At 47.7% G+C, this 115,343-nt stretch carries 77 protein-coding genes and 4 pseudogenes; 57 read left to right on the forward strand and 24 right to left on the reverse strand.

The genetic code is table 11. The annotated features are described in order from the left end of the window. Positions 1-1,162 precede the first annotated feature (1,162 nt). Positions 1,163-2,345: pseudogene (locus tag EYB31_RS41485) on the reverse strand (transposase). Between the two features lie 651 nt (positions 2,346-2,996). Between EYB31_RS41485 and EYB31_RS02355 the strand changes: the two are divergent. The 8 genes from EYB31_RS02355 to EYB31_RS02390 all read left to right on the forward strand — a co-directional run bounded on the left by EYB31_RS02355 (position 2,997) and on the right by EYB31_RS02390 (position 15,831). Then, complete coding sequence (locus EYB31_RS02355; RefSeq protein ID WP_131011679.1) at positions 2,997-4,493, forward strand: TIGR02677 family protein; 1,497 nt, start codon at positions 2,997-2,999, stop codon at positions 4,491-4,493. Beyond that, positions 4,493-5,644 (forward strand): DUF2398 family protein, encoded by a 1,152-nt coding sequence (locus EYB31_RS02360; protein ID WP_131011680.1) that lies wholly within the window; start codon positions 4,493-4,495, stop codon positions 5,642-5,644. The genes EYB31_RS02355 and EYB31_RS02360 overlap by 1 nt, the downstream gene beginning before the upstream one ends. After that, the gene (locus tag EYB31_RS02365; protein ID WP_131011681.1) at positions 5,644-9,741 is read left to right on the forward strand and encodes a TIGR02680 family protein; all 4,098 of its coding nucleotides are present in this window, start codon (positions 5,644-5,646) and stop codon (positions 9,739-9,741) included. The genes EYB31_RS02360 and EYB31_RS02365 overlap by 1 nt, the downstream gene beginning before the upstream one ends. Before the next feature lie 228 nt (positions 9,742-9,969). Beyond that, the gene (locus tag EYB31_RS02370; protein WP_131011682.1) at positions 9,970-11,361 is read left to right on the forward strand and encodes a TIGR02679 domain-containing protein; all 1,392 of its coding nucleotides are present in this window, start codon (positions 9,970-9,972) and stop codon (positions 11,359-11,361) included. A 1,101-nt stretch (positions 11,362-12,462) separates the two neighbouring features. Continuing rightward, positions 12,463-12,882 carry a DUF1801 domain-containing protein gene (locus EYB31_RS02375; RefSeq protein WP_131011683.1) on the forward strand — a complete coding sequence of 140 codons (420 nt, stop codon included), beginning with the start codon at positions 12,463-12,465 and terminating at the stop codon, positions 12,880-12,882. 125 nt (positions 12,883-13,007) lie between these two features. Then, the gene (locus EYB31_RS02380; protein ID WP_131011684.1) at positions 13,008-13,577 is read left to right on the forward strand and encodes an SF0329 family protein; all 570 of its coding nucleotides are present in this window, start codon (positions 13,008-13,010) and stop codon (positions 13,575-13,577) included. Positions 13,578-13,776: 199 nt separating this feature from the next. Continuing rightward, a complete protein-coding gene (locus tag EYB31_RS02385; protein ID WP_131011685.1) occupies positions 13,777-15,237 on the forward strand; it encodes an AlkA N-terminal domain-containing protein in 1,461 nt (486 codons plus the stop codon). A gap of 54 nt (positions 15,238-15,291) precedes the next feature. Further along, positions 15,292-15,831, forward strand: a complete 540-nt coding sequence (locus EYB31_RS02390) for a methylated-DNA--[protein]-cysteine S-methyltransferase (protein ID WP_131011686.1) — start codon at positions 15,292-15,294, stop codon at positions 15,829-15,831. Positions 15,832-16,048: 217 nt separating this feature from the next. On the opposite strand, the gene dhaK is transcribed toward EYB31_RS02390, so the two are convergent. Together dhaK and EYB31_RS02400 are read right to left on the reverse strand one after the other, a co-directional pair. Continuing rightward, complete coding sequence (gene dhaK / locus EYB31_RS02395; RefSeq protein WP_131011687.1) at positions 16,049-17,806, reverse strand: dihydroxyacetone kinase subunit DhaK; 1,758 nt, start codon at positions 17,804-17,806, stop codon at positions 16,049-16,051. Between the two features lie 408 nt (positions 17,807-18,214). Further along, complete coding sequence (locus tag EYB31_RS02400; RefSeq protein ID WP_131011688.1) at positions 18,215-18,634, reverse strand: cupin domain-containing protein; 420 nt, start codon at positions 18,632-18,634, stop codon at positions 18,215-18,217. Positions 18,635-18,909: 275 nt separating this feature from the next. Here EYB31_RS02400 and EYB31_RS02405 point away from each other — a divergent pair, with 275 nt between their 5' ends. The 3 genes from EYB31_RS02405 to EYB31_RS02415 all read left to right on the forward strand — a co-directional run bounded on the left by EYB31_RS02405 (position 18,910) and on the right by EYB31_RS02415 (position 23,427). After that, a complete protein-coding gene (locus EYB31_RS02405; protein WP_131011689.1) occupies positions 18,910-19,338 on the forward strand; it encodes a winged helix-turn-helix transcriptional regulator in 429 nt (142 codons plus the stop codon). Between the two features lie 311 nt (positions 19,339-19,649). Next, positions 19,650-21,866, forward strand: a complete 2,217-nt coding sequence (locus EYB31_RS02410; protein WP_165452161.1) for an Ig-like domain-containing protein — start codon at positions 19,650-19,652, stop codon at positions 21,864-21,866. Then, a complete protein-coding gene (locus EYB31_RS02415; protein WP_131011691.1) occupies positions 21,850-23,427 on the forward strand; it encodes an S-layer homology domain-containing protein in 1,578 nt (525 codons plus the stop codon). The genes EYB31_RS02410 and EYB31_RS02415 overlap by 17 nt, the downstream gene beginning before the upstream one ends. Positions 23,428-23,655: 228 nt before the next feature. Here the strand turns inward: EYB31_RS02415 and EYB31_RS02420 are convergent. The 3 genes and pseudogenes from EYB31_RS02420 to EYB31_RS02430 form a co-directional block, all read right to left on the reverse strand. Further along, positions 23,656-24,982, reverse strand: a pseudogene (locus EYB31_RS02420) (IS4 family transposase). Positions 24,983-25,196: 214 nt separating this feature from the next. Further along, entirely contained in the window at positions 25,197-26,945 is a 1,749-nt protein-coding gene (locus tag EYB31_RS02425; RefSeq protein WP_165452162.1) for a hypothetical protein, read from the reverse strand. Positions 26,946-26,959: 14 nt separating this feature from the next. Then, positions 26,960-27,679, reverse strand: a complete 720-nt coding sequence (locus EYB31_RS02430; RefSeq protein WP_131011693.1) for a hypothetical protein — start codon at positions 27,677-27,679, stop codon at positions 26,960-26,962. 616 nt (positions 27,680-28,295) lie between these two features. Here EYB31_RS02430 and EYB31_RS02435 point away from each other — a divergent pair. The 16 genes and pseudogenes from EYB31_RS02435 to EYB31_RS02505 all read left to right on the forward strand — a co-directional run bounded on the left by EYB31_RS02435 (position 28,296) and on the right by EYB31_RS02505 (position 61,852). Beyond that, positions 28,296-30,074, forward strand: a complete 1,779-nt coding sequence (locus tag EYB31_RS02435) for a vWA domain-containing protein (protein WP_240762015.1) — start codon at positions 28,296-28,298, stop codon at positions 30,072-30,074. Between the two features lie 26 nt (positions 30,075-30,100). Next, the gene (locus EYB31_RS02440) at positions 30,101-33,493 is read left to right on the forward strand and encodes a tubulin-like doman-containing protein (protein WP_131011694.1); all 3,393 of its coding nucleotides are present in this window, start codon (positions 30,101-30,103) and stop codon (positions 33,491-33,493) included. Positions 33,494-33,515: 22 nt separating this feature from the next. Next, positions 33,516-35,909 (forward strand): hypothetical protein, encoded by a 2,394-nt coding sequence (locus tag EYB31_RS02445; protein ID WP_165452163.1) that lies wholly within the window; start codon positions 33,516-33,518, stop codon positions 35,907-35,909. After that, complete coding sequence (locus EYB31_RS02450) at positions 35,906-37,174, forward strand: vWA domain-containing protein (protein WP_131011696.1); 1,269 nt, start codon at positions 35,906-35,908, stop codon at positions 37,172-37,174. Before EYB31_RS02445 ends, EYB31_RS02450 begins: the two co-directional genes overlap by 4 nt. Positions 37,175-37,190: 16 nt before the next feature. After that, positions 37,191-37,832, forward strand: a complete 642-nt coding sequence (locus EYB31_RS02455) for a hypothetical protein (protein ID WP_131011697.1) — start codon at positions 37,191-37,193, stop codon at positions 37,830-37,832. Positions 37,833-37,842: 10 nt separating this feature from the next. Further along, positions 37,843-39,108 carry a TRAFAC clade GTPase domain-containing protein gene (locus EYB31_RS02460; RefSeq protein ID WP_131011698.1) on the forward strand — a complete coding sequence of 422 codons (1,266 nt, stop codon included), beginning with the start codon at positions 37,843-37,845 and terminating at the stop codon, positions 39,106-39,108. Next, positions 39,108-41,519 carry a GAP1-N2 domain-containing protein gene (locus EYB31_RS02465; protein ID WP_131011699.1) on the forward strand — a complete coding sequence of 804 codons (2,412 nt, stop codon included), beginning with the start codon at positions 39,108-39,110 and terminating at the stop codon, positions 41,517-41,519. Before EYB31_RS02460 ends, EYB31_RS02465 begins: the two co-directional genes overlap by 1 nt. Before the next feature lie 12 nt (positions 41,520-41,531). Then, positions 41,532-43,985: an S-layer homology domain-containing protein gene (locus EYB31_RS02470; RefSeq protein WP_131011700.1), complete on the forward strand. Its 2,454-nt coding sequence runs from the start codon at positions 41,532-41,534 to the stop codon at positions 43,983-43,985. Between the two features lie 119 nt (positions 43,986-44,104). Beyond that, on the forward strand, positions 44,105-44,293 hold the full coding sequence (locus tag EYB31_RS02475) for a hypothetical protein (RefSeq protein WP_206105428.1): 189 nt from the start codon (positions 44,105-44,107) through the stop codon (positions 44,291-44,293). A 326-nt stretch (positions 44,294-44,619) separates the two neighbouring features. Beyond that, complete coding sequence (locus EYB31_RS02480; protein WP_240762016.1) at positions 44,620-45,729, forward strand: response regulator; 1,110 nt, start codon at positions 44,620-44,622, stop codon at positions 45,727-45,729. A gap of 1,243 nt (positions 45,730-46,972) precedes the next feature. Beyond that, positions 46,973-47,843: pseudogene (locus tag EYB31_RS41490) on the forward strand (sensor histidine kinase). After that, positions 47,774-48,793, forward strand: coding sequence for a response regulator (locus EYB31_RS40790; protein ID WP_240762018.1), 1,020 nt, complete (start codon positions 47,774-47,776; stop codon positions 48,791-48,793). Before EYB31_RS41490 ends, EYB31_RS40790 begins: the two are co-directional and overlap by 70 nt. Positions 48,794-49,003: 210 nt before the next feature. Continuing rightward, positions 49,004-53,233: an S-layer homology domain-containing protein gene (locus tag EYB31_RS02490; RefSeq protein WP_165452164.1), complete on the forward strand. Its 4,230-nt coding sequence runs from the start codon at positions 49,004-49,006 to the stop codon at positions 53,231-53,233. A 276-nt stretch (positions 53,234-53,509) separates the two neighbouring features. Further along, on the forward strand, positions 53,510-57,460 hold the full coding sequence (locus EYB31_RS40795; protein WP_240762019.1) for an S-layer homology domain-containing protein: 3,951 nt from the start codon (positions 53,510-53,512) through the stop codon (positions 57,458-57,460). A 270-nt stretch (positions 57,461-57,730) separates the two neighbouring features. Next, positions 57,731-60,754, forward strand: coding sequence for an ATP-binding protein (locus EYB31_RS02500; protein ID WP_165452166.1), 3,024 nt, complete (start codon positions 57,731-57,733; stop codon positions 60,752-60,754). A gap of 3 nt (positions 60,755-60,757) precedes the next feature. Then, positions 60,758-61,852, forward strand: a complete 1,095-nt coding sequence (locus EYB31_RS02505) for a response regulator (protein WP_131011703.1) — start codon at positions 60,758-60,760, stop codon at positions 61,850-61,852. Positions 61,853-61,962: 110 nt separating this feature from the next. Here EYB31_RS02505 and EYB31_RS02510 read toward each other — a convergent pair whose 3' ends face one another. Continuing rightward, positions 61,963-62,856 (reverse strand): LysR family transcriptional regulator, encoded by an 894-nt coding sequence (locus tag EYB31_RS02510; RefSeq protein WP_131011704.1) that lies wholly within the window; start codon positions 62,854-62,856, stop codon positions 61,963-61,965. Positions 62,857-62,989: 133 nt separating this feature from the next. Between EYB31_RS02510 and EYB31_RS02515 the strand changes: the two genes are divergently transcribed. Then, positions 62,990-64,147: an MFS transporter gene (locus tag EYB31_RS02515; RefSeq protein WP_131011705.1), complete on the forward strand. Its 1,158-nt coding sequence runs from the start codon at positions 62,990-62,992 to the stop codon at positions 64,145-64,147. Positions 64,148-64,255: 108 nt separating this feature from the next. On the opposite strand, the gene EYB31_RS02520 is transcribed toward EYB31_RS02515, so the two are convergent. The 3 genes from EYB31_RS02520 to EYB31_RS02530 all read right to left on the reverse strand — a co-directional run bounded on the left by EYB31_RS02520 (position 64,256) and on the right by EYB31_RS02530 (position 66,710). Further along, positions 64,256-65,080 carry an SDR family oxidoreductase gene (locus EYB31_RS02520; RefSeq protein WP_131011706.1) on the reverse strand — a complete coding sequence of 275 codons (825 nt, stop codon included), beginning with the start codon at positions 65,078-65,080 and terminating at the stop codon, positions 64,256-64,258. A gap of 65 nt (positions 65,081-65,145) precedes the next feature. Then, positions 65,146-65,592 (reverse strand): MarR family winged helix-turn-helix transcriptional regulator, encoded by a 447-nt coding sequence (locus EYB31_RS02525; RefSeq protein WP_131011707.1) that lies wholly within the window; start codon positions 65,590-65,592, stop codon positions 65,146-65,148. A 182-nt stretch (positions 65,593-65,774) separates the two neighbouring features. After that, on the reverse strand, positions 65,775-66,710 hold the full coding sequence (locus EYB31_RS02530) for a VOC family protein (protein WP_131012096.1): 936 nt from the start codon (positions 66,708-66,710) through the stop codon (positions 65,775-65,777). A gap of 200 nt (positions 66,711-66,910) precedes the next feature. On the opposite strand from EYB31_RS02530, the gene rpoN reads away from it, so the two are divergent. The 13 genes from rpoN to EYB31_RS02595 all read left to right on the forward strand — a co-directional run bounded on the left by rpoN (position 66,911) and on the right by EYB31_RS02595 (position 82,422). Next, positions 66,911-68,224, forward strand: a complete 1,314-nt coding sequence (gene rpoN, locus EYB31_RS02535; protein WP_165452167.1) for an RNA polymerase factor sigma-54 — start codon at positions 66,911-66,913, stop codon at positions 68,222-68,224. Between the two features lie 41 nt (positions 68,225-68,265). After that, the gene (locus EYB31_RS02540; RefSeq protein ID WP_131011709.1) at positions 68,266-69,687 is read left to right on the forward strand and encodes a sigma-54-dependent transcriptional regulator; all 1,422 of its coding nucleotides are present in this window, start codon (positions 68,266-68,268) and stop codon (positions 69,685-69,687) included. Positions 69,688-69,702: 15 nt separating this feature from the next. Then, entirely contained in the window at positions 69,703-71,883 is a 2,181-nt protein-coding gene (locus EYB31_RS02545) for a PAS domain-containing sensor histidine kinase (RefSeq protein ID WP_131011710.1), read from the forward strand. After that, complete coding sequence (locus tag EYB31_RS02550) at positions 71,880-72,845, forward strand: ABC transporter substrate-binding protein (protein ID WP_131011711.1); 966 nt, start codon at positions 71,880-71,882, stop codon at positions 72,843-72,845. The genes EYB31_RS02545 and EYB31_RS02550 overlap by 4 nt, the downstream gene beginning before the upstream one ends. A 282-nt stretch (positions 72,846-73,127) precedes the next feature. After that, positions 73,128-74,258: a betaine/proline/choline family ABC transporter ATP-binding protein gene (locus tag EYB31_RS02555; RefSeq protein ID WP_131011712.1), complete on the forward strand. Its 1,131-nt coding sequence runs from the start codon at positions 73,128-73,130 to the stop codon at positions 74,256-74,258. 18 nt (positions 74,259-74,276) lie between these two features. Further along, positions 74,277-74,981 carry an ABC transporter permease gene (locus EYB31_RS02560; protein ID WP_131011713.1) on the forward strand — a complete coding sequence of 235 codons (705 nt, stop codon included), beginning with the start codon at positions 74,277-74,279 and terminating at the stop codon, positions 74,979-74,981. A gap of 43 nt (positions 74,982-75,024) precedes the next feature. Beyond that, positions 75,025-75,942: an ABC transporter substrate-binding protein gene (locus EYB31_RS02565; RefSeq protein ID WP_131011714.1), complete on the forward strand. Its 918-nt coding sequence runs from the start codon at positions 75,025-75,027 to the stop codon at positions 75,940-75,942. 28 nt (positions 75,943-75,970) lie between these two features. Then, on the forward strand, positions 75,971-77,104 hold the full coding sequence (locus EYB31_RS02570; protein ID WP_131011715.1) for a mandelate racemase/muconate lactonizing enzyme family protein: 1,134 nt from the start codon (positions 75,971-75,973) through the stop codon (positions 77,102-77,104). A gap of 16 nt (positions 77,105-77,120) precedes the next feature. Beyond that, entirely contained in the window at positions 77,121-78,524 is a 1,404-nt protein-coding gene (locus EYB31_RS02575; RefSeq protein WP_131011716.1) for a lyase family protein, read from the forward strand. Continuing rightward, on the forward strand, positions 78,475-79,962 hold the full coding sequence (locus EYB31_RS02580; RefSeq protein ID WP_131011717.1) for an aldehyde dehydrogenase family protein: 1,488 nt from the start codon (positions 78,475-78,477) through the stop codon (positions 79,960-79,962). Before EYB31_RS02575 ends, EYB31_RS02580 begins: the two co-directional genes overlap by 50 nt. Before the next feature lie 43 nt (positions 79,963-80,005). Beyond that, on the forward strand, positions 80,006-81,109 hold the full coding sequence (locus tag EYB31_RS02585; RefSeq protein ID WP_240762055.1) for a Zn-dependent alcohol dehydrogenase: 1,104 nt from the start codon (positions 80,006-80,008) through the stop codon (positions 81,107-81,109). A 63-nt stretch (positions 81,110-81,172) separates the two neighbouring features. Beyond that, positions 81,173-81,718 carry a DUF2179 domain-containing protein gene (locus EYB31_RS02590; protein WP_131011719.1) on the forward strand — a complete coding sequence of 182 codons (546 nt, stop codon included), beginning with the start codon at positions 81,173-81,175 and terminating at the stop codon, positions 81,716-81,718. Beyond that, positions 81,715-82,422: an SDR family NAD(P)-dependent oxidoreductase gene (locus EYB31_RS02595; protein WP_131011720.1), complete on the forward strand. Its 708-nt coding sequence runs from the start codon at positions 81,715-81,717 to the stop codon at positions 82,420-82,422. The genes EYB31_RS02590 and EYB31_RS02595 overlap by 4 nt, the downstream gene beginning before the upstream one ends. A gap of 108 nt (positions 82,423-82,530) precedes the next feature. Here EYB31_RS02595 and EYB31_RS40800 read toward each other — a convergent pair whose 3' ends face one another. Both EYB31_RS40800 and EYB31_RS40805 read right to left on the reverse strand, forming a co-directional pair. Further along, positions 82,531-82,740 (reverse strand): ester cyclase, encoded by a 210-nt coding sequence (locus EYB31_RS40800; RefSeq protein ID WP_240762020.1) that lies wholly within the window; start codon positions 82,738-82,740, stop codon positions 82,531-82,533. Next, positions 82,701-82,931: a nuclear transport factor 2 family protein gene (locus EYB31_RS40805; RefSeq protein WP_240762021.1), complete on the reverse strand. Its 231-nt coding sequence runs from the start codon at positions 82,929-82,931 to the stop codon at positions 82,701-82,703. The genes EYB31_RS40800 and EYB31_RS40805 overlap by 40 nt, the downstream gene beginning before the upstream one ends. A 30-nt stretch (positions 82,932-82,961) precedes the next feature. Here EYB31_RS40805 and EYB31_RS02605 point away from each other — a divergent pair, with 30 nt between their 5' ends. Further along, entirely contained in the window at positions 82,962-83,114 is a 153-nt protein-coding gene (locus EYB31_RS02605; RefSeq protein WP_338119894.1) for an SRPBCC family protein, read from the forward strand. Between the two features lie 259 nt (positions 83,115-83,373). Here EYB31_RS02605 and EYB31_RS02610 read toward each other — a convergent pair. Next, positions 83,374-84,185 (reverse strand): annotated as a pseudogene (locus EYB31_RS02610) (Rpn family recombination-promoting nuclease/putative transposase). A gap of 346 nt (positions 84,186-84,531) precedes the next feature. Between EYB31_RS02610 and EYB31_RS02615 the strand changes: the two are divergent. Beyond that, complete coding sequence (locus tag EYB31_RS02615; protein ID WP_131011721.1) at positions 84,532-85,146, forward strand: SRPBCC domain-containing protein; 615 nt, start codon at positions 84,532-84,534, stop codon at positions 85,144-85,146. 115 nt (positions 85,147-85,261) lie between these two features. Here EYB31_RS02615 and EYB31_RS02620 read toward each other — a convergent pair whose 3' ends face one another. After that, positions 85,262-85,840: a TetR/AcrR family transcriptional regulator gene (locus EYB31_RS02620; protein ID WP_131011722.1), complete on the reverse strand. Its 579-nt coding sequence runs from the start codon at positions 85,838-85,840 to the stop codon at positions 85,262-85,264. A gap of 226 nt (positions 85,841-86,066) precedes the next feature. Between EYB31_RS02620 and EYB31_RS02625 the strand changes: the two genes are divergently transcribed. After that, positions 86,067-87,281 carry an MFS transporter gene (locus EYB31_RS02625; protein WP_131011723.1) on the forward strand — a complete coding sequence of 405 codons (1,215 nt, stop codon included), beginning with the start codon at positions 86,067-86,069 and terminating at the stop codon, positions 87,279-87,281. Between the two features lie 244 nt (positions 87,282-87,525). On the opposite strand, the gene EYB31_RS02630 is transcribed toward EYB31_RS02625, so the two are convergent. Next, the gene (locus EYB31_RS02630) at positions 87,526-88,107 is read right to left on the reverse strand and encodes an LOG family protein (protein WP_131011724.1); all 582 of its coding nucleotides are present in this window, start codon (positions 88,105-88,107) and stop codon (positions 87,526-87,528) included. Positions 88,108-88,277: 170 nt separating this feature from the next. Beyond that, complete coding sequence (locus tag EYB31_RS02635) at positions 88,278-88,919, reverse strand: NAD(P)H-dependent oxidoreductase (RefSeq protein WP_131011725.1); 642 nt, start codon at positions 88,917-88,919, stop codon at positions 88,278-88,280. A gap of 309 nt (positions 88,920-89,228) precedes the next feature. Here EYB31_RS02635 and EYB31_RS02640 point away from each other — a divergent pair, with 309 nt between their 5' ends. Continuing rightward, positions 89,229-90,095 carry a sigma-70 family RNA polymerase sigma factor gene (locus tag EYB31_RS02640; protein ID WP_131012097.1) on the forward strand — a complete coding sequence of 289 codons (867 nt, stop codon included), beginning with the start codon at positions 89,229-89,231 and terminating at the stop codon, positions 90,093-90,095. Between the two features lie 183 nt (positions 90,096-90,278). Here the strand turns inward: EYB31_RS02640 and EYB31_RS02645 are convergent, their stop codons facing one another. Next, positions 90,279-91,163 (reverse strand): LysR family transcriptional regulator, encoded by an 885-nt coding sequence (locus tag EYB31_RS02645; RefSeq protein ID WP_131011726.1) that lies wholly within the window; start codon positions 91,161-91,163, stop codon positions 90,279-90,281. Between the two features lie 136 nt (positions 91,164-91,299). Between EYB31_RS02645 and EYB31_RS02650 the strand changes: the two genes are divergently transcribed. After that, on the forward strand, positions 91,300-91,971 hold the full coding sequence (locus tag EYB31_RS02650) for an O-methyltransferase (RefSeq protein WP_131011727.1): 672 nt from the start codon (positions 91,300-91,302) through the stop codon (positions 91,969-91,971). Positions 91,972-92,107: 136 nt separating this feature from the next. Here the strand turns inward: EYB31_RS02650 and EYB31_RS02655 are convergent, their stop codons facing one another. Further along, on the reverse strand, positions 92,108-92,995 hold the full coding sequence (locus EYB31_RS02655; RefSeq protein WP_131011728.1) for a fructose bisphosphate aldolase: 888 nt from the start codon (positions 92,993-92,995) through the stop codon (positions 92,108-92,110). 292 nt (positions 92,996-93,287) lie between these two features. On the opposite strand from EYB31_RS02655, the gene EYB31_RS02660 reads away from it, so the two are divergent. Next, complete coding sequence (locus EYB31_RS02660) at positions 93,288-94,553, forward strand: FAD-binding protein (RefSeq protein ID WP_131011729.1); 1,266 nt, start codon at positions 93,288-93,290, stop codon at positions 94,551-94,553. Positions 94,554-94,757: 204 nt separating this feature from the next. On the opposite strand, the gene EYB31_RS02665 is transcribed toward EYB31_RS02660, so the two are convergent. Both EYB31_RS02665 and EYB31_RS02670 read right to left on the reverse strand, forming a co-directional pair. Further along, positions 94,758-94,949 carry an aspartyl-phosphate phosphatase Spo0E family protein gene (locus EYB31_RS02665; protein WP_131011730.1) on the reverse strand — a complete coding sequence of 64 codons (192 nt, stop codon included), beginning with the start codon at positions 94,947-94,949 and terminating at the stop codon, positions 94,758-94,760. A gap of 327 nt (positions 94,950-95,276) precedes the next feature. Further along, positions 95,277-95,474 carry a hypothetical protein gene (locus tag EYB31_RS02670; RefSeq protein WP_131011731.1) on the reverse strand — a complete coding sequence of 66 codons (198 nt, stop codon included), beginning with the start codon at positions 95,472-95,474 and terminating at the stop codon, positions 95,277-95,279. A 76-nt stretch (positions 95,475-95,550) separates the two neighbouring features. Here EYB31_RS02670 and EYB31_RS02675 point away from each other — a divergent pair, with 76 nt between their 5' ends. From EYB31_RS02675 to EYB31_RS02705, 7 genes are all read left to right on the forward strand, one after another. Further along, the gene (locus tag EYB31_RS02675) at positions 95,551-97,878 is read left to right on the forward strand and encodes an ATP-binding protein (RefSeq protein WP_131011732.1); all 2,328 of its coding nucleotides are present in this window, start codon (positions 95,551-95,553) and stop codon (positions 97,876-97,878) included. Continuing rightward, positions 97,875-98,507, forward strand: a complete 633-nt coding sequence (locus EYB31_RS02680) for a response regulator transcription factor (RefSeq protein WP_131011733.1) — start codon at positions 97,875-97,877, stop codon at positions 98,505-98,507. Before EYB31_RS02675 ends, EYB31_RS02680 begins: the two co-directional genes overlap by 4 nt. Positions 98,508-98,525: 18 nt before the next feature. Continuing rightward, entirely contained in the window at positions 98,526-99,443 is a 918-nt protein-coding gene (locus EYB31_RS02685; protein WP_131011734.1) for a polyprenyl synthetase family protein, read from the forward strand. A gap of 491 nt (positions 99,444-99,934) precedes the next feature. Further along, entirely contained in the window at positions 99,935-100,750 is an 816-nt protein-coding gene (panB, locus tag EYB31_RS02690) for a 3-methyl-2-oxobutanoate hydroxymethyltransferase (RefSeq protein WP_131011735.1), read from the forward strand. A 323-nt stretch (positions 100,751-101,073) separates the two neighbouring features. After that, entirely contained in the window at positions 101,074-102,213 is a 1,140-nt protein-coding gene (locus tag EYB31_RS02695; RefSeq protein ID WP_165452168.1) for a response regulator, read from the forward strand. 61 nt (positions 102,214-102,274) lie between these two features. Beyond that, a complete protein-coding gene (locus EYB31_RS02700; protein WP_165452169.1) occupies positions 102,275-105,427 on the forward strand; it encodes a hybrid sensor histidine kinase/response regulator in 3,153 nt (1,050 codons plus the stop codon). A 256-nt stretch (positions 105,428-105,683) separates the two neighbouring features. After that, positions 105,684-110,051, forward strand: a complete 4,368-nt coding sequence (locus EYB31_RS02705; RefSeq protein ID WP_131011738.1) for a cadherin-like beta sandwich domain-containing protein — start codon at positions 105,684-105,686, stop codon at positions 110,049-110,051. Positions 110,052-110,221: 170 nt separating this feature from the next. On the opposite strand, the gene EYB31_RS02710 is transcribed toward EYB31_RS02705, so the two are convergent. Then, complete coding sequence (locus tag EYB31_RS02710; RefSeq protein WP_131011739.1) at positions 110,222-111,154, reverse strand: MBL fold metallo-hydrolase; 933 nt, start codon at positions 111,152-111,154, stop codon at positions 110,222-110,224. Positions 111,155-111,370: 216 nt separating this feature from the next. Here EYB31_RS02710 and EYB31_RS40040 point away from each other — a divergent pair, with 216 nt between their 5' ends. From EYB31_RS40040 to EYB31_RS02720, 3 genes are all read left to right on the forward strand, one after another. Next, positions 111,371-111,532: a hypothetical protein gene (locus EYB31_RS40040; RefSeq protein WP_165452170.1), complete on the forward strand. Its 162-nt coding sequence runs from the start codon at positions 111,371-111,373 to the stop codon at positions 111,530-111,532. A 170-nt stretch (positions 111,533-111,702) separates the two neighbouring features. Further along, a complete protein-coding gene (locus tag EYB31_RS02715) occupies positions 111,703-112,257 on the forward strand; it encodes a MarR family winged helix-turn-helix transcriptional regulator (RefSeq protein WP_131011740.1) in 555 nt (184 codons plus the stop codon). A gap of 61 nt (positions 112,258-112,318) precedes the next feature. Beyond that, entirely contained in the window at positions 112,319-113,539 is a 1,221-nt protein-coding gene (locus tag EYB31_RS02720; RefSeq protein WP_240762022.1) for an MFS transporter, read from the forward strand. A 265-nt stretch (positions 113,540-113,804) separates the two neighbouring features. On the opposite strand, the gene EYB31_RS02725 is transcribed toward EYB31_RS02720, so the two are convergent. The 3 genes from EYB31_RS02725 to EYB31_RS02735 all read right to left on the reverse strand — a co-directional run bounded on the left by EYB31_RS02725 (position 113,805) and on the right by EYB31_RS02735 (position 115,286). After that, positions 113,805-114,452, reverse strand: a complete 648-nt coding sequence (locus EYB31_RS02725) for an MBL fold metallo-hydrolase (RefSeq protein ID WP_170318204.1) — start codon at positions 114,450-114,452, stop codon at positions 113,805-113,807. 69 nt (positions 114,453-114,521) lie between these two features. After that, positions 114,522-114,833, reverse strand: coding sequence for an MGMT family protein (locus EYB31_RS02730; RefSeq protein ID WP_131011742.1), 312 nt, complete (start codon positions 114,831-114,833; stop codon positions 114,522-114,524). Between the two features lie 15 nt (positions 114,834-114,848). Further along, positions 114,849-115,286: an Rrf2 family transcriptional regulator gene (locus EYB31_RS02735; RefSeq protein ID WP_131011743.1), complete on the reverse strand. Its 438-nt coding sequence runs from the start codon at positions 115,284-115,286 to the stop codon at positions 114,849-114,851. Positions 115,287-115,343: the final 57 nt, after the last annotated feature.

Raw genomic sequence — 115,343 nt, forward strand, 5'->3', positions numbered from 1 at the left:
TTCCCTTTCCTCCTGTATCCCTTGTTGTCTCAGCAACTCCAAGGTTACAGGAAAGTGATGCTCAGGTGGTCATTTTTTTGATGAGCGAACCCCTGCAGGGTGGTCACAATTTAGATTAGCATTCACAAACGTACACACTCGTCCAGATTCCATAGGCTCATTTCCTTTCAAACAAAAGTTTATTTAATCCAGTTGTTCGAGAGAATTCTTCATATGTCGAGTAGTGGAATAAGACTTCTGAAGGTAGAAGACTATGTGGTTCTTCCATTGGTGGTTCGAAATATGATTGAATTGGTGGTGGATTTAGCCAACTTAGATTGTAGGAGGATGAGTATCGAAGATATTTGGAGTTGTCGTATGTGGAACAGGAGCTGAAATTTTATGAAACAGTTACAACGATTACTTGAGATTATTTGCTCCAAATAACGGAGATAATCAGTCTGAAATTGTAGATCAATTCACATTAAGAAAAAATGAGTTACGGAATAAGATGAAAAAACATAAAACCTACACTTTAAAATACATATCCAACCCTGCTGAGAAGGATAAGGAAATTACTAAAAAAAACCGCAAGCTAATTTTACTCAAGCTTTTAAATTTAAACTACTACTTGATAAAAAATATATTAAGTGTCTTCCCTACAATATCAAAATGAATAGGCACGAACGGTATAAAGTATGCTATTATCTGATGAGCAAGTTTATACATAATTCAATTGAATTTATGTCAACTATAAGCGGCAAAACAATTTGATAGCCTATATTGATTTGATGGCTTCTGTGTTAAAAAATGGCGTACTCTATGTTTCTGACATACTGGAGCATCCTGTACGTAACGATAAGTTTAAAGAATTGAGAAGATATAAGAAGAGCATAAAGCAAGCTCATTTTGACAGAATAGATTTGGGTTTCTTAAATGATTATCCCACTTTTTTATTTTAATATCCTACAATAATGAAGCATGGCTTGGAATGCTGAGAACAAAACAAAGTGGGAAAAGGGTTATGTATTTGGTCACATTTCTGGTCATACTTTTTCTTTTCCGAGCGTCGCGGCGCACTCGAACGTGGAAGGACAAAATTCACAAAAGGAGCTATCCCATAAGTAGTTTTCAACTATGGAGAGACAACTCCTTTCCTTTAAAATCAACGAAAAATTAGAGCCTACTCTTGCTTTTGAATTCGACCTGTTTCGTTCGTTGTTGCCCATTTAAGCAGATTATGGGCAAAGGAAAGCCACCCGACATCCAGGCTTACTTTGGGTAAGCCGCGAAGCAGGAAATGCCGGAATCCCCGTTATTTTTCATTTGCCCAAACACGCTCTCAGGTTCAATCATACGCCGAACCGCGAGAGCGTAACCTCGCTCACTTCGTAGTTTTTCCTTCACCTGCTGTTTGTAGCGCATGTAGGCCAGGCTGACTCGAATTTCTCGATGACCGACTGCTTTTGTACACGACGCTTTTAATGGACAACCTTCACAACTTATACTGCGGTAATGGCAGTTCCGAATTTCATATCCACTTTCCGTCTTTTCTTTACTCTCATATCGAAATCACTAACTTTTGACCTGCAGTACATCTCCACGTATCCTCCGCCTCGTCATAGACCCAGTTGTCGATCTTACTAATGTCATTTTTCCACTTTTTCGACTTCACTTTATGGTAGGTGCTGTATTTTACAAGTGCTTCAAAGTGTTCCTTTTTGAGATAGCATAGTTTTCTTCCCTACCATATCCGGCATCCGCGATGATCGTCCCCAGCAAATTCCCCAGTTCGGCTTTTACTTTCTCTAAATGAGGCTTTAAACAACGTGTATCCGTAGGACACTGATAAAGACTATAGCCGACGATGAATTGGTTTTCGGTTCCGATTTGTACATTGTAACCGGGTTTGAGCTGGCCATTGCGCATATGATCATGATCTTCTTTCATTCTCCATCGACAAAGTAATGCTCAAGTTTCACGTACTTTGCCTCGATGAGAAGATCTAAAACGGAAGTGAAGATGGTCTGAAGTACGTCTTTCATCCGTTCAGAGCGAAAGCAGTTGATGGTACAAAAGTCGGGGCGCTGTCTACCGGCAATCCACATAAACATGATGTTCTCTCGAACGGCTTTGGCAATCTGCCGCGAGGAGTAAATTCGCTGCAGGTAAGCCAGAACAACAACTTTGGTGAGCATTTTAGGATGGTAACTATCTCGGCCGCCTCCTGGATACGCAGCATCAAAGATAGCATCGTCGATGCGGTTAATTGTCTCATTCACAATCCGAACAGGGTGGTTGTCAGGGATATCTACCTCTAAATCCATTGGCAGACAGAGTTGGTCCATGGTATATTGAATGTACAAAGAAACCGTTCCTTTCTGGTATATGGTGGGTGGTACTTCCATTTTACCAAGAAACGGTTTCTTTTTGTGTAAAAAAACGTGACTGTTCCTCAGGTCTTCCCAGACCTTTTGGGACAGCCCCACATAATCGCTTCTCCTTAGCGTACAAAACCCCAACTCCCCACTGTCAGTGAAGAGGTCAAGGGTTCGATCTCGCTAAGGTCCACCATAATGTAAAATTTACACAACCTTGATTGGTTGCGTTTTTGCACTATGGGAGCTTAAGCTGATCGAACTAGTATGGGCCGTTCCGTTCGTAGGGAGTGCTGAGCAACTTCCATGAGAAACTTCCAACGGACGAGCACGGCATATCGATATTTACCACTGTGATCCTCGCTAAGGCCCATCAAAACGATAAATGTACGCAGTCCTTCGGGTTGCTTTTTTTAGATGGACTTAGACTGATTTGAACCAAACTGAGGTGTTCCGCCTGAAGAGAGCAGGCTAAAGTACTGCTTAGTTGATAAAAGTGTATAGTTAAAAGTTATTTTGTGGAAAGGAATAACAGGGGAAATGTCGAAAAGGAGGTATGAAAGAGTCTTTCTGGAAACTGTTTTATGAATCCGAAGAGATTAATTAACTTAATACGACAGTAAAAGAAAGGATAAAAGGATGTTTTCTCCCTTTGACCAAATCAAAGAAACGAAATATTTATCAGAAGATAAAGCAGGCATATATCGCCCTATTTGTCGGGTCTTGTTCCAAAAAACCGCATTGGAGTTTCAAGGGAGTATGTATACCATCTCTGAGATCTTAACGGATCTAAAGCAGCGACCTGAATTCGAAGGGCGGTTTATGGACCTCACGGAAAAGGAGCTTGATGATGCACTAAAAAGCCTAGAAAAATGGGGTAATGTACTCGGTCATCAAGATACCTCTAAGGCTAAGCGTATCGAAGAGTTGAAAAACCGGCGTTCGCTCTATAGTATCACGGACATTACGATTGAGTTGGAACGCATGATTGAGGGACTTCAAAATAACCTTCGTTCTATTCGTGGCATCGAGTTTGAACGGCATATTCCTGATCGTATGATAGAGGAACTCGACAAGTTAAAAAAGTGGGAAGAAGGGCAACCTTTCGACTTACGGATCGTTTGGAAGGAACTCATGGATCGGTTTAAATCATTGCAAACTGAATCTTCAAATTTCTTTGCTCAAATTAGCCGCGCCTCTTTTAATGAAGACATGATGCGAACCGCTTCATTTTTGGCTTATAAAGAGAAGTTCGTTCAAATGCTTCGCAATTTTGTTCTCGTAATCATGGACAAACAAGAAAAAGTTCGGCAATATTTTCAGGAGATTTCAGATGAAAGTATTCAACGAATTGTGGATCACATAGTAACAAAGGAAGCAGAGGCAGATATATTTGATGATTTTAATGCCGAAGAATCACGATCTGCGCGTCTTTCAGAATGGCAAGGTCTAAAAGGGTGGTTTGTAGAGATTAATGGAAAAAAACCGGGTGTTCGCTTCTTGATTGATCAGGCCAAGAATACGATTGTTCGCATAGTCAAAATTGCCGAACAGATAACTGATCGTTACAATCATTTCAAAAGTCGTAAAAACGATTGTCTACAGATCGCTCGACTATTAGCAAGAGCAGAAACGATTGAAGAATGTCATCGTCTTTCAGCATATGTATTTGGTGTACAGCAAACGTTTCATCTTTATGCAATGCCAAAGCGATCAGATGATCACCACGACACAATTTGGGAGTATGACCCACATGAAGTTACTATATTCAAAAATGTGCCTGGACGTAGAGCGGGGAGAATTAAACATGCGCTTGATGAAAACCCACTTAAAGAGTATGAACTCTTAAAACAACATCAAGAGCATCAGGCAATTATTCGTCGGTACTTCGATGAGCTTATAGTTGATGGTAGAATCGTATTTGAAGATTTGCCTGTTCTTCACCCCATTATTCGAAATACTCTACTTGAGTTAATAGGACAAGCAAGCGCTTCTAGCAAAAAGATTGCACGTACGGATAATGGTATCAAATTCCGATTATCAAAACGTTCGGATCGGTGGATTCGAGTTCGTTTTACAGACGGGACGCTAACAATGAAGGATCTTGAGATTGAGCGGGTTGAAGGAGTTAACTGATGAAAGATACCATGTCTTTTCAGGATTGTGTTCGAGTATTATTTGATTGCTACTGGGTTCGCCAGGAAGATAATCCTGAAGTGTTTTATGCCATCAAGAAACAGGAAAGTGATTTGGAAACCTACTTTCGCAGCCAATTTCGATATCATCTGATTGTAGAGGGGACATTTGCAAAACTCGAAAAAATCCCATTTGTAGCTCGGCCTTCAATGGGGATTTTATCCTTTGGAAGGAAGCAAAGTTATATATTTTTCGCTTGTTTGCTTGCTTACTTTGAGGATAAAGGAGAGGATCAGCAGTTTCTTCTTCAAGATGCATGCGAAGCAATGCTTAGCTACGCGCCGGAGGAAGTAGGAAACATTAGCTGGGAGGACAGGAGCACGCGAAAAGCATTTGTAGAGGCGCTTAAATTTTGTAGGGACAACCATATAATCGAAGAAATTGATCAGCAAATTGAAGATTTTCGTGATCAAATTGATCATGAGGTGTTGCTACAGACCACTTCTATGTTTCGCCGTGTCTTGACTCTGTATTTTAGCGATCTTTCGAAACTCCAAACCATTGATGATTTTGAACATGCGGTACAAAAAGAAATTGAAGAGTCTACAACTCCAAAGCAACGGGTCATGAGAACCTGGTTTTTAGAATCTGCTCTTCGTCATGAGGAACTTACACCTGTGGATCGTGAAGCTTTAAATTGTGAGTTTGAATCATGGCAAACAGAAGTCGAAAGCCGGTTCGATTCTATGCATGTTGAGAAGTATAAGTCCACGAGTTCAATTATTCATAGTGAATATCAATATGGTCAGTATTATCCAAATGCTTGGAACAGTCAAACGATTAATGCGGCCATTCAGTGGGCAACAGAGGTATTTGATCGGGTTCGGAGCGGAGAAATCGTTCCTGATTTATATGGCCGAATTCGAATGCATGAGCGCGAAGCATTTCAAGTTTTTCTTACTATCAAAGAAAAATATCAATATGGATGGAACAAAGAGTTTACTCAAACTAAATCCTCAGAAGCAGTATGGAAAATGGTGGTTGAGACACTTAGGCAATTTTCAATTGTCAAACCCATAGGGGAAAACCAATTGTATTGTTTTGATCTTGCAGGAAGAATTACAGGCGAGTATCCGAAGGAGGAAATCTAATGAGCGCCCAGCGGTATCAACCTAATCGTTTAGGGCTTTTTAATTTCTGGTATCACACCGATTCCGTATTTGAGTTTGCTAATGGGAAATTGTTTGTTCGTGGCGCAAACGGTAGCGGAAAATCCGTAACGACAACGATGGCGGTTCCGATCTTACTTGATGGAGATAAAAGTCCAGTTCGCCTGGATCCGTTTGGTGGGAAAAGTCGCTTAATGGTTGATTTGTTGTTAGGTGAAAAAAATATCTCCCAAAAAGAAGAAGCAACGGGATATCTGTATTTTGAGTATAAAAAAGGCGAAGCGTATTTAACATTTGGAATTGGTATGCAAGGTAAACGTAAAGAACGCTCCATGGATTATTGGTATTTTATGATTAATGATGATAGACGAATTGGACACGAATTTTTTTTATACGAGGAAGAAAATGTTCGTGGAGAGATTCAAAAGTTTCCGCTTACAAAAAAGCGATTAGAAGAAAAAATTGGACGGGGCGGGGAATTTACCACAAGTTCAGCACGTTATAGCGAAATGGTAAATGAGAATTTATTCGGTTTTGATTCTGTTAGAACGTTTAAAGAGCTAATTCATATATTAATTCAGCTTCGAAGCCCCAAACTTTCCCGAGACACTAAGCCAACTGATGTGTCCAATCTGTTATCAGACTCGTTACCTGAACTCACTGATGATGATTTGATGCCTATGATTAAGACCATCAGTGCGATTGATGATCATCAGGGGAAGCTCGAAAAACTGGATAAATCACTTCAATACCTAAAAGCTCTACAGGCAGCATATCAGAGCTATAACGAACATCGTTTGTATGAAATCGCAAAAAAAAATGTGGAGGTCGAAAAACAGCTTCGTCACTCGATTCAAGCGTTCGAAAGTGATCAGAAACTATTAAACCAACACGAAACGGAGCTTGCAGAATTAATGGAGTTGCTGAAACGACTTGAAACGGAAAAACAAGCGCTAGAGGTGAAGGAGAACCATCTCAGAGGACACAAGGTGTTCGGCCTTCGAGAGCAACAAGCCCAGTATGAAGAGGAAATTGAAAAATCCAAAAAAGCTTTTAAATCACTTACAGAACTTTGGGATTCTAAACGTCTAATACTTGAAACGGTAATTCGTGATCAAAAACAAGATGCCTACGACAAAGAAAAAACAGAGGAATACATAAGAGAAATTGGCGAGGAGTTAGCGGAACTCGCTAAACGAATGTTTTTTACGGCTCATGATCAATTGCTAGTGGATTTTAAAGAATGGAGAGAAGAGGAGCAGGGTATTTATCGAAAAAACTGGGAAGAAGAATTACAAGCTCACAAAAAAGCCATTTCCTCGATTCGAAAATTAGCTCTGGATGTTGAGGTTTGTCGACTACGTGAAAAAGATGCGGAAGAGGCTGTGGAGCGCGCGGAACTGCAGTTGGAGAACGTTAAAAGGAAAGGGGAAGAACTTCAAAAAAACGCAAAGCATACTCGTGAAAAGTTGAACGAAGATTTAGAAACATGGCAAACCCTCATTCAAGTCTTTGTGCTTGAAGAAAAGCCCAAACAACAATTGGTTGGTTTTTTCGAATCATTTTTTTATGAGGAGATCGAGGACGCTTCGCGCGAAGTAGAGTTCTGGTGTAGCGAGCAGAAGCAAATGCAAGAGGAACGGATTGTTCGAGAAATTGAGGGGCATAGGTTTGCTATAACGTACGAGAAAGATCAGCAAGCCATTTGGAGAAAACAAATCGAGGAGCTTAAAAATCAGCCTGAAATAGAGCCCATATACTCTAACGACGAACAGGCTAGTCGTTACGCTCTTCGGGAGCAAGGGATCATGTTTGCGAATTTTTATGAAGCTGTTGATTTTCGTTCCGAGGTAGATGAGCAGACTCGAATAAACATTGAAGCAGCTATCGCAAAATCAGGCCTTCTTACTTCTCTTGTGGTTGCGGAAGAAGATGAAGATCACGTTTACGAAACGCTTCCAATCGTCCGTACTCAGCCAATTAAAACTCAAAATCTAACAGAGTATTTGATAGCTGTACCCACTGAATTTGTATCACAATCCCGAATCGAGAGATTGCTTCAAGGAATATCTATTTCCAAGTCCGATGAATCCTATCTTTTGCATTCTGGAGAGTTTCAAAGTGGTTTTATTCACGGAATTGCGCCAGTTCAGGAAGATCAGCTAATTGGAAAAGCTGCAAGAGAAGCCATAAGAGAAAAACGTATTCTGAGCTTGCGAGCAGATATTCAGTTTGCACAAAATCGAGTTGACGAAGCCGAGGATCGCGTATCGTTTCTTGAGAATCAGCAACGGCTCTTGAAAGCGGATTTTTTGCATTTTCCTTCTCTCGAGCCTATGAAAAAGGTGGAAAAGCAGCGTAGAATTTTGGATACGGAAGAGAAAATGGCCAATGCTCAGGTAGAGCAACAAGAAGCCAGCTTGCAAACCTTAAAGCAAAAAAACTTACCGATCATCAATGAATTTTTATACAAGTCTGCACCATATCATCGCATTGAAAGAACGTCGGAGGCCTATCAGACTGTTCTTGACGACCTGGGGGCATACAGTACACAACTCGGTAACTTTTTCCATCATGTGCTACAGAGAAAAAGATTATCGGAAAAAATATATCATGCCTCAATTAGGATCGACGATCTAGAGAATGAACTGGAAATTCTTCAAGAGCAAAAGGTAGATGTAACTCGGGAACAGATTACCCAAGAAGTCAAGTTAAAGACTGTTTTGGATCTGATCACACAAGAAGATGACGAACAAAATATATTGCTGAAAATTGATGAAGTTGTTTCGAAGAAAAAAGAAACTGAAAAGGCCAGGGATCAAGGGATTGAACGTCGAGCTGATCTCAAGTCGGCTATTTCAGGACTGGAGAAAACAAACGAAAACCAGCGCTCAGCTATTCTGGAACTAGAAGAACTCAAGCAGGTGTGGGAGTCTTTATTCCAAGAAGAGAAAGGCTTTGCTTTTACCGACGCTCATTGGACTGCACGCGTCGCGGCTCAACAGTTGGAATCGGAGTATGCAGCATTAAAAGCGAGTGATATACAAGGGGCGTTGAATCGAGCAATCTATGACAGCGAGCGTGAATTAGTAGATCAAGATATGAAGCAGACCAAGTACACGTTAAATGTGAGGAGCGTAGGCGATGGTCGAGATTGGGAACAGCTTCGCCAATTTGCTGATCGGCTTTTTGTAACGTTCGTACCTAGTTATATTGAGGTAAAACCTGTTCAGTTACTTGGCGAATTGCAAGCCACTCGCGATGAAACGGCGCTCGCTATTCAAGAAAAAGAACGGGAACTTTACGAAAAAGTACTGATTGATGATATCGGCTCCACCATTCGCGATTTGATAGAAAAAGCGAGGAAATGGGAGAAAGAGGCCAATCAATTTCTTTCGAATATTGATACTACCGTTCGGATGCAACTCAAGTGGAAACCGCTTCCTGCCAAAGAGCAAGGGGAGCTGTCGACGGATAAGCTGGTTGAACTTCTTTCTAAGGAAACTCAATGGCTGAATAATCGTGATCTAGAACGGATAGCGGAGCATTTTAAAGCTAAAGTTGAGCAAGCACGATCTGTGACGAAAGAGGACACACGCTTTTCATTAGCTGCCAAAATGAAGGAACTGCTAGATTATCGAAAATGGTACAGGTTTGTGTTGTATTATCAAAAAGACGGACAAGCGGATTTCGAAGAATTTACCCTTAAAGTGTTCGAGACTATGAGTGGGGGCGAAAAAGGCCTTTCCATGTATAGCCCGTTGTTTGCCGCAGCTGCTGCAAAATATGCACATGCCAGATCCGATGCGCCCCGCTTGTTTTCTCTCGACGAAGCATTCGCGGGGATCGATCATGAAAATATTGAAAATATTTTTGGACTCATCTCACAGTTTGATTTCGATTATTTGATGAATTCCCAGATCCTTTGGGGAACTTATGAAACTGTTAAGGAACTCTCGATTATAGAAATCCTACGTAGAGTAAATGAAAAAACATTAGCGCTGGGTCGATATTATTGGGATGGAGAAGATAAACATGATCTTCCAAGTGGACATTTTTTGGAGGGATACCATCTCTAAAAACGATCTCATGGACTTGCTGCATCAACTTCAGAGTCAATCTGGATTTGATCAATGTCGTCGTCTGTTTGGAAAAAGTGTTATAGCTACAGTTATTTAAAAAAGTAGAAATATCTAATCCTTTGCATATAAAAAACGATACGTTACGCATCTTGATTAGCCATAAGACTATAATTCAAAATGGTTTTCAGTTATCATTAGAGCAAAGTCTTAAGAGGTGTTCCCGCAGTGCAGAATAATAAGCAACTTGTCGAGAATTTTCGAAGCCGTGGCGGATTTGGCCGCCTTTTCGATTTGTATCGTCAGAAGTTTGAGAGCTATGGAGCATTTGGCGCAGTGCTAATGCAGCCCACTAGAGAAGAGGAAAAAGCTCTGCGCGGTTTTCTTGGTGTCCGCTACAAGGGTTTTCGTTTTCCCGCCATCGACTTTGAAAAAGCGCTTAAAGAGGCAGGCTACTCCGTTTCACTGCTTGAAGTGTTGGAGTTATACTATGGCTGCAAACTTGCCACAAAACGTGAAAAAAAAGAGTTAAGGCTATCGGCCTGGATGGATCTCTTTGTTCAAGTAGAAAGAGATTTTATTAACCGATTCAACATTGCAGATACTGAATTGGAAACTTTTTTTCAAAAGACATTTAACTGGTTTCAAAGATTGAAGGAAGGAGAAGCCAGAGGTTATCAGGGTTTAATAATGCTTTTTAACAGAGGTTCAAACGTCTATTCCGATTTGTTAACATGTCTAAGTGCATTATGGTATTTACTTATGAAGAAAGACGAAATGTTTAAAGAACGTGGAATCTCTACCGGTAAAATCAGATTGCCTATGTTCGCTGCGCATGTTACTGAGGATTCGCATGCCTTTGATAACAAAAATGCATTAGGAAGATTATTATGGAGTGCTCTTTATGATATAAGTAGTCAAAGTCTAGAACTAAACGAAAAACTTAATAACAAAGCTACCACCATACCAGAATATTTGTTTGAACGTCAAATTTATAGGAATTTCGATATTTTGGATGATGACCTTAGTTCAATTTCACATGTTTTTGTACCGCAACTAGTTAAAGGTACTTCTCCCCGCACGTTAAATTTACGTGAAATCGAAGAGATAAAGCAATTTCCAACGTACTCGTCATTATACATTATTGAAAATCCTTCTACTATTTCTTATCTGGTTGATGAAACTATTCACTTTCTAAGTTTTAATGGATTTTCATTAGAGCAACTTCCATCGGATTTTCCGATTCTCCTTTGCACTATAGGACAGGCAAGAACTGCTTCTAAAGTATTTATAGAGAAGTGTCTTGAAACAAACCCTAGCTGCATTATTTACTACTCTGGGGATCTTGATGTTCCAGGCATTCAAATGTTAAATAATATGAAGGAGCAGTTCTCAGCAGAATTTTACGCTTGGCGTATGGATGCTTCTATATATCGTAATTACGTTGCACCTAGAAGCAAACCTTTATCCGATGTAGACTTGAAAATCCTTCAAGATTTAGAGAGCGGTTTAGTACAAGAAATGGTGCAGATTAAAGCAAAAGTTTATCAGGAGTTATTTGGAAAAGAACTAAGGAACGATTGGATTAAAGTACTATCTTTAGAAGCTTCTAAAACATAAGTAGTGGAACCTACAGATGGAAGAATAAATTCGATTTATGTTCGGAATAGGCGAGCGAAAATCTGTGATTAGGCAGATGTACTTGAATTCTGATGGAAATCGACAGTAGCTTATTACCCAATTAGTGATTAATGTATTGTTGAAGCAATTGCGCTATTAAGCAAGGATTTAACTATACTTTGTTAGGACCAGGTGATCTAGAGGGCAGTTGATGAAACTACGTATGGTCGTTTTTTTTCAGTATCCATTGAACGATCTTAATGATGTAATAGACTAGGTAAATCGGTGGCACTGCCCAACTTATCAACGTAGTGATAATAATTTTGTAGACGATATAATTCGATATGGAAGTAAAGAAGAGATGGTCACATTTTTGGTCACACTTTCTCATTTCCGAGCGCCGCGGCGCAATCTATCGTAGAACCACCGAATTCAAAAAAGCCTTGTCCCACAAGGCTTTCCTACTCTCTTTCCTTAACGTACAATACCCCATCTCTCCACTGGCAGCGATGAGGTCAGGGGTTCGATCCCCCAGGCTCCACCAAATAAAAACGTTGTAGCACCGGGATTTCCCGGTGCTTTTTGATTTTGTGGCGGCTCCGCCAACCTGTTGTTGCGGTCAAAAATTTGCTCATTAAGGTCCGCCATACATAACCATCATAACGGTAGAGATGTCGTTTTTTTATTATGTATAGATTACAGATTGATCTTGAATGAGAGCGATACGTAAATCGGGTCGCCAAATGGAGGTGCTTGAGTCTCCGCTTTTGCGAGAGGTCCTCGCTGATCGCGCTGAGCAAGCTGCGAAAAAATATAGAAAACATAAACCAACCTGACACATAGTTGTCAGATTGGTTGTTTTATACTAAACTCATTCTAATTGTAGGAGTGATTCATAATGAATCAAGACGAATCCATCGTAAAGCATCTGAGCGAACGTAACGAACCCGCCCTGTCGAAGAACTTCTTTCTTTCACGTTAGCAGGCATAAGCGCGGTCACGACAAATGCTGCAGAATTATCCAGAAGAGGAATATGAACGGGCGTTTTCGGGTGATTTTTGAATATTACTAGCCTAAGGACAAAGTAAGGGGGGATCTGTGTGGGTCAGATTGAAAATACTAAGGTAGCCGCTGTATTTGAACATTATCCGATAAATATACAGAAGAAGCTGCTTTTTCTCCGGCAGCTTATTTTGGATACTGGATCAGAGACAGATGGGGTTGATTCCGTGGAAGAGACATTAAAATGGGGTGAACCTAGTTACGTCACGGAAACAGGGAGCACCATTAGAATCGGTTGGAAAAAGTCGAATCCAAGTCAGTATGCCCTGTATTTTAATTGCAGAACGAAACTGGTTGAGACTTTCAGGGAGATCTATTGTGATAAATTTATATTTGAAGGAAACCGAGCCATTGTGTTCAATGAAGAGGACAACGTATTAGTAGATGAATTAAAGCAATGCATTTCAGTATCCCTCACTTACCATACTCGGAAGCATCTCCTTATGCTAGGATTATGATCACATCCCTGGCAGCGATAAGGGCAGGGGTTCACCCGCACGGAGGTATCGGCATCGAAATTTCGCTATAGAAGGCAGCCATTCCGTATTAGACAATAAGGCTATTTAAAAAATAGGAGAATATCATGTCCTGGAGCAAATTGAAGCAGCAATTGGAGAGCTTTCTCAGTCCTACGTTGCAAGGGAAAGTGGAGTACCGTGCAACCGGCTATCGTTATTTGCCCGATAAAGCAGGGATTTGTTATATCGCGGTTGATAAAAAAAATATACTGAACATGAGTGATGCGACTACCTTAATCAAATGGTATCAATCGGAGCAGGAAATAAAAAACGACTCCGGTATCGATATTCCGATCAGTCGTGAACAAATAGAAGTTGTAAGAAGTAATATGGAAGGGAAGATTCCGGAAGATCGTTTAATCGTTATTGCGCGAAGCAGAGCAATATCCGAATTAGCAAAGGAGCTTCTGGCAGCACAATCTTCACTCAGTAAATCCGATTTTATGGTTGCAGCCACTAAGTTTTTATCCTCGTCTATTGAGGAAAGCATCGAAAGTAAGGATATGTTATTGAATATTTTGGCATTGATGGACAGACGAGTTGGAAAAAAACGAATGTTAAACATGTCCGATAAAATCAAACTAAAACATCCGGCTGTGCAATATTTTTTTGAACTAAGGCTTGGCACGTTCTAAACGGCATTTTCAATACAGGTAGAGATTTAAGGTATGAAAGGAACGTCACCATTTAAATGTGGTGGCGTTTTTTTATGCGGTTTGGCCTGGGGGGCGAATCCCGGGGGCCAGTCCCCCCGAAAAACCATGTCCGAAAATGGCCAGATCTTTTTGGGCAACATGATATAATAAAACCAGGTTAAGAAAGAGGTGACCAAAGGTGACGGATAACAAAGATGCTCTGTATGCAGCGTTTAAGGCAAAAGACGCACGTTTCGACGGACGCTTTTTTGTAGGCGTATCGTCTACCGGAATTTATTGCCGCCCCGTGTGCCGGGCCAAGCAGCCGAAGCCGGAAAACTGCACTTTTTATGCCACTGCAGCGGCAGCGGAGCAAGCGGGATACCGTCCATGCCTTTTATGCAGGCCGGAGCTTGCTCCTGGCACTTCAGTCACCGACGCTACCGCTAATTTAGTGTACCGGGCTGCAAGAATGTTAGAAGAAAGCAGCGGCAGCGGGCAAAGTTTAGAAGAAATAGCCGGGCGGCTTGGCTGCACGGACCGGCATTTGCGGCGTGTTTTTACAGCAGAATATCATGTGTCGCCGGTTCAGTATTTGCAAACATGCAGACTGCTCCTTGCCAAAAACCTGCTCACAGACACAGATTTGCCGGTACTGGAAGTGGCGATGGCGGCGGGTTTTGGCAGCTTGCGTCGTTTCAACGGCCTTTTTAAAAAACAGTATAAGCTTTCGCCTACGGCCTTACGAAAACGGGCTGTAGAAGAAAAAAAGCATAAAGATAACGTTACTTTAGCATTGAGCTACCGCCCGCCTTATCTTTGGGACGAAATGCTGCATTTTTTGGCCGGACGCGCCATTGCAGGAGTAGAAGTTGTAAAAAACGGCGAATACATGCGTACCGTGCATTTGGTAAACGCAGATGGAAAACCCGTATATGGTTGGGTGCGGGTGGGGCATGATCCGAAAAAGTATGCATTAAGCGTTACCGTGAGCGAAACGTTACTGCCGATACTGCCGCAAGTATTGGCACGGATCCGACATCTTTTTGACTTATATTGCGACCCGGGTGCGGTGTATGAAACACTTCAGGTAATGAACGGCGTTCGACCCGGGCTTTGTGTTTTGGGAGCCCGTGTGCCTGGGTGCTTTAATGCTTTTGAAATGGCGGTGCGGACGGTGCTGGGACAGCAAATTACAGTGAAAGCGGCAAGCACGTTGGCATCAAGGATTGTCCAAACTTACGGCGTGCCTATACAAACCGCGATTGAGGGATTGACCCATATTTTTCCTTTACCCGAAGATCTCTTGTCCTTAGGCGGAGCGATTGAAGACCACTTCGGAGTGTTAGGTGTTACCGCTGCACGGTCAAATACGATTTATGAACTGGTACGAGCATTCGTACAGGGGGAAATTGATTTTGACCTTCCGGCCCAGCCGGAGGAAGAGATGAAAAAGCTGATGGCGATTCGTGGTATCGGAAGTTGGACAGCGCAGTACATCGCGATGCGTGCTATGGAATGGCCGGACGCTTTCCTTGAAACAGATGCGGGCGTCAAAAAAGCATTACAGCCCTACACATCAAAGGAACTGCTGAAAATGGCGGAAGCGTGGCGGCCGTGGCGCAGTTATGCCACCGTCAACCTTTGGAACACACTATAAGCGAACGCTTACGAAGCCCGTTTTGCTGACGCAAAACTTTTAGGAGGCAGGAACATGTATTATCGGACAACTTATCCGTCACCCGTAGGAATCATTACACTTGCATCTAATGAAAGCGGTCTTGTTGGCGCATGGATTGAAGGACAAAAGTATCACGGGGCTACTATACCTGAAGATACGATAGAGCACGGCGACATGCCGCTATTTGATACTGTAAAAAAATGGCTGGACAAATATTTTGCGGGCGAGAAACCGGACATTTCGGAATTGCCGCTCCGTCCTATTGGCAGCGGGTTCCGTCAAGAGGTATGGAGCATCTTATGTGAAATACCATACGGCGAGGTAATCACTTATGGCGACATTGCCAAAAAAATGGCGGCAAAGATGAACAAGGAGAGTATGTCTAGCCAAGCGGTAGGTGGAGCTGTTGGGCATAATCCGATTTCAATCATCGTTCCTTGCCACCGAGTTGTAGGTTCAAACGGCAGCTTGACGGGGTACGCCGGGGGTGTTCATACCAAGGTAAAATTGCTTGAGTTGGAGGGTGCCGATATGTCGGGTTTGTTTGTGCCCACTAAAGGTACAGCCCTTTGAATTGAAAAGACGGCGCAGGGGTGAATAGGAGTCCGGCTACAGTGGATGCCGAAAACCAAAGGCCAGCGAGAACAGGTTTCCTATATCCGCGGCTTGGTCAGGGTTCGTTCCACTATGATCCATAAAAAGGAAACAACGTCGCCATTATCCTGAGGCGACGTTTTGGGCATTCGGAGCCCGGAAGAGGAACAATGCCGGGGTTCCGTTTCTGTCAAACTTATTTTAAGGAACGAGAGAGCTCAGTGAAAATGACTCCCAGACTGTAGGCCCCCGCGTCGGGAAAACCGAGGCTTCTTTCACCTACGACACCGGCACGTCCCATTCGAGCCACGATCTCTTTGGTTTTTTCTGCACCTTCGACAGCAGCAGCCGCTCCTTTTTCAAATGCAGTCTTAAAATCCTCGCCCGCCGCTTCGCTTGCGATCCATGATTGAACACAAGGCACCAGCGCATCCACGAGAGTTTTATCGCCGACTACGGCTCCTCTTCCAAATGAGCGCTCACCCGTAGCTTGTATGCCTTGAACAGCAGCCTGCAGCATATAGGCAAACTCTCCGACAGATAGTTCAAGTTTCCCGTCAGCTGCTTTACCGGCAGCCCGGAAGGCTGATCCCCAGATCGGGCCGGACGCACCGCCGCAATATTCCATAATGACCATGGAACAAGCATGCAGAAAAGTTCCGATATTCAATTGAGGCTGACTTAAAATTTCGCTCCACTCTCGTTTTAACTGCTTGAATCCCTTGGCGACGCTCATGCCGAAATCACCATCGCCTGCATGCGAATCCAACTCACAGAAGGGGACTTCATTTTTGATAATGACTTCGCTCATTTTATCGACAAGATAGATCATGTTATCCAGGGAAAGGGTATCGTCTTTAACGATTGCGTATGTTTCCGATGTCTCTGTCTCGAAGGAAACAGGTTTTGTTTCGTCGTTATCGACAAGTTCGACGTACGCTGCACGCTCCACTGGGCCATCCACTTTGAAAGCCGGCGTTATACATTCTCGGGATAGCAGCGTCTTCAGTTCCTCGTCCAGCTTCATTACCGTCAAGGAAACTCCTGCCATATCGATACTCGTCATGTAATTACCGACAAAGATGCGGTACACGGGAATCGTTCTACGCTGTATTTCCCGCATAACCGAATTGTTAAATACATAGAGCTCTTGTAATGGAGTTGCCCCAAAGCCATTGACCAGGATGGCAATTTCTGCGATTTCATCCTTATGTATTGCCAGATCATTCAGGAGGTCGGTTGTCATTCGTTCTGCCAATTCGTCGGCCGAGATCATGGTTTCCCTTCTGATTCCCGGCTCTCCATGAATGCCGACACCGTATTCGATCTCATCTTCACCTAATGCGAAAGTAGGTGTTCCTTTGGCGGGGACGATACATGAAGTAAATGCGGCACCAATGCTTCGTACGTTTGCTGCTGCTTTTTCCGCTGCTTCTTTAACCTGCTTGAGATCCCGGCCTTCTTCGGCCGCCGCTCCGGCGATTTTATGAACCAGTATGGTTCCTGCAACACCGCGGCGCCCTACGGTATATAAGCTGTCTTTGACAGCGATATCGTCGTCCACCCGGACGTATTCTACCTGGATGCCTTCTTCTTGCGCTAATGCCGCGCCATTTTTGAAGTTCATCATGTCGCCGCTGTAATTTTTAATAATCATCAGCGTGCCTTTGCGACTGGCAGTTGCTTTGAGTGCCTGATACACCTGGATCTGGGAGGGAGAAGCGAATACATCACCGCATACTGCGGCATCCAACATTCCTTTCCCTACAAACCCTGCATGTGCGGGTTCATGTCCACTGCCTCCGCCGCTGATTAAACTTACTTTGTTTTCATTAATTGTTTTTTTCTTGATGATTTTATGTTTTTTCAGAAACTCCAGTTCCGGATGCGCCATGACCATTCCGTTACACATTTCCATTACGAGATTCTCGGGATTGTTCAACAATTTCTTCATTTGCGTTACCCCCTCATTTGAACATGGACAAAGTCCGATTCGGCACTGATCTCCTATCATTATATTAAAGTATAAGCACCTCATGGTAAACGGACAAAAAGCGCAGTGCCAAAAAAACGTGCTGCGCTTGCGAAATTAATTTTAAATATCGGACGTCTTTCAGACCAAGCGTTGGAAACATGGCTTCGGAAAATATTGAAAATCATAAGTTGGCTAGCGCATGCTCTCCGTGATAGTTTCTTTTTAGCCATATGGGGTCTTAGCTCAGTTGGGAAGGCGCATCGCTGGCAGCGATGGTCTACACACGTGGAGTGCCTATGCTTCTATCCACCATCCGAAAGCCATTGCAAGCTCGCTTGTGAACGTAGACAAGCAAGTACGTCTCGGGAGCGGCGGCAGGATCTGAACCTATTCCTGCCAGGTCACAGGTTTATCGAGTATGACGCCATCTGTCATCACCCATTGTTTAAGACTGCCCGCTTGGACTTGAATAACGATGAAAAATAAATCGCCGGTACCATTATTGCGAAGCGTGCGTTCGCCTTCAGGGGAAACACGGATAGCCGTTCCTTCCTTCACATCAAAAATCTGTCCGTCCACCTGAAATTGACCTCGGCCGCCAGTGAAAAGGTATAACTCTTCGTTCTCGCGATGGGTGTGATAGAACGGGATTGAGCCCCCTTCGGGCAGTTGATTCAGTGAAACTTCCATACCGGTTAGTTCAAGCCTGTCCTTCAGAAAATACTTGCCTGGGGCGGGGTCTTTCGACGTATTCAAAAGATGGTTAAAAGGACCTGCTTCCACAACACTGAAATGATTTCCATTCATATATTAACTTCCTTTCAATCTTAGTTTTATTAGAAATACACGAACGTATAGAATGTAAGTCACGTAAGCGAATGAAGTTTTGCTTCGCATGCGATAGCGACAAAAACTTCTTCGGGGCTTAAGTTTCTGATATCACCGGTTCATGCCATGATCTCCTCTCGATATGGATTGATTTCAAACCAAGTATAATCATTATACTTGCAAATTACAAGTATAAACTTTTGATTTGCAAGTACAAGCTTGCGAAAAACAAGTACAAATCATATAATAAGATCATGAAAAAACGAACATCTTCCGTATGTCCAATCGTATATTCGCTCGACATCTGGGGCGATCCCTGGAGCTTGATCATCCTTCGGGATGTCCTGATCCACAACAAACGGTATTACCGCGAGTTTCTCGCTTCACGAGAGCGTATCTCCACCAACATATTGAGCGCACGCCTCCAATCGCTGGTTGAAGCGGACCTTCTCGTGAAGACCGAGGGCGAAACGAATCGTGCGCAGACGATGTACCGGCCAACCCAGAAGGCGCTTGATCTGTTTCCGGTCATTTTTGCCATCATGCACTGGGGGCTTAAATACAATCCAAATACTGACATGAGTATACCGATCATGAAGGAACTAGTAACCGACGAAAATGGGCTGAAGCAACGCTTGTTACGCAATTTTGACGATGTTAGCGATCCTACATTGGGGCAGTGACAACTAACCCGGTCCCCCTTAGCTCCACCAAATACCACGCACAAACGGCAGAAATGCCGTTTTTTTGTTGATATTTTATGCTGTCCACTCATATGAGATGGTCATATTGATGGTTAGAAAATGAGTATGGCAGCATCTACTGATGAATCGCCGGATTTGATTATCTGCCAGATCTATATATTTCTTGACCCAAAGAAATTTTGCATATTATTATATACCTAAAGGAATATAATTGAGCGTCGAAGTCGGAACTACGAAAGATCAATGATTAAGGGAGAAGAAAAATGAAGAAGACGGCCATTATTCTATGCATGCTTCTATTAGTATTACAGACGTTCCCGATGCTTGGCGGGATAAAAAAAGCGCATGCGGCAATGGCCGGAGGCGGTACGTCCTTAAATCCCTATATCATCATGACGCCGCAGGACTTGTCCGACATTCGCAATAATTTGTCGGCTGCCTACAAGCTGGGAGCGGATATCGATCTGGCGGGGTATGATAACGGGGATCATAAAGGTTGGCTGCCCATCGGTGATACCTCCCATTTTTTTACCGGAACGCTGGAAGGGAACGGATATGCAATCCGGAACTTAACGATCGACCGCACTTCTACACACTTAGGACTGTTTGTCGGCATTCTTTCTCCGGGCAAAGTGAACGATATTCATTTGCTGGATGTTAATTTGAAAGGTTTTCAATATATAGGCGGCATTGCAGGCGCTAATTCCGGTACGATCTCAAATTCGTATGTAACCGGTAGTGTATACGGCAGTAGCGCTTATATTGGTGGAATGGCAGGATTTGCTGCCGGTTCCTTCCAAAACTCGTATGCAGCCGTCAACGTAAGTGGTACCTCGCGAGTTGGTGGATTGGTGGGTGACTTTGCCAATGGCGGGAACATCCTAAACTCGTATGCGACAGGCAGCGTAACAGGAACTAGCAATGTCGGCGGTTTGGCAGGAAATGTAGCAGGTGGCTTTACTGCTACAAGCATCCAAAACTCGTACGCAACGGGCGATGTAACGGGAACTAGCGCTGTTGGCGGCTTGGCAGGGAAAATCTCCGGTGACTCCACTTACATCGCCAGCATCCAAGGTTCGTATTCGACAGGGATTGTAACGGGCAGCGGCAGCGATATCGGCGGTTTGGTGGGGCTAGCAACATCACCGTCAGACATCACGGACTCGTTCTGGAATATGGAAACGTCCGGTCAATTGACCAGTGCTGCGGGAGCCGGGAAAACTACGGCACAGCTAAAAATGCAGAGTACATACTCAGGTTTGGATTTTAATACGGTTTGGGGCATTCGCGACGGAGAAACGTACCCGTATTTGCTTGCATTCAAACCCATTCTTACCGTCAATCCGCTTACGCGGGTATTGTATAACTTATCTTCCGGGCAAAATGAGGTTTCCGTGACAGGGACGGTTTATGACGCCAGCATCGGCGTACACATGAATGTCGATTATGTCGTTAAAGACAGCTCGAATGCCACCGTTGCCAGCGTAACGCACAATACCTATTCCAACGGTGGAGCGCAAGCGATTGTCCGCACAGTTCCGCTGACAGGGCTGGTTAGCGGAAGCTATACGTTAATGGTTTCAGCCACGCAGTCTTATAATGCACCTGTTGCGGCAGCGCCGCTGGCTTTTACAATAGACGCCGACCCGCCTTCCGTTAGCTTCGGAACCAACGGGAGTAGCTGGGCGCAGTCGGCATCCACTACGGTAACGGTAAACGACACGGGAAGCGGAGCCGATGTCTCAACGCTGCAGTATGCATGGACGCAAAGCACATCTACGCCGGCAGGCGGGTGGACGAATTTCTCCAGCGGAGATACGCTAACCCAGCTTAGCGGCGATGGGAATTGGTATTTGCACGTTCGCGCTGCAGACGTTGCAGGGAATGTTACGAATATAATTTCGAATCCGTTTATGATCGACAACACGGCTCCGACTGCCGCTATATCCAGTACAGCAGGCGGCACAGTCAACACAGCTTTCCCGATTACGATCACCTTCAGCGAACCTGTAAACAGCTTTAATGCTGGCGGCATCGTAGTAGGCAACGGCACGGTTTCAAACTTGACTTCCGTCAGCGCCTCTGCTTACACGGCAACGGTTACGCCGATCTCGAGCGGTCAACTGGTAACTGTTCAAGTTGCTGTCAATGTGACGACCGATGCGGCCGGGAATGGCAACACAGCATCTACAGTAGTCAGTTTCTTGTATGACACGACTAAGCCAACCGTTGTTTTCGGCGGTTTCACAGCCAATCAGGTCTTCTCCAATCCGCCGAGTGCAGTGTTCGTTACCGTCAGTGAAGCTGTATATTGGGTGGCAGGCGGTGCGCCGTTGACTTCGGCCAATGCGCTTGCGCTTCCACTTATTACGATGGAGAAAGATAACGCGGCTTTTTCAACCTATTCGTTCAGCTATGATGAGCTCTCTCGAACATACACCCTGACATTTAACGGCATGCTTGGAGACGGCGTTCGCAGCTGGCAGCGTGTTGAAAAATGCAAGTAACAATATGCTGGACGCAGCAAACACAAGCTTCACCGTGACCGCGCCGGCTGTAACCGGTATGTCTGTTACCCCGGCCAGCTTTACAAGCGCAGGGGGCAACGCGACCGTCGCCGTCACAGGCTCGAATCTTCTCGGGCAGACTGTCAGCATATTTTTGGATGGCGCAGAAGCTGCAACGGCGAACGTTAGCAGCCCGTCAAGAGCATCAGGAACCATTGTGTTTCCGCCAAATACGACGACAAGTGATCAAACGCATACCATTACGGTGTATCTAAATGGCGCCGCGCTTTCAGGCGAATCCGCAGCCGTGACCGTGTCGCGTGTACCGGGCAGCTATACGAGCAGCAGCTCCAGGTCTGCCATTCCTGAGCCAGTCATTGACAATAACGGCATATCGCTTAACCCCACTACCATCGACATGACGAAGCCGTCCGTCACGCTGGAAGTTACGCCAAAGGATGGCGTAGCCTATATCAGCATACCGGCAACCATCTTAACCAGCATCGAGGGCAAAAATGCTAGCTTTTTCATCGAGATCAAAACTCCATATGGCAGCTATCAAGTACCGGTCAATCTAGCTTCGCTCATTCCGGGGCTGGAGGATTTGCTGGATCAAAACAACCTTCAAGCCGAGGATATTAGCTTCAACATCGTGTTGACCAACAAGTCCGGCGACAAGAATATCCAAACGGCATTATCGAATGGCTTGCCTAATGGCAAAGTGATGGGGGCAGCTGTTGATTTTCATATCGATATTTTCAACACGAAGACAGGGCAACAAATCGGGACGGCGGATCAATTTGACAAGGCGTTGACAAGAATCATTCCGATGCCGAAAGACATGAGTGTCATCCCTGTGCAATGGGGCGCGTTCCGTTATAACGAAACGGCGCAGAAGTTTGAGTTTGTTGCCGCCAAGAAGGTCGAAATTGACGGTGTGTGGTGTATGATGATCAGCTCCTATTCCAACAGCGTATATGTCGTAGCGCAAAATGCGGTCAGCTATACTGACGTGCAAAAGCATTGGAGCCAGTCGTTTGTCGAGCTTGCTGCGGCGAAAGGGCTTGTGGAAGGCGTTGGCGGCGGGCTATACAATCCCGATCAATCTGTAACTAGAGCGGAGTTTACCGCTATGTTAGTCCGGGCATTGGGACGCGGCACAACTACAAGCAGCATAGCGGCATATGACGATGTGAAGCAAGGGGTATGGTATTTCGATGTGGTAACGAAGGCCAAGGAGCTTGGGCTGCTAGGCCTTGTGAAAGGAAGCCGCTTCATGCCGGATCAGCCGCTCACGCGCGAAGAAATGGCGAGCATGCTGGCGGCCGCGCTTGCGCTTGAGAAGCTGCCGCTGTCTAAGGAATTTACAAACATGGACGGCTACAAGGATATTAATAGCGTTGACGCGACTTACCTGGATGACGTTCGCACCATCGTTACACTTCAAATCATGACAGGTACAGATGAGGATACATTCAGTCCGAAAAGTGAAACGACACGCGCACAGGCGGCGGTTGTGTTTATCAGGACGCTGCAAACACTGGGATTAATTGATAAATAAGCGTCATCATTAAGCCCGCTTGAACAGAGAATTTTCTGCTCAGGCGGGTTTGTCCATGTCTATGGCAGTGAAACGGACTCGCTTGGGAGAGCGCATCGCTGCCAAAGATGAGGTCAGGGTACCATATAAGAAGCCTTTAAATGCAAGGATTTCCGTGTATTTAAAGGCTTTTTTCGATGCCTAAATAGGCCTTGTTAAAAAATAAAAAATCCAATTCAAATAATGAACTCAACTTAAGCAGCATGAAATTGGCAAACAAGCCTTGATGTTGCTGGGCAGACGGGCAATCCGATTCAGAAGTTGACGCTGAATCAGAGCCAAAAGCTTTTTGCCTGCTTTTGTAGCGATTTCGTTGACGACATCAAGCAGTTGTTGCAGGGCGACCACCCAGTCGAGTGTGCCCACTTCATTGCACAGCAAATAGAACAAACCGCCAAAGGTGTGAGCGTCCGTACGCTGCCGATGATGCCAAGCCAGTAGAATATATCTTGAGAACACAATCGTCGTATGGCTGACCAGCAGATTATAGGAACGGCCGTGAAACTCCTTCTGCAAACGGAGCAGTGACTTGGTGCATTTGAAGAAGACTTCGATGTCCCAGCGGATCGCGTAAATACAAATCACGTCCTCAATAGAGAGCGTCAGATCCGTCGTCAGCTCCGCGAGCCACTCATTCTTCTTCGAGCAATGACGGACAAACACCACATGAACAGGGATTCCATAAGCCAGTTTGGTTCGGATCGAACTAAGGACGCGCTTTTTGCTCTCTACAGGAGACGCTAACACGTATAGTTCTTTCAGCGACAGCTTCTTGCATTAAACAAGGAGACGCTTATTGTCGTTCTTGACCATGCCGATCACGTCGAGCCCACGGGGCAACGACTTCACCAATGAGAGGCGCCTGCGTGAACCAACTGTCCATTAAGACGTAGGATGCGGTGGTTCCGGCTGCTAAAGCACGATCAAGCATGTTACCTGTTACCTGCGGAGCCGATTGGTGCGTTTCCTGCCGCCGTTTGTCGAGGTTCTCGCTCATGCCGTTAATCGCCGATTTGCTCGAGCTAAGGAGCGCAAAGTCCAGCGGCAGGAAGGTGTGACCGTAAGACCAGCCCATGGTGAGCATTCGAAATCCTTTGTAATAAGCGCCGGTAGTATGTTCTTTGAACTTAGTAAGTAGCTCTACGGCTTTTCTACGATTACGTTCGAACATCGCATCGTCGATGATCATGACTGAGTCCCGATCCGCAGACGTAAGAGCACTGACCTTCTGCACCTTGGCGACGCTAAGCGACGTCAGAAAACGACGCCAGGCAAAGCCAGCATGATTGAGAAAATGATAAACCGCATCCTTACTAGCCATGGAGTCGCCCTTACTGCTCTCGAGCAGGCGAAACCAGTTCTTCTGATGGAACAAAAGGACGAAGCCAAGTTGAAACAGACGGGCACGCTAAAGCCAAATCGCTTTCGAAATCCAGCTAGCTGAAGATATCTCAGCACGTTGAGTTCTTGAAAAATCATTTGGCAGTTGATTCAGGTCGGGTTGGTGGGCAATCATAGGGTAGGCACCTCTTCGGTTTGAAGTGATTGCTCGACACTCTCACTTTATCAAGCGAAGCGGTGTTTTTCTATTTTAGCAAGTCATCTATCTGATTTGCTTATAAATTCTGTAGCCACAACGATTCAAGCCAATTCTCGCTCTGCGAAAGTTGAGTAATGAACAAGAAAATTTAGATTTGAAAATATCCTTAGCTTGTTTAGGAAGCTGTGGTTTATTGGTTCAATCCACTAACATCAATAACATAAGCATGTATGGTTTGGGTTCCTTTCTTAATCTCGCTGTCACTCGTCCATTTCCCTGTGATCATTGCACTGCCCGTCTTAAAAGCAAAGGGTCCAGATAAGAGTAAGTATTCTCCGTTGTAGGGAATTACGGCAGTATTTCCATCGGTAGTCAAAATTTGCGCATTAAACCTTACCTTTTTATTTCGATAATTGCTCAAATTATCTAAGCTAATCTCCGCATAATCGGGTTTAATACGGGTAAAGCCATACATTCCATCGCGGAACTCATAGTAGGATTGCTGACCGGCCCCATTGCCTGTAGTGTTGTCAACGAGTAAGATGCCTGAGCCCTCGATTTGATAACGATCTGCTTCCACATCCCAAATCTTCCTCAGGGCAGAGCCTTCCAGCACGTATGCAGCATAACGGAATTGGCGATTGGTTGAGCTGCCTTCAATGAGAATAAGAGGCTGGCCTTGGACACTCAATTTAGGTTCAAACCGAACCACCTTCGGTTGAATATCTTCGATGTTGCCTACAGCATAATGTACATTACCATTCTGCAGTAGTCGGGCCAATCCGAGTTTCTTTCCCTCTACTCCAATGACAGATACAGTCGAATTAGCAGTTCCTTTACTATTGTGTACGATAGTGTAATTGCTGCCCGGAGCTGCCTTTTGGAACAATCGACCGGGATCATTCTCAAGCATGCGCAGCTCTGCATCTCGCACACGACCTGACGTATCTGTTAAGGCACTAAGCTGTTGGTACAATTCAATGCCCTTGTCATAGTTAGCAGATGAAGCCGTGAATTGTTCTGCTTGCTTTATCCACTCTCTCACATGGTATTGGATCAAAGCTGTTACTTCATTACTCGTGCTTACCCAGGACTCATTGCTCTGAAATGCTTTTGCTTTAGCTGCATACTCAACTATGTTATTTTGCTCGAAAATTTGTTGCAGCTGTTCCTTGGCGTAAGTTTCGATTTTGGCAGGCATCCATGCAAGCTCAAAACCTTGATCTTGGTAAAGCTTTTGAATGCGAGCGGCTTCAATCAGTGCATCTTCAAAGCTTTTCTCTAGTAAGATAGACCCTAGTCTGGCTTGTTCGAATGAATCTACGAGTGCCACTCCTTCGTCTATTTGTTTGGTGTTGTCCTTATCATAAATTGCATAAAGACTCAACAGTTGTTGCAACTCTGGGTCATCCGAAAAAGTCTTCTTGCTTAGTTTAGACTGAATGCTTTTTATCAATCGTTTTCTGGCATCCGAGATATCGTCTGAAAACAATTTATCCAATTTATAAAAATCAATCGCCTGACTGAAGACTTTTTTTGTGAACTCTTCTGGATCGGAATCATATTTTTCTTTCTTTTCTTTGTAACTTGAAAAAGCGGCTAGCAGGCGGGATACGTCTTTAGCATCATTAGCTGACTCCACTTCTGTTTTAATGGCAGTGAGTATGTTTTTAATTTGGGAGACCGGTTGAAGTTGAAATAGTGCTTCTTGGGTTTCCTTGTCTTTATAGTTTAGTGACTGGTTAGCAGCAGTGGAGCGGTAATGTTCCTCAGCTTCAATAAGCCTGCCGGAGGCAAGGTTTGAAGCTGCCAAGTTATAGTCCTGAATACGTATCCAGCTCATGTAAATTTTATAAAATGTAATGGCTACAGCACAGATAACCAGTATAAGCATGATGCGACTGTACCAGGCGGAACGCCGATATGACATAGAAAACAAGGTAAGGTTCCTCCCTAAAAAAGCCCTTGGAATTCTGGATCGTATTCATATTTAAGTTTAATGGCATTTTTTACTCGGATGACTAGTTCGGGATACTTTTCTGGTTCCGCGGTGATTTGACGGCATAAACGAAGTAAGGATTCTCGGTGAAGTTCCGGTACTAGATAATGAATAAAATTGTGAAAGGGTAATAAGTAACCTTTCACAAGCATTGCTGAAGATGCAACATGAACGAGAAGTTCTCGCCCATAAGGAAGAAGTAAGATTTGTTCTTTGTACAAAATCACATATTCAATGACAGCTCGATTCACTAGCTGTGGTTGAAGCCTTATGACATCTAGTAAATAAGAGGTGAAGTTTTTATCGAAAGTGTCGGGAAGTAAGCTGCTAAGTTCAAGTTCCATGTCTTTACGAAGAATGAAATGTTGCAAACACTTGATCTTGTTGAGCCTAAGTGCATTATTATCAATTAATTGACTTATTTCTCGAAGTTTTTCGTAGGCGTCTTTATATCGGGAAGCCTGCAAGTCAATCTCTGCTTGCTCCAAGTCTTTATGCAATCCGACTAGTATTATATCTGTTTCTTTATGTAAAATTTTTTGAAGTCGGTATTGCTCAACATCTGATGAAAATTGACGAATTATGTATGCGTAGCCTAGTAAAAACGATATGCCTATGACAAGTGCAATTATTAGCTCAGTTAAATTACGAGCTGTGAATACAGCAATACTCACTAGGACGCCAACCCACATTAGACTACTTCTGCTGAGTCGCTTATTAAGCGCATGAGCCACATCGCGTAATCCAGTATAAGTAGATTTATGCTGGCAGGATAAGCAGCTATCCCCCCATAAGGTTGTATATGAACCGCATCGGCGACAGAAACGGATCCGTTCAAATTTATAACGTTTTCTGGGCAAACGGCGAAAGTGAACAGCGGATTTAACGTTCATTTACGATCACCACGATTTAGCTGTTCTACGAATTGGGGGTCCAAATGTGATATGTTCATTTTTTTACGGCGGCAAGAAATAAAAAACAGCCACTTTAAGAATACATAGCCGACAATGCAAATTAAGATAACATAAGTGAGCGACATACTAGGACTGACCTCCTGCACTAGAGATGGCAAATGATTATTAAAAAACTTTTAAGAAAAGGGTATTCCTAAAAAAATGTAGAATTTTCTCAATATTCCAGTTAAAATATGTTCATATAGCTAAATTATAACTATTTTGTATGAGACTATTTTACTACCACATACATATTATTGCCAATAGTTAAGATAGCAAATATTAGCAGTTGTGTATATAGTTATGGAAAATAAAGCATCTGGAGGCACGTTACACTGTGAATATTTTTACCCGAAAATTATGTATTACAACACTTGCCTTAGCCCTACTAGGTCCCTTTTCACATATTAAGTCATTTGCAGCAGGAACTGATTCGATAAAAATGGATGCGGTACTTTCAGTGGACGTAAGTAATTCGATGAATGAAAGCGACCCGAAGAATCTTGGATATGAAGCAATGAAAATGTTTATTGATATGTCTATGGTGGATGGTGACAAGATCGGTGTAGTTGCATATACAGATCAGATCATACGGGAAAAAGCGCTTGTAAAATTGAATTCACCTGAATCTAAGCAAGAATTAAAGAGATTCATAGATGAACTCAATCGCGGCCCTTATACGGATGTTGCTGCAGGTGTGGATGAGGCGGTTAAAATTTTGGAATCCACAGAAGGGGAGCAGGGACGAACTCCACTAATCGTTTTATTGACTGACGGTAATAACTCTTTAAATAATAACCAGACTCAAGAGCAATCCGATGCCAAATTAAGCCAAGCCCTGCAGAAGGCAAATAATCGGAAAATCCCTATTTATACAATTGGTCTGAACGCTGATGGAAAGCTAAACTCGGATTTTCTCAAACGAATCTCTGCGGAAACCGGTGGTAAGAGTTTTTCAACAAATAGTGCTGGCGATTTGCCAAAAATTTTAAGCGAAATATATGCTGATCACCAGAACCTGAAAGTAATTCCGCTGGAAGAGCTTATAGGAAATGGGGACTTTCAAGACGTGAAGGTGACGATCCCGAATGCTAGTGTTGCGGAAGCAAACATATCAATGATTTCTAAGGGAGCTGTAGAGGTTAAACTCACTGATCCATCAGGTAAAGAGCAAGCCCTATCTTCCCCCAACATTATTTACACTGTCTCAAGTGCGTATTCCCTAGTTAAGCTATTGAGTCCAATTCAAGGTGAATGGAACCTAAAGGTAAAAGGTGTAGATAAGGATAAGATCGATATTAGTTTGGTTTATAACTATGACATACAATTGATGATGTCTCCGTTATCAGCTACATCATACAAGCAAGGGGATATTATACCGGTGAGAGCACAATTAGTTGCAGCTGGACAGCCGGTGGAGGACCCGAATCTTTATAAAAACTTAAAAGCAACTCTATTGGTGACGGATATCACGACGAAGCAGAAATCCGAATTGCAGTTAACAATTGGAGCACAGGCTGTTGATGGTAAATTTGAGATCAAGGATGCGCATGAATATGAGCTTAGGGCGAAGGTAGAAGATGCTAATTTCGTGCGCGAGTCGCCCTCTATCAAGGTGAGTGCTATCGCAAACACATCTGTAACTGCAGCCGCTGTACCACCTACAAAAGCTCTGGTTGCTGAGACAAAAACCCCCTGGTCATTCTATGCAATTGTGGCTGCCATTCTACTTGTTATTAGCATTGGGACGGCTTTTGGTATACTGGCTTGGAAGAAGGCTACTCGTGGTTTCGTAGGGCAGTTTGAGCTGGTTGTCAAAGACGAGGATACTGGGGATAAAAGTAGTCCTCAGTACAAGCGACTCAGTACATTTCGCGGACGTGTACAGCTGCATCAATTGCTACAGTTGCTTCCTGAGTTTGCTGAGACCAAGAATCTTATTTTCCGACCGGGCAAGGGAGATACTTTGATTCTGGAGAACCGGTCGGGTTGCATTGTAGAAAAAGGTGGGCGGGTTGTCGAAGCTTCCAAGGGTCTTGAGATAAGAATCAATGACCGAGTGCATATTCTACTTAAGCAAACTAACAAATCCGTATCGCTGGAATACTTGCGCTAATTACTTTTTTTGGAGGGTTATTATTTATGAAACCGATAATTCGAGAGCACATACAACAACTGGATGTACAACAGGGCGGGGGGATCGTCAGCGATAAAATCCGTGTAGATACTATCGACCACCCGATGCTTGTTATCGGTCTTGGCGGTACCGGCATTGACGCCTTGTTGCGCGTGAAATACCATATTAATCGACGTTTCAAGCTTCCGGAAGATCCGGTATCGAAAAAGAAGCAAGAAAAGCCGAATAACATCGAGTATTTAGCATTCGAGACAAATGAGGGAGATCGTAACAAAAAACATAATGGAATAGGGCTTGATACTCTGACTGAATTTATGTTGCTTTCGAATGCTGAGATCGGTAGTGTACTACATAATCGTAGTTTACTCGAACCTTATATCAAGGAATGGCTATCACCGGAGCTACTTGTCACAGATGGAATGAAGGGAGCATCTGGAGTACGTCAAGCGGGGAGATTGTTGCTCTTTACAAAGATTAACCAAGTAGTGCAAACAATAGAGCGGAAAATCCGGGTATTGACAGAGGGTACTAGCAAAAAACTGATCGTTTTTCTTTTAACTGGAATATCTGGCGGCACTGGTAGCGGTTGCTTTCTCGATATAGCATATATCATCCGTGGGCTACTTGAACGTCAACACAGCAATGCTGGAGGAGACAAGGTCGATATTTTGGGATATTTATTTACTCCAGATGTCAATCTAGCCAATAAGAGTTTGACGGAGCATACTCGGGAATACATCAAGAAAAATGGCTACGCTGCGTTAAAAGAGCTGGATTATTGGATGAATGCAGATGAGCGTGGTGAGCGTTTCCGTCAACAATATGGCCCGAACTTAAAAGTGAATCTTCGAATGGCACCTTTTGACTATGCTCATCTCGTTTCTGCAACGAATCTGGATGGGAAATTATTGGAAAATAGCTATGAATACTGTATGAACGTAACTGCGGAAAATATCACTAACTTCATGGCGAGTGAAGATAAAGTTTCCGGCCAGGAATTTGCAATTCACGATTACATGAGTAATATTTCCACTAATATTAAGCAGATGAATCGTCCATTTGCAGCGAATTTTCTGTATAACATACTAGGTGCCTCCTCTGCAGTTTTTCCGATTGAGGAAATGACGACCTACTTAGCTTATAAGGTGTTCAGGCATATGGAAACGATGTTCGATAAGGCACCGTCCCAGGACGACATTGATAAGCTGGCGAACCGAATGGGTTTTGATCCAGATTCCGTTCACCGTGAGATGAACCGCCGAATCCCTGATCGTCCGTTGGAAGGGTACCAACATAGCGAACGGTTAGGTTATCAAAATGTCATTAAAACACAGGCTGTCAACTTGGATACGGAACTTGAGCAGAACTTCCTTTCGAGAGCACGTGAAGAATATATTAAGACTAGAAAGCAATTGCCTGGGGAAGTTTACGAACGGGCTGCAGAGGCACTTAAGAAAATTTTTATAAATCCGGGACAAGGCCCTTTTTACGCCTCGCGTCTGCTGTTCTCCGATAAAGGGTACTGCTTATTGAAACAAATACAAGCATACATAGAATCTCTTAAGGAAAGTTTGTATCGGTTACCAAGAGATCTTGAAGCAGCGAAAGAGTTGTCATTACAGCGGTTAGGTGATGCCAGAAAGGCATTGATTTCTAAGAGTACAAAGAAAGATGCGTATATAGAAGCAAAGATCTCGGAGTTTCTGCTTCATGCTGATCGTGAGCGAATGAATCAAATGATCGAATTTTACGAAGAGCTCTACACCCTAATCAATCAAGAGAATTCTCGGATTTACGAGGTGTTTACCGAGTTGCTCAATGAGTTAAATTCCATTTTCCAGAAAAACGCTGATATTCTTATTAATGGTCAAGAAGAAGTCGATCACAAAGGGAACAAGACTTATTATTGGAATGTAGTTAGTGTTCCCGATGTAGAGAAGTTGGTAAGCCAAGTGATTGACGAAAAAAATGTGGACCAGCTAATCCGCGATTTTACCGAGGCATTGATGAGTCGATCTAACCGGTGGGTACGTGAGCAGGAGGTTGATGTCGTCGGCTCAATCTCTGAGTTTCTATCTGAGCATTTCGGTGGTCTGATTACGAAAACAATGGAAGAATATTTGGCAATTAAATATGGAAACGATGAAGCGCTTGATAAGCTGGTGGAGCGGAGAATTGCGAATCGCCTTCACGAGGAGGCGAAACCAGTGTTTCATCTGGACAACAGTATGGGCAACTATAGTTTCCCTGCTGTTGGTTTTGTATCTGTTCCTAATGACGCTCCGAATATCTATAAGGGTATTAATAATTTTAAGGATCTTTCTGTATCAAACGCCAGTTTTACTATCAAGGAAAGTCAAGTGAAAAACCGGATATTCTGGCTAAACACTCATAATGGCATACCGCTATATCTATACCGGCCACTCAAGAACTATGAAATCAGTTACGAAAACTCGATTCTTGAACCAGAAGGAGTAGGTCGTCATCTAGTGCAAACAGATAAACTTAGTTGGACAAATCTCCCTTCTCCAATCCCAGAAAAATCGTGGGGGGAGACGTATCGGAATGAACGAGTCCAAAAGTATAACTCCACCATTCGGAATTTGTTCGAGGAATTAATCGAACTTGGGTGCATTCAAGAGAAGTCGGTGGATAGCGGAGTTAGCAATCGCTATGAATGTCTCCTGACCGAGAAGCTCGATCTGGAGCGATTTCTCAGTGGGTATTCAATGCAGTTGAATGCTGACAGACCTAACTTTACAGAAGTGAAGAGATGCCTTCAGGACCTTCGCCGCATGTTGGAGCAAGGACTAGTTATTGAAGAAAAGAAAGATATCTTCGGCAGCACGACGAAAGAATTTGCAGTTGAGAATTTTATCCGGTTCCCAGAACTGACACGGCGGATGCGCGAGGAAGCAGTAAAATACCAAACTGTTAAAGGGAAGATTGAAGAGTTATTAAAAATAATAGAAGGTCATGAGGACGAAGAAAAGCAGCTCATTCAATTTATAGAAGCGATCTATACACAAACAATTCGCAAAAAAGGCGCTTTGATCGTTTATGACTATGAGGGTGATGAGGAACCGTGGGACGCATTTGTAAATTTAATGCAATCGAACAAATATATTGAGTACGAAATTTATAGTAAATTTCGTCAACTGAATGAGCGGAAAATGATTTTACTACAACGTAAATCGTCCAAGAGAGCTCAGCAATTGGCGAGTTCTGAAGATATTCAGCCACTTCTCAAGGGGCTTAAGGAGATGGCCGCGGGATACTCCGAGGCAAAGGCCAGGCTGGAATACGAACGCTCTGAGGAGCCAAATGGAGAAGAGTTGTTCCGATTTTACCGTTCAGTCACTGTCAAAGTGGGAGACTTGCTCAACAAGCTGAGCTAACGATCAGAATCGAGGGAAGAGCATGCGGGAAACAATAACCGCTTTCGCAAACGAATTTGCTATGAAGGCGGATGACTCACAGAACGCAGTAGACGAAAGAACTAGCATCAATAACCCCATTGTTTTCCTGTTTTTAGGCGATGGGGCCACGGAGGCTCTTGCAGTCGTTCAGCAACTGAATAAGAATAGATGGATGAACAGTGCGGGTGTTGTCTATTTGCACATCCACTCCGGTAGTACAATCACGGGAGATAACATTTATAGTTGGCGGATGGATCCTCCCAAAGAAGATAAGCGGATGTTTCGTCCCGCATTATACCGCAAATTTCTTACAGACGAGTCCAAACTTTTCGAGCTGAATGTACAATTGCGGCGTATGAATAGCCGTATAGCGGAGTATGGCCAGATGTATCCTTCATTGCAACGAGTTCATACTGCAGTCATTACATGTCTCGATGACCCCTTTAACGTATTGGTACCTGAGCTGACCGTCATGTTGAAATCTGTATTCAGCCGGTCTTTTCGTTCTGTCCAGACAGACCTATATGTTATGCAGCAGGAAAATGGCGAAGAGGAGGGTTACGGGTATGCTTCTTCCTTAGGAGTTGGATTCTTGCTGGAGATAGATATATTTCAACGCAATGACTTTTCCCTAGTTGCTGATTTAGAGGTGACTCAGGAAGGGGTAAAGTTGTCATGTGTTCATAAGGCTTCACCTTTATTCGAACTAGTTTACTTGATGAGCAATCGCGATGAACAGGGGATTGTAAATAAGGAAGGTATTTCTTATAACTACGAGCTAATCAGTAATTTGAACATGCTCAAAAACCAAGACTCACAAAAGGAATTTAATTCTGGCAACAATCCCTATAATAATCAGCAATTTATCCAAAGTCTAGTCGTGAAAGATGATGGCAATCGTAATAGTTATGTATCTGCAGGCTATGCGCAAGTTCGCCGACCTAATAAAGCTATCGCACTCACATCACTAAATCATTTGTTTGGCCATTTAATGCAACATTTAGAAGCGACCAGCCTTATTCCTGAACAAGATATTATGGAGAAGCTCGGCATCCACCAAACCGAGATGGAACGCAAAATTCGTGGACGATTGCCGGATCGTCAACAGATGATTGAGGATATGTATGGTATCATGCACAAGGAAATTTCTTATCGTGAATTAAGACAACTCACGATGCAACAGGCTGAAAGAGAACTCTATGGGGAGACTGCACTTGAGTTTTTTCAAATGGTGTTCAACGAAGTATTGAATATGATTGAAGGAGAACAATTTAAAAACTCAATCTATGCACATATCCATGATCATATCTTGAAAAATCCAAGCTACGGTTCCTATAGTGCGTATATTTGGACCGATCCAGATCGTAAGGGAGGAGTTGTCCAGACTGTCCGCGATTGGATGAATGAAGTAGGGAAGGAAGTCGAGCGGATCAAGGAGGAGCTTTTTCACCTCGGACAAGAACGGGTCGATCTACAGAGTTCCCCTAAGTTTTCCTTATTCGGCCGATTTAGCAATAAATCGGTAGTTCGTAGTGTTACTCACCAAATATTGGGGAAAATCTATAGTTTGAGATACGACTTACTGATTCAACAGATGCTTCACAGAATGCTGAAGCTTTACGGGGTTGTATTAAATTCCATCCATGAGCAGACGAGAGTACATATGGATCTGCTAATAGACACACAGGAAATGTTGCTGGAAATGAGTCTCGCGGATATGGACGAGACCGCCGATTATCTTGGACGTAATTTGAATGCATACTACGCTAAAGTGGTCGAAGGCATCGTAAAGGAGTGGGAGCAACGCTGGGGCAAGCAATTTTTCTTCGAGGATCATTTTTTTGGAACCATAACTGTGCTCCTAGAGCAAGGTCGTGAGGCGCTAGTCCAACGGTTGCTGGAAGTCGCCGAACAGGACCTATTCAGCCATGCAAGCTTTCATGAGGAGTTTGAAATCGAGCTGCTGAAGAGAGCTAATGTTAATGCCAGACCTAATGTCGCAACGCTTACCCCTCAGGAGCTGTTCCGTGATCTTCACATGACGCTGGAGCGTAAGGCGGCAATACGTCTGGATGTTTATCGGACTGCAAACAAGTATAGGCACGAGGAAAAATATTTAATAGGTGATGTAAAGAGCGAGTTTTTACAGTATGTATTTTCGATGGAACAGAAGCAATCCTCAAGTAAAATCGGGATTATCGATGAGAAGAAACGAAGCGGTGTGGAGAAGCTTAAAATAATGGGAGGATTCCGACTGCAGGATACGATGTTCTTCAGAAATTCGGTAAGATTGTATCGTAATTATGTGAAGCAGGGTTATGAGTTTCATCCTGTGACAGTTTACTACCCAAATGGCTTTAACCTTGTTACTGAAGAAGGGGAGGAAGCCGTTTGAAGCGGGAATTGAATGTCTTGTTATTATGCGCAAGTTTCATAGGAGGACTGGCAAGCTTTATTGTAGGGGAGGTGCTCCTTGGATATGGTGAGGGGCATATTCATGAAACTTTGCTAATGGGACTTTATTTTGGGCTCTTTGCGTTAATAGTAGGGCTAGCGTGCTTAGTGGCGGAGATGATTTCACCTGATCTGAACGGTACTGCATGGAGATACCGGTATTTAGGTGATTCGTGGAAGCTCTTATTTCCCGCATCGTTTATTTTGTTATTTCTGGCAGGCTCATTACTGCAGTTTATTTACGGCTTATCTTTCGGTAGGGAGGTTGCGCCCCCCAGAGATTATGCAATGGTCATCGATATTTCTGGCAGTATGGCACAGAACGATCCTAACAGACAAAGTCTTCAAGCGGCACAAAATTTGATTCAGCAGATGGATCCGGACAAACGAGCTGCGATCGTACTTTTTAACGACGAGCCGAAATTGTTGCATCCGATGATTCAACTCATAGATGAGCAAGCCAAACGCAATCTTACATCTAGTATCGTCTCGGCTCCTAATCCAGATAAAGGTACGGATATTGGTAAAGCGTTAATGTTCACATCCGAACTTTTGAAAGATCAACGACAGTCTGACCGTCGGGCAGCAGTAATCCTCATTTCAGACGGGGTAAGTGATATTGATATAGATAATGTACTCAAACCTTATCAAGATAGTGACACTGAAATTCATACGATTGGATTTAAGGGTGGGGACTTGCTTCTGAAGAAGATCGCTAGCAGAACGGATGGTAAATTTTATCGCGTAGGAGAAGCCCAGCAATTGACCCAAGTGTTTACAGAAATTTATCGAAATGATAATAAACGCTACCTTGTCGGGGAGCGAACGGGAATACAGGCGAACAGCGCAGCATATAAGATCATGCGGATTGGTTTTATTACCCTACTCGGATCATTACTTGGACTGATGCTAGGAATCATTTTCGACAACAAGCATTTAGCTCTGAGATTTAGCAGCGGCGGTGCTGTGGGAGGTTTGCTAGCAGGGTTTCTCCTGGAGTTTGGGCTACAAGAGACAATTGTTCCAGCAGGGTTTCGTGGGGGGGCTGACATCTGCATGGCCATAGTTCTTGCATTTTCAACGGTTGCAGTACCGGTTCAACAAAATACAATCAACTCTTCGACTTTTCGTTACAATGAGACTCGAAATAATACGGACCAGTTTACCAAGAAGGGTAAGGACAGCAGTAGTAATGGATTTCGTTAGGTAGGAGGTAGCAGGTATGTTAAAGGTGATGGAGCCTTCACCGAGTCAAAGGATAGACAATATAACAGGACAACGGCAACAAGATGAATGTTTATTGAATTGGAATTGGCCCAAGAATGTCCAATATGTTTATATCTATACGTTTCAAGATGAGGAAGAATTGCCTCCTGAGCAACTTGATGTTAAAAACTTAAAGCTTATAACTCGAGAAGAATATAAAATGATGGGCGGTTACCGAGAACGTATTGGCTTCGTCGGCGCACGTTCATATCGGTGTTTTCCGTGCGTTATGAATGATGGAGAATTGATTTTGCTTAAGCAGCAGGATAATAGAAACCTGTTGCAGATAGGTGGTGTTCGTGCGCAAGTAAGGTATAGCATTAAATACGGCTGGGGTTTATTCAGCAAGCGTAAGTCCGTGCTGCTCAAGTTATTTTGTGAGAAGCAAGTCCCTCGGGAGGCGTTATGCTATGTAAAAAAATCAGGTAGTGAGCCGATAAACCGTGAGGATGGAATTGTCTATCCCTTTCCCTGGGACTTTACGATAGGAGAACACTATTTACCAGAGTTTGAAGTTGGTAAGCAAGAATATGTACGCATTTTCTTTACTAATGGTAAACGTTATGGAGAAGCCTTTGAACTGATCAGAGAAAAGTGAGGGGAATTAGGTGCTCAGTTTTATTAAAAAGATTTTCGTAACAAGGCCGGTCCCCCGGCAGAAGCCTGAGTATTATAATATTATATGTCCCTACTGCTTTCATAAATTTAAACCTGAAGAAGTTGTGTTTCGTGCTACGCATACAAGGGACGATGATGATGAGTTCATGGAGCGTATAGATGAGAATTTGAGCAAGTGGCGGAAGCGTTTTAAAGCCGATGAAGTGTATATGGAGGCAGTTATAGATCCTGTGACGATTCCAGATGAAAACCGGATTTATTCGGAAAAAGTTTTGGTTGGGGTTGTAGATCGTTATGGGGAAGTTACAAGGCGTAGATTATGTCCGGAATGTCATAACGTTTTGCCAGTATCGGCAGGCAAGGTGCCAAGTAATATTATTTCAGTTATTGGAGCTTCACAAGTTGGAAAATCAGTTTTCATAGCCTCGCTAGTACATACACTGCAAAATAAGACCGCAGTGAATTTTGATGCATCCTGTATTGCTATGACGCCGGAAGTGGGAAATCGTTTCAATAACCGTTTTATTAGACCTATATTTGAGAATAATACAATGATTGCTACGACAAGTGTCAATGAACAGATGGATCCGTACATTTTTGAATTCAAGTTTAAGGATGATAACAAGGAAACATTGACTTTGGTCTTCTTTGATGTCGCAGGCGAGGGAATGACAAGCCGCGAATATTTGGAGATACAGGCCGAACACATCAAAAACTCCTCTGGGATCATGTTTTTGGTTGATCCTCTACAGATCAGGAGTATCCGCGATAAAATCCATTTAAAACTTGGTACGGAGGAACAAAATGAATTTTCCTCCAAATATGATGAACCGACTATGGTTATTTCCGGACTATATGAAAACTTTATTGCACATCAACCTAATTCTCGCACTAATATCCCAACAGCTGTTGTATTGACTAAGAGCGATATGTTGCATTATTTGAAGGAAGAGGATAGTGATTACATTCAGCCCAATAGCAATGTTTTCCGAAACGTTGTTCACAAAGAATACCTAAATAACATTGAATTTGAAAATATTAATGGAGAAATTGGACGATTTCTACAGAAAGTAGACCAATCCTTTAAAAGCGCGGTGGATGTTTACTTTACTAATAAAGCTTATTTCGCAGTTTCTGCTCTAGGCTCAAATCCTAAGAATACAGAGCTTAGTGGTGTTGTATCCCCGATTCGCGTCGATGAGCCATTCATCTGGTTGTTAAACCAGCTCGGATATATTGATCGGAGGGACACATAGTGACTGAATGGCAAAAGATTCAACAACATGTTTTTACGCGGGAACGCGGAGGTGTGTTTCGCACGAACGAAGGTTTTGATACCATTGCACTTTCTCCGCCCCTTTTGAGGGATAAAAGGTTTGTGCAAAACGTGCTTCATCCATTTTGCGTTTATAAAGCTCCACAAGAACTATTAAGGCAAAAATCAGCGGTTAATAGCTCTCAATTTCCTGATTCACTCACTGTTTTTACTGGACCGAATAATGAGCTTGTAATTGGTCGCAGTATTTATGTAAATGCGGATTTTACAGGACAACGAAGTACTTATTTCACCCATCAATTCGTAATTCCTGAGAGCCGACGGGAAGAATTCCTAAAGGAGCCAGCTCGGCTTTTTAGTGTGAAAAGTTTCATAGATTCGTATGATATTCGTAAAGGTACAGAAGTTCCCGAACTTGTTGATTTGGAGAGCCAGGGGTTTAAACTTGACTCGGACAGTATTTTGTCTGGCTTTGGAATCTCCAAAGAAAAGTTCAAGCAGTTGCTGTATGCTATTATGATGTCAATAAATCCCGGAAAGCAGGGACCAAGACGCAAGATATACGTGGCCCTTGATGTGGACGTCCATAGGAGCTCAGAAGCGGCCAGATATCTGTCGGCTGTATTGTATAGTTTACTGCCTTATACGATGCGTCGACATTTGGGTGTGGTAACATTTAACAGCGAGCCGGAGAGCCGTAGCGGGATTCACTTAACTTTTGTAGAAAAGGGAAGTATTGCCCAAGTAGAACGAAGTTTTGAACGTGATGTACTTTTTGACTTTTCTGAACAGCTTTTTAGAAACGTTGAGTTACCTGGAAATGAACATATATATTTGGACTTTGTTTGGGAAAATCGTAACAACTCAGCGTTGTTGACGGATTTCTTCACATTCTGTGACGAAGCATTGCAAGGTCTCGGTGATTCCGAATTAATGGCTGTAACTTATTACCAACTTTGTGGCCTGTATCAGATTAATGAAGATCAAAGTCGAGGCAAATATGTTAAAAATCGGCCTGGTACAATAACTGGAATTACTATTCTTCTGGAGAAAGAAGCGGAGAAGAAGCCAGCTATAACAGATTTGTTTCAGGTTCTTATTAAAGAAGATATGCTGAATTCAGAATTCGTTCCTGACAAAGATTATATCGGTAGCCTCTTAGCTTTCTCTCACAGCACAAGTTTATATCGTGACCTTATTATAAGTGCTCTGGTTCTTTTCAGTAATTACTTAATAAAAAGAGAAACAATAACAACTAATACTGTCTCAAAGTACTGGATTGCAGATTCGTTTCGTAAGGATGAAATTCTTTTTCCAAGCTTCATTGCTAGGTGGGCTGAAATCAGTGCTTTAAACTCTGAGGGTTACGTACGGAATGACTTTCGGTCTTGCAGAGATAAGAAGGAGTTTTTACTATGTATTCAATTTTGGTACAAAACTTACAAGGAATTTCTCAATAGTCTTTCAATTATCGAAGAGGCTCAAGAAACCACTTGTCGTGTATTGAAAGGCAAGTCAGAGGAATTAATAATGACTGCAAAATCAATTATACTTGCGATGAAAAACTTACAGGTAAACGGCTCGGTGAATTTACTAGCTACAAATGTAATCGCGGCAGCAACTAAGATATTTATTGAAGAATTGGAATTGCAAAAGATCAACTATGATCAATGGAAACAGCTCGACTTCTTAGTAGGGAAGGACTCATTGACTAATGGTTTAAAGCTTGATTTGCAGCAGGATGATAAATTAAGAATTATTAATGCAGTATATTTCGCATTGAATTATAACCGAAGCATTGAATCAGAATGCTTGACCTCATGGCAACGTTTAGGAGATCAGCAGCAGGTTGCCCAAAAATTATTGAAATCTCTGTTGAAAAATCGAATTGAACGAGATCATTTACCAAGCCTGCTTTTCGCATTCTATTCTCCACAACCGGCCTTCCACAGCAGGGGATTAAAAAAACCAAGTGAGATTGATTATTTTGCACTTTTTGAGTTCATGCGCGGATCTAATGGATCGAAGTTGGCGGAATTTATTCTCTGGGCCGAGAAAGAGAATCCCTTCTCCTCAGAGCTTGAACTTTATAAGAGCGCGCTCCACTATTATTTTGTCGAGGCATATCCTGAGTTGATTAGGGAGAGAGAAGTAAACAAGCGGCTTCTAGAGCTAAAGAGCAGCAAAATGAGAGCGTATTTCAAAGCTATTCGAAAGGAACTCAGCCCTTTTCGAAGGTTTATTCACAAATATCGAAGTCAAATTAGAATTGTTATGATGGTTCTTATCGGATTTTTGTTACTGTCTGCACTAGCAATATTGGTTATTAAATACGGGAGCTTGTTATTTGATTCAGTTAAAAGCCTATTTTCCGCAAACACAAAGAAATAAGGAGGAGCCTATATGTTCAGAACAGCGGCCAAACTAGCCTGTTTTACCTTGGGACTAACCATTGTTTTGAGTTTGTATTTTGCTGGGGTAGTGGAAGCAAAAGGTGAAACCAAAACATTCCAAGATGTGCCGCCCGATCATTGGGCTTTCTACGCAGTACAAGAGATGGTTAATAATGGTGTGGTGGATGGCTATCAGGATGGAGGCTTCTTTCCAGACCAGGAGTTGACACGGGAACAATTCTGCAAACTTCTGACACTGGCACTCGACTTAAATCTTTCGAAGGCCAACGAATCCTCATATTCTGATGTGGCAGTAGATGATTGGTCTATGCCTTACATCGAGGCAGTAAAAGATTATGTTAGTGGGTACGAAATCGGAATAGGGAAGCCTTTCTTTGATCCAAGTGCTGTTATTACGAGGGAAGATGTGGCAATAGCGTTGGTGAAAGGAGCGAAGCTGAATCCCGGCTCAGTCTCCAACGCCGTCTCTGTTATCCAACAGAAATTTTACGATGCGTCAGCGGTCTCTACTGGGATTGAAGCATACGTTGCTATTGCGATTCAAAACAATTTGCTGTCTGGTTATGAGGACGGTACGTTTCGTCCTCAATCTGGATTAACCAGAGCGGCCGCAGTAACGATGTTAACCCGGATGCTAGAGAATAAACTGATTTTGCCATTAAAGGACATTACACTCTCTGTTGACATTCCCTTAAAAGTAGAAACACCATATATTTCCATATCCGGAAAAACGGAAAAAGACATTAAGTTATATGTAAATAATGATTGGACTCCTAACTATAATGGGACATACGAATGGAGTGGCAATTTAAACAAAGGGGAAGGAGACTATTGGTTCGAGGTAAAAGCAGTCAAAAGCAATGGGAGATATAAAGCTTTCAACTACGCTGTTGATTTCAGTATTCCTGCTCCCAAGCTTACAGTAATGGTGCCTGGGGAAACGGACCTAGAAACTGTAAGAATAAGTGGCAGTGTTAATGATATCAATGATGACAGTCCTATTGTTAGTGTGAATGGTAAAGTAATAACCATTCGTGAGAAAGGGGAATGGAGCATCGATCTTTCTTTACACGAAGGAACTAATATGGTTACATTTTCATCTTCCAATAAATTTAATAAAGAAACAGAGCAGCAGAAAAGCATTGTGTTTAATATCAGCCCACCAGACCTTAAACTTGAAGATGTTCCAGATATAGTTAATTTTAAGGAATTTACTATCAGAGGAACAGCAACGGACAAAAACGATTCTAAACCCAAAGTTACCTTGAACAACAAAGAACTTACTAATAATGATGGATTTCAACAAAAAATAGTACTTACTGAAGGAGTCAATGACCTTGCGATTAGAGCGGTGAACCGTTTAGGGAAAGCAACAGATTTTGCAAAAAAGGTCAGCTACGTAATCAAGCCTCCGAACGTCACGGTGGATGGATTAACGGAAACATCAATAAAAGAAACAGTTTCATTTTCTGTAGCGGTCGATGACTTGTATGATAAACAGCCGTCTATCTACATAAATGGATTATATAGGGGCCAATCATCGGCTAACTCGAGCTTAACTCTAGCCGAAGGAAACAATGACATTACGATAAAAGCTGTGAGCTCAAGTGGTAAAGAGACTATTATTACTAAAAAAGTGGTCTATGTAATTTTGCCTCCAAAGTTGAATGTAGAAACGCTTCCTGCAACCACAGGAACTAGAACGCTCACCGTGAAAGCAACGGCAGTGGATACAGTGGACTCCAGTCCGAGTATCTATCTAAATGGAAGTTATGTGGCTAAAAACAGCATCTCTACCACTGTCCAATTAGTTGAAGGAACCAATAAAATTACTATTCGAGCAACGAATAGCAAAGGTAAAGAAGCTGTTGAAACTCAGACGGTTATATATACTTCACCACCTCCGGTTGTTACAGTCAGCGCACTTCCGGAGACTGTAACATCCAAAAGTCTAACCATCAAGGCAAGTGCGCAGGATGCCAATGACCAATATCCAAAGTTATATCTAAACGGACAGTACATGGCAACAAAACAATTTGAGACAACCGTTCAACTTAAGGACGGGGTTAATGTATTTGAAATCAAGGCAGTAAATAGTGTCGGAAAAACATCAGATATCATTACACGTTCGGTTAGTTACCAGCAACCAGCTCCTACTATTATGATCAATGGTACTTGGCCTGCATCTGTATCTTCTCCTACATTTACATTGTCCGTGAATGCAACAGACCCAAATGATTCGAGTCCAAGTATTCTGATTAATGGTAAGGTGGAAGGGAAATCCAGTATATCCAAGACAGTTACATTAACACAAGGAGTAAATACATTTGAGTTTAAAGCTCAGAATGCGGCGGGTAAAGTAAGCGATCCGATTATTAAAACGATTACATATACAGTACCGATAACCAATGTACCAACGGCATCGGAAACAAGTCAAAAGTAGTAACGTAAACCACTCTATTTGACAGTTCACTAATAATTCTTGAGAAGGAGCTAACAGTCTCCTTCTTTATTTTTTTGTAATTTATTATTGGCTATATAGGGAGAAGGAGACAAGGAATAATGTTTAATCTTAACAGGCTCATACGCGGAATGAGGTATCGGGACGGCGAACTAACGGCCTACGGCTTGGAGGTCGGGGCATTGTTGATCATTATTGGAGTCGCCACCTTGTTCATCGGTTTGTTGATGTTTCGGGAGGTGCGTAAAGTGAATTCCATCGGGATACAAAATGCAGATTTGAGAAGTTAGGTTGTAACCATTAACGGGCAGTAAAATCGACTCGCTCGGGAGAGTGCAGCGCCAGCCGCGATGAAGCCAGAGGTTTGATCCCGCAAAAGTTCACTATAATTATCGAACGTCCTCCTATGCTGGAGGACTTTTTATTTTTAAACGAAGCGGATTGAAGATGTTGATCTTAGGAAAAAAGTGTTCCAAGATAAAGAAGGGAATAAGAGCGTTTTTGTCGAAAAGGCAAGAATCGAATCATGGTATGAAAAATTGCAATTGAGATGGGGGAAATTCCACGCTGCAAGTTCACCCCATTACATCGGATTTAATTAAGGAGACAAACTCAAATGATTCGTGTAATGCTGATTGATGATGAGGAAGATGCGCTGGATTTGTTGGAAATTTTGCTCGGTAATATAGGGAATGTTGAGGTTGTCGGAAGATATCTCAATCCGATTCAAGCCGTTGAAGCAATAAGCCAAGCTCGAGTTGATGCGGTGTTTTTGGACAACCAGATGCCGGGGATGATTGGCATGGAAACGGCGAGAAAAATCAGGCAAATGATGCCGCAAATGCAAATCGTATTCACAACGGCCTATGCTGAATATGCAGTAGAGGCTTTTGAAATTCAATCGACCGACTATTTACTGAAGCCGTTAACGGTGGACAGATTGCAGAATGCGGTTGCTCGCATTAAACAAACTTTATCCGACTCCGTATTTCGAACTGGCATGAACGTAAACATTGCTCCCATCGTTCAATGTTTGGGGGGCTTCCATATTTTATTGCCGAATGCCGACAATAAAGTGCTTTCATGGATCACAAAGAAGGAAAAGGAGCTTTGCGCTTTTCTGATCCATCACGATGGAAAACCTGCCAGTACCGCATCGATTATTGAATCGCTTTGGCCGGAGTACGATCTGTACAAGGCGAAAACGTATTTGTACACGTGTCTGTCCTATTTAAGGAGAACGTTGGCGGAAAATAATGTTCCAATCAGCATACATAAGGCCGATCAAGGGTTTGTTGCTGTATCGGAGGATGAGCTTAAGGTCGATGTATCCGAATTTGAACAATTGCTGAGCGACACGATCTCCGAAAAGGAGACGGATATAAGGTTATATGACAAAATCAATTCGATATATAAGGGGGAATATATGGAAGCTTGCGATTACAGATGGGCTTCCCCTAGACAGGCGGAGATCAAAACAGCTTATATCCGCGCGCTTCGCAATGGGTATGCACATTTCCGCAGCCAAGGCAATATGGCGCTAGCGGAGAACAGCTTGCAGCGTTTATTAACGCTTGCACCCGATTCAGAGATGGACGGACGCGAGTTAATCAAGCTGTATTTAGAGTCCGGCAATCGGAATGAAGCGCTGCGTATCTGCTTGCAGTTGGAGAAGGACGTTCGTTTTCATTTGGGGCCGAGCTGGAAGAAGAGACGCTGCGGCTGATTCAACAAATTAAAAACAAGTCCGAACGGCAAACCCCATGAGGAAAAAAGCCGCGGCAGCGTTGATCATGCTCTCTTTGCTGATTGCCACTTACGGGATTTTGTTGAGCTACTTCTCTTGGATAAAGAAGCCGATGCCTTTGGCTGTGGAAGGAACCATGGATTTGAGTGCATGGCGATTTAATGAAGACGGAGTTATCCAGTTGGATGGGGAGTGGGAGTTGTATCCGTACATGCTGTTAAGCCACCGGGATTTGGTCTCTGCTACCGCCAAAGGGGAATTAACGCCTGTGCCGGTCCAAGTACCGGGATCTTGGTCGAAGCGGATGGATACGATCGGCATCGCTACCTATCGGTTGCGGGTTCGAACCGGTGATGCTGAAGCGGTCTACGGTTTAAAAACCGCGTCGATCCTAGTGTCCAACCGGCTCATCGTCAACGGCAAGGTAGTTGGATCAAGCGGGAATCCGTCTGAGAAGCCGGATTATAAAGCCTATAACAAGCCTTATGTCAGTTATTTCACTTTGCAGCCGGGCTGGAATGAAATTCTGCTTCAGGTGGCCAATTATGAATTTCACGCCAACAGCGGGATCATCGAACCACTTCTCCTAGGAAAATCGGATCAAATGACGGAGCTTCGCGATCAAGCAACCGCTCATGACTGGATTGCGCTTACCGCGTTTCTGATCATGGGGTTATATTTTCTTGGATTATACTCTCAACGGAGAGACGACCTTTCTCTTGCCGTATTTGGCATCAATTGCATTTGCATCGCACTATTTACAAGTGTCAGCGGGGAAAGAGTGTTGTTTAATGTGGTAGGCCCGCTTCCCTTCTGGCTTTATTACCGGATCCAGATGGTCTCGGTCGTCTTAATTGGTTTAGATTTTTTTCTGTATGTGCATACCGCTTTCCGGTATTACTGTTTTAAATGGCTTGTTCGCTTCGGCCTGATCGGAGGGGTGGCCTTTGCTTTGCTGAATATCGGGTTCGCGATTCAGCTCTCGGCAGGGCCATTCCGTCAAATGAATTCTTTATACGTGACCTTCTCGCTGTTGTACGCAACATATGTATTCATATTAGCGGCACTCCACAAAGTAGCGGGCAGCCGATATTTGGCTGTGGCGGCAATGGCCTTGAATGTTCTGGCGCTGAGCCAGAATTTGAACTTTTACTTCGGCGTGCCGATTTATCTACTCCCGCCGATTGAGCCGTTTCTTGTTCTGCTAATGTTAGCCCTGCTGATGTCGCTCCGTTTCTCGAACGCTTTCCGTAAAATAGAAGAATTGTCCAGACAATTGCTCCAAGTGGACAAGTTGAAGGATGAGTTTCTTGCCCGGACTTCGCATGAATTCAAGACGCCGCTTCACGGCGTTATCAATATTTCCCGTTCGATGCTGGACGATGCGGTTCATCCGCCGACTGACGGGCAACGGGAGAAACTTCAGCTAATTACCGATATTACAAGAAGACTCTCCCAGCTTGTTTACGACATTTTGGATTTATCCAAGCTGAAGCAAGGTGAACTCAGACTTGCTCCGGCGCCGATTGATGTTCGTTCGGTAGCGGAGATCCAAGTGAGGTTTTATTCCTATCTGTGTACCGGACGTGATATTCAACTGGTGAACCAAGTCCCTGCGCATTTGCCTTCCGCGCTTGCCGACGAAAGCCGCCTGAGTCAAGTGATCGGGAATTTGCTGGATAATGCGATCAAACACACGGAGAAAGGAAGTGTCGTCGTTACAGGAACAGAGCGCGGCGGCCTGCTCGAAATCACGGTCAAGGATACAGGAAAAGGCATTGAGCCACACGATATTCCGTTCATTTTTGAACCGTTTAAGTCGATCGAAGGAGCGCCGCGGCTTCGGATTGGGGCTTTCGATCGCCAAACAGCTTGTAGAACTGCATAATGGCACGCTTTCGGTCGCTTCCACGCCAGGAGCCGGTTCGACGTTTGCGTTCACGCTGCCGGTCGCAAATCAGGATAAAGATGTGTCAACAGCCCCATTGGGCGTCCAGGCCGTGCCAAGGAAGCCGAATATTCCTTGCTTACGCCTTATCATACGAATCTCAAGGGCAAGCATACGGTTCTTATTGTCGACGATCAGTATGTGAACCTGAAGGTTTTGCTGGATGCGCTTCAAACCTTCGATTATCGCGTAATTGCGGTGAAGAGCGGGTTTGAAGCACTTGAGCAAATCGATCAATCGGGCAAGATCGATCTCGTTATTCTCGATCTGATGATGCCGGGCATGTCGGGCTATGAAGTATGCCAGGAAATTCGCAAACGCTATTCGCTGCTTGAACTGCCCGTTCTGATGGTGACGGCGGCCATTCAACCGCAAGATAAGGTGGCTGCCTTCCAGGCGGGAGCAAACGATTACTTACCGAAACCGTTTGATCTGGAGGAATTAAGGGCCAGAATCGGCAGTTTGCTGGCGATGAAGGATTCGCTTGGTCGAGCGATTCATTTGGAAGTGGCATTTCTGCAGTCTCAGATCAAACCGCATTTTTTGTACAACGTGTTGAACAGTATTGTAGCGTCAAGTTATACCGATGTGGAACGCTCGAGGAAGATGATTGCCGATCTTGCCGATTACTTGCGCGGAAGCTTCCGGTTCAGCAACTTGGACGAACGTATCGTGTTTGCCGAGGAATTCAGGCTGATTCAAACGTATGTCGATATCGAGCAGGCCCGATTCAAAAACCGTATTCGTTTTGTTTACGACATTGCGGAGTCTGCTTATGATTTGCACATACCGCCGCTTGTCGAAAATGCGATCCGTCACGGTATCGGCGATCGTATTGAAGGCGGCGAGGTAACGATGACGGTGACGGAATCCGCTGGACAGTGGCGTTTTATCGTGGCCGACGATGGGATCGGTATCGCGCCGGAACGGCTGAAGACGCTGCTTGACAGAGCCGAAACGGATGAGCGGCAAGGAGTGGGCTTGCTGAATATTAACAAACGTCTGAAATACGAATACGGGATTTCGCTGGAACTGGAAAGCGAGCTTGGACGCGGAACGAAAGTTACCGTGTGTATCCCTGCTTCGCCGGTTTAACGTTTATACTGATCTACCTACCTGACAGGTTCTCATTCATTTTGATGAGACCTATTTTTTTTGTTGGGGAAATTGTCGATTTTTAAGGTTTCTTTAAGGTGCTGTTAGATATACTGGCCTGGATTGTGCGGGAGAAGAGCAATCATCTTGTTTATGAAAGGAAGACGCAGATTAATGATAAGAATGATTCGAGGGATGAGTAGGGGACAGATGAGGGTCCAAAGTGCAGTACATGTATTACTTGCGTTTGTGCTGATGATACCGCTTCTATCAAGCAGAGGGAGTACGGCGTGGGCGGAAACAAACGAAACTGTTAATCCAATACGGGTGGCCGGGCTTTCGAGTGTCCAAGCGGCTGATATATGGAGCCGGTTTGGCAAATTAGGGACCATAGACGGAACCGCTTTAGGCGAGTTCTTGAATCCTGCTGGGGTTGCGGTAGACAGCGGGGGGAATGTGTATATGGTCGATACCGGTAACAATCGGATTCAGAAACTGACTGTATCGACGAACGAGTGGAGCGAGTGGGGAAGCAGCGGAAGCGGTTTGGGTGAGTTCTCCAGTCCACGTGGAATCGCGGTAGACAGCAGCGGGAATGTGTATGTGGCCGATGTGGGCAACTATCGGATTCAGAAGCTCACGCCGGGCGCTAACGGCGCTCCGGATTCATGGAGCGAATGGAAAAGGAACGGAGGCGGCAGCGGAAGTGGCTTGGGTGAATTTAGTGCTCCATCCGGAGTCGCGGTAGACAGCAGCGGGAATGTGTATGTGGCCGACGTGGGCAACCACCGGATTCAGAAGCTCACGCCGGGTGCTAACGGCGCTCCAGATTCATGGAGCGAATGGAAAAAGAGCGGAGGTGGAAGCGGCAGCGGCTTGGGTGAGTTTAATGCTCCATATGGAATTGCGGTAGATGGCGGCGGGAACGTGTATGTGGCGGATACGGGCAACCATCGGATTCAGAAGCTCACACCGGGTGTTAACGGCGCTCAGGATTCGTGGAGCGAGTGGAAAAAGAGCGGGGGTGGAAGCGGCAACGGCTTGGGGCAGTTTTATAGTCCGGAAGGAGTCGCAGTAGACAGCAGCGGGAATGTCTATGTGGTCGATACGAGCAACCATCGGATCCAGAAACTGACGCTGGGGACTAACGGCATCCAAGATTCATGGAACGAATGGAAAAAGAGCGACGGCGGAATCGGAACCGGCCTGGGTGAGTTTTTTAATCCGGCTGGGGTCGCGGTAGATAGCAACGGAAATATGTATGTTGCCGATGCAAATAACCATCGGATTCAGAAGTATGCAGCTGTAACAAATAGTTGGAGCCAATTTGGCAAGTTAACGCCTGTAACCGGAACTGCTTTAGGTGAGTTTAATAGTCCGGAAGGAGTTGCGGTAGATAACAGCGGGAATGTGTATATAGCCGATACGAATAACCATCGGATCCAGAAACTGACGGTATCGACGAACGAGTGGAGCGAGTGGAAAAAGAGCGGAGGTGGAAGCGGCAGCGGTGCCGGGGAATTTTCGAGTCCACGTGGAATTGCGGTAGACAGCGGCGGGAATGTGTATGTAGCCGATACGAGCAACCACCGGATCCAGAAGCTGGCTTTGGGTACTAATGGCGCTCCAGATTCATGGAGCGAGTGGAAAAAGAGCGGAGGTGGAAGTGGAAGCGGCTTAGGGGAATTTTCAAGTCCGCGTGGAGTTGCGGTAGACAACAGCGGCAATGTGTATGTGGTGGATACGGGCAACCATCGGATTCAGAAGCTGAATGTGGGTGCTAACGGGACTCCGGATTCATGGAGCGAATGGAAAAAGGACGGAGGTGGAAGTGGCAGCGGTGCCGGGGAATTTTCGAGTCCACGTGGAATTGCGGTAGACAGCGGCGGGAATGTGTATGTAGCCGATACGAGCAACCACCGGATCCAGAAGCTGACGCCGGGCACTAACGGCGTTTCGGAATCATGGAGCGAGTGGGGAAAGAGCGGCGGCGGAAGTGGAAGCAGTGCGGGGGAATTTTCCAATCCATCCGGAGTTGCGGTAGACAGCAGCGGGAATGTGTATGTAGCCGATACGAGCAACCAACGGATTCAAATGCTGACGGCATCGACGAGTATATGGAGCGAGTGGAAAAAAAGCAGCGGCGGAAGTGGAAAGGGCTTAGGAGAATTTTCGAGTCCGCGTGGAGTTGCAGTTGACAATAGCGCGAATATGTATGTAGCCGATACGAGCAATCATCGAATTCAGAAGAAAGGCGGTGTCCTGACGAACGCGGCGGAGCCGGTGATCACGACGCAGCCGACGGGAGCGACGGTAAACGTGGACGGCAGCGCGCAGTTAAGTGTAGCGGCGACCGTGAACGATGGCGGTGTGCTAAGCTATCAGTGGTACAGCAACACGGCAAACAGCAACAGCGGCGGCAGCGCGGTGACCGGAGCGACATACGCAGCATATAATCCGCCGACCAATGCGTCGGGCACAGTTTATTATTATGCGGTTGTGACGAACACAAACAACAGCGTAAACGGCACGAAGACAGCGACCGTGACGAGTAACGCGGTCGAGGTAACCGTAAATGCACTGACCGCACCCGGCATTCCACAAAACTTTACTGCCGCCGGAGGTAACCGTCAAGTGACGCTGAATTGGAGTGCCGTAACGGAAGCGACTTATTACAGCATTTATATGTCGACTACTCCAGGGCAGTTTGCCGGCACTCCCGTAGCGACAGTAACTTCAAATACGTACAACATTCTTAATTTGACCAACGGCACCGCCTATTCCTTTGTTGTAAGAGCCGGGAACTCCGGAGGTCTGAGCGCCGCCTCAAACGAAGCCGGTGCGATTCCCGCAACCGTTCCGGATGCGCCGGCAAATGTTGCGGCAACCGCCGGGATCGGAGCGGCAACGGTAACTTTTACGGCGCCAACCGATAATGGGGGAAATGCGATTACCGGATATATAGTGACGGCTTCACCCGGTAACCTAACAATGACGGGCACAGCGAGTCCGATTGTGATCACCGGTTTAACGAACGGGACAAGCTATACATTTACGGTGAAAGCCGTCAATGCCATTGGCAGCAGCGAACCCTCAGCCGACTCCAACGCGGTCGTCCCAATAAGATTGTTCGGCAGCGGCAGCGGCGGCAATGGCTCTGGAGCGGCTCCATCAACGGAGTCAAGTGCAGGCGGCGTGGATGTGCTCGTCAATGGTAAAGCGGAAAATGCGGGCACAGAGGCAACATCGAGCCGCAACGGACAGACCGTAACAACGGTATCTATCGATCAGAAAAAGTTGGACGACAAGCTTGCGATGGAAGGACTGCACACGGTAGTTACAATACCCGTACAAGCAAAGTCGGATATTATCGTTGGCGAACTGAACGGTCAGATGATTAAAAATATGGAAAACAAGCAGGCCATTCTGGAAATGAAGACGGACCGGGCGACGTATACGCTGCCTGCGGAACAAATAAATATCGATTCCATCTCAAGCTGGCTCGGAAAGTCGGTTGCCTTGCAGGATATTAGAGTACAGATCGAAATCGCGGCGCCTGCGGAAAGTATGATGAAGTTGGCAGAAAACGCGGCGACAACCGGAGCATTCACATTGGTTGCGCCACCGGTTGAGTTCGCGATCAGAGGCATATACGAAGATACTATCATTGAAATATCGAAATTCAATGCTTATGTGGAACGCATGATTGCTCTGCCGTCAGGTATTGACTCGAACAAGATTACGACAGGAGTTGTTATTGATCCGGACGGAACGGTCCGCCATGTTCCGTCCCGAGTGGTAGCGATCGACGGCTACTATTACGCCAAAATAAATAGCTTGACCAACAGTATGTACTCGGTGATATGGCATCCGCTGGAATTCGCCGATGTTGCAAGCCATTGGTCGAAACATGCGGTCAACGAAGCGGGTTCACGCATGATCGTAAACGGTGTCGATAATGACCGGTTCTGCCCTGACCTAAATATGACACGTGCCGAATTTGCGGCAGTTATCGTTCGTGGACTTGGATTAAAGCTGGAAAAAGGGGCAACCCCTTTCGCAGACGTAAACCTGTCCGATTGGTACAGCAGCGCGATCAACACGGCAACCGCTTATCGTCTGAGCGCCGGTTTTGAAGACGGAACTTTCCGTCCGAATGAGAGCATTACGCGTGAACAAGCGATGGTGATGATCGCCAAAGCGATGCAAATCACCGGTTTGAAGGGAAAACTTCCGAGTCAAGCGGCGGAGGTGGCACTTAAACCGTATACGGATGCGGCGGACATATCCGATTGGGCGCGGAGCGGTATTGCCGACAGTGTTCAAGCGGGGATTGTTTCCGGAAGAAGTAATACGGAGCTGGTTCCGCAGGCATTTATTACCCGAGCTGAAGTAGCGGCGATCATTCTAATGTTGCTTGAAAAATCGGACCTGATTTAAGCGTGATGAGCACTTTTGAACTAGCTGCATGAACTTTTGGAAAATGGCTTGCTTAATCCATTTAAACGACAGCAATGTCGTTTTTTTGTTTTTCCGCAGGTTGATAAGCAGGCTCCTCCGGTAGCCTTTCCGGCTGAAAGATTAGATTGTCTTTGAAAATCAACGCGGTATCTACCGTCCTGTTTATTTTCCGTTGATTGGAGGCGTGTACAATAAGCTCGAATTTTGTAAAAGATGAACAGGAGATGAGAAATGTTGGTACTACGACTTCGACAGATGACAATGATCTTGCTCGCTGTGCTGCTGCTGATTCCTTCGCAGTTCAGCGGACATAAGGCGCTGGCGGCGCCACCCCCTTGGGTATTGGCAGAAGGCAGCTTAACTGGCTTAAATGAGCTTCCCACATCCGCTTATGCACCCGCAACGGCTGTTTTTAACGGCAAGTTGTATGCGGCTTGGCAGCAAAACGCCGGGTTAACCAATCAAATTCATGTAAAAAGCTACAACGGTTTGGAATGGGTGAGCGAGAATGGCGCTTATCCAAACGGCATCAATGAGAATTCTGCGAATTACGCCAGCCTTGTGAAATTGGTTGTTTTCAAGAACGATTTGTATGCCGTATGGTCGGAAACCTATGGAGGTTCCGGTCAACTTTATGTCAAAAAGTATGACGGTGGCAATTGGACAAGAGTCGACGGAAGCGGTACAAGCGGTTTGAATGTGCAAAATACAAACACTGCGTCTTATCCGGATGCGATCGTTTCCAATGATGAACTCTACGTCGCTTGGCAAGAAAACAATGTAAACAAAGTGTATGTGAAAAAGTTTGATGGCACGACGTGGTCGAATGCTGACGGCGCCACTGTTGCGACTGGTTTGAACGTAAATGCTGCACCAACTCCGGTCATGGCTCCTCGTATGGCTGTATATAACGGGAAGGTGCATGTGATATGGTCTGAGTCTACAGGGGCCGCACGACACATTTATGTTAAAATGTTAAACGGAACAAATTGGGAACCCGCAGGTTGGAGCGGTACAACGGGCATAAATGTGTCTTCCACAGCGTTTGCGGAGTATCCCGTGATGGCTGTTTACAACGGTGAGTTATACGCAGCGTGGCAAGAACCAACAACCGCAAATAGCAAAAAACAAATTCGAGTCAAGAAGTATACGGGAAGCGGCTGGGATTCTGCAGACGGAGACGGGGTGTATGGCTTGAATGTAGACTCCGGTTCTGATGCAACCTTTCCGATGATGATCGCTTCCTCTGATGCCTTGTATGTGACGTGGATGGAGTCACCTATGATGCTTGCTCCTTCAGTTCTTCGTGCCGCAAAGTTCGAAGGCACGAGTTGGTATAATATCGACGGAATGGGCTCCAACGGCTTGAATGTAAGTCCTGGCAGTTATGTCTCGTCACCTACACTGGCTGTATTTAACCAAACGGTATATGATGTATGGTCAGAATCACCCAGCGGAAGCAGCTATCAAATCCGAGTGAAACGATTTGGGCCAATCAGCGCCGATGCAGCAAAAAACAGCGTTAGTGCAAGCCAAAGCAGCGTCACCGTTGGCGACACGCTTACATTAACGGCCGCGGGTGACCGCCAGACGGCGGTCGGAGCAGTGAACGGCGACTTGCGGTACGTTCCGTTCAGTTGGACATCGACAGAACCCGGGAAGACGGGATTATTCAACGAGAACAGTGGAAGTTATACGTCCGACTATACGCCTTCGATCGCGGGTACTTATACGGTAACGGTAGACTATAAGAAAGATGTATGGAATGGAAGCGAATGGATTTTCGCCAACAATGTTGATGAAAAAACAGTGGTGATCACCGTGAACGCGGCGATACCGCCAACAACCGCCAATCCGTTAAACAACGCCGTGAGCGCAAGCCCAAGCAGCGTGATGGCCGGGAATCCGTTAACTTTGACGGCAACCGGGGACCGGCAATCGGCGACAGGGGCGGTTTATGGGGATGAGCGATACGTTCCGCTAAGCTGGAAGTCGTCGGAGGGAAGCGAGAAAGCAGGACCGTTCATTTTAAGCGGCGGCAGCTACTTCTCTACGTATACGCCGTCCGTTGAGGGAACATATACGGTGAGCGCTTTATTCTCAAGGCAATCTTGGGACGGGAATAATTGGAACGATACATCGGATCAAAGCAACGCGACAACAACTGTCACCGTTATAGCGGCATCCGGTCAGCCAACACTCGCGGACGCGTCAAAGAACGTCGTTAGCGCAAATCCCAGCAGCGTTTTCGTTGGCGATACGGTTACGCTGACGGCGGCGGGTGACCGTCAGACGGTGACGGGCATTGTTTATGGAGACGAGCGGTACGTTCCGGTCGGCTGGACCTCGACGGAGAGCGGGAAGATGGGGACGTTCAGCAAAAGCGGGAACGACTATACGTCAGACTACACCCCTTCGAGCATAGGATCTTATACGGTAACGGTTGATTATAAGAAGGAAACATGGAACGTAACCGAGTGGGTTTACGGCAACTATGTAGATAAGAAGACGATTACGGTGAATGCAACACCTGTAACGGCGGTATTCGCCGACGCATCGAAGAACAGCATTACTGCGAACCCAAGCAGTGTCATTATTGGCGGTACAACGACCTTGACGGCAGCAGGAGACCGGCAAACGGTGGCGGGAAGGGTTTATGGAGACGAGAGGTACGTTCCGGCAAGCTGGACATCGACGGAAAGCGGCAAGACGGGGGTGTTCAGCCAGAACGGAAACGACTACACATCCAGCTACACGCCTTCAAGTCTTGGGAGTTACACGGTGACGGTCAGTTTTAAGAAAGAAATGTGGAATGTAACCGAGTGGGTTTACAGCAACGATATAGACGAGAAGACAATTACGATTACGGCGCGAATACTACAGAGCAGCTCCGGGGGAAATGGGGGCAACAGCGGAAACACGGGAAGCGCATCTTCATCCGATTCTTCTTCGGAATCGTCTGTCATCGTACAGGTGAACGGTAAATCCGAGAATGCCGGCACAGCAACTTCAAGCAAACGTGACGGACAATCTGTCTTGACGATTGTTGTAGATCCGAAAAAGCTGAGCGCGAAGCTTGCGGAAGAAGGTCAACATGCACTAGTTACGATTCCGGTTGACTCGCAATCCGATGTTGTGATCGGTGAATTGACCGGTCAAATGATTAAAGAGATGGAGAATCAGCAGGCTGTATTCGAAATCAAAACGCCTCTTGCCGCGTATACCGTACCTGCGCTGCAAATCAACATGGATGCAATCGCCGGCCAATTCGGCGGGTCGCCGTCTTTGCAGGACATTCATGTCCAGATCGAGATCGCTGCACCGACAGCGGCTGTCATGAAGGCAATAACGGATGCGGCGAATAAGGGGTCCTTCTCCGTGGCCGTTCCGCCTGTGACGTTCACGATCAAAGCGACATATGAAAACAAGACGATTGAAGTGTCTTCGTTTAACGCCTATGTCGAGCGTACGATCGCTATTCCGGACGGTATCGACCCTGGCAAGATTACAACAGGTGTAGTTATGGACGCGGATGGAACTGTCCGCCATGTACCGACCCGTGTGGTTGTGCAGGATGGCAAGTATTACGCGAAGTTGAACAGTCTGACGAACAGCACTTATGCGCTTGTCTGGAATCCGCAGGAATACAGCGATGTAGCGGCGCATTGGGCTAAACAACCGGTGAACGATATCGGATCGCGTATGGTGGTGAGCGGCACAGGCGATAACTTGTTTAATCCCGACCGTGACATTACCCGCGGCGAGTTCGCAGCTATAATCGTTCGGGGACTTGCTCTTAAGGTTGAGAATGGGACTACATCGTTCTCCGACGTGAAAGCAGCGGATTGGTACAGCGGCGCTATCCGCACAGCGGCGGCGTATCGCCTGATTAGCGGGTTCGAAGACGGGACATTCCGTCCGAATGAAAGCACTACGCGTGAACAAGCGATGATGATTATAGCCAGGGCGATGGAGATTACCGGTCTGAGGGACACGTTGTCTGCATCATCGACAGACGCAAAGCTCCGTTCGTATACCGACGCGGCAAACATATCGCCATGGGCGCAGAGCAGTGTCGCCGACAGCCTTGCTGCCGGTATCATGACCGGCAGAACTAGCGCAGAGCTGGCGCCGAAGGCAAATATGACCCGTGCCGAAGTTGCGGTCATCATACAGCGATTATTGCGTATTTCCGGACTGATTTAAGGTACGGCTCCCTTCGAGTAAAATGTCCTCCAAGAAATAGCAGCGTCAGGTCACACGCCTGAACTGCTATTTCTTCGTCTTCTTCGTAGGATATTATAACGTTTGCAGCGAATTAATTCTGGAAGTCGGAAACGTATGTGAAATGAGGTAAGTGTGTTGCTAGGACAGACGCCGTTTGGAAGAACCGTATTTATCTGCTTGGTCAGCCTCATTTTTTGTTCGTTTATTCCACTCATGTTTATGTCGAATCGCGATAAAGCAGGATCAGGAGTGTCCCTGCACGTACACGGCGGGGTAATGGATCTCGGCACATGGAATTCTGATCGGGATAAGATCATCAGATTGGACGGCGAATGGGAATTTTATTGGGACAAGCTGTTGACTCCTGACGATTTCCGAAAGCAGGCGATTCCTTCGGTTCCGAGTGATCTCACATACGTAAAGGTTCCTTCAACGTGGAACGGGAATAACGTGGATGGCATGAAATTGCCGGAGTATGGTGCGGCGACATACCGCATGGTGCTGAAAAATGTCCCGTATTCCGGGATATTTGCGTTGAAGAAAACGAATATTCGCTTTTCCAGCCGGATTTATGTGAACGGCCAGGAATTACTGGAGGATGGGTTGCCAGCCCGTAACGCCCAAGCGTACGAATCAGGAAATCGTCCCCAGACGGGTATCTTCTCTGTTGATGGCGGACAGATCGAAATTATCGTACAGGTCGCCAACTACGATTATATTAATGCAGGGATTACGGTCTCGCTGCTGTTCGGCAAAGAAGCGGATCTGCTAGACCGGCAGCAAAAAGAGCTGGCGCACGAATTTGTTATGCTGGCGCTTCTTGGCACGCTTGCGCTCATTTATTTTATATGTTTCATTGTGGCGGCTATTTACCGCAAGAAAGATTATTCGCTGCTTCTGCTTGCCCTCATGTGTCTCTTATACGGATTATATAACGGCTTGATGGGAGAACGGCCGCTTTTTCTGGTGGTACATGGGATTTCCTTTGAAGCATTGTATAAATTTAAAGACGTCCTTTCCATCATCAGTTGTATGGTGTTGGCTATATTTTTCTATTATCAGCAAAAAAGCATCATTTCCTTAAAGCTGACACAGAGCGTATCGCTCATACTTGGCGTTTTCGCCTTAATGATTCCGTTTTTATCTATTAGTCAGTACACGGTCATTCAGTATTACATCGTTATTTTTTACTCCTTGTTACAACTGTGGCTGCTCGTAAAGGCGGCGTACCTGTTTGTCAGAAGCGAGCAAGCCAACCGTTTGAAATCTTTGCTGCTCTGCATGGCCGTACTTACGGTGAATCTTTACTCGATCGATGCGATTTTGTTCTCGATTAGTGTGATCGATAATTTATGGGGAGGGCAGTACTGTGTAATCCTCCTTAACATCATCATGATTTTTCTCGTCGTTCTTCGTTTTTTTGAAGCCTATCATACGATAGATGAGATGAAGAACGAATTGTTGCGGCTGGACAAGATTAAAGACGAGTTTCTATCGAATACGTCTCACGAATTGAGAACGCCGTTAAATGCGATGGTGAATATTTCGGAATCGCTGCTCAGAGGAGTGGGGGGCTTGGTAAACGACGCGCAGGCGCAAAATTTAACGGTTATTATGAACAGCGGGCGAAGATTAACGCATTTAGTGAATGAGCTGCTGGACTATTCCAAATTGAAGCACGGGGATATCAAACTTCACCACAGCGAATTGATACTCAACACCTACGTCGAGTCGGTCATACAGCTTCATCAATTTCTGCTCACAGGAACGAACACGAAGCTTGTTAATCGAGTGCCGGAGTATCTTCCTCTTGTCTATGCGGATGGCAACCGGCTCATTCAAATTTTGCATAATCTGATCGGCAATGCGATTAAATTTTGCGATCAAGGCGTTGTAGAGGTGAGCGCCGCTGTGGCTGGGGATTGGGTTGAAGTCAGTGTCAGCGATACTGGCATCGGCATCGATGTAGATATGCAGGAACGTATATTTTGGGATTACGAGCAAGGCGGGCATGTCGGGACGACTCATCAGGGTGGGACCGGACTCGGACTTGGCATTACGAAACGGCTGGTTGAACTGCACGGAGGGGAAATCCGTGTGAGTTCAAATCCCGGACAAGGGGCGATCTTCATATTTACGCTTCCTATATTTCCTGAAAAACAGAAGAAACCAAGTGAAACAACGATGCGGACGATAGAGAAGCCGTTTCCTCCGAATTTCGGCATGTCGCATTGGGCTTACCCGCTGACGATTGAAGGCGAGAAGCAAGAACCGATCTTGGTCGTGGACGATGACTCGGCCAATCTGCAAAGTATGATGAATCTGTTTAAGCTGGAAGGCCACACGATTATTGTCGCCAATCGCGGCGAGCTTGCTCTGCAGTTGTTGTCCAGGCACGATCTGTTCCTTGTCGTATTGGATATCACGATACCCGACTTGTCCGGATTTGAAGTGCTTAAGCGAATCAGGGAACGATATTCGCCATTTGAGCTTCCTGTTCTGATGTTGACGGCAAGGAACCGGAGCGGGGATATTCGTCTGGCAATGGAACTCGGGGCAAATGACTTTGTCGACAAACCGTTCGAGTCCGAGGAATTGATGGCACGTGTGAGAAGCTTATTGAGATTGAAATCATCTGTAAAGCTGGCTCGAGATGCGGAAATCGCCTTTTTACGTTCACAGATTAAACCGCACTTTCTGTATAATGCGCTGACGGCTATTGCGGAACTATGTGTGACCGATTCGGTCCGGGCGGAGGAAGTGACGCTGCAGTTGTCGCGGTATTTGCGCAACAGCTTTGATTTCAAGCAGCTGGATGCGCTGACAACGCTGGCAAATGAACTGGAGCTGGTCAAGTCTTATGTTGCGATCGAGCAAGCCCGCTTCGGTAATCGTCTGCAAGTTGAATATGAGGTGGATGCCGATCCGGATCTGCTGATTCCGCCGTTAATGATCCAGCCCCTGGTGGAAAATGCGATTCGGCATGGCGTAAGAGCGCACTCCAAGGTGGGCAGGGTAACCATTTCCGTCAAGGAGCCTGGGGACGGCAAGGTCGTTTTGCACATCGAAGATGATGGCAGGGGAATGAGCGATCAGAAGTTATTCGCCGTTCTGAACCCGGATACCGCGGCGAAAGGCATCGGGTTATGGAACATCAGTCAACGTCTGAGACTTTTGTACGGCACGGATCTGCGGATTGAAAGCAAGGAAGGCCAAGGGACCCGGATTGAGATCGTGCTTCCCGCAACGACATTTTTACGGAAAGGGGTGTAACGAATGCTGAGAATGATGATTGTGGATGACGAGGAATTACCGGCCATGCGATTAAAGCGTTTATTAACCGAGCTGAGCGAATGGAGTGTCATTGAAACGTTCTTCGATCCGCTTGATGCTTATGATTATGCCAAAGCGAATCCCGTCGATGTTGCTTTTCTGGATATTTCCATGCCGGATTTGAATGGAATGAAGCTGTCGAGCCTGTTGGTGGATATTCACCCGAACATAGAATTCATCTTTGTCACCGGTTTCGACGAATATGCGGTTAGAGCGTTTGAGATCGACGCCTTGGATTATGTAATGAAGCCGGTCACGGTGGAGAGATTGACCACTACGATGGGGAAGATCAGGCGGGTGCACCGCCCTGTCGTTGCGTCGTCGTCGATGGAGGTTTTTCTGTTCGGCGGAATGAGAATCCATTATCAAGCTGCGGGGGGCGGAAAAGAATCCATTAAGCTGCGGAGTCCGAAGACCGAAGAATTATTCGCTTTTCTGGTGTGCAACAAGACGGTAAGCCGTGAGGAAATTATTGATACGTTATGGAGTGGATTACCGCCCGAGAAAGCGTGGAAAAACCTGAATTCTACGGTCTACTATATTCGTAAGGCCATTGAGGCAAGTAAATGCAGGTGCGAAATCACGACGACGGGAAACGAGATTCGTTTGGATGCCGACGGCTTTTACTGCGATCTGTATGAATTTGAGCGGTTGTTGAAGGAAATCAGGCATGAATCCGAGCGGAATTTGGATTTGCTTGAGCGTGCGGCTGCTTTGTATACCGGATCATTACTGCAAGGGAAATCATGCGAATGGGCAATCCCGTATATCCGGCATTTGGAGAAGCAATACATCGAACTGCTGGAACTATTGGCCCAACATTATCGCCAGTCTCATCAACAGATACAAGCCTTGCATTATTATAGTGAAATCGTGAAACTGGACGGGACTCGTGAGGATATTCATGTGGAAATGATTCAGGTATTCATGGAGCTTGGGAGAAAACATGAAGCGGTCCGGCAATATGAACAACTGGAAGAGATGTTGCGCGAGCTGGACGTAAGACCCGATCCCAAGATAAAAGAGCTGCTGCAGTAAGAGGAGCACTCGACCGGTGATTGCTTGCAAATTTTGCAAGAAGTTCGAATGATTGAAGATATAGTTCTGTGATGGCAACCCTTGGCCATATCGGTCAAGGGTATTTTGTTTTAAGAGAGAAAACGATTTTTAAAGAAGTCCATAAGCCAATTCATTAGCTGCCGCTGTGAGCTGCCAATAAACCGGTCGGCACAATACATGAGCTCCAGATGGCGTACAGGGGCCGGTTCTTTAATGGGAATAGCCACAATATCGGGGCGGATCGGATGTTGGCTGAGCAATCCTTTAGGTTGAATCGTAGCGCCTACGCCGGCGGAAACCAATTGCAGCAGCGAAGTGGCTGAACTGGTCTCCATTGCAGCGGTTAATTCAAGTCCTTCATTTCGGAATACTTCATCGACCAGATCACGTCCCAAATAACCTTTTGGGTACATGACGATAGGAAGATGCATCAGGTCCCCCAGCGTAACTTCCTTTCTGTCGCAGAACTCGCTTCCCGCTTTCACAAATAGATGATAAGGTTCGCTTCCAAGGGGGATTTGGATCAGTCTTTTATCAGTTGGACCTTTCAAACCAATTCCGATATCGACTTTATGGCTAAGCACTTCCTCTTGCACATGTATAGCGGAGAAAACTTGCAGCTGAATGCCAGGGTATTTCGACTTAAACTGTACGAACAACGGCACAAGCTGAAAATCCAAATCGGAAGGCAAAACGGTTAGCCGAACCGTGCCTTGTTCTCCGGATAGCAGCTCTTTGATAGCACTTTTGGCATCACGTTCCGCTTGCAGCATTGTTTCTCCATACAATCGCAGGAGCTTGCCGGCTTCGGTTGCGACTACCTTTTTTCCAATGCGGTCAAAAAGCGGCGTGCCAAACTCGGCTTCCATGATGCGGATTTGCTGACTTAAGGTAGGTTGCGAAATGCCAAGTTCTTCGGCGGCCTTCGTAAAATGAAGATGCTCGTAAACGGCTATAAAGTACTGTATATTGCGAGTGTCCATTTTGCGGCCTCTTTTGATAGTATTTTACTATTATAATAATATAAATTATAGGATTGTACAATCGATGGCGGCGCCATATAATTTGGAGGTGGTTGATAAAGAATAGAAAGAAGGAAAGAAGGAGGTAAATCCGATGAAGAAATTTTATCTGCTATTAGCTGTATTTATTGCGACTTTAAACTTAAGACCGATGATTACCTCCGTTGCCTCTTTGATTGGCATTATGCAAAGCGATCTGGGGATGAGCGGATCAACAGCGAGTTTACTCACAACACTACCCGTGTTATGCATGGGCATTTTTGCTCCTACGGCAACAGTGCTGCGCGACCGGATCGGTCTGGAACGAACGATTTTTATAGCTTTGCTGCTTATTACCGGGGCAACTGCTTTACGGGTGAATGTTGGCTCCGTTCTTATCTTGGTTGTAACTGCCCTAATTGGCGGGGTAGGGCTCAGCTTGGCCGGGCCGCTCTTATCTGCTTTTATTAAAAAGTACTATCCCACAAAACCCGGAATTGTAAGCATATATTCCGCATCCATGACTGTTGGGGCGGCAGTGGCTTCCGCATATTCGATTCAGATTTACAATAGAACCGATCATAGTTTAACGTTAACTTTATCAGGTTGGGCTATTTTGGGCGTTTTTGCTTTGATTGTCTGGTCCGTTTTCCTTAAAAGCAGCCCCGGCAATCATGTGCGCGTTGTAAAATCAAAGCTTCCATTTCGAAACAAACGGGCGATGTTGTTAACGTTATTTTTCGGACTTATGGCAAGTATGTTTTATTCCGTTACAGCATGGATTTCACCGATTGCGCACAGCTTTGGGTACAGTCCATCCAGTTCGGCGATGCTGCTTACGATCTTTACGCTGATTCAAATTCCGGTATCTTTAGCGATTCCCGTGCTTGTATCCAAATTTGGAAAACGAAGATTTTTTCTGATCTTTTGCAGCGTAATGGAGCTAATAGGAATTGTTCTGTTGTTACTCAAATTGCCCATGCTGCCGGCTGTGATCGCTTTGGGCATCGGGGCTGGGGGATTATTCCCGCTAGCGTTAATGCTGCCGATTGTTGAGACGAATTCTTCGGAAGAAGCCGGCGAATGGTCGGCGTTGTCTCAGTTTGGCGGTTATATTATCGGATCGCTGGGGCCATTTTTGATAGGAGTGATTTACGATCACAGCGGAAGTTTTGTTGCCGCGCTGTTGGCGATGCTTGTTATCATCGTTGTCATGATCGGGACACAGTGGTTTATAACAGGGCGGAAGCCTGAAGTTCAAACCCGTTCGTAGATGGGTGAGGCAAAACTCCATTAAGAGGCCGGACCGTCGTTGGCGTTGGAGCCAGGGGGATTCCCTCGGCTCCAAATAAATATAGGGGGAGAATAATGAAGGTTCCAATCAGTCCTGTCTGGCGGAAGATATTAGTGTCTTTATGCTTTCAGTCAAAGGCATGACCGGACGCCCCAGTAACTTTTCCAGATCATCTGATAAAGAGGAAACATCGATCTTGCTTATGAATCTATAAATCCAATGTTGAATCTCGGGGTTTTGATGCACGGAGATAGATTTGCCCGACAGACTGGAAAGGGCGGCAGCTAAATCTACAAAAGTCCATGTGCGGGATGCCGTAAGCTCATAGGCTTTGTTCTTGTGGCCGTGTCCGGTAAGTACGGCTGCAATCGCTGCAGCGAGATCGAAACGGGTCACCGAATGAAACTTCCAATCTCCAGGAGCAATGTCGAGCCGGCCTTTTTTGATAGCGGCATGGAGATCGAGAACTTCTACAAAATCGGTATACAACGCATTCCGAAGAAAAGTAAAAGGGATTCCCGCGGTACGAATCGCATATTCCGTAGCCAGATGCAGCCAAACGGGCGAGCTTGATCCATTTTCAAGGAAAGCAAAGCTGGTATAAAAAATATGTTCCACTTTCGATTTTTTCGCAGCTTCAATGACATGGGCATGTTGGCGTAAACGGATCGTATCATCGTGATGCGAGCTTGAGATCATCAGCAACTGGGAGACACCTGCGAATGCTTGCTCAAGGGATTCGGGCTGATCGTAATCGCAAAGCCGGACGGAAATTCCCTGCTCTTCATACGACTTTCCGGATTCAAGACGGCGAACGCAAGCAATGATTTGCTCCTGCGGGGATTTTTGAAGGAGCTGTTTGATGATTAAACTGCCTAACTTGCCGTTGGCGCCTGTGATTGCAATAGACATGAGAGGTCATCCCTTCATGAAATATAGTTAGTTAAGGGCTTAACTAAATAGGCGGAAATACGCTGTTATGCCCTTTTTAGTTTATTTAATAAAAATAGGAGTTGATTCAGTTCCTGATCTTCCAGCGCTTGCATTTTTTCCTTAATTACTTGCCGATTGCCGGGCAAACATCGCGTCAAGAGATCCTGACCTTCATTAGTAATTGAAATGACCCATTTCCTGCCGTCATCGGGATGAGGGGCGCGGCGGATGAAACCTTCATTTTCCAAAGGGGTGAGCAGCAGACTGATATTTGATTTGGTTACCCCGATTTTTTGGGCGAGCGTTGATGGAAGTATGGTGCCTCCTTCCTTCATTATTTCTACCATGATTCGTATTCTTGCTCCATTTAGACCTTGGGATTGCCAATATTTCTCCGAAACCTCGACTAGTTTGGCCGTTGTTTCCACCAGCGTGAAGAAGGCAATGTTATACAGCGGTAAATCAAGTACGTATTGTTGCAGGTCTTTCATAAAAGTCACCACACATTTTGTGTATAGTTAAGCACTTAACTAAATTCAAAATACTAAAACTCAGGCGAATTGTCAAATTAAATCAGGCTTTAATGAAAGCCAAAAGGCCGAATTCAGGAGCAATATTAGCTCTGAATCGACCTTATCAGATCACTTGATCCGTACCCCCAGTTATTGCAAGTTCATTCCCCTTGAGAAGCTTTATGTAATGCCGCAATATCAAACTTTTTCATCTTTAAAAACACCTGCGCGACACGATCGCGTTGTTCCGTCGTGCCCTTAGCCATCATCTCGTCGAGTATGCAGGGGGAGATTTGCCACGAAAGACCATATTTATCTTTAAGCCAGCCGCACTGCTCGGCTTCGGGTATGGCCGAAAGTTTCTCCCAGTAGTAATCAATTTGCTCCTGGGTTTCGCAGATGACCATGAAGGAAACCGCCTCGTTGAAGCTGAATGGATGATTCAGAGCGCTGTCCATTGCCGTAAACCAGGTGTTCTCCAGCATAAAGTCGGTAAACATAACGGTTTCCTCGGTATTTGGTTCTTGGCCGGGGCCATAGCGATAAAGGACACCGGGTTGGGTATGTTGAAAGACCGAAAGATAGAACTCACGCGCTTCTTCCGCTTTTCCGCAGTTATCGCCTACGAACAGCAGGGAAGGAACAATCGTTGGCCGCGGCTCCCCTTCCGGATTTGTCAAGATGAGCTGCCATGAGACACCGTACTTGTCCTGGATCCAGCCATACCATTCGCTGAACGGGTATTTGTCGAGAGGCATAAGCGCGATGCCGCCTAAGGACAACGTATTCCACACTTCGTCTAACTTTTCTTTTGCATTGGGTTCACGGGACGGATCGAAATGAACGGTAAACGAGATGGAAGGATTGATCTTAAAGTACGGTCCCGCAGAAATAGCCATAAAAGGATGATCCCAAACGTTAAACGAAACGACATCGCAGTTACCCGAAGGGGTATTGTTTAAGGTTCTTGTGCTTGTGATTTTGGAGTTTGGGAATACAGAGCAATAGAACTCCGCGGCTTCTTTTGCTTCCTTGTCGAACCACAGGTGCGGGGTGATGAGCTGGGTTAATCCATAACCGCTATAGGCGTCACTCATAAAATTTGCCTCCCTTTTTATGGTAAGGTTCTCGCTTTGATTGTAATACAAGGATTGATTTTATGTTTCTTATCAATTGCTGTATTTTAACCAAAATTGTTGGCCGCATCCATCTGCCCGGAGCGTTGTTAAAATCTGTTTTGAACGGAAAGCCCGCTATACTGTATAATAATTCTACAATCCAACGGTGGGTGAGCACAATGAAGCTACAACAAGAACCGGCATTGCGCCAACAATTAAGCGTAACGGTGACTCCGCGGCTATTGCAGTCGATGCATGTCCTGCAGCTTTCCTCTGCGGAATTGGTGAGCTACGTGCAGGAACAATCGGCGGAAAATCCGCTGCTGGAGGTGGTCTGGTCCGATGCTCCTAGACGAGGGACGAGAGGACGCGCCAGACACGATGCGTTCGGCGGTGCAGCCGGATCGCCGCCTGAGGCGGCGGCGGAATCCGAGACGCTGGAATCGATGCTTCTCAGCCAGCTGCGGCTGAGCGGCGTCACAGATCGCCGCTATACGATGGCAGCATATTTGGCGGGCAACATAGACGAAAACGGTTACCTGGACATCACGCTGGAGGAGACGGCGGCCTTCTTTAACGCAGAGGTGCGCGAAGCGGCGGAAGCGCTTCAGGCGCTGCAAGCATTGGAGCCGGCCGGAATCGCCGCCAGGTCGCTGCAGGAGTCGTTATGCATCCAGATCCGGCGGGACGAACAGGCCGATCCGTGGGCGGAAGCGCTGGTCACTCGCTGCTTGAAGGAACTGGGAGCCGGCCAGTGGAAGACGGCGGCTCAGCTTTTGGACATTACGCAGGAGCAGGTAAAGCAATCGTTTGCTTATATCCGAACGCTGAATCCGCGCCCCGGTCTGGCTTACCAGAAGACTAACCCGCTTGTGGTAAAACCGGATGCGGTGATCCGGAAGCTCGGAGATCGTTATGTGTGCGCCCCGATCGATGGCCGGCTTCCGCAGGTGTCCGTAAACCGCAGCATGCAGCGGCTTTGCTTGGAAAGCGGTTCCAAGGAGACGGCGGCGTATGCGAAGCAGCATGCTCAAGCGGCGGAATGGCTGATCCACAGTCTCGAGCAAAGGCAGCGTACGTTTATGCGCGTGGTTGAAGCGATTGCCGAAGAGCAGATGGCCTATTTGGATATCGGTTCGCCCGGTCTTAAACCGATGAATTTGAAAACGATTGCAGCAAAGCTGCAGGTTCATGAGTCGACGGTAAGCCGCGCCATTCAAAATAAATACGTGAGAACACCGCACGGTACGGTTGAATTAAAAGCTTTTTTCAGCGCGGGGCTGGCGACAGCAGACGGAGATACGGCCTCGGCGGAACACATCAAGTCGAGAATCCGAAAACTTGTGGAGGAAGAGGATAAACGCAAACCGCTCTCCGATCAGCAGCTCACCGACCTACTGGTGCAAGAGGGGCTGCATATCTCACGCAGAACGGTCATGAAATACCGTGAAGAGGCCCGCATCTTATCTTCGCGTCTGCGCGCGAGCAAGTAACATCACGGTTGTATGCGGCCGCGCTGCAGGGTGGAAAATACATGAATATTAATATAAAAAATTTACTTCCTAAAGGCTGGAGGCTGATCATTATGGCGCATTCCTTCGGGGTTTTGACGGTGGATGACGAGGAAAGCTTGTGCCGCATCATTTCCCGAAAATTGCAAAAATCCGGCTATCGCACGTTTGAGGCGGTGTCAGGGCAAGCCGCCTTGCAGATGATGGAGAAGGAAGATATCGATGTCGTCATTCTCGACTACATGCTTCCCGATCTGACCGGCATTCAAATTTTGCAGCAAATCAAAAGTGAGTTTCCCCACATCGAAGTTATCATGCTGACGGCTTACGGCAATGTGGAAAATGCGGTCCACGCGATGAGGCTGGGCGCTTTCGATTACTTAAATAAGCCAAGCGAGCTGGAGCTGATCAAAGATATCGTCGGCAAAGCGTGCGAAAGCAAACGGCTGCAGCTGGAGAACCGCGAGCTTAAGGAGCAGCTCGCCTCGGCGAGCGACCACGAAGACCTCGTATTCGAAAGCGGGAAAATGAAACAAATCCGTAAGCTGCTCCATAAGGTGAAAGAAACGGACGCTTCGATTCTCATCCTCGGGGAAAGCGGAGTAGGGAAGACGGCGTTGTCCAAATGGATTCACGAGCACAGCCGCCGTAAGGACAAACCTTTCGTATCGATCAACTGCGCGGCAATTCCCGATTCCTTGCTTGAAAGCGAGCTGTTCGGCTATCAGAAGGGGGCTTTTACGGGGGCGACGGAGACGCGCGCCGGCAAATTCGAAGCCGCCGACGGCGGCACGATCTTTTTGGACGAGATCGGCGAGATGCCGCTGGCCATGCAAGCCAAGCTGCTGCATATTATCGAGGAAAAAACATTTATGAAGCTCGGCAGCAACTCCTACCGCAGCGTGGACGTGCGCATCATTACCGCAACTAACAAAGAAATCAGGAAACTGGTTCAGGAAGGGCGGTTTCGGCAGGATCTGTATTACCGCCTGAATTTGGTGGAGCTTGAAGTGCCGCCGCTGCGCGAACGGCTGGAAGACATTCCGCCTATGATCGTCCGGTACATCCGCAAGCTGAACGAGAAGTACGGCAAGACGGTGTCGCTCTCCGACGATACCGTCGAAGCGTTGGCCGCGCGCGAGTGGCCGGGCAATATCCGCGAGCTTCTTAATACGCTGGAGCGGCTGCATATCGTTTCAAGCGGGGTTGTCCGGCTGAATGACGTGTCCGGCACGCTGATATTTCCCGGGGGGCGGGAACAGAGTGGAGTTGCGGCGGAGAAACGTACAGATGGGGATATGAACTTGCAGAAGGCACTGGAGGAGATTGAGGAGGGAATGATCGCGAAGGCGCTGGAACAAGTAGGCGGCAACCAGACCCGCGCGGCCGATTTGCTTGGCATTTCCCGGCATACGCTAATTTACAAGATGAAAAAAATGAGATAGGAGCGGACCGAAACTATGGCGTTCAGACTTCCTTTGCATCCGGTCGATTCCATCTTTCGCAGCATCAAGATAAAATATTTGATCATTTATTCCATTGTGATTATTATTCCGGTGCTGGTCATTTATAATCTCATCTTGAATTACACTCACCGGGTCGTGGAAGAAGATATCGTCCGGAAAAACGCGCTGAGCGCCGACGCGCTTGTCAAGCGATTCAACGCGGAAATATCCGATGCGGTGCTGCAACTGAGGCTGATCGCCGAGGTCGATGAAGGTGTCGTTGTGAAACCCCAAAACATGTACGACCGCGCCAAGCTAACCATTGCCAGCAGCTCGATGATTCAAGCGATCGCCATGGTTGATGCCAATAAACGGATATTGTTCGAAGCCCCGTTTGCCGTTCGGTCCGATTACCATGACCAGCAGCTGCCCAACTTCGATATCGTTCGGTGGAGTAAAAACTATGCCGTCTCCGATCTTGTCGTAAACGCCTCGGGCCAGAAAGTTGTTGTTGTCTCATTTCCGGTGCTCGACAGCCGGGAACAGTTTCTTGGCATGCTGACTGCTGAGATCAGCCAGGATCATTTATCCGAGGTGCTGAGTGCTAGCAGCGTATCGACAAGCGGCTTCGGGTTTATTTTGGACCGTGCCGGACAAGTGATTGCCGCCTCTTCTCCTTCCGATATCGGAGCAGATTTCTCGGCGTATCCGGCCGCCATTGCGCTGGCCCGGTACACGTCCGGCTCCATGAAGGGTGTCTACCACGGCGAGTCCAGCATTATGGCTTACAAAACGATGTGGGACGGGTGGGGACTTGTCTTCGGCGTCCCGAACCGGCATGCTTTTAAACCGATGACCGACTTGTCCGGCGCATTGACCGGAACTTTTCTGATCATTCTGGTGCTGACGGTGCTGTTCATTGGCATCGGAGCGCAAAAGCTGCTCCAGCCGATCGTGCAGCTGACCAAGTTTGCGCGAAGCATCGAGCGAAACGGCTCCACGGCTTCGAGGCTTCCCGCGGTCAGCAAATCGCAGGACGAGCTGGCGATTTTGGGCCAAACGATGGTCTCGATGGCGGACAGCTTGCGCGACAAACAGAAGATGGTCGAGGATAACGAGCGGTACTTGCGCGATGTGATCGAAGGGATCCCTTATGCGATCATCACTGTCGATAATGAAGGTGCGGTATCGCATGTCAACCGGCAGTTTGAACGGATTACGGGTTACGCCGTCGACTCGGTTATCGGCAAGCTCTGGTCGGACATTCCGCTTCAGGCTAACGAAGCCGGCATCGATTTGCTGCGTGTGAACGAAGACTGGGGGGACGTCCGGGATAGCGAAACCTCCATCACCGATGCGCGCGGAAACCGGCGGATGGTCAAGCTGGCCGCCTCGGCTATTTTTAACGTACAGGGCGGCAGGATCGGCACCATTGCGGTGTTACAGGATATCACCCAATGGAAGCTGCTCGAAGAACATGCCAAGCAAAGCGAAAAACTCGCCTTGATCGGCCAGATCAGTACCGGGATCGCCCATGAAATTAAAAATCCGCTGGCCATTTTGTCCGGTGCCTCCGAGCTGCTGAAAGAAGAGGTGGACGAGCAGCCTCGCGGGGATAGTGTGGACGATCTGGTCAACGACATACACCGGGTCGTTCGGCGTATGAACGGAATCGTCAATCAATTTTTATCATTTTCCAAAATGAACGGGGAACAGGTACAGCTCGTGCCGCTGGACAAGCTGTTGGACGAAGCGCTGCATCTTCTTAAGATCAAGCTGCGCGATGCCGGTGTCGTGACGGTCAGGCAATACGAGGAGCCGGGTTTCATGGTTGCCGGGAAATACAACTTGCTGATGCAGATGTTTCTCAACCTGATGATCAACAGCATTGAAGCGATGCCGGACGGAGGGATGCTGACCATCCGTATTTCGGCGAAAGCGGAAGAAGGGACGGCCGGTTCGCTGGCCGCCGAGATTACGGATACCGGAATCGGCATATCGGAGCAAGCGATGGAATGGCTGTTCAACCCGTTTTTTTCCACCAAGGAGCAGGGCTCCGGGCTCGGTCTTACCATCGCTCGGGACATTATGCTTGAGCATGGCGGAGAGCTGCATATTCAAAGCCAAGCCGGAAAAGGCACAACGATGCGGTGTACGTTCCCGCAGACATTGCCGGAAGGAGAGGATTCGCCATGAACGGCAAACTCGTGACCTTTCTGACGGTGGTTATCGTCTTGGAGCTGGCCTTGCTGGCTTTGCTGAACCCGTTTGGGCCGTGGAATAAGGAGAAAGGAACGTTGGTGGAGGATCCGTCTCCTGTAGTGAAGCCCGCCGTGACGATTGGGTCCAAATCGTTTACGGAGCAGTATTTGCTGATGAAAATGACCGGAATTTGGCTGAGGGAAAACGGCTTTGCGGTAAAAGAAATTATTTTTAAAGGAAGCACGAATATCCGCTCGGCGCTGGAGGCGGGCGTAATCGACCAGTATTGGGAATACCCCAATACGGCGCGGATTTATTACCAGCAGCAGCCCGGTATTCCCGATGCCGAGGAAGCGTTCCGAACCGTAGCTGAGCAGGACGAGAAGGTTGGCCTGCGGTGGCTGCAGATGACTCCGGCTATCAACAGCTCGTGGACGATGCTGATCAAAAAGGAACTGGCCGAGCAATACGGCATCCGGACGATCAGTGATCTAAGCGCGTATGCCAAAGGCAAGCAGCTTCATATTGCGACGAACAGCGAATTCCTCATTCGCGGCGACGGGATCGAGCCGTTTCAGCAAAAATACGGGTTTACCATTCCGCGGGAAAACATCATCGTATCGGAGACTAAGCTGTTCGCCCAAGCGGTGAAGGAAGCGCGCGTACAGGCTGCGGTCGGGTTCGCCTCGGACGGCCGTATTATCCCTTACGGGCTTGTGGAGCTGGAGGATGACCTCCATTATTTTCCCCCGTACAATCCTGCTCCGGTCGTGACTGCCGCGAGCCTGAAGCAAAACCCGCAAATTGAGCCGCTGCTGAATAGGCTTACCGGCACGATTGAACATGATAAATTTATGGCGTTTCTGTATAGGGCGGACGTTCAGCACGAAGATGTCACCGAGCTGGCCAGACAATATTTGGTCGAAGCGGGCCTGATCCGCAGCAGCGGTAATTAAAGCGGTATGCGTCCGGGAACGGTCTTTCCCGGCAAAACCGTTTTCAGACCAATTGAAAGTGAAAGTCCTTTCGCGTTTGATGTTTTGCGCGAGAGGGCTTTTTTCTTTTGTCCGGATTTGCAGCGGATTTGTAGCAAAAAAACGCACTGTAGAAAAATGACACAGTTCATCTGTAGAAAAAATACACAACCGCCGCCTAATTTCGCTGAAAACGGCTTCAAAAACATTGGCACGGCATTTGCTATATGTATAGGTATAACCAACATGGAGGTGAGATGCACAATGATCCGTTTCGACAATATCAACAAAGGGTACGGAGCCGTTCAAGTTTTGAGCGAATTGAACATGCAGATCGGCAAGGGGGAGCTTGTCGCCCTGATCGGTCCGAGCGGCTGCGGAAAAACGACGACACTGCGGATGATCAACCGCTTAATTGAGCCGTCCTCCGGCACCATTAGGATCGACGGTCAAGAGATATCCAAGATGAATCCGGTTGAACTCAGAAGGGGGATCGGATATGTCATTCAGCAGATCGGGCTTCTGCCCCATCTGACAATCGGCAAAAACATCGGTCTTGTGCCGAAACTGAAAGGCTGGAAGGAGCAGCAATACTCCGATCGCATCGATGAACTGATGCATATGGTCGGGCTGGACCCGAAAGTGTTCCGCAACCGTTATCCGTCCGAATTAAGCGGAGGGCAGCAGCAAAGAATCGGAGTGATTCGCGCATTGGCCGCCGAACCTCCCGTTATCCTGATGGACGAGCCGTTCAGCGCGCTTGATCCGATCTCCCGGGAGCAGCTGCAAGAGGAACTGGTGAAGCTGCAAAAAGAAATTCATAAGACGATTGTGTTTGTGACCCACGACATCGACGAGGCGTTGAAAATCGCCGACCGGATCGCGATCATGAACGGCGGTCAACTCGTGCAATACGATTCGCCGAAAGCCATTTTGCAAAATCCGGCAAATGCATTTGTAAGGGGATTCATCGGAGAGAAGCGGCTTGGCGCTGGCGCGCAAGCGCCGGGTCTCGGCGGTTTATCGCAGGTAGTCGAAACCATCATGATCCGGCCGGTTGTAAGATTGTACGCTGAGCACCGCATCGCCGACGCTTTGACGGTGGCCCGCGGTTCGGCGGAAGACACCTATCTTGTATACGACGGCGATCAGACCGTGACCGGCGTGATTTCGCTGGCGGAGCTGGAACGCAACGCACATCGAGGAGGCGAGACGGTCCGTCACATTTTGCAGCCTTCCGAGTTTTGTGTGGAAGCTGATTCAAATTGGCGGGAGGCTTCAGCCAAGCTGCTCGATTCCAACGCCAGCGGTCTTCCGGTCATGAAGCAGGGGAAAGTTGTCGGCCTGGTCACACCGGGCAGTATTTTGCGCGAGCTTGTCAAGATGAACGCATAAGGAGAAAGGAGTGTTCGCATGCAGGAGCAAAATTTGTGGAAAGAGGTATGGCACGTCATCGTTGATCAGCCGGATATGATTCTCACCGGCTTGTGGCAGCATGTTTACATCTCGATGCTGTCGATGCTGATCGCGATTGTGCTCGCCGTACCGCTGGGCATCTGTTTGACCCGCTACCGCAAGGTGGCGGACGGAATCATCGGATTTACCGGCATGTTCCAGACGATACCAAGCATAGCTTTGTTCGGATTTCTGATGCCGCTTGTAGGGATCGGCGTGAAGCCGACGATTATCGCGCTTGTTTTGTACGCGCTGGCCCCTATCGTCAGAAACGTATACACCGGCATTGTGGAAGTGAATCCGGCTACGGTGGACGCCGGACGGGGGATGGGCATGACGAACTGGCAAATTTTACGGATGATCGAGCTCCCGCTGGCATTGCCGGTGATTATGGCGGGAATCCGTACGGCGACGATTTGGACGATCGGGATCACAACAATCGCGGCGTTTATCGGCGCTGGCGGTCTCGGTCAAATCATTTTCCGCGGCGTCACGCTGATGCGTCCGGAGCTGGTGTTGTCCGGCGCAATTCCGGCGGCGCTGCTCGCCATCGTGGTGGAGGTGCTTCTGAAGAAACTCGAAGCGCGCGCTACCCGCAACCGCAATCCGCTTCCGCAAGCGACTGCCCGGGACGTCAAAGACAAAGCGGCCAAAGCCGCTTAAACAGTGTAAATGCGAAATACCAAACATTTTGGGAGGGTCTGACATGAAAAAATGGTTCATACTGCTTGCCTGCTTTGCACTCCTGCTGACCGCTTGCGGCGGGAAAGACAAACCTGCGGCGGGCGCCGGGGACAATTCAACGAAAGTCGTAGTCGCCAGCAAAAACTTCACCGAGCAATACGTGCTCGCGCAAATCATGGGTCAGCTGCTGCAAAACAAAACGAAACACCAGGTGACGATCAAAGAAGGAGGTTACGCCGCTTCCGCCGTGCTGAACCAAGGCATGAAGGACGGCGGGGTGCAGGTGTTTGTCGATTACAGCGGCACCGGTTATATCAATGTGTTGAAAAATACGCTGCAGCCCGACGACACGCCCGATTCCGTATTCCAGAAAACAAACGAAGGTTACCAGAAGCAGTATGGCTTCGAGTGGCTGAAGCCGCTTGGCATGAACAATACGTTTACGTTGATTGTGAAGGAGGACAAGGCCAAGTCGCTGAACCTCAACACGTTCTCCGATCTGGTGGCTCACTCCAAAGATATGGTGATCGGCATGGACGCCGCCTTTTACGCTCGCGTCGACGGTTACAAGGGGCTGACGGAGAAATACGGCATGAAGTTCAAGGATTTCAAGGAAATGGACATTTCGCTTGCATTCTCCGCGCTTTCCGAAGGCAAGATTGACGTGCTGGTCGCTTACGCGACGGACGGCCGCATTCCGGCCTTGAAGCTCAAGTCGCTGAAGGATGACAAGCAATATTTCCCGCCGTATTATGCGGCTCCGATTGTGCCGAAGTCACTGATTGCCAAATACCCCGACATTGCGGACGTATTAAACCAACTGGCCGACAAGCTTGACGACAAAACGATGTCCGAGCTCAACGCCATGGTTGATATGGACAAGAAACCGACGGCGGAAGTGGCCAAGCAGTTTTTGACCAAAGCCGGACTGATCAAGTAAACGCGACCACTACAAGGGAGAGATACCGTTGAAAATCACATCGATCGAAATCAAACAATATATGATTCCGCTGGACCCGCCGTTTCATGCGTCGTGGGACCCGACACCACGCAAAAAATTCGGTACGACGCTTGTTTACGTGCATACGGACGAAGGCATTACCGGCATCGGCTCCGGCGATTTGATGACAGGTTTTGCCGGACACGAGCATCTGTTTATCGGGCAAGACCCGTTTGCAATCGAACGCCATGCGCAGCTCATCGACAATATCGATTTCCATTACGGCCGCTGCTGGCCGCTCGATTTGGCTTTGTGGGATTTGATGGGCAAAAAAACCGGCATGCCGGTATATAAGCTGCTTGGCGGGCGCAGCGACCGGATCGTCGCATATGCGTCGACGGGCGAGCTCGTTACTCCGGAAGTCAGAGCCGAACGCGCGGAAGCTTTTGTCGAGCGGGGATTTAAGGCGATGAAGATCCGCTTCCACCACAAGGATCCTCGTCAGGACATCAAGGTAGTAGAAGCGGTGCGCCGGGCGGTCGGCGACAAACTGGACATTATGGTCGATGCGAATCAAGGCTGGAAAATGCCATGGGATGTGGAGCGCACATGGGACGTCAAGATGGCGTATCAGGTCGCCAATGAGCTGGAGCAGCTGGGTGTCGTTTGGCTCGAGGAACCGCTGCCGTCCCATGATTTCGCCGGCATGGCCGCACTTCGTCAAAAAGCCGGCATCCGCATTGCCGGCGGAGAAATGAACCGGGAATGGCACGATTTCCGGGAAATGTACCGGCACGGCTCACTTGACGTATACCAGCCCGATGTGGCCTTAACGGGCGGCATTACGCAAATACGCAAAATCGCCGACATGGTGCAGATGGGCGGCCATTGGTTTACACCGCACAGCTGGAGCAACGGCATCGGTTTTCTGGCGAATCTTCATTTGAGCTGCGGACTAAGCACGTGTCCGTACTTCGAATTCCCTTACGATCCGCCGACCTGGACACCGGAACGCCGCGATTTCGTACAGCAGGAAAAAGTGATGGTCGACCGCGACGGCTGCCTCGTTTTGTCGGACAAGCCGGGTCTTGGCTTTGAGCTGGATCCGGAAATGCTGGAGAAATACGAGATCAAAAACGCCTACATCTGGGGCACCGACTAAAAAGGCGGAGGGACCTATGACGGACCAATCATCCGGACCGTTCCGGCTGGAGCGGGATATGATCGGGGAGCTCGCCGTTCCCATGGAAGCGTATTACGGCATCAATACTCTGCGCACTTGCCGCAATCTGTCCTTCTCTAGGCGTCAGTTGGGCAGTTACCCGGGTTACATCCGCTCGTTGGCGCTGGTCAAAAAAGCGGCGGCCCTCGCCAATCTGGAGGCGGGCGAGCTGGATGGGGACAGGGCGCATCTGATCGCCACTGCCTGCGACTCATTGGCCGGAGGCGAGTACGCCGACCAGTTTCCGGTCGACGTGCTGCATGGCGGCGGCGGGATCGGCATCAATATGAACATAAACGAGGTCATCGCCAATATCGGCAACGTATCGGCCGGACATAAGCTGGGAGATAACGAGCCGCTTCACCCGGTGGAACATGTCAATATGTCGCAATCGACATCCGATGTCTGCCACACGGCGATGCGCATGACACTTGTCGGGGCATGGGCCGGACTAAAGCAGGAGCTGGACGGGCTGCACGGGCTGGCGAAAATGAAAGCGGCCGAATTCGCGGAGGTGCGGACGATCGCCCGCACGTGTTTGCAGGACGGCATGCCCGTCTCCTACGGCGATACGTTTGGCGGCTATGCCGCCTTGTTCGCCAGAAGAATCGGCGCCCTCGACAATGCGTTCGGAAAGCTGCAGAAAGTAAATCTGGGCGGAACGGTCATCGGCTCCGGCCTTGGAGCGCCGGAGGCGTACCGCCGGATGGTTATGGAGAAGCTGCGGGCGGTGACAGGCGAAAGCTACGTCTGGCGCGAGAGTCTGTACGATGCGGCGCAGAATCCGGACGATTTGGCGGAAGTGTCCGCTCAGCTCGCTTTGCTGGCGCAAGCGCTGCTGAAAGTAGCCAAAGACTTCCGGCTGCTTTCGTCCGGTCCCGAAGCCGGATTTGCCGAGCTTATCCTGCCTTCGGTGCAGGCAGGCTCCTCCTTTTTCCCGGGCAAGGTGAATCCGGTTGTGGCCGAGACGCTGATCCAGTGCTGTTTTCAGGTGATGGGCTGCGACCGAGTGGTGCAGGCGGCTGCGGAGCACGGCGAATTGAATCTGAACGTATGGGAGCCGGCTGCTGGCATTAACATTCTTGAAGCGGTGCAGATGCTTGAAGCAGCGGTCCGTCAGTTTGCGGAAAAATGCTTCAGCAGTGTGACGGTCAACCGGGAGCGCTGTGAGGCTTACGCCGGCAGCCTCATTCCGCTTGTTGTCGAGATGAAGGAAATATACGGCTACGCGGCCGTATCTAGCTTGTTAAAAGAAGCGAAGCAGCAGGGCAAAGACCCCAAAACATGGCTAAAACAAGGAGGAGAACGAGATGGAGCAGGCGTGTCTGGATTGGGCGAACGAATGGCTGAAGACAACTAAGAAGCTTTATATCAACGGGGAATGGATCGAGGGCGGCGGAGCGGCGCTGGAAACGGTCAATCCGGCCAACGGACGGACGATCGGCGCTTTTCATGGAGCGGCCAAGGAAGACGTGGACGCGGCCGTGGCGGCTGCGAATAGTGCGTTCCGGACCGGCCCATGGAAGGAAATGAGCCGCAAGGAGCGGGCTAAGGTGCTGCACCGGATCGCTGATGCGATCCGCAGCCATCACGCCGAACTCGCGACATTGGAATCGCTTGACAACGGCAAGTTGTACAAGGAATCGTTTGAGGACGATGTTCCGGAATGCGCCGATATTTTCGATTATTACGCGGGGTGGACCGATAAGTTTTATGGAGACACCTGCCCGGTAGAAGGATCTTATCTGAGTTACACGACCCGGGAGCCGGTCGGGGTATGCGGTCAGATCGTACCGTGGAATTTCCCGCTGCTCATGGCCTGCTGGAAACTTGCGCCCGCACTGGCGATGGGCAATACGGTCGTGCTTAAGCCATCCAGCGCGACTTCGCTGTCGGCGATCCGCTTATTTGAAATTTTGCACGAAGAGGCCATTCTGCCCCCTGGTACGATCAACCTTATATTGGGCAGCGGCAGCATCGGTACGGCGATTACGAAACATATGGACGTGCATAAAGTGTCCTTTACCGGCAGCACCGGGGTCGGCAAGCAGCTTGTCCACGATTCGGCCGACTCCAACCTGAAGACGGTTACGCTTGAATTGGGCGGGAAATCGCCGAATATTGTGTTCGCCGACGTTCCGGACCTGGATTTTGCCGTCGAGCGCTCCTTCTACGGTTTGTTCACGCACAAAGGGGAGAAGTGTTCGGCTCCGACCCGCCTGCTTGTGCAGGAAAGCATTTACGATACGTTCGTAGAGCGGCTGGCCCGGCTTGCGGACAGCTACGTGTGCGGCGATCCCTTCGATCCGTCCAGCGACCAAGGGGCGCAATGCACGAAGGCGCATATGGAGAGCATTTTGCGTTATATCGAGATTGGCGTACAGGAGGGAGCCCGCGTTGCGGCCGGCGGCCGGCGCGATACGGAAGGAACAAACGGCGACGGCTATTATGTGCGGCCGACGATTTTCGCCGACGTCTCAAACGATATGCGCATCGCGCAAGAGGAAATTTTCGGTCCGGTGCTTGTCGTCATTCCGTTTAAGGACGAAGAGGAGGCGGTCCGGCTGGCTAACGACTCGATATACGGGCTTGCGGCCGGTGTTTGGACAAACGATGTGTCGCGCGCCCATCGGGTGGCGAACCGCTTGGAGGCCGGCATGGTGTTCGTCAACAAGTATGGCTGCTACGATTTTGCAAGTCCGTTCGGAGGAGCAAAGCAGAGCGGCTGGGGCAAGGAATACGCGATCCACTCACTTGAGTCGTACACCAAAGTGAAATCGATCTGGGTAAAAATTTAACCAGTTTTACATTATAGAGAGAACGGGAGAATGCACGGTGGACATGAAAGCTGCAGTAATGAGAGAAGTAGGCAAGCCGCTTACGATTGAGCGAGTGCAACTGGCGCCGCCGGGGCCTGGCGAGGTGCTGGTGAAAGTGGAGGCGTCCGGCGTCTGCCACAGCGATTTAAACAGTCTGATGGATGAATCTACGCCAACACCGTCCATTTTGGGCCATGAGGGCGCGGGTATCGTAGTCGAGGTCGGCCCGAATGTTCGCCATGTACGTCCGGGCGATAAAGTGGCGCTGAGCTGGGTGCCGTTTTGCGGAGTGTGTCCGTTCTGCGAGCAAGGGCAGGTGCATCTTTGCGAGTCCGCTTTCGGACCGATGTTTAACGGGACTTTACTGGACGGTACATCCAGGCTGAGCCAGGGAGGACAACAAATGTACCATTACTCCCTGCTCTCCACGTTCGCCGAATATACGGTGGTTGCCGAGCGGTCCTGCGTCAAGCTGCCGGACGAGATGCCGCTTGTTCAAGCCTCGCTGCTGGGCTGCGGCGTAGCGACCGGCTACGGCGCTGCGGTTAATGCGGCGAAGGTGACACCCGGCTCGTCGGTAGCCATCTTTGGGATCGGCGGCGTTGGCATCAACGCGATCCAAGGAGCGCGAATCGCAGGGGCTTCGAAGATCATCGCGTGCGACGTGAAGCCGAAAAACCTTGAGCTGGCCAGAGCTTACGGAGCGACACATACAGTCAATGTGGCGGAGCAGGATACGGTCGAGGCGTTAAAAGAGCTGACCGGCGGCTACGGGGTACAATTTGCGATCGATGCTTCGGGCAATACGAATGCGGGCAGCAGCGCCTGGCAGGCGACACGGAAGGGCGGCACGACGGTTGTCGTCGGAGCGTATCATCCGCAGAAGCAGCTGAGCCTTCCGGCGGGCGGCTTCCACCGCGTCGGTAAAACGCTTAAAGGCAGCTTCTATGGCGACATTCATCCGCTGCGGGATATTGCGGCTCTTGCACAGCTTTATCTGGACGGCAAGCTGATGTTGGACGAGCTTGTGCTTGAGCAAATCCCGCTTGAAGACATCAATCGCGCATTCGATTCGTTCCACGACTGCAATTGTGTCAATGTGGGACGAAGTGTCATTGTGCTGTAACGCAACACGGGGGATTCGGCTTCAGCCGGCTTCTCCCGTTTCGCTGCTGGGGGGCGAACCGTCATGTGGCCAACGTTGGCGACCATTCTCGTCATTCAAATTGTGTACGTATCCTGTTTAACCGTTCGCCAAATTTTTACGCTGAAAGGCTACCGCTACATGGCTGCCTTCCTCAGCTCGATCGATATTATGGTTTATGTAATTGGGTTTAAGCTCGTATTGGACCATCTCGACCAACCCGCCAGTCTGATCGTCTACTGCCTTGGTTACGGATTAGGCATTCTGATCGGCATTCACATCGAAGAACGGCTGGCGCTTGGTTATGCCAACGTCCAAATTTTCCTGAAGCACGGCGGTTTGGAACTTGCCCAGGAGCTGAGAGCCAAAGGTTACGGGCTGACGATCTGGCATGCCGAGGGTATCCATGGGGAAAGCCTTGTTTTTTCCATTATTATTCCGCGCAAAAAACAGTCCGGGCTTTACCGGGAAATCGTAAAGCTGGACCCAAGTGTTTTTATCGTCTCTTACGAGGCCAAATATTATCGGGGCGGATTTTTGAGCAAAGTGCCGGGCAAGCCGCCCGGAATCAGCAAGGAGACCAGCTTATGAACGAAACCGTATGCATCACCGGAGCGAGCCGCGGATTGGGGCTGGAACTAGCCCGGCTGTTTTATGCCCGCAGCTACCGGGTGTTCCCGGTCGTCCGGTCGTCCGCTGCCGCAGAAGCGCTGCTTCGCGAAATGCCGGACTGCCGCCCGATTATGGCGGATGTCGCCGACGATAATTGCACGGCTGTGATAAACGGGGCTTTAAGCGGACAAGCCGAATCGCTTGATCTTTTGATCAACAACGCGGGAATTTCCGGCACCGCCGACGGCTTGGAGCAAGTCACCACAAACGAAGTCGGAGAGCTGTTTAATGTGCACGGTTTGGGCATCATTCGCACCGTTCAGGGCGCTTTGCCGATGCTGGAACGGTCGGCTCGTCCGAGAATCATCAATATTTCGTCGCGTTTGGCGTCTTTGACCAAGACGGCGGCCGGCGAGTTTAATCACGGAGGTTTCACGTATTCGTACCGGATGGCCAAAGCCGCGCAAAATATGCTGACGCTTTGTTTGCATCAGGAGCTAAGTGAAAGAGGCGTTCATGTGAGCGCCGTACATCCCGGTAAAATACTCGCCGGCTGCGCCTCACATGACGCTAATTTAACGCCGGGCGAAGCCGCCGAGCGAATATTCGAATGGTGCCGGACGGCAGGTCCCCACAATTCCGGTCAATTCGTCGAAGCGGGCGCCGGAATCCTGCCTTGGTAATGCGTCCGGGTCAAATGTATAAAAAGGGGAGCCGTTTTTGCGGTTCCCCTTAATACTAAGCCGATCTGTCGAGGTTAGCCAGCGTTGATGTATCAAGTCATCGTCGGGTCAATTGCCCCGAATTTGATGCCACATGGTCACCATATCAATCCACCCGCGGTGTTCGGCAATTTTGCCCTCCGCTAAACGGTATTGCCTGTATAGGATGACATCGATGCAATTGCCGGTAGGTGCGGTTCCAAAAAACATACCTTGATGGCTGCCTTTCACGTTCATTTTCACAAGCACTTTGTCCCCTTGACCGATAATTTCTTCCACCGTGTAGCGTTTATCGGGAAATGCGTCCAGATCGTTGAGGCGAATTTTTTCAAGCCTTCCTTGGACTGATAAGCCAGCTCCTGGTAATCGTCTGACAGAAACCGATCCACACAATCCAACTCGCTTCGATTCCAAAATACCTGGATAAATTCATTAACCGTTTCCACATTACGCTGTTCCATCGTTTTCATATTCAAGCATCTCCTTATCCTTTTGGATGAATGAACCGTTTTGACGTAACGGTTGTGCATGATGAATTTGAACCAGGCTTTCACACTGCAAAAATTCTTGAAAACGGACTGCCGATCGTGCTTTCGGGCACGAAGATGCTGCTTGAGACCGGTGGGACACTTGCTGGCGATGCATCCGAATAAACGGGATGATGATTGAGCAGGGATACCGAAGCTCAGGGGTTGTAAATTACTCCATCATAGAAACGATAACGCTAATTTTGACGAGATATGCAGCCGCTCCCATAAGGTGATATAAACATCGGTTTACTCGATAAAAAAAGCAACTGCTCTGCCCTTGTTTGAAAAGAGCAAAGCGGTTGCTATGTTCCGCCGCGGCGTTTGTTTGGCAGTCTCTTCATTCATTTTGAAGCACCCGCGATTTGATTTATCGATACCTGAATTATTGAATCGGCTTCAGTGCTTTGACTTCGGATTCGGATAATCCGCTAGCTTTGGCGATCACTGGAATTTCGATTCCCATTGCAAGCATGTTTTTGGCAATTTCAATGGCTTTGGCATGTTCCCCCTCAGTCCGTCCTATTGCCTGTCCTATTGCCCGGCCTTCTTCTAACCCTCTTTTAAGCCCCTTTTCCGTAGCCCATTCAATCATGGAAGCTTCATCGTGCAAATACTTTTGCCGTTCCTCATACAAGCGGCGGGCTTCCTTATCCTGGCTCAGGAACTCCAGCGTATCCATCGCTTTTTTCAGTGGCGGTTCATTCATTCGAAGCACCTCCCAATTCGATTTGTTGGCCCCCTTCAGGAACAATAACCAATTAATCAGGCCCCCTTTCATCGGAAGCGCTTGATCATCCAGTTTAGCCAATTCCATGAAATGGACTTCAAGATCATCACACAACTCAAGGCCTGTTTGATCTTCTCGAAGATGAAATACATTATGGTAGCGGTCGTTTTCAATAAATGAGTAGTTTAAAATATTGATGGTTCAATATCATATTTATTAAAAAGCTGCATTTCAATATTAAGCAACTTGCCTTCGACGGTTTTCGCCCAAATATCAAAAATGGATTGTTTATCAAACGGGGCGTCTTTATCTGCATAGGGATTGAGCAGGATGATTTCCGTCAGCGGCGGCTCACCTGATTCCGTAAAAGTTCGATTCAAGAATGCGAGCAGCACATCTTTATTTTCTTCACTTCCAAAAATTCGTTTGAAAACAAAGTCGTTTCGGGGATCGAGTAAATCCGGAATCAGGAAATAAATTCCATTTTTCCTTAATTATACTATGCAGACTGTGTATTTTTGTAGACTACGCATCACAAGAGCAGATAAGGTCACTTAAAAAAAGGGAAATCTGCATTCTAAATGATCTTTCGGATGAATCGGTTCCTATTGTACCCCATGGAAATTAAGTAGCCTGATAGAAATCCACTGACTGAAATTGTCAGCGATTTTGCAGTAGAATCAAACTGTATACGCCGAAGCGATATGCAGTTTCGCAACAAGAACTTCCGTTAATCCGCAGCTATCGATCCTCGAAGTGCCTGGATAGATTTGTTTTATAATGGATACACAAGCTGGAATAGGGGGAATGAAAGTGGTAAGCACTATTTTTAGGCAGGAACTCAAAAAAGCCACGGGAGTAACTTGGGAAAAATGGATAGCAAAACTGCAGGACAGCGTAAATCCAACATGGTCCCACGAGCAGATAAAAAATCATATTTGCGATACTTACGGAGCAACGGAGGAGTGGGGAGAATGGCTTGCTGTCATATACGGTCAATTGCTGGGTCGTCTGCCTTCTGGCATTACCAAAGATGCGGGCGTCCAAATAGGGGTTCGTAAAACGGTGGCGTTGACCAAGGAACAAGCCTGGAACTGGTTGGTTTCGCCGCAAGGCTTGCGGTGGTGGATTGGGAACGTCGCTTCCTTTCAAGCGCAGAAGGGGTTTGAATTTACATCTGCAGAGGGGGTCACCGGGACATTATCTGTGGTCGAGCCTTATCATAAGCTCCGCATGACTTGGCAACGCAAGGAATGGGAGAAACCATCGCGTCTGCAAATGTACGTATTATCCACGCAAACGGGGAAGACAACAATCGCGATTCACCAGGAAATGCTGGAAGACGTCTATATGAGGGAAATGATGCGGCGGCATTGGGATGAGATGCTGAATCATATCATAGATCATGTGGTGGCGGGCAATAAGTAATCGAATTACTACATCGTCCGCCTTTATCCTCTGGAACCGTGCGGCAGCAGATTCAAAAGGGTTTACCGATTATACCGGGGCCGTTTCCATGAATCGCCGCACAACTCCCCTCCATTTACTTCGAACGTATCCCTGCAAATGAATAGTTCACTAGATGTTCCACGTAAACATCATCCATATGTTCGCCTAGTACAAGCAATCTGTAAAATATCGGCCCATAAATCAAATCGATGCTTAGTTCAATATTTAGGTCTTCTTTTAATTCCCCGCGCTGAACTCCCCGTGCCAGCAGTTGTCCGGCTTCAAGCCGCCGAGGTTGAAAGTAACGTGTCCGGTATGCCTCAGCCAATCCCGAATCAAACTGCCCTTCGCCAATCAGCTCTTTAATAATTTTGCCATCCGGACTTAACATAAACCGAGTTACATTCCTGACATGGTCAAGGATATCTTGAAGGACAGAGCCCGTGTCAGGGACGGGCAATCTTGCGGTAGCGGCGGATAGGAAGCCGTCCATCACGACGGCAGCTTTGTTGGGCCACCATTTATAGATCGTCGCTTTACTGACCCCCGCACGTTCCGCGATTTTTTCTACAGTAACCGTTCCAAAACCGCACTCCAACAATAAATCATAAGAAGCGGAAAGGATCGCTTTTTCCGTTTCAACATTTCGTGGACGTCCTCTTTTGGCATTCATCTGAATTTTCTCCCTTAAATCGGATGACTCCGAATGATACAAAATTTAAATACGATACGTTCATTATATTAAATTTTCGAAAACAATAAAATACCCATTTACAAAACTATACGTTCAGTATATTATTAGTCCATTAATTAATAAACTGTACGTTCATTATTTATTATGGATTCCAAGTAATCCATATCGCTTTATAAGTGTGTACCAAAAATAGGAGGAGATTGTTATGCAAACGAATCAAACGTTGGAGGAAAAACGGATTTCAAGCTGGATTGTATTTTTGCTGGCAGCTGCATGCGGACTTATCGTAGCTAATCTTTATTATGCCCAAACTTTGGTAGGGCCGATCAGCCTCTCGACGGGGCTTACTTCCGCAGCGGCAGGTTTTATTGTCACGATCACTCAAATCGGTTATGTGGCAGGGCTGCTTTTTATCGTGCCTCTCAGCGATAGGATTGAAAACCGGCGTCTTGCGGCAATCGGGTTAATTGTCGTGGTCGGTGCTTTGCTTGCGGCTGCATCCGCGCCTAATGCACCGGTGTTCCTGACTGCATCGCTGCTTATTGGACTCGGTTCCGTGGTAGCCCAAATCCTTGTGCCTTATGCCGCTTACCTGGCTTCCGAAGAGCAGCGCGGACAAGTGGTAGGGAATGTGATGAGCGGGCTTTTGTTAGGCATCATGTTTGCCAGGCCTGTGGCAAGTTTTATTACGAGCATTTGGGGGTGGCGGGCCGTATTTACAATGTCGGCCGTTGTTATTGCCATATTAGCGGTCTTATTGTCCCGTATACTGCAACAGCGAAAACCGGCTTCTACAACGAGCTACCGTGAATTAATTGTTTCATTAGGGAAACTTTACAGGCATACCCCGATATTGCGCCGCCGGGCGTTGTACCAAGCATGTTTATTTGGGGCTTTCAGCCTCTTCTGGACCGTAATACCTTTGTATTTGACGGATATGTTTAAAATGTCCCAGCAAGGCATCGCTTTGTTTGCTTTGGCCGGTGTGGGCGGTGCGATTGCGGCGCCGATTGCCGGGAGACTGGCGGATAAAGGCTGGACCCGGTTATTGACGGGGCTGGCTATGACGCTGGCCATCTTGTCTTTTGTGCTGACTTACTTTTTTCAAAATAATTCAGCAACGGACCTCGCATTGCTCGTGTTGGCTGCAATTACGCTGGATATGGCCGTTTCGGGAAATCTGGTCCTGGGGCAACGTGCGATTTATTCCTTGGGTAATGAGGCAAGGGGACGTTTAAACGGATTGTTTATGTCGATATTTTTCATTGGCGGGGCCATAGGTTCATCTTTAGGAGGCTGGTCTTATGTTTATGGCGGATGGAACTTTACGTCGCTGATTGGAGCCGTTCTACCGTTATTAGCTTTAGTTTACTTTTTTACCGAAAAAAGAGCCAAGTCAGCGTCCGAGCATCGAGAGTAAAAACGCAAAGTTTTATACGATCGGGCGGTGCCCAACGGATACGGAACAACAACACGCCGATGGCGGGCGTGTTTTGTTCTATATTTCCCGTTCTTTCGAAAACAGGAGTTTCCAAGCGAATGTAGCACTTTTTTACCTGCAGGCAGGGTTTGGGGAAACAACAGTTGCAAGCCGTATCCAAGGCGCAGGAGCTGGTCTTGTTGAAGAGGCGAACCGAGCGATACGACAGGAAGGATCGCCTACCTCAGGTCCGCTCGGCGGTAAGATACGTTTTGACCGCAGGAGACTGGTAGTTCGCAAACTGCTCGAGGATACCCGCGGCCGTCGTGTCGGTGATGACCATCGAACGGTACCTGGGCTGCATGAATTGTTCCCGCTCCATCGTTTCAAACATCGATACAAGCGGATCGTAATAATGATTGACGTTTAGCAGCCCGATCGGCTTATGATGAAGACCCAACTGCCCCCATGTAAATATTTCGAAGTATTCCTCCATGGTCCCCGGTCCGCCGGGAAGGGCGATAAATGCATCTGCCAGCTCGGCCATTTTGGCTTTTCGCTCATGCATGGAATCGACAATAATCAGCTCCGTCAGCCCCTGATGCGCAATTTCGCGATTTTGCAGAAAATAAGGGAGCACACCGATGACTTCACCGCCTGCCTCCAGTGCCGCATCGGCTACTGCGCCCATCAGACCTACGTTGGATCCACCGTAGACCAATGCCATCCGGCGTTCGGCAAGCGCTTGGCCAAGCGCCTTGGCATGTTCTTTATAAATCGGAGAAGCTCCTTCACTGGAGCCGCAAAATACGGCGATTCGTTTCATATACATATCCCCCGCAATCTGGATTTTTTTGAGAACAAATGTTTGTTATATCACTTTATCACAAATGGCAAGGATTCGGTAGTGAAACTGAATGTGAGGTCGCATCTGTTCGTACGTTGGAAAATGTAAGGTCGGCCGCCACAGTTTATGTGGCGGCCGATTGTTGAAAGTTAGAAGCGGAGAGCGGCTTCCTGCGCTTGTTGGATCGCTTTTTCCTTGATCGATTGGGCTTCGCTGGGAGCCGCGGCCATGCCTTCAACAAAAATACCAGTAATATCGCTTATGCCGACAAATTCCATGATGGCTTTCAGGTGACGGTGTCCCATTTCGAGTTCTGCAAATTCGGATCCGGGCGACAATACGCTGCCGCTGGCCTGAATGTGAACCGTCTTTTTACCGTTCAGCAATCCAACTCTTCCGATATCCGGCAAATATTTAAACGTTTTCCCCGCAATACAGATGGAATCAAGGTATGCTTTTACGACAGGCGGGTATGAATAGTTCCATATCGGTGTGACAAATACATATTTGTCCGCGGCGATAAACTGATCTACCAGCTCGCTCATGCGGGTTAATTTGGCTTTTTCCGTATCGGTCAATTGGTCATAGGAAGCCCCTGCCGCCAGTTTGTCCCAACTGCTAAAAATATCGCCGTCCAGCTGCGGAACTTTTATTTTGAACAGATCCAGATGTATGATTTCATCATACGGGTTTGCGGCGCGGTATGTTTGTACAAATTCGTTCCCTACCGCCATGCTGTAGGACTTTTCATGATCATTCGGATTGGCTGTGATATACAAAACGGTTGCCATAATGAGATTACCTGCCTTTACGATTTTATTTTACGGAACTTTAATTGAGCGAAGCGGCGGTTCTCAGGTACCGGCAGGCCGATGTCCGGCGCGGCCGCAGCAGGCCGACCTGGAAATTGCCTGCTTCGTATGAGATGGAGAGTGTTTGCCGCCGCTACACTACAATGACGAAGCGCGCATTCCGGAATGTGACAGCTGCATCCCAAAAAAGCGGGATGAACTATCAAACCAGCCGATTTGTCACAATGGCTCCGGTTCGTTCGTCATTAAAGTAGGGACTTCATTTTGGGTATGGGAAGGTATGGGATGATGAGCACACATGAATGGTTGGCCGAACAATTCGAAGCTCAGCGAAATCACCTCCAGGCGGTGGCTTATCGCATGCTGGGTTCTTACAGCGAAGCGGAAGACGCGGTACAGGAGTCTTGGCTGCGCCTTAGCCGTTCGGATACAAGTGCGATTGAAAATCTGGGGGGCTGGCTGACTACGGTAGTTTCACGGATCTGTCTTGACATGCTGCGTTCGCGAAAATCAAGACGCGAGGAATCGATGGAAGCGCAGCTGTCCGTGATGTCTGCATATCAGGAGGATCGGAGCAACCCTGAGCAGGAAGCGCTGCTCTCCGATTCGGTCGGCCTCGCACTGCTGGTAGTGCTTGGCAATCTGAAGCCTGCGGAACGGGTGACCTTTGTGCTGCACGACATCTTTGCCATGCCATTTACGGAGATTGCCCCTATTGTCGGGAAGTCCGAAGCGGCAGTTAGACAGCTTGCAAGCCGCGCACGCCGCCGTGTGCAGGGAACGGAGCAGTCGCCCAATGGCGATCTTGCCCGTCAACGCGAGCTGATCGACGCTTTCTTGGCGGCGGCGTATGCCGGCGACTTCGATACGCTGGTAGCGGCGCTGGATCCGGATGTCGTGTTGCGTGACGATCGCCGGACAGGAGCCGAAAGTATCACGCGTGGCGCAAGAGCGCTTGCCAAGCAAGTTTCGGGACGTGCGCAAGCTGCGCAGCTTGCGCTGGTGAATGGGGAGGTAGGGGTTATAGCGGCTCCGCGCGGAAAACTGCTTTATGTGCTTGAATTTACAATACGGGATGGGAAAATTGCGGAAGTCGATTTGATCTCGGACCCAGCACGTATCCGCAAACTGGACTTGGCGGTGCTGGCGGATTAATCTCCGGCGTATAAGTAGGGGAGGCAGGCGGGTCACGATGGCATGCTGATTACACCGGTCCGCCGCTGCGGTTGAGAGGCGGATGAAATGCGTCTGGCAGGAATCGAAAATCTTCCGTTTTTCGTCAGCCGCGGATAAATCGGCTGAATTGGAACCACTTTAGGATGAAGTGGTTTCTTTTTGTTAGCTTTGACGAATCATTTCGATAAAATGGATCGCCGCAGACGAAAGCGGTTCGCCTTTGCGCGTACAGATGGCAATCGTGTTTTGCAGATGGATCCCTTCAACGTACACGCGGCACAACTCGCCGCGCTCGACATAGTCCCGCACCACAAGCGAAGATACAAAATTCGCTCCATACCCTGCAACAACGGCCTGAATCGCTTCGTGCAAACCGTTGAATTGCAGCGTGATTTTGGGGGCAGGCGCGCTATAGGTTCTGCATAACGCAAACAACCGTTCACGGGTTGAACTTCCTTCCTCCCTCATCACAAACGATTCCTGCATCATCTCGATCAAGGAGATGGACTGGTTTGCAAACCGATGACCCGGTGCGACGACAAACCACAGCTCATCCTGGAACATATGCTCCGTCTCGATTGCGTCGGAATCGTCTTCGGGCAAACCTCCATAAATCGCCAGGTCAACTTCCGCATGCAGCAGTTTTTTGAACGCATCGCTGGAATTTGTTGTCGTAATGTTCATTTCGACTTGCTCATACCTTCGTTTGAACTTGGCAATCCACGTGGGCATGAGGAAGATGGCCGGCAAATAAGTAGCCGCGATATGGATATGCCCAATCGTTCCGGCGGCATAATCGTGGGCGTATTGCTCCATCTGCCGCTCTACGGCAAACAGCTTGTCGGCCAGCATCGCGATCGACTTACCGGCTTCCGTCAGCGTCACACCTCGCCCTTGGGGTTTAAGCAAGGTGAGGGACAACTCCTTCTCGAATTTTTTGACCTGGGCCGTTATCGCGGGCTGGCTGATATTCAACATTTCCGAAGCGCGGGTGACGCTTCCGGTTGCGGCAATCACATGGAATAAGCGTAGCGCATGCAGGTTCATCAAGGGACTCCTTTTAGTATGAATTATATATATTTTGTATGTGTCTAATTTAAATATATATTATATTTATGATTCCAAACGATGTAAACTGGTTTTGTAACTGAACTTGAACTGATGAGAAGGAGATGTGATCGGCATGACCCAGGCAAATACTTGGACTAAGGTGGATGCGTATATTACGGAGCGCCTGATTCCGCATGACCCGGTATTGGAGGAGGTGTTGTCCGCGAATCGAAGGGCGGAACTTCCCGAGATAGACGTAACACCCGCTCAAGGCAAGCTGCTGCACATCTGGGCTCGGATGCAAGGGGCAAAGCGGATTTTGGAAATCGGCACATTAGGCGGCTATAGCACGATCTGGATGGCGCGCGCTTTACCGGCTGACGGACGGCTCGTTACGCTTGAGCTAAGTCCGCATCATGCTCAAGTGGCCCGGTCCAACATCGCTTATGCCGGATTGGAGACAAAAGTGGAGATTCGCGTAGGGGACGCGCTGCAGCAATTGGCTGCTCTGAAAGAAGAAGGTGCAGAGGCGTTTGATCTTATTTTTATCGATGCGGATAAACCCAACAACCCTGCCTATTTGAAGTGGGCGCTGCAATTTTCGCACCCGGGGACGGTCATTGTCGGCGATAATGTGATCCGCGAAGGAGAAATTATTAACGAACAGACCCTTGACCCGCGTGTAGCCGGCGTCAGGCAGTTCTACGATCTATTGGCTGAAGAGCCGAACATTACAGCAACGGCGATACAGACGGTCGGCAGCAAAGGATATGACGGTTTTGTTATCGGGATCGTCAACGGTTGAGCACCCGGTGCAACTAGGTAAGGACAAAAAAACGGCTGCGAGCTTGGTTAAAAGTTCGCAGCCGTTTGAGGCTCATACCGCCGCAACGCACGTTTCATATCCACGAGCGTTGGAAAATGCCGGCTTGAGTGAGCGTTTATTGAATAGACGCTTGATAAATGTCCTGAATTGATTGGGAGAGCATGGCGTTAAATTGTTCATCGGTTTGTCCGGCCGTCAGCCCTTGGGACAAGGCACGCGAGAAACTGGCAATCAGTCCATGATTATGCGCTAGCTTTTCGTTCGCCTCCGCTTGCGAATAGCCGCCCGATAAAGCTACAACCCGGATCACATGCGGATCCTTCATCAGATCGCTGTAGAAATTATGTTCTGTCGGTATGGAGAGTTTGAGCATGATTTTCACGTCTGCATCCAGCTTGGCCAATTGGCTGAAAATTTCATCTTTGAGCAGTTTTTCCGATGTTATCTTATCCGAGCTGTGAATATCGACTTCCGGTTCGATGATCGGAACCAGCCCCATTTGAACAATTTGGCTGCCGATGGCAAATTGCTGCTCAACGACTTTTTTGATTCCCGACGGATTGGCTTCTTTAATCACAGAGCGCATTTTTGTGCCAAAGATGTGGCGTTCGTTCGCACGCTTCAAGAGGCTGTTTAAGTCAGGCATAGCTTTCATCAGCTGAACTCCGTCTTCCAGGTCGGCAAGTCCTTTGTCGACTTTGAGAAAAGGCACAATCCCTTTCTTCTCCCACAAATAATCGGCGGTAAATTGCCCGTCAATGAGACGGTCCATCGTGTTCTCAAAAAGAATCGCGCCTAAAATGTACTTGGAATCAAAAGCGGGACTTTTAATAATACGTGTCCTCATCTCATGCACCAAAGCGTACATTTCCTCCTCATTGGCATAACGGTCTTCCTTAACGCCATACTGCAGCAGCGCTTTAGGCGTGCTTCCCCCGCTTTGGTCCAACGCTGCGATAAAGCCCTCTCCCGAATGAATACGATCCAATTGCTTTGAATTCATGAATGTTTCCCCTTCCTTATATGGACTTAAATGACATCTTGAATCCTTTTATTATATCATTTTTATTTGGTTGCATACATGGTGCCCGCTAGACTCGTTGTTACCAAGCGAAATCGGTTAAGCTGCCGCGGCGGACGCCGCATAGTTGCCGCAGCTTTTTTTCCGCACATCGGGATAAGGTTATCGCACTATTTTAACTTTACAAGACAATGAGCATCCTTTACGATAAAATAAGCGTTTTTTGCATGGAAGGCTGATTTTATTTATGCTGGCTGAAACGGAGAGTGGAACAATGGAACACGAAAACAATTGGGCTGGTAATTACAAATATAACGCTGCGGATTTCCATGTCCCTGAAACGATGGAACAGGTGCAGGAAATAGTGGCGCAAAGCGCTCAAGTGAAGACACTGGGGACACGGCATTCGTTTAATGCCATTGCCGATACGGCCGGTTGCCATATTTCCCTCCAGAAGCTGAATCGTGTGATCGGGCTGGACCGTACCCGTCATCAGGTTACGGTTGAAGGCGGGATCCGGTATGGGGAGCTGGGCCAATACCTTTACGCCAATGGTTATGCTTTGCCGAATTTGGCTTCGCTGCCGCACATTACGGTTGCAGGAGCTTGCGCAACGGCTACTCACGGTTCAGGCGTTGGGATCGGGAATCTCGCTACAGCGGTGTATTCGATGGAAATCGTGAAGGCAGACGGCGAGACGATGGTGTTCTCCCGCGGGCAGCAGGACGGGGATATCGTCGAAGCGGCCGTTAGCCTAGGGGGACTCGGCGTAGTAACGAAAATGACGCTGGATGTGGTTCCGGCATTTCAAATGAGTCAGACAGTGTACGAACATTTGCCCTTAACTACCTTAGAGCAGAATGCAGACGCTATTTTATCCGGCGCTTACAGCGTCAGCTTGTTTACGAACTGGAAGGAAGCGGCGTTTAACCAAGTCTGGGTGAAGCAGAAAGTAACGGATGAAACCCCTGTTCAAACGCAGCCTGATTATTTTGGAGCGGGAAAAGCAACAGCGCCGCGGCATCCGGTACCAGGGCATACGGCCGAAAATTGCAGCGAACAAATGGGCGTTCCAGGCCCGTGGTATGAGCGTATGCCGCACTTTCGTTTGGATTTTGTGCCAGGCGCCGGCAATGAGCTGCAAAGCGAGTATTATGTGGCGCACCGGGATGCGTACGAGGCTCTTTGCGCGCTTGAACGTGTACGCAAAGAAATATCGCCGCATCTTCATGTTTCCGAGGTTCGCACGATCGCCGCGGACGATTTATGGATGAGCCCCTGTTATAACCAGGATTCGGTTGCCTTTCATTTTACATGGAAAGCGGATTGGCCCGCTGTACAGCAAGTGCTGCCGATTATCGAAAAGCAGCTTGCGCCTTTTCAGGCCCGTCCGCATTGGGGCAAGCTGTTTGCCATGCCTCCTGAACGGCTGCAATCGCTCTTCGGGCGTTTGCCCGACTTTCGAGACTTGCTCCTTCGCTGCGATCCTCACGGGAAATTTCGCAACGACTTCCTGAATCGATATATAATGGAATCCTAACATAAGAAAATAACTGAATATGGGGAATCGAGATAAGTCTGAGGGCAATGCATGAAATGCTAGGTTTGCGAGAAACATTGCTTTTAGAGAGGAATTGCGGAGACGGATTCGATGAAGACCTTCCGAACGTTTCGGAGGGTCTTTTCCTGCTCGTACGTTAACCGCAGTAGATATCCTCGAAATAAGAATAGAGTGTGAACGGAATTAGCCGGTAGAGGTTTTTTTATAATAATAACCAGGGGACGGTTGGAGCATAGATTTTTGACAATCGACGATATATTTATCGAGCTCTTGGCTTAATCGAACGATTCTTTCGTCTGTGAAACTCCCTACTTTTAAAGCTTGGCTGACCAATTGCGCGCGCAACTGCTCGAGTTTATGTTCTTTTGAGTACATTCCAGTCACCTCCAACTTTAATCCCGTTTTGTCATGTTCCAAGGCCGGAACGTACGGTCATTTCTTTAATCGTGCCTATCCCTGAAGAACTTCAGGAGAAGCTTTTCTTGTACCATCTGGAAGACAAGCCATTCTCCATTTCTTTTATTTTAATGGAAATTTGAGGTATCTTCATCACATAAATCGATACGTAAAATGCTAGTTTTTTTTCATTTTTATATCAATCTATGAAAAAAATATGCATAAAGATGAAAAAAGGATTGCATCATTAGCGAAGAGCTAATTATACAATCCTTAATTAATCTGGTAAAATAATACTATCAACAATTACCAGTCACAGCGAGGCTCTAAAAGTTCTCTTGATCTGTCTTTTGCAGGACGATGAAAGGTACTGATCATGGCGAATGATTCTTCTTTCGTCAAAGGCAATGCGGAAGTGGAAGGATGATTAATCCCTTGCGCTTCGACATTTTTCATCGTATGTACGACTCGATGCAGTTGCGGGTTCAGCTCGATTGTTAGCATAAACTCACCCCCTCTCGGGACATGTATCCTACATGACATATTATAGCAAAAAAATGTAGAATGGAGGAGAGTCGGAATGAAAAATAAGTATATTTTAGGATTGTGCGTATCGCTTTTTATAGCATTGCAGATTTGGTGTTCTTTCCTAACATTCCATTACCCCTTCATCGGAATATATCTGGATGTAACCCCACAGCAGGAATGGGTCATCAAGGAGCTTGCACCCGAAGGTGCAGGAACCAAGCTTGCCCTTGAAGTCGGGGATATCGTCAAGCAGGTGGACGGCAAGTCCCCTGATGAATCTTCATTTGTCTATAGATGGCGAACGGTCGAACAAGCTCAAAAATTGGAGATTAGCAGAGACGGACGCGACTTTGCCGTCCATATCGGTACGAGAAACGATTTCTCCTACGATATCGTTCCGAAAGTTGAAGAATTTATATGTTTGTCTATGGCGGTTATGCTGTTTGTGAAAATGCGCCGCACGCCGTCGGCCAAAATATTATTTTTCGTTTTTTTAGCGATGACGGGCATTTACATGAGCTTGGGCGCATCCGTGCGAGGAGACGCGCTTGGCAAACTTGTCATAGCAAGCCTGATGATGGTGCTGCCTATCGTGTTTTATCACTTTTTGGTCGTTTTTTTCAAGGAGAAAGACGGTCTCGAGTTGCCTTCGTGGGTGCTGAAATACTTGTATGCGATTGCTGCCGTAAGTTTCGCCGCCAGGTGCTTGTATTTATACCCGCCGCTGGCTTATACCGTATATCGTTTTCATGACTCTGTTACGTTAAGCTTTTTTATGGTCGGCTTTTTATTTATCATGTGTATCTTGATGTTCCTATTTGTCAAGGTCCGCAAACAGCGCTCCTACATATCCAGCATCGTCAAGAGCGTCTGGCTTTCATGGATGATTTCATTTCTGCCCGTCATTTGTTTTTCGTTTCTTCCCAAGGTCATTATGGATTACCAATTTTTAAACGGAAGGTATACCAGTGCGATTATATTGGTTTTTCCTATTTCCTTTGTCTATATGATCGCATCCGACAAGCTTTACGATTTTGGTTTTATGATCCGCAGAATTTTGTTCGCCGGGCTGCTGGCAGCCGTGCCGGTCAGCTTGTTTACAGGGGCTTTTGTCTTATTGTTTCATGGTACTGTAGATGAAAAACAAATTTTGTTTGTTTTTGTCGGTTCGCTGATATTGGTTACGTCGGTGCTGTATGCGGCCGAATATTGGACAACAAGGCTTGAGCCGTTCCTGTTCCCAAGAAAGTTTGTCCTGCAGTTAGCTTTGAAAAAAATTTCCAGGAACCTCGGCACGATCTCCAGCTTTCGCGAACTGAAAGAAATTATTCTTGTCGATATCGTAGAAACCCTTCAAGTGATGGGAGGGGCCATTGTGATTCAAAATAAGAGCGATATCGAAATTATTCATGAAGGGGATATCGATGTTGCCGAAATCCGCCGGCTTGTCGATGCGTCCGGGAATACAATGCCCGTTCATCCGCACTATACGTTCATTGAAATGAGCAGTCACGAAGCGTATACGAGTTATTTGGTAATCACACGCAAAAAAACGCACACACTGCCGGGAAAAGAAGAAATTCAATGGCTGCGTTTAATTACTTCCTATTTGGAGGTCAGCTTGGAGAACGTCCATTTGATTCGCAAGCTGACGGCCAGATTGCAGCTGCTCGCCTCGCAGCTTCCGAATGAGGACACGGCACAGGATATTCAATGGTTTCGCAAAGTGATGTTTGAACTGCAGGAGGAGGAGCGGATTCGCATCTCGATTGATTTGCACGATACGACGATGCAGGATCTTTTCTTTCTCAAAAGAAGACTGGCCGCCTGGGGGGAAAAGCGCGATCTGCGCGCGGAAGAGCGGGATCAGATGAATTCCATGATCCAATTTGTCGAGATGATCAATACCGGGCTGCGGCAAAGCTGCTTTGAACTAAATCCCCACCTGCTCAAAGAGATCGGTCTGATTCAAACTTTGAAAATGTACATGGAGAAAGAAGCGTATACGACGCCGTTCCAGCTTATATTTATGGAACAGCAAAGCGGAGCGATCGAACATAAAGATTTGCAAACCAAACGGCATATTTTCCGTATCGTTCAGGAACTGCTGAACAATGCCAAGAAACATTCGCAAGCGACTATAGTAACCTTTCAAGCCACAGATGGGAACGGAAATTTTTGTTTGAGTTACAGCGACGATGGCGTGGGGTTCGAAGATAAAGACGTGCGTCCCAAAATCATCGGTTCCTCGGGAATGGGAATCGAGCAGGTGAGAAGCCGGATTGTGCATATGGGCGGGCAACTGGAAATTATCACGAATTCAGGCGAAGGTACCAAAATCGCCATTACGATACCGACAGAGGAGGTTCTGTCCGCGTGAGTCAAACGATGAAGACCCTTGTAGTAGACGATCATCCTTTGGTAGCCAATGCGACGAAAGTATTGTTGGAGAGTATAGACGGGATTGAAGTCATCGGGGTGGTCAGCAATGGCCCGCAATGTATGGAGCTCGTATCGCAGCATCAACCGGGACTTGTGTTTCTCGATTACCACCTTCCCGTCAAATCCGGAATGGAAGTCGCGGCGCAGATCAAGCGCAACTTCCCCGACACGCATATTGTTATTTTTACCGGGGTGGATTTAAAGGGGATTTACGCCAAGTCCATCGAGCTTGGGGTAAGCGGCGTTCTTTCGAAGGAATCCAGCGAACGGACGATTAAAAATATGGTCAATTGCATTCTGGACGGCTATACCATGCTGCCGCTTTCCCTTTATCGAAACGCTCAATTCAGCGGCGCTTATGGCAAAGCGGAACATGCGCTGAATGAGGAAGAGCTGCTCATGATGAATATGGTTGTTAAGGGAGCCACCTACGAACAGATTGCCGATCATATTCATACGAGCAAACGGACGGTTGATAATTATTTGCGCAAAATTTATGAGAAGTTAGGGGCCAAATCCAAAGCGGAGGCGCTGGAAAAGTTTATCAAAAATCAGAATTATTCATAAGATCAGGAGGGGCGGCCATTGATTCAGGAAATCAAACAGATGATGTTCCGCATTGTCGACGGCTATATTCATGTTGAGGACTTAAATGCCCATCTCAAAACGTTTATCTTGGACAAAGAACGGGAAAACACCTCTTGGTCGGACATCACCGTTTGTACGCATTACATGTTGGGCGGCCGCTCGCCTCACGTACACCAGATGGCCGCGGTGACGGAATTGCTCATTCTGGCGTTGGATATTATGGATGATTGGCAGGACGAGGATCATGACAGCAAGTCTTGGAGGCAATGTTCGCAGGCCGTCGCGCTGAATGCCATTCTGGCGCTGGTCATGGGGGTTGTCGGAGAATGGGGCCAACTTCAAATCAAAGATAAGCTGCTTGTCGAGGCAAGCAAAATCATCACCCGGTCGGTTAACGGACAGCAGAAGGATGTGACCAACTCGGCGTTGACGGCAGACGATTACTTGCTGATGACGCAGGAGAAATCGGGCTCTTTATTCCGGTTTGCCTGTTTTATGGGGTATTCGTCTTTGGATTGCGCGGCGGAAACGCTGGAGAAACTTCACGATTTGACCGATTGCATCGGACTTGTTCATCAAATCCAAAATGACATGAAGGATTTGGCCCATATCAACGTGAAAAGCGATCTGCTGAGCAAGAAGCGCACATTGCCCATATTGTATTTGCTATCCAATGAGGATCCGGCGTTTGACCAGATCAAAGACTATTACGCTGGCCGTATCGAGGCTGATTTTCTGTGGCAGGAAAAAGAAGAAATCGCTCAAATGATTCATAATTCCGGATGCCTGGAATATGCCCGTATCGTACAAAACGTATGCCTGCAAAAAGCGGAGGAGATTTACGGGCAATTGGATGTTGCTTCCCCTTGGAAGGAACGATTTAGACAATTGACTTATGAATCGTTTTTGGATTAACGGAAAGCCGGCTTTTCCAACGCGCGCGAATCTCAAGCGGGCGAAGGGATAGGCAGGGGGCGAAACGATAGGTGCTCCCTGTTCGCCCCTCTCCACGCATTAAATGCAAAAGGGCCGTCCGGCGATAATCGAGGCCACTGAAAAAGTAACGGAGTGAGCGAAATCATGCTGGAGAAGCGCCAGCGTTCGCTTTTGTCCTCGAATTTCATCTGCCGTAAGAAGGTGAATTCAAGAAATTCGGGGACAATTGGCGATCGTAAATATGATTCGCTCATGCAGTGTTCACTTTTTCAGTGGCCTCGCGATTTTTCCGGACGGTTTTTCTATATTGGCGAAGATGAAATAATGGTGGGACCGGGTCCAATTGTATGATAAAATTTCAAGTGTCGGGATGGCATCCACGGAGCTCATACCTGATCTGTTAACTACTCTTGCTTCACCATTACCTGTGCTCTGATTCCGCTGCGAACGGAGACTTAAGGAGGATTCACATGGCCAAAACGATCAATGATTTGCGCCGCAAGAAACAAAACGCTCAAAAGATTACGATGCTGACGTGTTACGATTACCCGACCGCCGTATTACAGGATCAAGCAGGACTGGACGTTATTTTTGTAGGGGATTCCTTGGGAACCAACGAGCTGGGATATGCACACGAAACAGCGGTTAGCTTGGACGACATCCGGCATCATTTGAAAGCGGTTCGCAGAGGCGTTAAGCAAGCCTATTTGCTGGCCGATATGCCATTTAAGACATACGAAAACCCGGAGATGGCGCTGGCCACTGCGCAGGATTTAATTGCGCACGGAGCTGACGGCGTAAAACTGGAAGGTTTTCAAGAGGAGATCGTTGCTTATTTGCACAACAACGGGATTGAGGTTTGCGGGCATCTCGGCTATACGCCGCAATCCCATAATAAAGCCGCGGTGCAAGGAAAAACGTTTGATTCCGCCAAAAAACTCGTGGATGGCGCGGTATCTTTGCAGCATGCCGGGGCCAGCATGCTGGTGCTGGAACTCGTACCTGAAGAGCTTGGTAAACTGATAACCGGCAAACTTGCCATTCCAACGATCGGGATTGGAGCCGGACGGTTTACGGACGGGCAGGTGCTTATCGTGCAGGATATGCTTGGCATCCATTCGGGTCAGCTTCGCCATTCGAAAAATTTCGGCCAAGTCGGCGAGATGATGTTGAATGCTTTTCAAACCTATACGCGTGAAGTGGAAACCGGCGAATTTCCGCAACCTGCCAACGCCCGGAATATGAAAAGCGAGGAATTGGAGCGGTTATTGAAAATATATTCGTGAATGGACATAAGGGAAGAAATTCAAGCGGGAGCACCTGACGGGGGGCTTCCGTTTTTTATTTAAAATAATGGGCTGATCACTGGCAAAAAAGCGTTAAAATTTTAGACCACTAGAGGATATAAAATGATAAAATGGTGATAACCGAATAGTTCGTAAGACCCATATTAAAGGCGCTGCATCATATGTGACGACGTGTATCGTTGATTTTCGCTAATTTTTTTATCATTTTCGCGAAGCAGGACTATAGAATGGTGCTCTCGACACCTGCTTTATGTTTCCCGGTTCGTCTCCTTCCATTTTTCAACGAGGTGATATATTTTGTCATGAAAGCAATCATTGTGGACAATGAGCAGCCCGCTATCGATTTATTAAAGATGATGCTTGAAGAAGACGGACGGATTGAAGTTGCAGCGGTTTTCCTCAAACCGCGGGAGGCGATTGAGAAGCTTGAGAGCCTGCAGCCGGATGTCGTTTTTTTGGATGTGGATATGCCTGTCATGAACGGCCTGCATCTGGCTGAGCGGATCAGGGAGTCGGGTGAGCATACGGAAATCGTGTTTGTTAGCGCGTACCGGCAGTACGCATTGCCTGCGTTCCAGTATAATGCCGTCCATTATTTGCTTAAGCCCATAACCCGCGAAGGCATCGCTGAAACCGTCAAACGATTGCTGCAAAGAAAGCCGGCGGCGTCAACGTCCGCTGCTCCTGCCGCGACTGATTGTCCCCCTTCCATCAAGGCGGAATGTCTCGGTTCGTTTCGTGTGACGGACGCAAGCGGACGTCTTGTTAAGTGGAGGACGCTGAAAACCGAAGAGCTTATGGCTTATTTGTTGATCAAAGGACGTCATCCCATCCCCAAATGGGATATTATTTCCGACTTATGGAACGACCTTCCCGACGAGCAGGCTCATTCCCATCTGCATACGACGCTGTATAAGCTGAAGAAGACGCTGAAAAGTCATGGATTTACACCACTCATTGATTTTTCTTCGGGCCACTATCATGTCGACTTTTTTGGGATCAATGGCGATTGGACGGAGTTTGAAGCGTTTGCTTTGTCCAATGAACCGGTAACGGCCGCAAGCGAAGCGGCATACAAGCGATGGATTGAGGACTACAAAGGAGACTTGTTCGGCAAGCTCGACTATCCTTGGAGCCTGCCTTATAGGGAGCGTTTTGCCGGGTACTACCAGCGTATGGTCATCGTCGTAAGCCGGTACTGGATAAAGCAAGGGGAGCATTGGGTGGCGGAATCGGCTTTGCTTAATTTGCTCGAGCACTGCTGCTGCTGTGAGGAAGCTTATGAACTGCTGTTGTGGATTTATTTCGAGCGCGGCGATCGGAATTCCCTCGTTCGCCAGTTCAAACGTATGAAGCAGGTTTTGCAAAGCGAATTGGGGGTTGCTCCCCGTCCGGCCATCATGACGCTGTACCGGGAAATGCTAGGTAAGCTGGGCAATTAAAGCCTACGGAGCTAAGATGGGTCGTTGCCGGACCGTGGGAGTACCCATCCTGGAGGGATTGATGACAAACATGTTCCGCCTGCAAATGCAAACATATGTCTTATGGTTAGCGGTTATGGTGTTGGGATTGACGATTTTTGTTCCCATATATAACGATGTTTACAATCCCCACCTGAACGCGAAGGCGGGGGTGATCGACTTGAAGGGATGGAACGCCGCCGCCGACAAGCCTGTGAGGCTGGACGGAGAGTGGGAGTTTTACTGGGACGCTTTGCTGAAGCCGGAAGACTGGGCAAGCGAGAATCCGGCGATCCCTTCGCGCGAGTGGATCAACGTGCCCTCAAGTTGGGATTCGCTGACCCCGGGAGGTGTTCCTCTGCCGAACAGCGGATATGCCACTTATCGGCTGCGCATCTTGCTTCCGGACGGCGAAAAGACGGTTTACGGGATCAAAACGTCCAATATCCGCGCCTCCAACCGCATCTTTGCCAATGGCAAGCTGATCGGTCAAAGCGGTAAACCGGCAGCTTCCGCTGCGGAAATCGTGCATGGGAATACCCCGTATACCGCGTTTTTTGAAGCGGGAAGCGAGGTTGAACTGATCGTTCAGGTAGCCAGCTATAAAAGCTTCAACAGCGGGATTGTACAGTCGATCTCATTTGGCAGTCAGCAAAGCATCGCACAAACAAACAATTATTACCATGCGCTGGACGGTGGCTTGGCCTGGGGCTTTTTTATTACATCGATTTATTTCGCGGGTATCTTCTTACAGCAAAGAAGAGAGCAGAAGCCGCTGTTGTTTTTTGCTTTATGCTGCTTGTCAGCCACCTTCTATGAGCTCAGCCACTCGGAACGGCTGCTTGCGCAAATCTTCCCGGATATTTCAATTGAAATGATGCTGTACGTCGAAGATATTTCCTCTATCCTGATGTTTTCCTTCTTCTCCAGATACGTGTACCATTCATTCCCGAAACTGTATCCGCAAAAGCTCATGTACGCCATTGAACTGATCGCGATGGTATGTATTGCCGCCGTTCTGTTCACCTCGGCAAGCTACAACGGGCCGTTTATTTTTGCTCTGACGCTGCTGATTTTGGCGGTGATGCTGCTGAACAGCTGGTACATGGCGCTGGCAGCCGGATATGCGGGCAACGGGTCGACCTATTTGTACGTCGGTATTTTGGGTACGATGGATTTTGTCGCCGTAAGTGTGCTGAATACGGTCTGGAAGCTTGAGCCTTATTACTTTTTTCCGATCGCCCTGCCCGTATTAATTATGTCTCAAGCATTGTATATGGCCGGGCAATATACGAACTCCTTCGAAACGATCAAGAGGTTGTCCGATCAGTTGTCTGTGCTGGATAAAATGAAGGACGATTTTTTGGCGAAAACATCCCATGAGCTGAAATCGCCGCTCAACGGTATTATCAACATGGCCCAGTCTCTGATCAGAGGTGCAGGTGGTCCCATTAGCGAGCCGCAGGCCAGCGACCTCAGGTTAATGATGGACACCGGCAAACGTCTGGCCAATCTGGTCAACGACATTTTGGACTATTCCAAAATGAAGAATAGCGATTTGCAATTGCGGCCAAATCATTTTGACTGCTATCCGCTCGTTGAAAATATATTGGAAACGTTCCGCTACACGATAACCGGACGCTCCATTCAGCTTGTGAACAATATTCCTCCAAATACGCATATTGTATATGCGGATGAAAACCGATACTCGCAAATTATCTATAATCTGGTGGACAATGCCGTCAAATTTACCGCTTTCGGTCAGGTGGAGTTAAGCGCCAACGAAACGGGAGGTTTCGTGCATGTGACGGTGAAAGATACGGGAAGCGGCATACCCAACGAACGGCTTGAAGATATTTTTGTATCATTCGAGCAATTGGAGCCTTCCCTTACCCGCAGCCATAGCGGGGCAGGATTGGGGTTGGCCATAACCCGCCAGCTGGTAGAGCTGCACGGCGGCGAAATTCGTGTGGAATCCGAGGTGGGTGCCGGCTCGCAGTTTACCGTATCCATTCCGGCGGGGAACCGGAGCGGGATTCATCCTTCACAGGCAGCTGCGGACGTTACGAATGTGACTTGGACTGCGCGCGAGACCGGCGTGCTGCCGATAACGGCAATGCCATCTTCCGCGGATATAGAGCGAAACCCGGAGAAGGCGGCTTATCGCGTGCTGGTCGCCGATGATGATTACAGCAATTTAAAAGCGCTGGTCAACCTGCTTGTTATCGAGCATTATCAGGTGACTGCCGTAAGCAGCGGAGAAGCGGCCCTGCGGGAATTGGAACTGAGCGCGCCGTACGATCTCTGCATTCTGGACGTGATGATGCCGGTCATGTCCGGTTATGACGTGTGCCTTCAAATACGGGAGCATTATTCCTTGTTGGAGCTTCCTGTGCTGATGGTGACGGCCCAGACGCCTTACCGCAATCTGAACGCGGTGTTTGCCGCCGGAGCCAACGACTTCCTGGAGAAACCTTACGACTATAACGAGCTGAAAAGCAGAGTGTCCACGCTGGTTCAGCTGAAGCAGTCCGCAGAAGAATCGCTGCGCCGGGAACTTGCCTTTTTGCGAGCGCAGATCAAGCCGCATTTTTTGCATAACACGATCAACGCCATTATCGCCTACAGCTATAGCGACCAGGAACGCTGCCGCAAGCTGCTGCGGAATTTCAGTTTTTATTTGCGCCACTGCTTCGATTTTAAGGAAACCGATCAGTGGATTCGAGTAGAGCAGGAGCTTCATCTGGTGAACTGTTATTTGGACATCGAAAAAGCCCGGTTCGGCGATATGCTGGAAACGTCGATTACGGTCGACCCCGGGGCGCTGAATTGTTTGATCCCGCCGCTTATGATCCAGCCTCTTGTGGAAAATGCAATCAAACACGGCATATTAAAAAAAGAGGACGGAGGAACGCTAACTCTACTTGTTGCCTTAAGGGGGAACTCGCTTCACGTGGAGATTGCCGACGACGGCGTCGGCATGAATGCGGCTGGTCAGGAAGCGGCCGCAGCGGCCGCGGATGATTTGGGAGAGGACCCGGGAACGGGCGTTGCACTGGATAATGTTCGGAAGAGATTGCTTCATTTGTTCGGGACCGACCTTCGCATCAGCAGCGAACCGGGCCTAGGAACAACGATTGAAATTGATATTCCGGCAACGCGGAATATGGCAGGGGCATCCCCCGAGGTTTTATAAACCCGGGGAATGCCTTTTTTTGCTGCGCGAATGGAAGATGGGAGGCACGCAATGTCCAGAATATGTCCAGAGCGCCTTGTTATACTGATTTCTGCAATCGTGCATATCGACAAAACGGTGGGGGAGTGTTTCGAAATGTTCACCAAGCTTTTGGGAGGAGGATATGGGCAAGAGGTTTAGAAGGAAGATCGCCAAGCGGCGTACAGCGCCGGGCGCGTAGTTCACACAATGTTGTAAATTCCAGTAAGAGGTGTTCATGTTGAGAAAAAGATTACGGTCCCGATTTTTATCCTTTACTTTGACGTTGTCCATAGGGCTTCAACTGCTGCCGGTTGCGGCTTTGGCGGCGGAGCCTGTTTCGACGACGGACGTTCCTACTTATGCCGATACCAGAGGCCATTGGGCAGGCGCTTCGATTGAGCGCTGGTCGGGATACGGCGTAGTGGAGGGCAGCGAAGGCCGCTTCCGCCCCGATGAATCCATAACCCGCGCCGAGCTTGCGGCGGTTATTGATCGTATGCTGCGATACGAGCGGTTATCGAACGAAACATTCAGCGATTTGCCGGCAAATGCGTGGTATGCCGACAACATGCGGCACGTCGCGGCATCCGGCGTGATGCAGGGAGCCAGCGGTAAAGCGTTTCCCAACGACAATGTAACGCGCGAAGAGACAGCGGTTATGCTGGGCAGAGCTTTTCAAATCACGGGAGCGTCAGCCAATCCGAGCCAATTCTCCGATAACGGGCAGATTGCCGATTGGGCGGCCCCCATTGTAAAGCGAATGAGCGAAAAAGGCTATATTACCGGCCGCCCGGACGGGAAGTTTGATCCGAAAGCCTCCGTTACCCGCGCCGAAGTGGTAAAAATGCTCGATACGATGATCCAAGGCTACTACAACAAGCCGGGAGAATATACTGCGCCCAACAATGCCTTAAACGGCAATGTACTCATTAATACAAGAGGTGTCAAAATCAACGGCATGTCGATTGACGGCAATCTGTACCTGGCTCCAGGCATAGGCAAAGACGACGTTGCCTTGGAAAATGTCCACGTTGCCGATACGGCATATGTTTGGGGAGGCGGTTCTTTAAATCTCAAGGGCAATTCGGATTTTAGCGCTGTGGTGGCTGAAAATTCCTTGATCCGTTTGGACAAGGAGGCCCGAATCGGTGAACTGCAGGTGAAAGCGCCGCTTGCTGTCGAAGGAGAAGGAAAAATCAATAAAGTATTTGTTGCCCGGGAAGGCTCCGGCGCTGCCTTCGGCAGTTGGCCGGGAGAAGTGGTGTTGGGAGCGGGCGCGGATCTGGTGGTCAAGGGCGAAAAATACACGAATAGCCGATCTTCTGACGTTGTAGTGTCGCCCACTACCCCATCGAATAGCGCTAATTCATCCGGCACGAGCAGCAGTGGCAGCAGCAGCAGCTCGTATATTCTGCGAAGCGGAAATTCCAGTCTGAGCGGGCTCACTGTAGGCGCAGATGTGGGAAAAGCCTTGCTGTCGCCTGCATTTGCTGCGGGAACGGTTGAATATACGGCGACAGTGTCGACAATAGCCGCAAAAGTAACCGTGAACGTTCCGGCTGCGGATGCCGGCGCTACGGTTGCCATAACGGTGTCCGGGACGGGAGCCAGCCTGACAGGCAGCGAGGTGACGCTGGCGACAAGCGGCGATACCGTGATTACCGTCAAGGTGACGGCTGCGAACGGCACCGTAACCGAATACAAGACGACAGTATCGAAGGCGTTGAGTCACGATTCGAGCTTAAGCGGGCTGAGCTTCACCGCGGATGCGGGGCCGGCGGCGCTTGTCCCGGCATTTGTCTCAGGAACTTATACATATGCGGCAGCGGTATCCACGGCGGCGTCCAAAGTGACTGTGAGCGCTGCTGCGGCGGGAGCCGGTGCCGCCGTTGAAATTACGGCTAGCGGAACGGGAGCAAGCGTAGCAGGCAGCGAGGTGACGCTGGCGACGGCCGGCGACACGGTGATTACCGTCAAGGTGACGGCGGCTGACGGTACGGTGACCGAATATAAGACGACGGTATCGAAGACGTTGGGCCACGATTCGAGCTTGAGCGCGTTGAGCCTCACTGCGGATGTAGGCACTGCGACGTTGTCCCCGGCGTTTGCGGCCGGAACCTATGCCTATACAGCATCGGTATCCACAGCGGCGTCCACGATTACGGTGAATGCCGCTGCAACTGGAGCGGGTATCGGTGCCACGGTTGTCGTAACCGTTAGCGGAACGGGAGCCAGCGCTGCCGGCAACGTAGTCACGCTCGCAAGCAGCGGGGCGACAACGATCACGGTTACGGTAACGGCGGTCGACGGTACGGTAACCGAGTACACTACAACGGTATCGAAGACGTTGAGCCACGATTCGAGCTTGAGCGTGCTTAGCCTCACGCCGGATACGGGAACGGCGGCGTTCGCTCCGGTCTTTGCTTCAGGAACGTATGCGTATACGGCATCCGTAGCTACGGCGGTTTATACGGTAACGGTCAATGCAACGGCGGCGGGAGCCGGTGCTGCGGTTACAGTTACGGTCGCAGGAATCGGAGCGAGCGCTTCCGGCAGCACAGTGACGCTTGCCGCAAACGGCGTGACCACGATTACCGTGAAGGTAACGGCGGAGGACGGCACTTTTACGGAGTATACGGTTGCTGTGGCGAAGAAGGACATTATCTCTTTTGCAGGCACTTCGAGCTTGTCGACGTTAATAGGCGGACTTCCAGGCGCTTACACTGTGCTGGGATCCGGCGGCAGTGAAAATGTAGCGCTTGTTTACCCGGGTGTAGGGCCACACGACTATTCGGCCAATTCCGCCGTGCTTGCCATTGCCAAAGAAGTGACGCAGAAGAGCACGTTAACGAAGCTCAGCGCGGATTTTACCAATAACATGGTTTTAGCGCTGGTCGGTACGATGCTAACGGTAAAAGCCGATCTGTATGTGGATGATAATAACGACGGCGTCTATGAAAAACAGGCTGGACTTCAATTACTGCCTGCCTATACGGGAATACTGACGTTGGGAACAAGAACCGAAGCCAGCGACGATACTTTAAATATTTCATTGGAAGCTGGAAGCAAGGTGCTGGTTGTTTTCCATATGGAAGCAGCGGGCTTGTCATTAATAAATACGGTTTCCGGTAATGTGGCGGCGGAACTGACATTGGTGCCGAGCAACAGTCCCAGCGGCAACTCCAAACTGAACTCGCTGAGCTTGACCGCAAATGTAGGTCCAGCGGCGCTGTCACCGGCCTTTGCGGCGGGCACACTCGCTTATGCGACAAATGTGTCGGAGGCGGCTTCTAGGATGAACGTGAATGCTATTGCGGCAGCAGCCGGTGCCGGAGCCACGGTTGCCGTTACGGCAAGCGGCACGGGAGCCAGCGCAAGCGGCAATACGGTAACTTTGGCCTCAAGCGGCGCAACGACGATTACCGTTACGGTGACGGCAGCAGATAGTACAGTCACAAGTTACACGATTACGGTAAACAAAAACTTAAATCACAATTCCAGCTTGAGCGGACTGAGCCTGACGCCAAATGTCGGAACTGCGGCGTTGTCACCGGTCTTTGCGGCCGGAACGCTGGCCTATACATCGGCCGTATCCACTGCAGCTGCTACCGTTACGGTGAACGCTACGGCGGCTGGTGCCGGAGCCACAGTTGACGTAACGGCAAGCGGAACCGGGGCCAGCGCAAGCGGCAATACGGTAACGTTGGCATCCAGCGGTACAACGACAGTTACCGTTACGGTGACTGCGGCGGACGGCGCGACCACAAGTTATACGGTGACGGTAGACAAGAGCCTGAGTCACGATTCGAGCTTGAGTGCACTTAGCCTCACGCCGAATACGGGGTCAGCCACACTTGATCCGACATTTGTTGCGGGAACTCATGCGTATACGGCATCCGTAACGTCGGCGGTTTATATGGTGACGGTTAATGCCACGGCAGCGGGTACGGGAGCAACGGTTTCCGTCACGGCAAGCGGAACCGGAGCAAGCGCGACCGGTAATGCGGTCACGTTGGCTACAAGCGGGGCGACGACGATCACCGTTACAGTGACGTCGGCGGACGGCAGCACTACCGCTTATACGGTTACGGTGAGCAAATCAACGACCTTCTCTTTCACGGGAACTTCGACGGTAACCACTTTGCTCGGCGGACTTGCCGGACCTTACAGCGTGCTTGGCACTAGCGGCGGCGAGAATATATCTACCGTATATCAAAGTTCATCCATGGACTTGTCTACGAATTCTACCGCTTTGGCTCACGCCCAAGTAGTGTCTCAGGGCAGCACGCTGAAAAAATTTAGCGCCAAGTTTAAGAACAATCTGGCTATGACTTTGGTTGGCTCTGCGTTAACGGTTTATGCCGAGGTATTCGCTGATGATAACAATGACGGTGTGTTTGAGCCGAAAGCCTCGCTTACGTTGACTCCCGATTATACAGGGGTGGTAGCTATCGAGGAGCAGGTGGCAGAGAATCAAGATAATTTAAATGTATCGATTACCGCAGGAAGCAAGCTTTTGGTAGTATTCCACATGACCGCCTCAGGGCTTATGTTGGTCAATGCCGTTCCGGGAACGGTTGAGGCAACCCTTGTGTTGGAATGATATATTCATCCATAACATTCCAATGAAACGATTTTTTGTTTCGGCGTCGGAGACTGCAAGCAAAACAACTGTCACATAAATCTAAAAGGTCGAATTCAAGAGCACAACCAAGCTCTGATTCGACCTTTTTTTCTTTGAATTTAACCGTTCCTTTTCACGAAAATCCGAATTTACGATTCGTCCGAGCCTAAATCAAATGCCATCAAATCCCGGCCGACGGTGATAGGTCCTTGATACAGGTCTCTCATGCCTGAAATATAGGCCTGTTCGGCTTCTTCATTGGCTGACGGCGCCGGAATATGGTGGGTCAACACAAGATGTTTGACTCCGGCTTGAGCCGCGATTTGAGCTGCTTCCAACGTTGTCGTATGATACTTAGCCGGATTGGAGAGGGCTTGATCGTATTCGGGATATTGCTTTCTTAACGCATCCAGCCATTCTTTGTTATAAGCTTCGTGGACAAGCAGGTCCACACCGGTGCTGTATTTGATCATATTCGGTACCGGAATCGTATCCCCCGAGATGACTACGGATTTTCCGTTGTATTCGAACTTATAAGCAAGAGCGGGGTATACAGGGCGGTGATCGACTTCAAAGGCCGTGATCCGGATACCGTCCTTGTCGTATACGACTCCTTCATTTTGCTCCGTATAAATAATTTGCGAGCCCGCTTCGTCCGATAAATTGTAGCTGATCCGAAGTTTCACATCGAATTCGAACGATTCCCGCATCTTCCCGATAATGTCTTTGGTCGTTTCGGGTCCATACACGTGCATAGGCGTCGACCGGCCTTTAAACACTTGCTCCGCAGTGATATGCGTTCGCCAACTGGTAATGAACACATCGAAGAATCCGCCGTTGTGATCATAGTGATGGTGGGTAAAAAGAACATCAGAGATCCGCTGCGGCATGACCCCGGCTTTGACCATCTGGTCGACGGCAGCGCCGCCGCAATCGATTAGGAACGTTTTATGGCCCGCGAGCACGATAACACCGGGTTTGGCCCGGCCGTAAAAAGCGCGCGGCGAGCCCGTGCCAAGCAAGATGACTTTCAAATGCTCATGAAATTCAGGTACCAAATGTTCCTGCGGTTGTATATACATATAAAATGCCCCCTTGGTTTTTAATCTACAGTTATCCTATAAGCATTATAATAAATAAACATCTATTCCAAAAGGGGTCTGCATATAAATTAAAAAAAGATTTTGAGCATATTCATAGTTTTACCGATATTTAACCTTGACCCTGTATACTCTGTCCTTGGGTGCTGAGGCAATGCCGTTTTTTCTTGCAGTGCTAATGAACATGGAGGTGTCGGAATGCGGAAGATGATTGTAACGGAATTTATTATCGGAAAAATCGCCGCCGAAGATATTTATAACAGGCAGGGCACGCTTCTGCTGAAAGCCGGAAATATGATTACCGAAGTAATGGTAAGCCGTCTTGAAAAAGAAAAAATCGCCGCCGTTTGGGTAAAATGAGTGCGCTTCGACGGCCGGCCGACTGCAAGAAGAAGGCAGTCGGTGCCGCCGCCGCCGTACTTTGTTAGGGTATCGTCCTGCATGGCACCGCTGTAGGGGATTGCAATTTGGAATGATTTCAGGTAAATTGTTTATAGTTAGATAATCTAATTAAAATTCAAGGTGATTTCATGGCACGCAAAAATAACAACATGGAGCATATATCCGATCATTTGCCAAAGCTGGGGGTAAAGCCCTATGCAGAACTTATGGACAAAACCGCGCCGAAAGACACGGACCGTAAATCGGCTTATGTTGGATTATTAATGCTGTGGCTTGGCGATAATGTCCTGGATGTCATGGACTTGGAGTTATCCCCGTTTGGCATTACCGAAAGCAAACTCGACTTGCTGCTGCTGCTCATGCTGCACGAAGGAAGAGAGCTTGTCACGCCTTCGGCGCTTGCGGAACGGCTTGGCATCCGCCGGGCATCGGTGACCGCCTTGCTGGATTGGCTGGAGAAGCGGCATTGGATTGCCCGCCGGACAAGCGAAGCGGATCGCCGCATGATTCATGTCAGCATTACGCCGGAAGGCAGGGCACTGGTGGATAAAGCGCTGCCGGCGTTTTGGTCCGCTTGTTCGTCCATCATTTCCGACATGGATCCGGAAGAACGAAAGGTGCTGGAAACGATATTATTCAAGCTGAACAACAGGTTGGAAAAAAAGCTGGGGGTGGGGAGATAAATTTTTTTGCAATTATAATTAGATTATCTAACTATTAATACAAATAAAAATGAGGTGTCTTATGTCGCGAATAATACATTCGTTCAGCAATCGAAGAAATGATGCTCTGATGACGGTTATCTTATGCTGGTCCGGTATGGTTGTTATGTCCAGCTTGTATGTAACCATTCCCCTTCTCTCTATGTTTTCCGATATTTTTCATATTACGTTAACGCAAGCCGCTGTGACGGGCAGCGTATTTTCGTTGGGGTTTGCCGTCGGTTGTCTGATTTATGGAGCTGTATCCGATAAATACGGGCGCAAGAAAGTCATTGTAATCGGCCTGGTTGCCTTGGCTTTGATTTCTTTATTGCTGGGGACAGCCGATCAATTTCTGTGGATCGTGGCGCTTAGGGCGATGCAAGGTGCGGCGGCCGCTACGTTTTCCCCGGTTGCTCTGGCATATGCGGTTGAAATGTTTCCCGCAGAAAAGCGGGTGACAACGATCGGTTTTATTAGTACGGGGTTTCTGGTAGCCGGGATTGCCGGTCAAGTGATAAGCAGTCTGATTAGTCTGCAATTCGGATGGAATGCCGTCTTTTATGTGCTTGCCGCGGTCTACATCGTGACGATGGTACTGGTCGTTTGTTTTTTGCCGAAAGATGGCATCCACCAAACGTATGCCGGCATATGGGCTCCGTTCAAGCAAATGGGAACCGTTTTTACGCAAAAAAACCTGCTCCTGAGTTACATGATTGCTTTTGTTCTGCTCATGTCGTTTGTCAGCATGTATACCCTGCTGGGCAGTTATTTAAGCGGTCCGGACTTCGGGTTGAATAACCAGGATATCCTTTACGTTCGAGCCATTGGGGTACTGGGCATGCTGGTTTCTCCATATGCGGGCAGGCTGGCGCGGCGGTTCGGAGTACGTACGGTATTGCGCGGCGGATTGGGTTTGGCCATGGTGAGTCTGGCTCTGCTGGGCGTATTCTCCAGTTTGCCGCTCGTCATCGGCATGAGCTTAATTTTTGTCGCCGGCATAGCCATAGCTGTCCCATCGCTTATTTCCGTGGTCGGCGAATCGGGAGGCAAGTCACGCGGCATCGCGGTTTCGGTATATACGTTTATCTTGTTTACGGGAACAAGCCTGGGACCGATTATTTCCATCAACCTGATGAAGCTGGGCAGCTATTTGGCGGCATTTTGCTTGTTGGGACTCGTGCTTGGAATCGGCTTCTTAGCGGCATGTTTGATTCGAAGAGGCAAAGCGGAGGAAGCAGCCGGCGTATCCGGGAGAAGCTGAGAAAATAAACTGTGGACACGGCGTCGGGGCTGCAAATCGAAACCCATGCGATGATGCAGGGAGTTGATGATCGCCATATGCCGGCTCAAGAGGATGAATCGTTCGGCGGGACTGGCTGAAAATTTTTTTAAAAAAATTGCAGCCCATCTGGTCGGCGGCATTACGCACCGCGCACAAAAACGGACGGCTTGCCGAAGAGTTGAGAGCTCTCCGGGAACCGTCCGTTTATGATCATGCTGTTAACATCTGTTGCCGGTTGTGCCGGTTATGCGTTCTCCGCCGGAGCGGCTTGCACAATTTCCTGAAGCCGTTCTTGAAGATGTTCGGTGCAGACGCCCCCGTGATACACAATAGCAGTTTCAACGTCCAAAGCTTGAAGTTTCTTAACGGATTGCCGCGCCGTGTCAGGGTCCGGCGTATATGCCGGATTAAAGGACTGCAGGACGCCGTCAGTTGCCGTTAACGCGTCGCCGGTAATTAATGTTTTGCTTGGGATATGGTAAAGGGAGATATGATCCGGGGTGTGACCCGGAGTGAAAATAACCTGGATGCCGCCGGCATAAGGCAGGACATCGCCGTCTTTCAGCGTCACATCGACTTTTACGGGCTGAGCCAGTTTTTTGCTCTTAACAAGCGGCAATTCGCCGGTTATGTAAGGTACGCCAATTTCGTGAGCGAGCACCTGCACCTTATCTCCGAAAGTTTGCGCCAAATCCGGCAGGCTGCCGATATGGTCCATATCCTGGTGGGTGACGATGATTTTGGTCAAATTTTCAAAAGGAACGGAAGCTTCTTCGAACGCGGCCCGAATCAGTTCCAATTGACCGGGAAGGCCGGTGTCTACAAGAATAACGTCCTGCTCATCCCACAGCAAAGTCGGGTGAATGATAAACAGATGTCCTTGCACGTTCATGTTTAGTTGTAATGCTTTAATGCCTGATCTGGATTGCGTCAAAGCGAACACCACCTTCTTCAGAAATGGTTAAATGGAGGGGAAAAACTGATTTTGTTCGAGGTCGACCATGCCTTGATCATCGACAGCAACGCCTTCGTTTTGCAAATACAAAATTTGCATATAACGCGCTTCATCATCACGGATAGCTACCTCGCCTTTAGAATTGATCACCCGGTGCCAAGGCAGGCCGTGCGCTGCGCTTAACGAGTGCAGAATACGGACAACCTGTCTGGCCCCTCTGCGGCTTCCGGCCATTTCCGCAATTTGCCCGTAGGTCATGACATGGCCTTCCGGGATCGCTTTGATGATTTCAACTACTCGCATCGTATATGGCTTCACTGGTTTTCACACTCCTTATTGCAGGCCGTTTGATCCGTCAGATTGGGCGCACTCGCGGTACAGGTCGGCGATCGTTACTTCGGCGAGCTTATGTTCCATAGCCGATTCGGCGTCGGTCAATTTCCCGCACAAAACGGTTTGAATATTGCGTCCGACCATGCATTCGCGGTCAGGTTTGTTTTCGGGGAGGCAAAACGGCCGTTTTCCTTCGACCCGGTAAACGTCAAGCAGCGAGATCTGTTCCGGCGGGCGGGCCAGCAAGGATCCCCCGTTAGCACCGGTGGAAGCGGTCACCAAACCGCCCTTCACCAGTTTTGCCAAAATTCTGCGAATGATCACAGGGTTGGCATTTACACTTTGCGCCATCCATTCCGACCTGATCTTCTGGCCGTTATACCGAGCCAAAATGGTAAGCATTTGGACAGCAATAATAAATTGGCTGTTTGCATACACGCAGAAGTTCTCCTTATCTGTTGGTGGAAGACCGGCATCACGATTGAATCTTTGTAC

This window comes from Paenibacillus thalictri, from assembly GCF_004307995.1.
Lineage (GTDB): Bacteria > Bacillota > Bacilli > Paenibacillales > NBRC-103111 > Paenibacillus_AF > Paenibacillus_AF thalictri.

Coding starts and splice junctions, on each gene's coding strand:
- EYB31_RS02540 (WP_131011709.1), top strand. CDS start 68,266: ATGAATATTAATATAAAAAATTTACTTCCTAAAGGCTGGAGGCTGATC.
- EYB31_RS02470 (WP_131011700.1), top strand. CDS start 41,532: ATGTTCAGAACAGCGGCCAAACTAGCCTGTTTTACCTTGGGACTAACC.
- EYB31_RS02490 (WP_165452164.1), top strand. CDS start 49,004: ATGAGGGTCCAAAGTGCAGTACATGTATTACTTGCGTTTGTGCTGATG.
- EYB31_RS02695 (WP_165452168.1), top strand. CDS start 101,074: ATGAAAGCAATCATTGTGGACAATGAGCAGCCCGCTATCGATTTATTA.
- EYB31_RS02400 (WP_131011688.1), bottom strand. CDS start 18,634: ATGAATGGAAATCATTTCAGTGTTGTGGAAGCAGGTCCTTTTAACCAT.
- EYB31_RS02635 (WP_131011725.1), bottom strand. CDS start 88,919: ATGGCAACCGTTTTGTATATCACAGCCAATCCGAATGATCATGAAAAG.
- panB (WP_131011735.1), top strand. CDS start 99,935: ATGGCCAAAACGATCAATGATTTGCGCCGCAAGAAACAAAACGCTCAA.
- EYB31_RS40040 (WP_165452170.1), top strand. CDS start 111,371: ATGCGGAAGATGATTGTAACGGAATTTATTATCGGAAAAATCGCCGCC.
- EYB31_RS02360 (WP_131011680.1), top strand. CDS start 4,493: ATGAAAGATACCATGTCTTTTCAGGATTGTGTTCGAGTATTATTTGAT.
- EYB31_RS02665 (WP_131011730.1), bottom strand. CDS start 94,949: ATGTACTCAAAAGAACATAAACTCGAGCAGTTGCGCGCGCAATTGGTC.
- EYB31_RS02550 (WP_131011711.1), top strand. CDS start 71,880: ATGAACGGCAAACTCGTGACCTTTCTGACGGTGGTTATCGTCTTGGAG.
- EYB31_RS02705 (WP_131011738.1), top strand. CDS start 105,684: ATGTTGAGAAAAAGATTACGGTCCCGATTTTTATCCTTTACTTTGACG.
- EYB31_RS02545 (WP_131011710.1), top strand. CDS start 69,703: ATGGCGTTCAGACTTCCTTTGCATCCGGTCGATTCCATCTTTCGCAGC.
- EYB31_RS02505 (WP_131011703.1), top strand. CDS start 60,758: ATGCTGAGAATGATGATTGTGGATGACGAGGAATTACCGGCCATGCGA.
- EYB31_RS02520 (WP_131011706.1), bottom strand. CDS start 65,080: ATGTCTATTGCAATCACAGGCGCCAACGGCAAGTTAGGCAGTTTAATC.
- EYB31_RS02655 (WP_131011728.1), bottom strand. CDS start 92,995: ATGAATTCAAAGCAATTGGATCGTATTCATTCGGGAGAGGGCTTTATC.
- dhaK (WP_131011687.1), bottom strand. CDS start 17,806: ATGAAGAAATTGTTGAACAATCCCGAGAATCTCGTAATGGAAATGTGT.
- EYB31_RS02650 (WP_131011727.1), top strand. CDS start 91,300: ATGACCCAGGCAAATACTTGGACTAAGGTGGATGCGTATATTACGGAG.
- EYB31_RS02645 (WP_131011726.1), bottom strand. CDS start 91,163: ATGAACCTGCATGCGCTACGCTTATTCCATGTGATTGCCGCAACCGGA.
- EYB31_RS02355 (WP_131011679.1), top strand. CDS start 2,997: ATGTTTTCTCCCTTTGACCAAATCAAAGAAACGAAATATTTATCAGAA.
- EYB31_RS02590 (WP_131011719.1), top strand. CDS start 81,173: ATGTGGCCAACGTTGGCGACCATTCTCGTCATTCAAATTGTGTACGTA.
- EYB31_RS02595 (WP_131011720.1), top strand. CDS start 81,715: ATGAACGAAACCGTATGCATCACCGGAGCGAGCCGCGGATTGGGGCTG.
- EYB31_RS02715 (WP_131011740.1), top strand. CDS start 111,703: ATGGCACGCAAAAATAACAACATGGAGCATATATCCGATCATTTGCCA.
- EYB31_RS02515 (WP_131011705.1), top strand. CDS start 62,990: ATGAAGAAATTTTATCTGCTATTAGCTGTATTTATTGCGACTTTAAAC.
- EYB31_RS02405 (WP_131011689.1), top strand. CDS start 18,910: ATGAAAAAACGAACATCTTCCGTATGTCCAATCGTATATTCGCTCGAC.
- EYB31_RS02560 (WP_131011713.1), top strand. CDS start 74,277: ATGCAGGAGCAAAATTTGTGGAAAGAGGTATGGCACGTCATCGTTGAT.
- EYB31_RS02410 (WP_165452161.1), top strand. CDS start 19,650: ATGCTTCTATTAGTATTACAGACGTTCCCGATGCTTGGCGGGATAAAA.
- EYB31_RS02725 (WP_170318204.1), bottom strand. CDS start 114,452: ATGAACGTGCAAGGACATCTGTTTATCATTCACCCGACTTTGCTGTGG.
- EYB31_RS02440 (WP_131011694.1), top strand. CDS start 30,101: ATGAAACCGATAATTCGAGAGCACATACAACAACTGGATGTACAACAG.
- EYB31_RS02580 (WP_131011717.1), top strand. CDS start 78,475: ATGGAGCAGGCGTGTCTGGATTGGGCGAACGAATGGCTGAAGACAACT.
- rpoN (WP_165452167.1), top strand. CDS start 66,911: ATGAAGCTACAACAAGAACCGGCATTGCGCCAACAATTAAGCGTAACG.
- EYB31_RS02605 (WP_338119894.1), top strand. CDS start 82,962: ATGAACCGTTTTGACGTAACGGTTGTGCATGATGAATTTGAACCAGGC.
- EYB31_RS02625 (WP_131011723.1), top strand. CDS start 86,067: ATGCAAACGAATCAAACGTTGGAGGAAAAACGGATTTCAAGCTGGATT.
- EYB31_RS02380 (WP_131011684.1), top strand. CDS start 13,008: ATGTCCTGGAGCAAATTGAAGCAGCAATTGGAGAGCTTTCTCAGTCCT.
- EYB31_RS02660 (WP_131011729.1), top strand. CDS start 93,288: ATGGAACACGAAAACAATTGGGCTGGTAATTACAAATATAACGCTGCG.
- EYB31_RS40795 (WP_240762019.1), top strand. CDS start 53,510: ATGACAATGATCTTGCTCGCTGTGCTGCTGCTGATTCCTTCGCAGTTC.
- EYB31_RS40805 (WP_240762021.1), bottom strand. CDS start 82,931: ATGAAAACGATGGAACAGCGTAATGTGGAAACGGTTAATGAATTTATC.
- EYB31_RS02700 (WP_165452169.1), top strand. CDS start 102,275: ATGACAAACATGTTCCGCCTGCAAATGCAAACATATGTCTTATGGTTA.
- EYB31_RS02675 (WP_131011732.1), top strand. CDS start 95,551: ATGAAAAATAAGTATATTTTAGGATTGTGCGTATCGCTTTTTATAGCA.
- EYB31_RS02585 (WP_240762055.1), top strand. CDS start 80,006: ATGAAAGCTGCAGTAATGAGAGAAGTAGGCAAGCCGCTTACGATTGAG.
- EYB31_RS02445 (WP_165452163.1), top strand. CDS start 33,516: ATGCGGGAAACAATAACCGCTTTCGCAAACGAATTTGCTATGAAGGCG.
- EYB31_RS02455 (WP_131011697.1), top strand. CDS start 37,191: ATGTTAAAGGTGATGGAGCCTTCACCGAGTCAAAGGATAGACAATATA.
- EYB31_RS02575 (WP_131011716.1), top strand. CDS start 77,121: ATGACGGACCAATCATCCGGACCGTTCCGGCTGGAGCGGGATATGATC.
- EYB31_RS02480 (WP_240762016.1), top strand. CDS start 44,620: ATGATTCGTGTAATGCTGATTGATGATGAGGAAGATGCGCTGGATTTG.
- EYB31_RS02555 (WP_131011712.1), top strand. CDS start 73,128: ATGATCCGTTTCGACAATATCAACAAAGGGTACGGAGCCGTTCAAGTT.
- EYB31_RS02530 (WP_131012096.1), bottom strand. CDS start 66,710: ATGAGTGACGCCTATAGCGGTTATGGATTAACCCAGCTCATCACCCCG.
- EYB31_RS02620 (WP_131011722.1), bottom strand. CDS start 85,840: ATGAATGCCAAAAGAGGACGTCCACGAAATGTTGAAACGGAAAAAGCG.
- EYB31_RS02720 (WP_240762022.1), top strand. CDS start 112,319: ATGTCGCGAATAATACATTCGTTCAGCAATCGAAGAAATGATGCTCTG.
- EYB31_RS02475 (WP_206105428.1), top strand. CDS start 44,105: ATGTTTAATCTTAACAGGCTCATACGCGGAATGAGGTATCGGGACGGC.
- EYB31_RS02390 (WP_131011686.1), top strand. CDS start 15,292: ATGTATTATCGGACAACTTATCCGTCACCCGTAGGAATCATTACACTT.
- EYB31_RS02510 (WP_131011704.1), bottom strand. CDS start 62,856: ATGGACACTCGCAATATACAGTACTTTATAGCCGTTTACGAGCATCTT.
- EYB31_RS02710 (WP_131011739.1), bottom strand. CDS start 111,154: ATGTATATACAACCGCAGGAACATTTGGTACCTGAATTTCATGAGCAT.
- EYB31_RS02525 (WP_131011707.1), bottom strand. CDS start 65,592: ATGAAAGACCTGCAACAATACGTACTTGATTTACCGCTGTATAACATT.
- EYB31_RS02670 (WP_131011731.1), bottom strand. CDS start 95,474: ATGCTAACAATCGAGCTGAACCCGCAACTGCATCGAGTCGTACATACG.
- EYB31_RS02630 (WP_131011724.1), bottom strand. CDS start 88,107: ATGAAACGAATCGCCGTATTTTGCGGCTCCAGTGAAGGAGCTTCTCCG.
- EYB31_RS02640 (WP_131012097.1), top strand. CDS start 89,229: ATGAGCACACATGAATGGTTGGCCGAACAATTCGAAGCTCAGCGAAAT.
- EYB31_RS02365 (WP_131011681.1), top strand. CDS start 5,644: ATGAGCGCCCAGCGGTATCAACCTAATCGTTTAGGGCTTTTTAATTTC.
- EYB31_RS02565 (WP_131011714.1), top strand. CDS start 75,025: ATGAAAAAATGGTTCATACTGCTTGCCTGCTTTGCACTCCTGCTGACC.